The organism is Micromonospora sp. DT229 (assembly GCF_049844505.1).
Lineage (GTDB): Bacteria > Actinomycetota > Actinomycetes > Mycobacteriales > Micromonosporaceae > Micromonospora.
Map to the genome: position 1 here is coordinate 228,477 of NZ_JBNCLD010000004.1, position 112,938 is coordinate 341,414.

Genomic DNA, 112,938 nt, shown 5'->3' on the forward strand with positions numbered 1-112,938 from the left:
TACGGTGCCCGGCCGACCCCCACCGGCGGCAGCCCGATGGACAAGGCGAAGGCAGCCGGCACCCAACTGGTCGGCACCGTCAAGGGCTGGCCGCGCAAGATGCAGCTCGCCGCGGCCGGCGGCCTGGTGCTGATCCTGCTGATCGGGATCGTGGCGCTCTCCGGCGGCGACGACTCGTCACCGACCACCCCGGTCGCCGACCCCTCCCCCTCCGCCGACGCGGGACCCGGCATCGAGATGCAGGAGCACTCGGGGCGCGGAGTGCAGGTGCTGGTGCCCAAGGGCTGGAAGAAGGCCAGCGGTGGCGTCTATGTCGACTACACCGACCCGGAGGACAGCGGCCGGCGGGTACGCATCCTGAACGAGGAGTGGCGTGGCGACTCGGCTCGCTGGGCGCAGAGCGCCGAGAACTTCCTGAAGAGCAGGTCGACCTCCTGCGCCAAGCCGTACAACCAGATCTCGATGGAACAGAAGGAACTGGCCGGTAAGCCGTCGGCCGAGTTCGAGTACACCTGCGGCCAGGGCGACAGCATGCGGCACGGGATCTGGCAGGGGGTGGCCCACGAGGGCCGGATGTACTCCTTCTACCTGACCGCGACGGACTCCCGCTTCGAGGAGAGCAAGCCAATCTACGACGAGATGGTGAAGTCGTTCCAGCTCACCAACGCCGGCTGAGTCGGGGCGAGGGCCCGTGGTGATCCGCCGTCGTGCTATCAAGAGCCAATGGCGGCGGACACCGAAGACCTAGACAGCATTCGCGAGCGGGCCGAGCGTTGGCTCGCCGACGATCCGGACCCCGCCGACCGGGCGGAACTGCGGGCGGTGCTCGACGACCTTCCGGCCAGCGCGCCGGAGTTGGCAGACCGGTTCGCCGGACCGCTGACCTTCGGCACCGCCGGCCTCCGCGGCCCGCTGCGCGCCGGCCCGAACGGGATGAACCTCGCCGTGGTCACCCAGGCCGCCGCCGGGCTGGTCGCCTGGCTGGCGGCCCAGGGTGGCACCGGCCCCCTGGTGATCGGGTACGACGCCCGGCACGGCTCCCGGCAGTTCGCCGAGCGGACCGCCCAAGTGGCCACCGGGGCGGGACGGCCCGCCCTGCTGCTCCCCCGGCCCCTGCCCACCCCGGTGCTCGCCTACGCGGTCCGGCAACTCGGGGCGGTCGCCGGCGTGATGGTCACGGCGAGCCACAACCCGCCCCAGGACAACGGCTACAAGGTCTACCTCGGCGCCGAGTTGGGTGGGGAACTGGGTGCCGGGGCACAGATCGTGCCGCCGGCCGATGCCGGCATCGAGGCCGCCATCCGGGCTGTCGGTCCGCTCGCCGAGGTGCCGCTCGGTCCTCCCGGCCAGGTACTCGGTGACGAACTGGTCGCCGGTTACGTGGCCCGCGCGGTCGAGGTGCTGCCGGCGAACGGTCCACGCGAGCTGAGGGTGGTGTACACCCCGCTGCACGGCGTCGGCGCGGCCGTGCTCACTGCGGCCTTCGCCGCCGCCGGGTTCCCGGTCCCCGGGGTGGTGCCCGACCAGGCCGAACCGGACCCGAACTTCCCCACCGTCAGCTTCCCCAACCCGGAGGAGCCGGGCGCGGTGGATCTGCTGGTCGCGCTCGCCGAGTCGACCGATGCCGACCTGGCCATCGCCAACGACCCCGACGCCGACCGCTGCGCCGTCGCGGTCCACGACGGCACAGGCTGGCGGATGCTGCGCGGCGACGAGTTGGGGGTGCTGCTCGCCGACCACCTGATGCGGCGCGGAGTGACCGGCCTGTACGCCACCACAATCGTGTCCTCGTCACTGCTGCGCGCGATGTGTACCGCCCGGAACCTGCCGTACGACGAGACGTTGACCGGGTTCAAGTGGATCGTCCGGGCCGGTGGCGGAGCCGAGCCGCTGGTCTTCGGCTACGAGGAGGCGCTCGGCTACTGCGTGGCCCCCGAGCACGTCCGGGACAAGGACGGCATCACCGCCGCCCTGACGGTCGCCGAGTTGGCCGCCGGCCTCAAGGCACAGGGCCGCACCCTCACCGACCGGCTGGACGAGCTTGCCGCCGAGTTCGGCGTACACCACACCGACCAACTCTCCGTACGCGTCGACGACCTGCGCCTGATCGCCGACGCGATGGCCCGAATCCGCGCCGCCACCCCGACCACCCTGCTCGGCCACCCGATCACCGAAGCACAGGACCTGCTCCCCGAAGCAGACGTGATCATCCTCCGCACCGACACCGCCCGGGTGGTGATCCGCCCCTCCGGCACCGAACCCAAACTCAAGGCGTACCTGGAGGTGGTGGAGCCGGTCACGGACGGCGACGTCGCGGCAGCCCGCTCCCGCGCCGCCCAAGCGGTTGCGGCCCTACGCACCGAAACCGCCACCGCTCTGGGCATCTAACCCACCCCGCCTTTGTCGCGTTGATCATGAGGTTGGCGGCACCGCAGAGATCAACGACTGCCGCCAACCTCATGATCAACGCGACAAAGGGCGGGGGTGGGGTGGGGTGGGGTTAGAAGCGGGGCATGCCGCCGAATTGGCGGTCGCCGGCGTCGCCCAGGCCGGGGACGATGAACTTGCTGTCGTTGAGGCCCTGGTCGATGGAGGCGGTGACCAGGCGGAGCGGCAGGTTGGAGCGCTTGAGGCGCTCGATGCCGGCCGGGGCGGCCAGTACGCAGAGCACGGTGATGTCGGTGCAGCCACGCTCGGCCAGCAGTCGGCAGCAGTGCTCCAGCGAGCCCCCGGTGGCCAGCATCGGGTCCAGGACCAGCACCGGCAGGCCGGTCAGGTCCCGGGGCAGCGACTCCATGTAGGCGCGCGGCTCGAAGGTCTCCTCGTCACGGGCCAGCCCGACGAAGCCCATGGATGACTCCGGCAGCAGCCCCAGCGCGGCGTCGGCCATGCCGAGGCCCGCCCGCAGCACCGGCACCAGCAGTGGGGGGTTGGCCAGCCGGGTGCCCTCGGTGGCGGTCACCGGGGTCTGCACGGGGTAACGCTCGATCGGGAAGGAGCGCGCCGCCTCGTACACCAGCATGGTGGTGAGTTCGTGCAGGGCCGCCCGGAAGGAGGAGGAGTCGGTCCGTTCGTCCCGCATGACGGTCAGCCGAGACTGGGCGAGCGGGTGGTCAATGACGTGTACGTCCACGATCGCTCAACCTACCCGGCGCCGGGGGCGGCGCGAGGGCCACCGGCGCTACCAGCGATCCCGCTCACCGATGGAGCGCATTGGTCAAGATCACTAGCTGACCCTCTGCGTAGACTTCGGGACATGACGGCGACAGCGACGTCGGCCCGCTCGGACCTTACCGAGCTGGGACGATCCGAGACCGCTCTGCGTACCTTCCTGCACGGTCTACCGGGGGTGGACCAGGTCGGCGCAGAGCAGCGGGCGGCCCAACTCGGCACCCGCTCCATCAAGACCACCGCCAAGGCCCAGGCCATCGACCTGGCTATCCGAATGGTCGACCTGACCACGCTGGAAGGCGCGGACACCCCGGGTAAGGTGCGTGCCCTGGCCGCCAAGGCGCTGCGTCCCGACCCGGCCGACCCCTCCTGCCCGCACGTCGGCGCGGTCTGCGTCTACCCATCGATGGTCCCGTACGCGGCCGAGGTGCTGCGCGGCTCCGGGCGGACATCCGGCGGACCGGGACAGGCGAACGGCGCCGCGCCGACCGGCGTAGTGCACCTGGCCAGCGTGGCCACGGCCTTCCCGTCCGGTCAGGCGCCGCTGGAGGTCAAGCTCGCCGACACCCGGGCGGCCGTGGAAGCCGGCGCCGACGAGATCGACATGGTGATCAACCGGGGGGCCTTCCTGACCGGCCGCTACACCGAGGTCTACGACGAGATCGTCGCGGTCAAGGAAGCCTGCGGGGACGCCCACCTCAAGGTGATCCTGGAGACCGGCGAGTTGGGCACGTACGACAACGTCCGTCGCGCCTCCTGGCTGGCGATGCTGGCCGGCGGCGACTTCATCAAGACCTCCACCGGCAAGGTCCCGGTCGCCGCCACCCTGCCGGTGACCCTGGTGATGCTGGAGGCGGTCCGGGACTTCCGCGCCGCCACCGGGCGGCAGGTAGGCGTCAAGCCCGCCGGTGGCATCCGGACCACCAAGGACGCCATCAAGTACCTGGTCATGGTCAACGAGACCGTCGGGCCGGACTGGCTGGACCCGGACTGGTTCCGTTTCGGCGCCTCCAGCCTGCTCAACGACCTGCTGATGCAGCGCACCAAGCTGACCACCGGTGTCTACGCCGGTCCCGACTACTTCACCCTGGACTGACCGCGATGTTCGAATATGCTCCCGCCCCCGAGTCCCGCTCGGTGGTGGACCTCAAACCGTCCTACGGCCTGTTCATCGACGGCCGGTTCGTCGACCCGACCGACGGCGGCAGCTTCAAGTCGATCAACCCGGCCTCCGAGGAGGTCCTGACCGAGGTGGCCGAGGGCGGCGCCCAGGACGTGGACCGCGCGGTCCGCGCCGCACGGAAGGCGTACGAGAAGGTCTGGGGTCCGATGTCGGGCCGGGACCGGGCCAAGTACCTGTTCCGGATCGCCCGGATCATCCAGGAACGCTCCCGCGAGCTGGCCGTGCTGGAGTCCCTGGACAACGGCAAGCCGATCAAGGAGTCCCGGGACGTCGACCTGCCGCTGGTCGCCGCGCACTTCTTCTACTACGCCGGTTGGGCCGACAAGCTGAACCACGCCGGCTTCGGTGCCAACCCGCAGCCGCTCGGAGTGGCCGCCCAGGTCATCCCGTGGAACTTCCCGCTGCTGATGCTGGCCTGGAAGATCGCCCCGGCCCTGGCCGCAGGCAACACCGTGGTACTCAAGCCGGCCGAGACCACCCCGTTGACCGCGCTGCTGTTCGCCGAGATCTGCCAACAGGCCGACCTGCCGCCCGGCGTGGTCAACATCGTCACCGGTGCCGGCGAGACCGGGCGGGCGCTGGTCGAACACGAGGGGGTGGACAAGGTCGCCTTCACCGGCTCCACCGAGGTCGGTCGGGCCATCGCCCGATCGGTAGCCGGCAGCCGCAAGAAGCTCACCCTGGAACTGGGCGGCAAGGCGGCCAACATCGTCTTCGACGACGCCCCGGTCGACCAGGCCGTCGAGGGCATCGTCAACGGCATCTTCTTCAACCAGGGGCACGTCTGCTGCGCCGGTTCCCGGCTACTGGTCCAGGAGTCCGTCGCCGAGCAGGTGCTGGAGTCCCTCAAGCGCCGGATGGCCCAACTGCGGGTCGGTGACCCGCTGGACAAGAACACCGACATCGGGGCGATCAACTCGGCCGCCCAACTGGCCCGGATCCGGGAACTGACCGAGGCCGGGGCCGCCGAGGGGGCCGAGCAGTGGTCGCCGTCGTGTGAGCTGCCCGAGCGGGGCTTCTGGTTCGCGCCGACCATCTTCACCGGGGTCACCCAGGCACACCGGATCGCCCGCGAGGAGATCTTCGGCCCGGTGCTGTCCGTGCTCACCTTCCGCACCCCGGCCGAGGCCGTGGAGAAGGCCAACAACACGCCGTACGGGCTGTCGGCCGGGATCTGGACCGAGAAGGGTTCCCGGATCCTGTGGACGGCCGACCGGCTGCGCGCCGGGGTGGTCTGGGCCAACACGTTCAACAAGTTCGACCCGACCTCGCCGTTCGGTGGCTACAAGGAGTCGGGCTACGGTCGCGAGGGCGGCCGGCACGGGCTGGAGGCGTACCTCAATGTCTGAGCGGATCGCGGTACGCAAGACGTACAAGCTCTTCATCGGCGGGAAGTTCCCGCGCAGCGAGTCGGGACGGTCGTATCTCGTGCAGGACTCCAACGTGTCGCTGGCCTCCCGCAAGGACGCACGGGACGCCGTGGTCGCCGCCCGCGCCGCCGTGAAGGGCTGGGCCGGGGCGACCGCGTACAACCGGGGTCAGATCCTCTACCGGGTGGCCGAGATGCTGGAGGGCCGCCGCGAACAGTTCATGGCCCTGGGCGTACCGGCCGACGAGGTCGACGCCGCGACCGACCGCTGGGTCTGGTACGCGGGCTGGTCGGACAAACTGCCGCAGGTGTACGGCGGCGCCAACCCGGTCGCCGGGCCCTACTTCAACCTCTCCGCCCCCGAACCGACCGGAGTGGTGGCGGTGGTGGCCCCGGAGGCACCCGCCCTGCTGGGCCTGGTCAGCGTGATCGCCCCGGCGATCGTCACCGGCAACACCGTGGTGGTGGCCGCCTCCCCGACCGCGCCGCTGGCCGCGGTGACCCTGGCCGAGGTGCTGGCCACCTCCGACCTGCCGGGCGGGGTGGTCAACATCCTCACCGGTCGGCTGTCGGAGACCGTGCCGACGCTGGCCGCGCACATGGACGTCAACGCGATCGACCTGACCGGGGTGATCGATCCCGAGTTGGCCGCTGACCTGGAGGTCAAGGCTGCGGAGAACCTCAAGCGGGTGCTGCGGCCGGTGTCGGATGATCACGACTGGACTGCCGATCCTGGGGTGGGGCGGATGACTGCGCTGGTGGAGACGAAGACGGTGTGGCATCCGAAGGGGGTCTGATTCTGGTTTTCGGGCTCCTGGGGTGGGTTTCCGGGGGAGCCCACCCGCTCCGGGCGGTCAGGCTTGATCCCTGCGCGGGTGGGCTCCCCCGGAAACCCTGACGTGGCCATGGTCCGTCCCTGGGATGCGGTGGGCCGTAGGTGCGGTGGGGCGCAGGCCCGTCAGCCCGGGTTTGCTGGGTCGAGTTCCGCCTTCGGGCGCAACAACGCCGAAGTTGCGGTGTGCGGATGGGGTTGATACCGCAACTTCGGCGTACTTGCACCTGCCGGGACACGATCCAGGCGACTGGCGCAACCAGGACTACCGAGCTTGAGGTGGCGACCGATATCGCAAGAACGCCGAAATTGCTGGATGCGCGCCCTCTCGATACCGCAACTACGCCGTACTTGCGCTCGCCGGGACGCGATCCGAGGCACCGGCCGTGGCGGGGCTGCCTGTCCGGGCTTTGAGGTGGCGCACTGCACGGGCAAGTGCTGCTGTGCCGTGGTCGGGGCTGCAACGGCGCTGGTGGGGCGGAGGCGGCGGGATCGCAGGGCGGGCGGTGGGCTCCGCGAGCGTGGGACGGGGGTGGTTGGGGTGTGCGGGCGGTCTACTACGGGGGGTAGGATTTTGGGGTGACTCGGCTAGGTGATCTTGAGCGTGCGGTGATGGACGTGTTGTGGGACACGGTGCCCGCCAGGTCGGACGGGGTCACAGTGCGCGAGGTGGCCGACGCCCTGGCCGGACGCGAGCTGGCGTATACGACGGTGATGACGGTGCTCGATCGGCTCGCCGGCAAGGGCATGGTGCAGCGCGAGCGGGAGGGCCGGGCCTGGCGCTACCGCGCGACGGCCAGCCGGGAGGCGCACATCGCCCAGCTCATGCTCGACGCCCTCGATCTCGGCGGCAGCCGGGACGCGGCGCTGGTCCGGTTCGCCCGGTCGGTCACCGGCACGGAGGCGGATGTGCTGCGCGCCGCCCTTGCCGCGGAGGCCACGTCGAGCGAGGAAGTCGGCGGTCTGACCGATCGGATCGAGGTGCCGCCGGTCGACCGGGCGAGCCGTTCGGGCGAGAGCGCGGAGCGGTAGGGCGACGTCGTGGCCTACGCTCTGCACTTCACCGCCGCGATGCTGGCCTGTTGGCTGCTCGCGCAGGTGCTGGCCCGTTCCACCTGGACCTGGCGTAGCCCCGGGGTGGCGATCCTCTGCTGGCAGGCGATCGGTCTGGGCGCCGGGCTGTCCGCGATGGGGATGCCGATCGCGCTCGGTCTGGCGCCGTACCAGCTGGGCACCGGCAGCGCCCTGCTGGCCCTGGCCAGGGACCTGTGGCACAGCACCCTGCCGGCCGGTCTGGGCGTGGTGCACCTGGGCCTGGTGGGCATCGGCTTCGGCATCGGCGCGGTGCTGTTGACCACGACGGTACGCAGCATCCACGGCACGGTACGCGCCCAGCGTCGGCACCGGGATTTGCTGACCCTGGTGGCGCGGCGGGATCCGGCGGTGCCCGGAGCACTCGTGCTCGACCACCCGAGCGCGGCCGCGTACTGCCTGCCGGGGGTACGCCCCCGGGTGGTGGTCAGCGCCGGTGCGCTGGACCTGCTCGATCCGGCCGAACTGGAGGCGGTGCTGGCCCACGAGCGGGCCCACGCCCAGGAGCGGCACGATCTGGTGCTGCTGCCCTTCACCGCGCTGTGTCGGGCGCTGCCCTGGCTGCGCTGGGTCCGTCAGGCGCACGAGCGCGTCGGCCTGCTGGTCGAGATGCGCGCGGACGACAAGGCCCGCGAACAGCACGCGGACGCCCCACTGGCCGGTGCCCTGCGCCGGTTCGCCGCCGCCGGTGACCGGATCTCCCCGGCCGGCACCCTGGGCCTGGGAGATCGGGACCTGGACGTCCGGATGCAGCGGCTGCTGGTCGCCGGGCGCCCACCCCGACTGCTCGGCGCCGTCGCCCTGACGGTCACCGGCACCGCCGCCTACCTGCCGATCGGCCTCTTCCTGAGCTGAGCGCCGCACCGCCCGACCGGGAGCACCCCCAGCCGACGCCACCCGACGTGCCCCAGCCAGCACCGCCCCACCGGACCCTCGACCCTCGACCCTCGACCCTCGGCCCTCGGCCCCACAGCGTCACTGGCCGTGATGAACGCCGCAGCGAGCGCCCCGACCCTGCGTCTGTTGGGCTGGCTCGCAGTACCGTTGCTGCCGGCACTACTAGGCTTTCAGGCGATGTGCTGGTGAATTTTCCGAGGACGAACCGAGGGTAGGGCGCTGGTGTACTGGTGAACCGCCGGCCCTTCGACCCGCGTCTGCTACGCCGGGTCCCCGCTGCCCGGGGTGACCTGGCCCTGCTGGGGTTCCTCGGGGTACTCGCCGCCGGGTTGGTCGTGGCGCAGGCCACCGCCCTGGCCACCCTGCTGGCCGCCGCCTTCACCGGTGAACTGAACCGCCCCGCCCTGGCCGGCTTCGTCGCCGCCGTGGCGGCCCGCTCGGTGCTGGTCTGGGCGCAGGGCACGGTGTCGGCGCGGCTGGCCGCCACGGTCAAGGCGGCGCTACGGGCCGACCTGCTCGGCGCGGTCGCCCGGCACGGCCCCGGCTGGGTGGCCGGCCAGCGGGCCGGGCAACTGGCCACCCTCGCCGGGCGCGGGCTGGACGCCCTGGACGCCTACTTCACCGGCTACCTCCCGCAACTGGTGCTCAGCGTCACCGTGCCGATCGCCGTGCTCGGCCGGATCTTCCTGGCCGACTGGAGTTCGGCCGTGATCATCGCGCTGACCCTGCCGCTCATCCCGATCTTCGGGGCCCTGCTCGGTTGGCAGGCCCAGGCCGCCACCGAACGCCAGTGGCGTCGGCTGTCCCGACTCGGCGGACATTTCCTGGACATGGTGGCCGGGTTGCCCACCCTGCGCGCCTTCGGCCGGGCAAAGGCCCAGACCGACGCGGTACGCCGAATGGCCGACGGCCACCGGGTAGCCACCATGAAGACCCTGCGGATCGCTTTCCTCTCCGCCCTGGTGCTCGAACTGGTCGCCACCCTGTCCGTGGCACTGGTCGCGGTGCCGGTGGGCATCCGGTTGCTCGGTGGCGGGCTGACCCTCCAGATCGCGCTGCTGGTGCTGCTGCTGACTCCGGAGGCGTACCTGCCGCTGCGGGCGGCCGGCAGCCGATTCCACGCCAGCATGGAGGGGCTCACCGCCCTGGACGAGGCCTTCACCCTGACCGGCGCCGCGCCGGCTCCGACGACCCGCCCCGGGGTGTCGCCGGACGGGCGCGGCGAGATCAGGTTCGAGTCGGTGACGGTCGCCTACGACCGTACGGTGGCCCTGCGGGAGGTCTCGCTGACCATCCGGCCCGGGGAGCGGATCGCGATCATCGGGCCCAGCGGTGCCGGCAAGAGCACCCTGCTGGGCCTGCTGCTCGGCTTCGTCACCCCGACCCGCGGCCGGGTGACCGTGGGCGGGGTGGACCTCGCCGAGGCCGACCTCGACGGCTGGCGTCGGCAGGTGGCCTGGGTGCCGCAGCGCGCCCACCTGTTCGCCGCCTCCCTGGCCGACAACATCCGCCTCGGGACCCCTGAGGCCCCCGCGACCGCTGTCGAGAAGGCGGTCAGCGACGCCGCCCTGGACGAGGTGATCGCCGCCCTGCCCGACGGCCTGGACACCCTGCTCGGTGAGCGGGGGCACGGCCTGTCCAGCGGGCAGCGGCAGCGGGTGGCCCTGGCCCGGGCCTTCCTGCGGGACGCCCCGGTGGTGCTGCTCGACGAACCCACCGCCCGGCTGGACTCCGCCGCCGAGGCGGCCGTGTTGTCGGCCACCCACCGGCTGGTGGCCGGTCGTACCGCCCTGCTGGTCGCGCACCGGCCCGCACTGCTCGCCGACGCCGACCGCATCCTGCGGGTAGAGGACGGCCGGGTGACCGAGTTGACCCCCCAGCCGACCGGGGAGGGCCGATGAGCGCGAAGAGGTCCCTGCGGGCCGGTAGCGCCACGCCGGAGTTGGTGGTGCTGCGGCTGGCCCGGCCGTACCTGAATCGGCTGATCGGTGCCGGCCTGCTGGCGGCGGTCACCGAGTTCGCCGCGCTGGCCCTGATGGCGACGGCCACCTGGCTGTTGATGGCGGCTGCCGGTCAGCCGCCGCTGGACCGGCTGACGGTGGCGATCGTCGCGGTACGGGCCCTGGCCGTCAGCCGGGGCGTGCTGCGCTACACCGAACGGCTGGCCGGCCACGACGCGGTGCTGCGGCTCGTCACCGATGTGCGGACCCGGGTCTTCGCCACCCTGGCCGCCCGACGCGGTGCGCCACCGCGCACCGGCGACGCGCTGAGCCGGCTGGTCTCCGACGTGGAGGCGGTGCAGGACCTGCTGCTGCGGGTCGTCGTGCCGGGCGCGGCGGCCGGTCTGGTGAGCGTGCTGGCGGTCGGGCTGACCGCCCTCGTCTCGCCCTCGGCCGCCCTGGTGCTGGCCGCCGGGCTGCTGGTGGCCGGGGTGGCCCTGCCGGCGCTGGCCACCGCGTTGACCCGACGAGCCGCCGACGAGGTGGCACCGCTGCGGGGTGCGCTCGCCGCCGACGCGGTCGACCTGACCCACGGTGCGGCCGACCTCGCCGCCTTCGGTGCTACCGGGACCGCCCTCGACGCGGCGCGGCGCCGTGCCGGCCAGTTGGCCCGGTTGGAACGTCGACTGGCCGTACGCGGCTTCGCCGTGGACGCCGCCGGGGTGCTGGTGGCCGGGCTGACCGCCGGTGCGGTGGTGTTCGTGGCCCTTCGCGTCGGAGTGAACGGGGTGCTCATCGGTGTGCTGGCGGTCGGCACCCTGGCCGCCGTGGAGATCGCCCTGGCCCTGGTCGGTGCGGCCCGGCAGTGGACCGCCCTCCGGGCCGGCCTGGCCCGGATCGCCCCGCTCATCACCGACGCCGCCGAGCACACCCCCGGCACCCCGACACCAGGCGCCGACACATCGAAGGCGGACATCGGTCCGGCGATCACCGACGGTGCCACGACCGAAGCGGGCCGGACGGGAGCCGAGCGCACTCTGCCCGAAGCAGCCCCGGCGGCCCCCAGGGCCCCGTCCGGCGACCGGGGCAGCACTCCTGACCTGCGCTTCAACCAGGTAACCGTGCGCTACCGCGAAGGCGCTGCCGCCGCCTTGGACACCTTCGATCTCGACCTGCCGGCGGGGCGACGGGTGGCGGTGGTCGGTCCGAGTGGCGCGGGCAAGAGCACCCTCGCCGCGGTGCTGACCGGTGCGGTGCGTCCGGACGGCGGTCGGGTCACCCTGGACGGGCGTGACCTCGGCGGGTACCCGCCCGAGGAGTTGCCGGCGGTGGTCGGCGGGCTGCTCGCCGAGGCGTACGTCTTCCACGCCACGGTCCGGGAGAACCTGCTGCTCGGTCGTCCCGGCGCTGACGAGCTGGCGCTCTTCGCCGCCGCCGAGGCGGCCGGTCTGGCCGACTGGGTCCGGGAGCAGCCGGAGGGTTGGGAGACAGTCGTCGGCGAGGAGGGCGCGCAACTGTCCGGCGGTCAGCGGCAGCGTCTCGCCTTGGCCCGGGCCCTGCTCGCCGCCCCCGCCGTGCTGGTGCTCGACGAGCCGACCGAAGGGCTCGACCCGGTCGCTGCGGACGAGGTGCTGGCTGGTGCACTCGCCGCCGTTCCCGCCGGGCACTCCGTGTTGGTGATCTCCCATCGACTCAGCGGTCTCGCCGGGCTGGACGAGATCGTGGTGCTGGACGCGGGCCGGATCATCCAGCGTGGCCGGCACGCGGAGCTGATCGCGGCCCCCGGCTGGTACCAGGAACAGTGGCGGTTGCAACAGGCTGCTGAGCACGGCTACCTGGCGGTTTCCGGCTGACCTCAGGGCATTTCCCGGACGGCGGGCCGGCCGCCCGGCTGGCAGCATGGAGCCATGCCGGTCGGTGATGACGTGTTGGTCGAGGAGCACCTACGGCAGTTGGCCGCCCGGCTGCACGGGCCACGCCGGCTGCGCGCGGATCTGCTCACCGAGGCCCGGCACGGGCTGCTGGACGCCGTCGAGGCGTACCGGGATGGTGGTCTGTCGGCCGACGAGGCGGCTCGACGGGCGGTGGCCGAGTTCGGTACGCCCGAGCAACTGGTGCCGGCGTACCAGGCCGAACTGGCGGTGGCCGCCCTGCGCCGGCTGGCGCTGTGGATCGTCGCCTTCGCCGGGGTCGCCGCGATCGCCGGTGATCTGACCTGGCACGGGTCGAGCTGGAGCGACGGCCCTCCGCCGCCGGCCGGTTACCTGCTGCTGTCCTGGTCGGTCGACGTGATCTGGACCGCGGCGTTCCTGTTCGGCGCGGCCGGTCTGGTGTTGGTGGCGATGACCGGGCGGTCCTCCCGGCCCGGGTTCACCATCGCGGCGCACACCGTGGGTGTCCTGCTGACCGGCGTCGCCGTGCTGGGGGCGGTGGCCGGGGTGTCACTCTTCGGCTGGTCGATCGTGTTGTGGGACGCGGCCCTCACCTGGCCACCGATGATCGTCGGGATGGTGGTCGCAGGGGCGGCGCATCTCTGGCTGGGCCGGGCCGCGCACACCTGGCTGCTGGCCGCCCGGCGGTTGGCCACCCGGTAGTGGTGCGTCTCCCCCATGCTCCAGATCACCCGCGGTGATCAGCCCGATGCCGCCGAGGGTGGGTTGGCGTCCAGGACCCGCCCGACGGTCGCGGCGAATTCGCGCCACCCCGCTCGCTGCTCGGCCAGGGTGCGCCGACCGGCGTCGGTCAACTCGTACGTCCGCCGCTCCCGACCGTTGACGGTGCTCCAGACGCTGGCCACATGCCCGGCCCGCTCCAGCCGACGCAACGCCGGGTAGACCGTGCCGGTGGGCAGATCCAGCCGGCCGTTGCTGCGGGCCCGCAGCGCCTCGATGATGGCGTAGCCGTGCAGGGCGCCCCGTTCCAGCACGGCGAGCAGCAGAGAGTCGAGGTGACCGTGCAGCGCCTGGGCGTTCATGTGTAGAAACGCTACTTGTTGGACGACACCCCCGCCACCGGGGCGGGCACCGGTCACCCAGCGCAGCCAACTAGGGTATGTGCCCAGAGTCACTCGCCGGCACCCGAGCCGGTGGGTGGGCAGCCCGACGCACACGGAGGTCACCGTGGCCCGCCAGTCGCCTCAACGGCCGGACGCCGACGAGCCCGAGCTCGATGACACGACCGGCCCCGCCGAGCCGGACGCCACCGACGAGTCGGAGGCCACCACCGCCGATTCCGGTGCATCGCGCGCCCTCTGGGAGGAGCTGCGGATCGACCCGGTGGAGATCGCCCTGCCCGCCGGCACCGGCTACACCCTGCGGGCGTACCGGCCGGCCAATGAGCTGACCCCGACCGATGTCGCCGAGCGTGACGCCGACGACCCCTTCCTGGCCCGCCGCCAGGTGGTCGAGGCCGAGGAGGAGGACGACGAGGACGTCGTCATCCTCGACGAGGAGGTCGCCCGGGAGTTCGCCGAGAGCGAGGACGAGGAGAAGCGGGCCAAGGCCGGCGACACCGACGCCAAGGACTCCGGCGAGGACGACAAGGAAGACTCCGACGCCAAGGCCACCGACGAGGCCGGCGACGAGGAGGTGCCGATCTTCCTCAGTCACCGGGGACGGTTGCTGCTGTTCAAGACCCCCGAGTCGTTGGTGAGTTTCGTTCGCTCCGGGGCCCCGAACGACCTTTCTCAGCTGGACAGCTGGAATGAATTGTCCGAACGGGTGGAACCGGCCGACATCGCGCCCCGCGACGAGGACATCTACGAGCTCGACCTCGTGGTGGAGAACCTGCGCGGTGGGCACGACACCTGGGACCCGACCCTGCTCATCGAGGCCGGGGAGGTCGCCCGGGACCTGTCGTACGCGCTGCGCCTGCCCGCCGTGCTCGACATGCTCTCCGCCGGCTCCAGCCTCGATGACCTGGACGAAGCGTTGCGGGCCTCGGCCAACGGCGGGATCGGCGGTTTCCTGGGGCGTCGCCGGCTGAAGAAAATCGGGGCACAAACCGCAAGTCTCGGCTGGCGGACGATTGTCGGAAAGATCTCTGCGGTCGTGGACTGGCGCGACTGAGCCACACCAGGGAGCATCAGTCTCTGGCAGAGCTAAGCCCTGTGTCCCGGGAGGAGGACGACGCCGTGGCGCTCGTGCGCGTGTACTGCGGTCTGGCCTCGGTCGATCCGGCCGACCGACCGGCCTCGGCCGGATCGACGCTGACGTCCGCTGTGGTCGACGACGCGGGCCGGCTGCTGCACGTCTGCGAGGTCGGCGACGACCCGGCGGGCTACGCCCGGCTGGTCACCCTGCTCGTGGACCGCTCCGGCGGGCCGAGCGGAGCGGCGATCGCCGCCGACACCGACGACCACACCGTCACCTCACTGCTCAGCGCTGCGGGCCGTCCGTTGGCGATCGCGGATGACGACTCGGTGGACGACTTCGCCGAGCGGTTCGCCGACGACGACTCGATCGAGGAGATGCAGTCTCCGCCGGCCGTCCGGCGGGCGGTCGGCCTGGCTCGTGCCCTTCAGGCCGGTGCCCTTTCGGCCGTCACCCTGCCGGCCCCCCGGGACCTGGCCGGCTACAAGCAGATACTCGCCGCGCACGCCGCGCTGACCAGTGGTCGACACTCCGCCGCAGTGGCCCTGCGTGAGGTGCTGCGTGAGCTGTACCCGGCCGCCCTGCGCGCCTTCCCCGACCCGGCGGAGTCGATCCCGCTGGCGGTGCTGGAGGCGCTACCCGAGCCGAGCATGCTCACCGACGCCGGTCGGGACGCCGCCGTCACGGCCGACGCCGTCACCGCCCAACTCGCCGCCGACGGGGTGGGCGACCCGGCCGCGATCGACGAGGCGGTCACCGCGCTACGGGTGGCCATCTCCGAGACTCCCCGCCGGTCCACTGTCAACCGGGCCCTGACCTCGGCCGCCGCCGAGACCATCCGGCAGACGGTCGCCAGTGTGCGGGCCTGCGATGCCGGCTGCGAGGCGCTTGTCGGGGCACTGCACGCCCGCGCCGGCGGCCCGGCCCAGGCCACCAGCCCGGCCCCGGTCAGCGGACGTCGAGCCGCCGCCCGGCGCGGCGAGCCGGTCGGCGAACTGGCCACCACCGCCAGCGCAGCTGGCCTGCGGGCCGTACGCCCCACCGGCCCGGAACCGGCCGGCGGACGCCGAGCCCGTCCCGAGCCCCTGCCGGGCAGCGCCGCACCGCCGGCACCCCGGCCGACGGGCCCTCCGCCGGTGGCACCCGCCCCGGTCACCCCACCGCCGGTCGCACCGCCGCCGGTCACCCCGGCCCCGATCGTCCCGGCTGCGGTAGCCGGACCCCCCGTCTCGGCGCCGCCCGCGCGTCCCGAGTCCGCCGGATCCCGGTTCGAGGGGCCCTCGAACCGGCCGGTCTCCACCCCACCCCCGCCGCCCGGGATCACTCCGATCGCGCCGGCGCCACGCGGCTCGATCCCACCCGCAGAGGCCGGCGAGCCGTTCCGGCCGACCCTCACCACCGCGGCGATCAACAGCGCCCGGGCGGAACGTCAGCGCACCGTCATCCCGCCCCGGCCGAAGACCAACGCCGCCCCGCCGGCCCCGACGCCGGGATTCAGCCCCACCGACCTCAACGTGCCGGTGCCGACCCCCCGGCCCGGGCAGGAGCCGGCCGCACCCGGGTCGCGCGCCAACTGGCCGTTGGTCAACAACCCGGAGAACCCCGCCGACACCCCGGCCCGCAATCCTGGCGGGTACGACGACCGCAACCGGGAAGTCGGCGCCGAGGCCGGGCCGGAACTGACCCCGGAACGCCGGGTGACCCCACCCTGGCTCGCCGACGACCTGCCGCCGGAGCCTCCGGTGCTGCGGCTCGTCGAGCCGCCGCCGCTGGCCGACCGCGCCTTGCGCAACCCGGACGAGTCGCACCTGGAGAACCCGCCGCTGCGGTTGGTGGACCGGACTCGTGAGGAGCAGCGGGGGAACCTGGCCGAGCGGCTGGACCCGCCGCCGCTGCCGTCGCGCCGACCGGCCCCGCCGATCGAGCACCGGCCCGCGCCGATCTCCGATGAGGGCGACGGTGACCTGCTGATCTTCGCGCAGGCCAAGTCGGCCTGGTTCGTCGGGCACGGCGAGGACGCCGATCTGAACTGGTCGAGCAAGGCCGACACCGGATGGCAGGCCGCCGAGCAGGCCGCCCGCCCGGCGGTGGGCGCCGAGACGGACGCCGGCCTGCCCAAGCGCGTGCCGCAGGCCAACCTGGTGCCCGGTTCCCCGCTGCGCGAGGAGCGTCCACTGCGGATCGTGCGGGACGCGGCCAGCCTGGCCGAGAACACCACCGGCTACTTCCGCGGCTGGCGCCGGGGCCAGGAGATCGGCGGATTCGCCGTCGGTGGACGTCCGGGCCGGGAAGCGGCCGGGGGCTGGGACTTCAGCCGGGACACCGGCGACCGCGACGACGATCGGGAGTACGAGTACCGCTCCGCCGGCTACCGTTCCTGACCGGTCTCGGTCCCTGACCTGACGCCGGGGCCCGCCGAGCCGGTGGCCGTCCACACCCGAGGGTGCGCGGTCACCTCGACGCGGCAACGGCTTTCCGGGTTGGCCGGTCCAACCAAGACGCCACAAGCCACCGTCGGCAACGGACCCCTGAGAGGGGGCGCACGACTCCCCACCCGCCGGAGGATTCACGCGGGCCACCACACCGGCCGGAGCCGCCCGAACCGGCGACAGTGGTGGTTCTTCCTCTACCCGGGTGCCCACTCCGCCACACGGGCGCTCACCGGGCTCCGGCGTGACCGGATGGCTGGAGGGGCGACCCACGGCATCCTCGCCGGGATCGCTGCTGCGCACAGCAACCAGCGCCCGGTGTCGACTCCAGCCGTCACCGGGCGCTGCGAAGCGACTGTCAGGCCGGGGCCACGGCCCGCGAACGACGCATGGTGAGCACGTACTCGACGAGCGAGATCAGCACGTGCTTCGTCGACTCCCGGTTCCGGGCGTCGCAGGCCACGACCGGCACGTCGTTGGAGATCGCGAGGGCCTCGCGGACGTCCTGGGGGTCGTGGTACTGCATGCCGTCGAAGCAGTTGATGGCCACCAGGTAGGGCAGCCGCCGATGCTCGAAGAAGTCGATCGCCGCGAAGCAGTCGGCCAGCCGTCGGGTGTCCACCAGGACCACCGCGCCGATCGCGCCCCGGACCAGCTCATCCCACATGAACCAGAAGCGGGTCTGACCCGGCGTACCGAACAGGTACAGGATCAGGTCACGATCGATCGAGATACGGCCGAAGTCCATGGCCACCGTGGTGGTCGTCTTCCCCGGCACCTGCCGGGTGTCGTCGACGCCCACCCCGGCGGAAGTCATGATGGCCTCGGTGGTCAGCGGCGTGATCTCCGAGACCGAACCGACCAGCGTCGTCTTGCCGACGCCGAATCCGCCGGCGATAACGATCTTCGCCGACGTCACGCGCCCGCTCGGGACCGGCGGCCGGTGCGACATGTCAGAGCCTGCGAAGTCCACTCAGCACCCTCTCCAGCAGTTCAGTGCCCACCGCGTCGTCCGAGTCGTCCAGGATGGTCGGCTCGTGGACCGCGACCAGGCCGTCCGTCGCCATGTCGGCGATGAGCACCCGGGCCACGCCGAGCGGAAGCTGCATCCGCGCCGCGATCTCGGCGAGCGACTGCACGCGTCCGTCACACAGCGCGGCGATGTACTGGTGTTCACGGCCTTGACCGCCGTTGCCAGTGGCAACGGCCCGACCGCGCACCGTCGTCTCGACCAGCGCCTCCAGGGCGATGTCGAGGCGGGGACGGGTACGACCGCGGGTAACGGCGTAGGGACGGACCAACGCACCGGTCGGCTCGTCACGATCCATGTCGCCGCTCACCTCCTTCGTACCCGGCACCGGAACGCACCGGTGCTACCCGTCGTATGCAGTGTTGCCGCCCCGCCCGCCCCACGGCTGGCGCGACGATCAGCCCATCATCCCTACGGCCGTACGTGGCTGCGGAGTCAGGGCGTCACCCACCCGGTCGACGAGCAGGGCCATTTCGTAGCCGACCTGTCCCACGTCGCAGCTGCGGGCCGCGAGCACCGCGAACGACGAACCGTCGGAGATCGACATCAGGAACAGGAAGCCGTTGTCCATCTCGACCACGGTCTGCAACACGGCACCGCCCTCGAAGCACCGTGCGGCGCCCTGGGTCAGGCTGACCAGGCCGGAGGCGATCGCCGCCAGCTGGTCCGCCCGGTCCCGCGGAAGGTCGCGTGACGACGCCAGGAGCAGGCCGTCCGCGGAGACGGCGACCGCGTGGGCGACACCGGGTACCCGATCGGCGAAGTTGGCCAACAGCCAACCGAGATCCTGCGTACTAGTCATCCTTCTTGCTCCTTCTGCCTGCTCCCGGCCACCGGGCCTGAGCCAGACTGCGAGGATTGCGGCCCGCCCGGAGTCCCCTCCGGGCCGGTCGGGTTGCCGTCCGACGGGTGGCTGCGCCCCCGCTGGACACCCCGGTGATAGGCGGAAAGCAGCCCGCGCACCGATTCCGGGTTGCGTCGCTGCACCGAGTTGGTGGGCTTCTCCACCGCGCCCGGAACGAGTTGCGCCATCGGCGTGCGCTTGGGTAGCCCGGTCTGGGTGGTGCCGGCGGCCGGCGCCTGACTGGCGGCGGAGGCCGCCCGCCAGCCGTCGTCGGCCGCAGTCTGCCACACACTCTCCGGCGATGGCGGACGGAAGGCGGGCCGGCTCTCGGCAGCACCGGGGCGCAGGCCGCCGTTCGCTGCGGTGCCGTTCCCACCCGGCCCGCCTGCGGCCGTCGGTGTTTCTGCCATCGGTGCGTTACCTGTCGTCCCGGTCTGGTTCTGCTGGCTGGGCCGACCGGCGGCGTCGACCGTGGAGAACTGCTGGGTCGGTGCCCCGTTCGCCGCCGGCTGGCGGGCACCTGCGGACTCCTCCGGGCCGGACCGGCGGGTACGGAACCACGCCGATTCGAGCTCCCGGAAGATTGGCAGCTCCATCGTCTCATCCGCGTACCGCTGCCGGTTCTGCACCTGCGGCGGGGTGGGGATGGTCGGCGGGACCGGCCTGGCAGGCGGTGCCGACTGTGCTGCCGGACGCGGTACCCGAGGGAGTTCGGTGGTCATGTCCAGCGCTGCGGCCAGCCGCTCCGGCACGGCCGGGGCCTGCGGCTCACCGGCGACCGGCGGCCAGGCCGGTGGCGCCGAGGTCGCCGGGCCGGCCGAGACCGGACGCTGGGGCAACGGGTTACCGGGCGGGGTCGAGACCGGCTGACCGGAGACCGGGGCCGCCGAGACCGGCGGGGCGGAGTACGGCGTGCCCGAGACCGGCGGCGAGGAGACCGGCGGAATCGGTGGTGCCGACACCGCGGGCGGGGCGTACGGCCCGGCCTCGGGGCTGCTCGGCAGCTGACGCGGGATGGCCGGCTGCCCGCCGCCACCCTGCTCCTCGGCGGTCCGCCGCTGCGGCAGCGGATCGGTCTGCTGGCCGTTGGTGGAGCGGGGCGTGAAGCTGTTGGCGCCGCCGGTGACACCACTGGCGCCGGTCAGGTCCGACCAGGCAGGCAGGTTGCCGGCACCGGCCACGGTGGCCGGGTTGCCCGAACCGTTGCGGTTGGCCGGCTCGAAGGGCCGACCACCCAGGGTCACCTGGTTGCCCGAGCCACCGGATCCCGGCGCGGACGCGGCGGGCGTCGCCGGCTCGCTCGGGCCGTTGCCCAGGGCGGGTAGGGCACCGAAGGCGGGGCTCGGTCCGGCCGGGGCGGGCAGTGCGGCGAACTGCGAACTGCGGCCCGAGAGGGCCCGGGGCACCAGCACGGTGGGGGGCAGGGTGACGTCGGCCACAGTGCCGCGATCGGTACCGGGGCGCAGCTCGACCTTGACAACGTGCCGGGAGGCCAGCCGGGCGACCACGACCAGGCCCATCATCCGGGAGACCGCCACGTCCACCTGGGGCGGCGTGGCCAGGCGCTCGTTGAGGTCGGCCAACTGCTCGGGGCTGATCCCGATGCCCCGGTCCTCCACGTAGAGGGAGGCACGGTCGCCGACCCGGCGGGCCTCGACCAGCACCTGCGAATCCGGTGGCGAGAAGGCGGTGGCGTTGTCGAACAGCTCGGCGACGAGGTGCACGAGGTCGTTCACCGCGTGCGCGGCCACCTCGATGTCGCGGTCGATCACCCCGAACTCGATCCGGGTGTAGTGCTCGACCTCCGACTGGGCGGCGCGCAGCACGTCGATCAGTGCGGCCGGCTCACGCTGCACCCGGGTCGAGTCGGCACCGGCGAGGACCAGCAGGTTCTCGTCGTTGCGGCGCATCCGGGTGGCCAGGTGGTCCAGCTGGAACAGCTCGGCCAGCCGGTCCGGGTCCTCCTCGCCGCGCTCCAGCCGGTCGAGGTGCCCGATCAGCCGGTCGACCAGGATCTGCGACCGGCGCGCCAGGTTGACGAACATGGTGGCCACCGATGCCCGCAGGGCGGCCTGCTCGGCGGCGGTACGGACGGCCTCCAGGTGGACCGCGTTGAAGGCCTCGGTCACCTGGCCGAACTCGTCGCGGCTGCGTACCGGCAGCGGCTCGGCGATCTGGTTGGCCAACTGCACCGGGGAGAGTTGCCCGGTGACCTGCGGATCCCGCAGTCGGGCCACGGCCTGGGGCAATCCGTACTGGGCGACGGAGAGCGCACCCTGGCGCAGTTCGCGCAGCGAGCGGGCCATCGAGCGGGCCACCAGGTAGGCCAGGATGATGGCCAGCAGCAGCATGCTCAGCAGCAGACCGGTCTCCAGGAACACCCGACGCTGCACGTCGGAGCGGAGTTCGGCGGCCTGGGTCTGCACGTCGGTGTCGAACTTCGCCTCCACCGTACGGATCAGCTTGCCGTTGGCGACCAGCGCGGCGTCCCACTGGTCGGCGTTGAAGGAGACCCCGGAGAGATCCGGCGAGGTGTCGGCGTTGACCTGGCTGATGTAGATCGTGGCCTGCCGGCGGTCACCACCGCCGATGGTCTGGGCGTGGTACTCCGCCTCCTCCTCGGTGGCCACCGAGGTGAAGCTCTGCTGGGCCTGCTGCTGGCCGGTCTCGCTGGCGATGTAGTCCGTCCGCAGGGCGGAGCTCATGCCCCGCTGGAGCGCCCGGTGCACCACGACCCGGCGTACGGAGAGCCACTCCTTCTCCCGGGCTACGGCAGCCGCTGCCCGCATCCGGTCGCTGAGTTCGTTGTCACCGGCGAGCTGGCTGGCCGAGTCGCGGATGGTGAGCAGCTGGTTGATCAGCTCGTCGTAGGACTGGAGGGCATCCGTGATCTTGAACTTGCCGTTGAACACCTGACTGCGGGTGCCCGGCAGGTCCGTCAGCCGCCCGTCGATCTGGTTGAGCAGCCCGGCGAGGCTGGCCGGCAGGTCGGTGAGCTCGGACCGCTGCTGGGAGTAGGGGACCTTGAATTCGTCGACCCGGCTCGACACCTCGTTGTAGAGGGCGGTGTACTTCTTCTTCGCTTCCGGCTCGGGCTGCCCCTGCTGCTGCGGCGGCACCCCCAGCAGCAGCACCGCTGCGGTCCGCTCGTCCTGCAAGCCGTCCACCAGGGCGCCGGAGTGGCCGATGAGCTGGGCGAGGTCACCAGCCCGGTTGGCGTCACCCAGCGAATCCAGGTGGTCCAACAGGCCGCTGGTGCCCACGACGACCGTGGCGATGGTCGGCACGATCATGATGAGACCGAGCTTTGACCAGATCGGCATGTCGCGGAGCCGACCAGTCGGCCGGCCCAGACGCGACAGGAAGGAACCTGCCGTCTTCGGCCGTTTGCTCACGTCACCGCCCTCGTGATTGCAGCGTCCGCGTTGCCTCCGGGCAACGCCCAGCAGCCGACCCGGTGGGTCGGACCATCCGAGATTCCATCACGCTCGCCGACAAAGAGAAAGCCCAGGTTGGCCCTAGCTGGCGGTGTGGTGAGATGTTGATGCAATTTGATCGCGGTCCGTCTGTCCGGAGTCACTTAAAGTAATGAGCACCATGCGCCGAGTCGTCCTACTTGCCGGGCCTTCTGGCTCTGGAAAGTCGTACATAGCGCGTCGAACGGGACTTCCAGTCCTCTGCTTGGACGACTTTTACAAGGATGGCGATGACCCTACGTTACCTCGACGGAACGGGCAGATCGACTGGGAATCGCCCGCTTCCTGGGATGCCGCCACTGCCCTCGAGACCATTGCCCAACTGGTTCGTCACGGTCAGGCAGACGTGCCCGTCTATGCCATAAATGAGGATCGCCGGGTGACCACCCGACGATTTGATCTGGCCGATGCGCCACTTTTCGTCGCCGAAGGGATTTTCGCTGCCGAGATCGTCGAGGAATGCCGCCAACGCGGACTGCTCGCCGGGGCGTACGCCCTGCGTCGGCCGCGTGGGGCGACCTTCCTGCGGCGGTTGAGCCGGGATCTCGCCGAGCAGCGCAAGGGCCCCCGGGTGTTGCTGCGGCGCGGGGTGGCTCTGCTGCGCGCCGAGCCGGCCGTGCTGCGCCGGCAGACCGGCCTCGGCGCCGAGGCGGCACGCGGTCGGGAGGTGCTGCGCCGGGTGGCCCGCCTGCGCGCCGCCGGTCACCCGCCCGCGCGATGAGGCCAGACCCCGGCTCTCACCCCAGCAGCTTCGCGTACGCCGGCTTGATCACCTCGTCGATGATCTGAAGTCGCTCGTCGAAGGGGATGAAGGAGCTCTTCATCGCGTTGATGGTGAACCACTGCAACTCGCGCCAGCCGTAGCCGAAGGCGTCGCAGAGCAGGGCCATCTCCCGGGAGAGCGAGGTGCCGCTCATCAACCGGTTGTCGGTGTTGACGGTCACCCGGAACCGCAGGTCACGGAGCAGTCCGATGGGGTGCTCGGCGATCGAGGCGGCAGCCCCGGTCTGCACGTTCGACGAGGGGCACAACTCCAGCGGGATGCGCTTGTCCCGCACGTACGCGGCCAGCCGACCGAGCACCGGCCGGGCACCGGCGGTGATGTCGTCGACGATGCGGACCCCGTGGCCCAGGCGGTCCGCCCCACACCACTGGATGGCCTGCCAGATGGAGGGCAGGCCGAAGGCCTCACCGGCGTGGATGGTGAAGTGGAAGTTCTCCCGCTGGAGGTATTCGAAGGCGTCCAGGTGCCGGGTGGGCGGAAAGCCGGCCTCCGCTCCGGCGATGTCGAAGCCGACCACCCCGTGGTCGCGGTGCCGCACGGCCAGCTCGGCGATCTCCTGCGACCGGGCCGCGTGCCGCATCGCGGTCAGCAGGGTGCCGACCCGGATCGGGGTACCGGACTCGGCGGCCAGGGCGCTGCCCTCGGCGAAGCCGGCCAGCACCGCCTCGACCACCTGGTCCAGGCTCAGGTCCCGTTCCAGGTGCTGCTCCGGCGCGAACCGCACCTCGGCGTAGACCACTCCGTCGGCGGCCAGGTCGAGGGCGCACTCCCGGGCCACCCGGCGCAGCGCGGCGGGGGTCTGCATCACGGCCACGGTGTGCGCGAAGGTCTCCAGGTAACGCTCCAACGACCCGGAGTCGGCCGCCGCCACGAACCACCGACCCAACTCCTGCGGGTCGGTGGTGGGCAGCGGATGTCCGACCTCGGCGGCCAGGTCGATGATCGTCGCAGGTCGCAGGCCGCCGTCCAGGTGGTCGTGCAGCAGCGCCTTCGGTGCCTTGACGATGTCCTCGTACCGCAGAGTCGTGACCATGCTCTGACCCTAGTACCCTGCGCCGACCCTCCCCAGCAGACGGCGGGGACAATGGCCGGGTGACCGCAGTTGGACCGGATCCCCGGGTCGTCGAGCGCCTGCGTTGCCCGGTCTGCGGCGAAGGACTGACCATCGCCGCCGACACCGGCCAGGCCCTGCGCTGCCCGCGCCGGCACAGCTTCGACATCGCCCGGCAGGGCTACGTCAACCTGCTGACCGGTAGGGCCCCGCACCTCGGCGACTCGACGGAGATGGTCGCCGCTCGGGCCCAGTTCCTGGCCGCCGGCCACTACGACACCATCTCCACCGCCCTGGCCGAGGCCGCCGCGCGCCCGCTTGGCGCAGACGCCGGTACGCAGGCGTACCCCCTGGTGGTGGATGCCGGAGCGGGCACGGGCCGGCACCTCGCGGCGGTGCTGGCGGCGGTGCCGGCGGCGGTCGGTCTGGCGCTGGACATCGCCAAGCCCGCGGTACGCCGGGCCGCCCGGGCGCACCCGCGCGGCAGCGCCGCGCTGGCCGACACCTGGCAGCGTCTGCCGTTGGCGGACGCCTCGGTGGCGCTGCTGCTGAACGTCTTCGCCCCCCGCAACGGACCGGAGTTCCGCCGGGTCCTCGACCCGGCCGGACGGCTGCTGGTGGTAACCCCGACCGCCGAGCACCTGACCGAACTGGTCGACGCCCTGGGCCTGCTGCGGGTCGACCCGGCCAAGGCGGACCGGGTCGCGGCCAGCCTCGGGGACCACTTCGTCGAGGAGTCCACCGCCGTGCACCGGCAGGCGCTGACCCTCTCGCATTCGGAGGTGGCCACCCTGGTCGGCATGGGTCCGAGCGCCTGGCACGCCGACCCGGCGGGGTTGGCCGACCGGATCGGGGCCCTGGGCGAGCCGGTCCGCGTGCGGATGGCGGTTCGGCTAGGGGTGTACCGCCCGCGCTAGGTGGAGAGGTCGACTTCTTCCCAACCCGGTGGCTCGTCGTGGTACGGCCCGCGCAGGATCACCGCCCACTCCAACGCCCACCGTCGTTGGCCGATCGCGTTGGCGTCGACCAGACCGGGCAGCACTCCACCGGCCTGGTCCACCTCCAGGTAGGCCCAGTCCAGGCAGTAGTGCAGGTCCAGCAGGGCCGCCGCGTCCGCCGGATGTTGCGGCGCGGTCAGGATGCGGGAGCGCCACTGCGGGAAGGTCTCCCCCTCGACGATGTTCGGCAGGCGCTCCACCAGCCGCTCGTCCACCGCCAGGGTGGGGTCCAGCTGCTTGGTCAGGCCGAGCACCCAGGCCAGCGAGAACACCGCGTCGTGGTGCAGTACGAACGAGCGGTGGTCGCCCTTGGCGCCGGTGACGAACTGGAACTCCGGCGGGGTGACCATCTCCACCAGGTGCGAGGCCAGCAGCCAACTCATCGCCGCCTGGGCCGGCATGCCGAAGCAGCGGGCCAGGATCAGATGCAGCACCGCGATCCGCGCCTCGATCTCCACGGTGGGCCGCAGCTCGACCCGGTCGCCCGGCTCCCACACCAGCGGAAACTGCGGAGGTGGCAGCGGCAGCCCCAGCCGGGAGAGTTCCTCCAGGCTCGCCTCACGCACTTCCCTGGGGTCCGGGGCAGGAACGATCACAGCAAGATCCCTGTCTGCTAACGGCCTCGCGGCGCCGACGGTCCCCCTGGCCTGCGAGGATAGCGGCCCGAATGGTCGCCCACCATGGGGTCGAGCGGACCGGGCGACTCACTCGACCCGTTCGATCACCAGCGGGGTCGATGCCGGTGGCTGCGCCGCCACGGTCACCGCCGAGGCCGCCTGCGCCAGTGCGGCCGGGATGCTCTCGGCCCGCTCGGCGCGCAACTCGTAGAGCGGTTCGCCGGCCCGCACCGGGTCACCGGGGCGTTTGTGCAGCACCACGCCCGCGGGCACGCTGACCGGGTCCTCCTTGCGGGCCCGGCCCGCGCCGAGTCGCCAGGCCGCAACCCCCATGGCGTACGCGTCGATGGCCGCCACGTAGCCGTCGGAGTCCGCCCGGACCACCTCCACCTCGGGGGCCTGCGGCATCGGGGCCTCCGGGTCACCGCCCTGGGCCCGGATCATCGCGCGCCACACGTCCATCGCCCGCCCGTCACGCAGGGCGGCGGCCGGATCGGCGTCGGTCAGCCCGGCGGCGTCCAGCATCTCCCGGGCCAGGGCCAGGGTCAGTTCCACCACGTCGGCGGGGCCGCCACCGGCGAGCACCTCGACGGACTCGGTCACCTCCACCCCGTTGCCGATGGTCAGGCCGAGGGGGGTGGACATGTCGGTGAGCAGGGCCACCGTCTTCACCCCGTGCGCGCCACCCAACTCGACCATGGTCCGGGCCAGTTTTTGGGCGTCGTCGACGGACTTCATGAACGCGCCGGAGCCGACCTTGACGTCGAGCACCAGGGCCCCGGTGCCCTCGGCGATCTTCTTGCTCATGATCGAACTGGCGATCAGCGGGATCGCCTCAACCGTGCCGGTGACGTCGCGCAGCGCGTACAGCTTGCGGTCGGCCGGGGCCAAGCCCGACCCGGCGGCGCAGACCACCGCGCCGATGTCGCGCAGCTGCGCGATGAACTCCTGGTTGCTCAACGCGGCCCGCCACCCGGGAATGGACTCCAGTTTGTCCAGGGTGCCGCCGGTGTGTCCCAGCCCTCGGCCGGACAGCTGCGGCACGGCCGCACCGCAGGCCGCCACCAGCGGGGTCAACGGCAGAGTGATCTTGTCACCGACCCCACCGGTCGAGTGCTTGTCGACGGTGGGCCGGGCCACCGAGGACAGATCCAGCCGCTCACCGCTGGCGATCATGGCGGCGGTCCAGCGGGCGATCTCGGCCGGGGTCATTCCGTTGAGCAGGATCGCCATGGCCAGCGCCGACATCTGCTCGTCGGCCACCACCCCCCGGGTGTACGCATCCACCACCCAGTCGATCTGCGAGTCGGAGAGCACCCCCCCATCCCGCTTCACCCGAATAACATCAACCGCCGTAAACCCACTCATCAGACAGCTCTTCCCTAGTCGCATGGCGATACCGGTTCGCCCACCGCGCCCACCGAGGGGATGGGCCGACCGGGACCGGCGGAGGGATCAAGCCTGACCGCCCGGAGCCGGTCCCGGTCGGCCCATCCCCAAAGCTCAATTACCCCAGCGAACCGGAACCTCCGCCGGAGGCTCACCCTCACCAGCCCAGAAGATCGTGCCGGAAGCGTCCACCACCACGACCCGAGGCGTCCGCGCCAACCCCCAGGTGATCGCCTCAGCCGGGTCGTCCCAGCTCGGCCCCTCCTCCAGCACCCCGGTCTCGGCCGCCGCGTCCTCGCCGGAGGACCGTTCCCAGTACGCCGTCCAGATCTGCTGCCCGGCGGACAGGTCGGGGTGTACGAAGACGGTGCCCCGCCCGCGCCAGGCGGCCAGCCGGTCGGGTACCACCGGCACCGGTTGTTCGCCGGTCACCGCCTCGAGGTCGCCCACGTCGAAGGCGTGCGGCAGCAACTCCGACATCCGCAGCGGGCCGCCCTTGGCCTCGATCAGGCAGTCCGGCCCACCCTGTTCCCAGAGCAGCTGCCGGCACCGTCCGCACGGCATCAGCGGCTCACCGGTGGCGTCGACGCAGGACAGCGCGACGATCCGACCTCCCCCGGTGGCGTGCAGGGAGGAGACCACCCCGCATTCGGCGCAGAGCACCACACCGTACGCGGCGTTCTCGACGTTGCAGCCGACCACCACCCGGCCGTCGTCGACCAGCGCCGCCGCTCCCACCGGGAAGTTCGAGTACGGCACGTAGGCGTGCCGCATCACCTCGGTGGCCGCGGCCCGCAGTCCTTCCCAGTCGATCTCCATGCTCTGCTCCCTGGCTCAGCCCTTGATGTACGGCTTACCGTCGGCGGCCGGTGCCCGCACCCGGCCGACCAGCCCGGCCACCGCCAGGATCGTCGCCAGGTACGGCAGCATGGCCAGGAACTGGCCGGGGATGATGCTGTTGATCGCGCCCAGGTAGGTGGCCAACTGGTCGGCGAAGCCGAAGAAGAGGGCGGCGAGCAGCGCCCCGGTCGGACTCCACCGGCCGAAGATCAACGCGGCCAGGGCGATGAAGCCCTTGCCGCCGATCATGTTCTTGGTGAACGAGTAGAGCGCCAGCGTGTACGACGCGCCGCCGATGCCGGCGATCGCCCCGGCCAGGATCACGTTGCGGTAGCGCAGCCCGAGCACCTTCACACCGAGGGTGTCCGCCGCCGTCGGGTGCTCACCGACCGAACGGGTCCGCAGCCCCCACCGGGTACGGAACAGCGCGATGTGGATGACGAGCACCAGCAGCAGGGCGAGGTAGAGGAAGATGTTCCCCCGGAACAGCGCCGGGCCCAGCAGCGGGATGTCCGACAGCAGCGGGATCTCCCAGTTGCTGAACCGGGGAGCGCTGTTGTAGCGCGCCGAGTTCGTCTGCATCAGCCGCTCGTAGAGGAAGCCGGTGATGCCGAGCGCCAGCAGGTTGAGCACGATGCCCATGACCACCTGGTCGACCAGGTACTTGATGGAGAACACGGCGAGCAGCAGCGAGATGAAGGAGCCGCCGATCGCGGCGGCGACCAGACCCACCCAGACGCTGCCGCTGATGCTGCCGAACAGTGCGCCGCTGAACGCCCCCATCAGCAACTGACCCTCGATGGCCACGTTCACCACGCCGGACCGCTCGCAGAGCACCCCGGCCAGCGCGCCGAAGATCAGCGGCAGGGCCAGCAGGAAGGTGCCCCGCACGATGTTGACCAGGGGCATGAAGTTCTGCCCGGCCGGCGCGGCGGAGACCTGCCAGCACAGGAAGGAGAGCACGAAGCCGACCAGACCCACCGCGAGCACCGGGAGGAACCAGCGCTTGGGCAGCCCGGCCAGCAGCGCGCCACCGGCGGCGAGGGCGATCAGCCCGAAGACGATCGCGCCGACCGTGCCGGTGACCTCCAGCGCCGCTCCGTCGGCGTCCTCGCTGAGGGTGAAGCGGGCCTGCTCACCGGTGGCGAGCGCACCGAACAGCACCGTGGCCAGCAGGCCGAGCGCCAGCAGCACCACGCCGACCTTGCGGGTACGGGTCCAGAATCCCTCGTCGACCGAGGCGACCGCGACGTCGGGAACAGCCATGGTGGACATGCCTCACCAGCCCTTCGCGAGGCTCGTCTGCAACCGGGCGGCCCGCGCGGCCCGGAGCTGGAAGATCGCCTTCACCAGGGCCGGTGCGGCGATGAAGATGACGATCAGCGCCTGGAGCACGGTGACCAGTTCCAGCGAGATCCCCGAGTAGGACTGCATCCGGTTACCCCCGGCCTGCAACGCGCCGAACAGCAGGGCGGCCATGGCCACCCCCCACGGTTTCACCCGGCCGAGCAGGGCGACCAGGATGCCGTCGAAGCCGATCTGGGCGATCACCAGGGGGGTCAGCGCGGCGGCCGTGGTGCCGAGCACCATCTGCGAGCCGCCGAGCCCGGCGAGGATCCCGGCGAAGACCATGACCAGGACGTACGTGCGGGTGACGCTGATGCCGGCGGTACGGGCCGCGTCCGGGTTGGCACCGACCGCACGCAACTCGAAGCCGAGGGTCGAGCGGTTGAGCAGCCAGGCGACCGCCAGGGTGGCCAGCACGGCCAGGAAGATGCCGGCGTGCGCCCGCAGCGGCTCGCCGAACAGCCGGGGCAGTTGTGCGGAGGCGTCCACCGGTCGGCTGATCGCGTCGGTACGGTTCGGGTCCTGCACCCCCTTCTGCATGATCAGCCAGGTCAGGAAGTAGACCGCGATGTAGTTGAGCATGATCGTATTGATCACCTCGTGGGCGCCGGTTCGCGCCTTGAGGATGCCCGGGATGAAGCCCCAGATGGCACCGCCGAGCGCGCCGGCGAGCACCGCGACCAGCAGGTGCAGCACGGGCGGCAGCGGCAGCAGGAAGCCGGCCAACGCGGCCAGCACGACGCCCATGATGGCCTGCCCCTGAGCGCCGATGTTGAACAGGCCGCCCCGGAAGGCGAGCGCCACCGACAAGCCGGTGAAGACCAGGGGGGCGGTGTACGTGAGCGTCTCCGAGATCGGATGCAACGCGGCGGTGAGGGTGCTCGCCCCCGGATCGAAGACGGAGCCCTTGAACAGGTTCGCGTACGCCTCACTGACAAGCGTCCAACTGGAGTTGATCGCGTCCGAGGGGCGGGCCGTGATGTAGGCGTAGGTGGCCAGCACGTCCGGCTCAGAGATGATCATCAGGACCGCGCCGACGAACATGGCCAGTACCAGCGACAGCAGGGTCACCGTGAAGGTGTTGGCGGCCCACAGGTTCTCCAGGAACAGCCGTCCCAGGTTGGGCCGCGGCTCCGGGCTGGTCGGCGTGGTGGCGGCCTCGGCCTGCTCGGTGTTGTCGAGCGTGCTCCGGGCGGCCTGCTCCGGGCTCGCCGGCTCCTTGTCCGGGGAGCCGGGCTGAAGGTTGTCGGTCATGCCTTCTCGTCCTCGTTGCCTGGCCCGTCGGGACCGGGAGCCACGTCGTCCGTGGTCGCCGTGACGTCGCGGTCGGTGGTCGCGGTGACGCCCTCGCCGGAGACCGTGTCGGCATCGGTGGTCGCGTCCCCGCCGTCGGCGACCGGGTCGGCCCCCGATGATTCGCCCTCGGCGCCGGGCATGATGCCCGCCATCAGCAGGCCGATCTCCTCGCGTGGGGTGTCCGGGCCGACGATGCCGATGACCCGGCCGCGATACATCACCGCGACCCGGTCGGCCAACCCGATCACCTCGTCGAGTTCGCTGGAGACCACCAGCACGGCGGTGCCGATGTCCCGCTCGCGGATGATCCGGCTGTGGATGAACTCGATCGAGCCCACGTCCACCCCCCGGGTGGGCTGGGCGGCGATGAACAGCTTCAGGGGCCGGGACAGTTCCCGGGCCACGATCACCTTCTGCTGGTTGCCGCCGGAGAGGGTGCCGACCGGCGCCTGGGCCGAAGAGGTACGGACGTCGAACTGCTCGATCCGCTCCTTGGCCGACCTGGCGATCGCCTCCGGCTTGATCGACAGGCCCCGGCCGAACGGGGGCCGGTCGTAGATGTCGAGCACCAGGTTCTCCGCCACGGAGAACTCCTTGACCAGACCGTCCACGCTGCGGTCCTCCGGGACGTAGCCGACGCCCGCCCGCAGCATCTTCTTGGTCGACCAGCCCTCGACGCGCTTCCCGTCGAGGGTCACCGTGCCGGCGAGCACCGGGCGCAGGCCCATGATCGCCTCGACCAGTTCGGTCTGACCGTTGCCCTGCACTCCCGCGATGCCGAGCACCTCGCCTGCGCGTACCGTCAGGTCGACGCCGTCCACCGCGCGGATCTGCCGGTCGTCGTCGACGACCAGGCCGGCGACCTCCAGGACCGGCTCACCGGCGGTGGCCGGGGCCTTGTCCACGGTGAGTCGGACGGTACGGCCGACCATCAGGGCGGCCAACTCGTCGCGGCTGGCCTCCGGGGAGGCCGTGCCCACGGTCCTGCCGCGCCGGATCACGGTGATCCGGTCGGCGATCGCCTTCACCTCGCCGAGCTTGTGGGTGATGAAGACGATCGACTTGCCGGCGGCCTTGAGCGACCGCATCACGGCGAGCAGTTCCTCGGTCTCCTGCGGGGTGAGCACCGCGGTCGGCTCGTCGAGGATGAGCAGGTCCACATCCCGGGTCAGGGCCTTGACGATCTCCACCCGCTGCTGCACACCCACCGGCAGGTCCTCGATCACCGCGTCCGGGTCGACCCGCAGGTTGTACCGCTCGGACACCTCGGCGACCTCGCGCCGGGCCCGGCGCCGGTCCAGGAAACCGGCGATGCCACCGCGCACCTGCTCGGCGCCGAGCATGACGTTCTCGGTGACGGTGAAGACCGGTACGAGCATGAAGTGCTGGTGCACCATGCCGATGCCGGCCGCGATGGCGTCGGAGGGGCCGCGCATCTTCAACGGCTTGCCGTCGACCAGGATCTCGCCCTCGTCCGGCTGATAGAGCCCGTAGAGCACGTTCATCAGGGTCGACTTGCCGGCACCGTTCTCGCCGAGCAGGGCGTGAATCTCTCCAGGCTCCACCGTCAGATCGATGTGGTCGTTGGCGACCAGATCACCGAACCGCTTGGTGATGCCGCGCAGTTCGAGTCTCAGCGCAACCTCCTGGAGTGCGAAGCGATGGTGCAGCGTAGCCGCTGACGACCGGGGTGTGACGCCGCCCCGGACCGGGGTGCGCCACCGGCCGCCCCGGCGGCGGGGGTTACCCACCGCGGGGCGGCCGGATCATGCTGTGGCTCGGCTAGTCGCCCGCCTGCGGTGATCGTCCCATCGCAGGCAGGCGACCAAGGGTCACTTCGGCTGGGCGGCCGACTCGACCTTGATGGTGCCGGCGACGATGTCCGCCTTCAGCTTGTCGATCTCGGCCTTGAGCTCGGCCGGGACCTTGCTGTCGAAGTCGTGGAACGGGGCGATCGAGACACCGTCGTTGGCCAGGGTGCCGACGAAGCCCTCCTCGGCGTTGAGCTTCTCGCCACCGGCGGCCTTGAGCACGGCGTCCCTGACCGCGTCCGGCATGTTCTTGACCACGGTGGTCAGGATCGCCGGGCAGTTCTGGGTGCTCTCGCAGCCGTCGACGTCCACCCAGATGGCGGTGTACTTGCCGCCCGAGGCCTGGGCAGCGGCGGTGGTGCCGAGGCCGGTGCCGCCGGCGACCGGCATGACGATGTCCGCGCCCTGGGCGACCAGCGCGTCGCTGACCTTCTTGCCCTCGTCCTGCTTCTCGAAGGAGTTGGCGAAGGAGCCGTTCTGGGTCTCCTTGTTCCAACCGAGGGCCTGGACGTTGGCGCCCTTGGCCTTGTTGTAGTGGGCGACGCCGTCGACGAAGCCGTCCATGAAGATGGTCACCGGCGGGATCTTCACGCCGCCGTAGGTGCCCACCTTGCCGGTCTCACTCATGCCCGCGGCGACGTAGCCGGCGAGGAAGGCGGCCTGCGCGGTGTCGAACTCCATCGGGAAGACGTTGGTCACACCCGGGTTGGCGTCGACGATGCCGAACTGCTGGTCCGGGTTCGCCTCGGCGACCTTCTTGGTGGCGTCGCCCATCAGGCCACCGACGGCCAGGATGAAGTCGCAGTCCTGGTTGACGTACTGGGTGAGGTTCGGCTCGTAGTCCGCCTCGGCCTTGGACGCCACGTACTTGATCTCGATGTTGCTGTTCGCGGCCTTGGCGGCCTCGAGGCCCTTCCAGGCCGAGGTGTTGAACGACTTGTCGTCGATGCCGCCGACGTCGGTGACCATACAGGCGCTGTACTTCTCGCCGCCTGAACCGGCGTTGTTGTCCTCATCCGGAGCCTCGCCACAGGCGGCGGCACTCAGTACGAGCCCACCCGCCGCGATGACCGAGGCAATCCGCATCCCACGCACCGAGCGCAAGACGTCTCCTTCCCGTTGCACACCGCGTGGTTGCGGTGGCTGCCATTGAACCGGCCTGCGCTGTGCCGCCGGCGTCCCACGTACGGAGGCAGAGCGTACGCCCACGTCCGCCTAACCAGCGACAATCGTGCAGGACTGTTGGAGCCCCGTTACCCAGGCGTAATTCTCGGGTGGGGAACATCACCGGTTGAGCGGTCCCCGCATCGGGATCGACCGGGCGAGAGGGTCGCGGACTCTGATTCGGACAGTCGGCTGGTCGGTGGGCCACAGGGCGTGCGGGTGAGCCGGACGACGGTCGGCTTCCAGGGGAATCTTCCCTGGTAGAAGCGGGTATGAACCGGTCGGCCACCCCAACGGACACCTCCGGTCCACCATCGGTCGGCGGGCGCGGGCCGGTGCGAGCGCTGACGACGAATCGGAGATAATTCCCCTGCCGCCCATTGAAGGGTATGTCGCGATATCGGGGCTGCGACACCTACTTCAGGGGAATCGGCAAGGATCCGTGATGGTTTCGAGGCTATCGACGTACGCTCACCGGTCTGCGCGTCACGCCATTCATCCCTGGACGTGTCCCGCCCGAATGCGGAATTCGACTAGTTGCGGACCGGGCATTCACCGCCGCTCTCACCCTGGCCCGGTTCACCGCCCCGACCCAGAACGGTGCCGACCGGGGCGCTAGATCCTCGCACGGTACAACTTCCCAGGCCACACCGGCAGGTACTGCCGGACGGGCGGGGACACCAGCGAGGTGGCCGGTTCGGGTCCGCCTCGTCGTCGGGAATGAATGTTGCGAGGTCAAACGGGATCGGTCGGCCGACCCCTCGGGCCGGCCGACCGATTTTCGATCAGCGCCAGAAGACCGCCACTGCCGCGTTGACCAGAGTCAGTGCCACGATCGCGAGGAAATGACCACGGTTGACGTCGGCCCGCTTACGGGAGAAGAAGACCATCACGAAGATCGCCAGGGCGATCAGGAACTTCACGACGAGCTTCGCCGGATCCGGCTCGTCACCGTCGCGCAGCGGGGCCGCCAGGCCGGTGCCACTCAACAGCTGGATCACCGCGCCCCAGAGCATGGCCGCGTTGATCCGGAGCTTGCCGCTGATGTATTGCACGATCGCACCACCCAGCAGCAGCGCGAACCCGATGAGGTGGATGTAGAGGAGGATGAGTCGGAGTGCTTCCATCCGCCTATCCTGCCCTATCAACGACGGTTCGTAGTAGAGGCATCCGGCTACTCGGCGAGCCAGCCGGTTGCGCGCGCCCTGACGACCACCACCCCCGCAGCCCAACCAGGCGTCTTGGGCGATCATCCGCTTTTCCGACAGTTAAGCACCTGGTCTGAACTTCTGTCGCTTACCCGAGAGCCGGTCGCCGTTGGGTCGGTCGCCCGAGATGCCGCGACCCGCGCCTTCCCCCGGCCCTGACGCCCCAAGACGCCGCAACCCGTGTCGCCTACCTGCCGGGATGCCCCAGGACGCCGCATCCCGGCACCGTCCCACGGAGCCCGAGACTGCGAGATGCGGCAACCCGCGCGGCGCTCACACCAGTCGCCGGCAACGCCACCGCAAGGTGACGGTGGCCCCTCACCTCTGCATGCCGGCAGTCCCAGTAGGAGTCCGGGCCCCTTTGCTCTGCTTCAACCCACGCAACGGATCCGACGGCAAAGCATTGCGTGGGGTGAAGCAGAGCAAAGGCGGTGGAAACAGGGAGAGAAGGGCACGCTCACCCCTCCACTGCGTCGACGCCGTAGGGCCGCACGCCTGCCTCGGCCAGCCGATCGCCTGCGGTTGGCGACAGCACTTCTGATGAGGTGCTTAAGTCAGGCGACGCGGGGGCCGGGCTTGACAGTCAAGCGTCAGGATCCCCGAGCACCCTCGGGCTCCACACCATTGGCCCGCAAGATCCGCCGGACCTGTTCGCGGCCGTAGCCGCTGACCTGAGCGATCTCGCCCACGCGCCGACCGTCGCGGTACGCCGCCACGATCGCGGCGGCCAGCCGCTCGCGCACCTTCGGCACATCGGCACGGGCCGAGGCGACTTCAGCGAGTCCATCCTGTACCCGCTGGAGTGCCACTCGGTACTCCTCCGAGGCTGCCTCAAGGTCGCCCGCCACGTGGCCACTCTGACACGCGCACCGCATCCCACCTGCTGGCATATAGAGGTGGCCACCTTTAGGCTTATAAGGTGGCCACCTATGCATTACCGTAGTGGAACCTTGCAGGCGGCCCCCGGCTCGCGTGGTAGCGCTCGCCGGGGGCCTTGATCGGACACGGGAGGTCCGACCATGAACAGTTTCCCCGACCCGGCTACCCCGGACGAACCCACACCCGCCCGCCTGATGGCGTTCTACCCGCCCGGCAAAAGCCCGCTCATCGATCGAGCGGAGAGCGGAGAACGCGCGCTCCGGGCGTTCGAGGCCACCATCGGTTCGAACGGGAGGCCGAACTCGTGACGTTCCTGGCGATCGGCCCGCGTCAGCTACCGAGGACGGAGATGGTCGAGGTGTGGCTCGATGCTGGCAGTGGCTCCACGGGCCAGCGCGTCATGGTCCCGGTGAAGCGACTGACCTGCTCCGATCTCGACCGGGGAGAGGGTGTGACGGCGCTGTACGAATACGAGACGCACTGAACCCGGCAGGCGAGCCCTCGGCAACACGCCGAGGGCTCGCATCGCCGCACGGCGGCCGGGAATCAGGCCCCCGTTCGCGCGGCGTCAGCCCTTCGTGCCACCGGCCGTCAGGCCGGACACCAGGTGCTTCTGGGCGAAGAAGAAGACCAGCCCGGCCGGTACGGTCACCAGGACGGCGGCGGCCGTCAGGTACTCCCACTGCGGGTTGAACTGCGGCACGAACTGCTGCAACCCGTACGCCAGGGTGAACTTGTCGTCGGTCTGGATGAAGGCCGAGGCGTACGCCACCTCACCCCAGGCGGTGAGGAAGGTGTAGAAGGCGGTGACCGCCACGGCCGGACGGGCCAGCGGCAGCACCACCCTCCAGAAGGTGGCGAAGGGTCCGCAGCCGTCCAGCGCCGCCGCCTCGTCCAGGGAGGTGGGGATGGAGTCGAAGTAGCCCTTCAACATCCAGGCGCAGAAGGGCACCGCGATGGTCAGGTACGCGACGATCAGCGCCGGCATGGTGTTGATCAGGCCCAGCCGGGCCAGGATCGTGTAGATCGGCACGATCAGGATGGCCACCGGGAACATCTGGGTGACCAGGAAGATCAGCATCAGCGGTCGGCGGCCCGGGAAGTTGAACCGGGACACCGCGTAGCCGGTGGTGGCGGACAGGAAGATGCCGATGCTCATGGTGAAGGCCGCGACGATCACCGAGTTGAGGAACCAGCGCGGGAAGTTCGTCTCGGTCAACACGTAGCTGTAGTTGGCCAGGGTGGTGTCCCGGAACAGGGTCAACTCGCTGCTCTGGATCGCGTACCCGGGCTTGAGGGAGGAGAGCAGCACCCAGGCGATCGGCCCGATCGCGATCAGCGAGGCCAGGATCAGGGTGCCGTGCAGCAGCACGGACATCGCCGGGCTGCGTCGGCGGTGCCCGCGCCGGGTCACCTTCCGGGTGCCGGCCAGGGCCGGGCCGGCGACGGCGTCGGCCGTCGGCGGCGTGGCTGTGGATCGGCTCATGTCACCACACCTCGCCTTGCTTGCGCAGCACCCGCCGGTAGAACACCGAGAACACCAGCAGGATCGACAGGATCAGCACCCCGTACGTCGAGGCCAGGGAGTAGTTGCGGAGGCCCTCGAAGGCGGCCCGGTAGGCGCCGGTCACCAGGATCTCGCTCTGTCCGGCCGGCTGTCCCTCGGTGACCAGGAAGATGATCGGGAACATGTTGAAGGTCCAGATGGTGCCGAGCAGCACCACGGTCATGCTGACCGGACGCAGCCCGGGCAGGGTGATGCTGCGGAACCGCTGCCAGGCCGAGGCCCCGTCGATCTCGGCCGCCTCGTAGAGCTCGCTCGGGATGGTCTGCATCCCGCCGAGCAGGGCGACCATCATGAACGGCACCCCCAGCCAGACGTTGGTGACGATGGCGGTGAGCAGGGCGGTCCACCGGTCGGCGAACCAGGAGACCGGATCGATGCCGAGGGCGGTGAGCAGCGCGTTGGCCAGGCCGAAGCGCTCGTTGAAGATGAACTTCCAGGCGAAGGCGCTGACGAAGGCCGGCACCGCCCAGGGCAGCACCAGCAGCACCCGGTAGAACGAGCGGGCCCGCATCGGGCGGTTGAGCATGCTGGCCAGGCCGAGCCCCAGCCCGAAGTGGCAGGCCACACAGACGAAGGTCCAGATCAGGGTGACGCCGGTCCACTGCCAGAACTCACCGACCTCACCGGTGAGCACCCGCACATAGTTGTCCAGGCCGACGAACTCCCACTTGTTGGGGTTCTCGGTGCAGACCTCGCCGCCGGTGATCGACTTGGTGCAGATCTCGGCGACCTGGTTGGCCTCGGTGAGGTTGGTGAAGGAGAGCCAGATCCCGCGGAACAGCGGGTAGAAGATCAGTACCGCCAGGACGATGACGACGGGCAGCACCATCGCCCAGGCGTACCAGTGCTTCTCCCAGCTGCGGCGCAGCCGGGAGGGACGAGCGGGTCGGCCGGGCGGCGTCGAGGGCGGCGCCGGGTCGGCTGTCACGGTGGTCATCCAGCTGCGCTCCAGAGCAGAGGGTTCGGCCGGATCGGCGACCGTGACGGTCGCCGATCCGCTGCCGGGTGCCGAAGGGTCACCGGCGCATCACCGGTGTGCGGGGCGGGCCCTACCGCGCCGGGCCCGCCGACGGTGGGGTCAGAACCCGTAGTTGGGTACGACCTCGGCCTTGTACTTCTTGGCGACGCCGTCCAGCGCTGCCTTGGGGTCCTTGTTCTGGATCAGGACCTCGGTGGCCATCTGGTCGAGCGGGCCGAAGAACTGGCCGGCCTCGGGGATCCACGGGCGACCCACGGCGGCCTCGTTGACGGCCTGGAAGGCGGCCACGACCGCGTTGTTCTTGACCGCGTCCACCTGGTACGCCGAGGTACGGGTGGGCAGCAGGCCGAGCTTCTCCGACAGGAAGGCCTGCGACTCGGCGGAGGCCATGAACTTCACGAAGGCGACGGCGGCGTCGATCTTCTCCTGCGGCATGCCGGACCAGATCACGTAGTTGTGGCCGCCGACCGGGCCACCGGCGCGGGCCGAGCCGGCCGGCACCGGGGCGATGCCCAGGTTCTCCAGGCCGCCGAAGTCCGGTGCCGAGGAGACGTTGTTGACCTCCCACGGCCCGTTGATGATCATGGCGACCTTCTGCTCCTTGAACAGGGTCATCATGGTGCCGTAGGCGTCGTTGGCGGAGGGCTTGGCGGCGGCGCCGCTGTCGATCAGGTCCTTGGCGATCCTCAGTCCGGCAGCGTTCTGCTCCGAGTTGATGGTGATCTTCTTGGCCTCGGCGTCGACCAGGTCGCCACCCTCGCCGTACATGAAGGGCAGCATGAAGTAGCCGGCCGGGTTGAGGTAAACGCCCTCGGCGTCGGTTGAGTCCTTGATGGTCTGCGCGGCGGACTTCAGCTCGGCCCAGGTCTTCGGCGGCGCGCTGATGCCGGCCTTGCCCAGCAGGTCCTTGTTGTACATCAGCGCCAGGCTGTCGGTGACCTGCGGAACCCCGTAGGTCTTGCCGTCGTACTTGTTGGAGGCCAGCGGGGTAGCCAGGAAGTCGTCCGCGTCGCTGAGCAGCTCCGAGCCGTCGAGGGCGTAGAGGTAGCCGAGGGAGGCGAACTCGGGCACCCAGGCCACCTCGGCCCGCAGGATGTCCGGGGCCCCGGTCTTGGCCTGCGCGGCGGTCTTGAACTTGTTCTGGGCCTCGCCGAACGGGACCGACTGGTAGTTGATCTTCACGTTCGGGTAGGTCTGGTTGAACTTGGTGATCAACTCCTTGAACGCCGGGCCCTCGTTCTGCGGGTCAGAGGTGTCCCACCAGGTCAGTTCCGCGGTGAGGGCGGCGGGGTCGGCCTTGGGCTGCTCCTCGGCCTTGTCCTCGCCGCCGCACGCGGCGACGGTGAGGGCGAGACTGGCGGAGGCGAGTACGGCGATCCCCCTGGCTATGCGACGCATGTTCGCTCCTAAGTTGCCTGCCGGGTAACGGCGGGACAGTAGCAAGAGTTTTCCTAACTCGAAACCCCTTGCGAACACGGCTGCAACAACCGTGCCCCATCCGCAACACGATCAGTCGACAGAGGCCCGCCAACTGGGGCATTTCATTGCTGGGCAGATTGACCGGTGCGACAGTCCCGATCACCTTGCGCGATCGGAAGTTCGCTGTACGTTTCGCTGGGCACCCGGAGAAGGGTGCGATGAACGCCTTTTCCAGCGCCCGCTGCTCGATTATGCAAGTTCTTGCCGCCTACTGCGCAAGAAGTTGGCGGTGAGCTACAGTGCCGCAATGCGCGCTCGTTTGTCCGACATCGCTCAACAGGCCGACGTCAGCGAGGCCACGGTGTCGCGGGTGCTCAACGACCGCCCCGGCGTGGCACCCGAGACCCGGCAGGCCGTCCTCACCGCCCTCGACGTGCTCGGCTACGAACGCCCCGCCCGGCTGCGCAAGCGCAGCGCCGGGCTGGTCGGCCTGGTGGTGCCGGAGCTGGACAACCCGATCTTCCCCGCCTTCGCCCAGATCATCGAGTCTGCGCTGGCACCCACCGGCTACACCCCGGTGCTGTGCACCCAGACCCCCGGCGGGGTCCGCGAGGACGAGTACGTCGAGATGCTGCTGGACCGGCAGGTCTCCGGCATCGTCTTCGTCTCCGGCCTGCACGCCGACACCGCCGCCGACCACGACCGGTATCGGACCCTGATCGCCCGGCCACTGCCCATCGTCATGATCAACGGGTACGCACCCGGCATCGCCGCGCCGTTCGTCTCGTGTGACGACCGGGAGGCCGCCGAGCTGGCGGTGGCCCATCTGGTGGCCCTGGGCCACCGGCGGATCGGCATGATCACCGGGCCGGACCGGTTCGTGCCGGTGCAACGCAAGGTGAACGGATACAAGGCGGCGATGCAGCGCCTGGCCGGGGTCGAGGACGACGAGTTGGCCGAGCTGACCGAGCTGTCCCTGTTCGGCGTGGAGGGTGGCGAGGCGGCGGCCGGGCGACTGATCGAACGCGGCGCAACCGGCATCGTCTGCGGCTCCGACCTGATGGCCCTCGGCGCGATCCGGGCCGCCCGCCAGCGTGGTCTCTCCGTACCGGGTGACCTCTCCGTGGTCGGCTACGACGACTCGCCGCTGATGGCCTTCACCGACCCGCCCCTGACCACCATGCGCCAGCCGGTCGCCGCGATGGCGGTGGCCGCGGTCCGGGCGCTGGTCGACGAGATCAACGGGCACGGCGCCCCGCACTCGGAGTACCTGTTCCGGCCCGAACTGGTGGTCCGCGGCTCGACCGCGGTGGCCCGGGCGGACACCACCCCCGCCCAGGGTGGCCCGCCGCGTCCGACCCCACCGGCGTTGCCGGTCCCGGCGTGACACCGACCGCCTGCCACTGACTCCCGGTCATTTCTTGCGCAAGGTCTGCTTGACTCTTGCAGAGGCGGCCCGGCATTCTTCTCAGACACCCGTGCGTCCCACCGTCGCCACGCCGGGTGCCGCCGTCCCGCGCCACAGAACGGGGAACACCCGATGACCGTCAGCAATCCCTCGCCGCTGACCTCCGATGCCGGCTGGTGGCGATCCGCCGTCGTCTACCAGGTCTACGTCCGCAGCTTCGCCGACGCCAACGGGGACGGCATCGGTGATCTCCAGGGCATCCGGCAACGCCTGCCGTACCTGCGTGAGCTGGGCGTGGACGCCCTCTGGTTGACCCCCTTCTACACCTCCCCGATGGTCGACGGCGGGTACGACGTCGCCGACTACCGGGACGTCGACCCGATGTTCGGCACCCTCGGCGACTTCGAGGCGATGATCACCGACGCGCACGCCCTGGGCCTGCGGATCATCGTCGACATCGTGCCCAACCACACCTCCGACCGGCACCCCTGGTTCCAGGCGGCGCTGGCAGCCGGCCCCGGCTCACCGGAACGCGAGCGGTACCTCTTCGCCGACGGCAAGGGTGAGCACGGCGAGCAGCCCCCGAACGACTGGGAGAGCATCTTCGGCGGCCCGGCCTGGACCCGGGTGCCGGACGGCCAGTGGTACCTGCACCTGTTCGACCCGGCCCAGCCCGACCTGAACTGGCGCCACCCGCAGGTACGCGCCGAGTTCGAGGACGTCCTCCGGTTCTGGCTGGACCGTGGGGTGGACGGGTTCCGCATCGACGTGGCCCACGGCATGATCAAAGCCGAGGGGTTGCCGGACGTCGGCTTCAACTCGATGACCACCGGCCGACGTCAGTCCGAACTGCTCGGCAAGGGCAGGTTGCCCTACTTCGACCAGGACGAGGTGCACGACATCTACCGCGCCTGGCGGCCCATCCTGGACAGCTACCCCGGCGGCCGGATGGCGGTGGCCGAGGCCTGGGCCGAGACCCCCCAGCGGCTGGCCCGCTACATCGGGCCGGATGAGCTGCACCAGGCTTTCAGCTTCGACTTCCTCGACGCCACCTGGTCGGCCGACTCCTTCCGCAAGGTCATCGACACCGCCCTGGCCGAGTCGACCATCGTCGGCGCCCCCACCACCTGGGTGCTGTCCAACCATGACCGGCAGCGGCACGTCACCCGCTACGGCGACGGCGAGGTAGGGCTGCGACGGGCCCGCGCCGCCGCACTGCTGATGCTCGCCCTGCCCGGCTGCGCCTACCTCTACCAGGGGGAGGAGCTGGGCCTGCCGGAGGTGCTCGACCTGCCGGACGCGCTGCGCCAGGACCCGGCCTTCCTGCGTACCGGCGAGAGCCGGGACGGCTGCCGGGTGCCGATGCCGTGGAGCGGCGAACTGGCCCCGTACGGCTTCGGCCCGGCCGGTAGCGAACTGAGCTGGCTGCCGGCCCCGGCTACCTGGGGTGCGCTGTCGGTGGCCGCCCAGACCGGGGTGCCCGGCTCGACCCTGGAGCTGTACCGGGCGGCGCTGCGGATCCGCCGCAACCATCCCGCCCTGGCCGGCACCGGCGGCATCACCTGGCAGGAGGCCGACCCCGGGGTGCTCGCCTTCACCCGGGAGGCCGACGACACCGTGCTGACCTGCGTGGTCAACCTCAGCGGCGCCCCGGTACGAGTCGAGGGGTACGGCACCCCCCTGGTGGCCAGCGCGGCGGTCAGTGAGCAGGACGGCGGTCACCTGCTGGACATCGACACGGCTGTCTGGTTCGAGCGCCGCTGATCGGGTAGTCCGTCAGCAACCTGGTCGTCCGGCGTGCTGCGCGCCGCCGGACGACTGGGGCTGACGTCCCTCGGTCGGTCAGCCGCCGGCCAGCCGGGCGGCGATGCGGGCGAACCCGGCGCGTAGCTCGGCCGCGTCCGGGGTCGGCAGAGGGCCCGTGTCCCGTTCCTCCTCGTCCGCCAGGTCCTCCTCGTCGATGGTGTCCTCGTAGTCGCCGTAGAGGTCGGCCCGCTCCGTCTGGACCTCCTCGTCCTGAGCGGCCAACTGGGCGGTGGCTATCTCGCCCCGGATCTGTTCCACGGAGACCGCAGGCACCAGCGGCTCGACCACCGCCATCAACGCCCCGTCGGCGACCACCGCCTCGGCCAGGGCCATGGCGTGTTCCCGCTCGTACGGACCGCAGACCACCGGCTCCCACTCGTCGTCGTCACCGAGCGGACCGAAGGTGATGATCCACGGCAGGTCGCGCATCGGCGAGTCCTCCGGCAGGTCCAGCGTCACGAGTACCCCCACGGGGCCATCATCGTCGCTGCCCGGCCCGCACGCGGCAGGTTCGGCACATCACCGGAAAGGCCTCCGGCTGCTCGCGGTGGCCGCACAATCGGTGACTCGCCGCGCCGGTTCTCGCCAATGACCTCAGCCGGCCCCGCCCGGGGTGCCCGGATCGGTGTCCGAGTCGAATTCCACCCGTCGGCCACCCCGGGCCAGGTCCACCACCCGGCCGCGCCGACTGGTCGCGGCCAGCGCCGCACCGAAGAGCACCAACTGGTTGAGCAGGTACAGGTAGACCAGCAGACCCACCGCGGTGGCCACCACGGTGTACGCCGGATTGTGCTCGACCCGCCCCACCCAGAACCGGCCGACCGTGTTGAGCAGGGTGATGCCGATCGCGACCACCAGCACCACCGGCCGCAGCCGCGCCCGGGTCATCTGCACCCTGGGCACCACGATCAGCAGCAGGGTGGCCAACACCGCGTTGATCAGCACACTGAGCACCGCGCTGATCGTGGTCAACCCGACCGACCCGGTGCTGCGCAGCAGGAATCGCAGCAGGGACTCCAGGGCGTCCACCGCCGCCACCGAGGTGCCGAGCAGCACGAAGACCACCAGCAGCACCCCCAGGTCGACGAACCGGCGGACCACCAGGTTGCCCGGATGCTGGTTGAAACCGTGGATCAGCCGCTGCGAGGAACGGATCGCCTCGACCCACCCGATGCCGGTCAGGACCAGGATCAGCAGACCCACCACCCCGACCGTGCCACTGCTCTCGGCCACCTGGGCCGGGTCGAGGAAGGGCAGGTTCTCCCCGAGGAAATCCTCCGCCGCCGCGCGTACCTCGTCGTTGTCGTCCAGGAGCGCACCGAACGCCGCGTACACCACCAGGGCCAGCGCGAAGACCGCGAAGAAGCCGTAGTACGCGATCGCGGCGGCCAGCCGACCACCCTGAAGATCGGTGTAGCGCACCCCGGCCCGCCACAGATGCCCGAAGGCCGGCCAGCGGTGCCGGGCGGCGCTGAGCCGGCGGTCGATGCCCGCCTCGACCCGACCCAGGAGGTTCACCTCGTCATCCTCACCGTTCGCCGGCCGCCGCGCTCGCCGCTCGGCGACCGAAGGTTCAACCGCCCAGCCGGAAGTCCCGACGGGGCTGGAACCGTGCCTCGCCGCTGTGCGAGAACAGGGTGAAGTGCTTTACCTCGAACATCGCCGAGAAGTCCGCCAGATCCTCGTACGCCTTGTCCAGGGCCTCCGGTGCGACATCCTGCGCCACGGTCACATGCGGGTGGTACGGAAAGCGGAGTTCCCGTTGCAGCTCGGGAGCGGCGTTGATCGCCGCGGCCAGCAGTTCGCACTCGCTGATCCCGGCGGCTACCGCCACGAAGACCACCTGGGTCACCGGCCGGAAGGTGCCGGTGCCCCGCAGGTGCAGGGTGAAGGGCAGGTGGGCCGCAGCCACCCGGGCCAGGTGCCGCTCCACCGCGGGCAGCGTGGACACCGGGATCTCGGTCGGCCCCAGCAGGGTGACATGGGCCGGAACGGTGTTCGGGTCACCGGCCGCCAACCGACGTCGGGTCAGCGTGCCGCCCCACGGCTCGGGGATGTCCACCGCGATGCCGATCTGGACGGTGTCGCCGGCCTCCGGCGCCCCGCTGCCGTGATCCACGTTCCGCGCCACTCCTTCGGCCACCGACCTGTCCGGATCACCCGCGCTGTCGCGGACGACTACTCGCCACGTACCGGCGGGAAGAAACCCACCCGCTCGTACGCCTTGAGCAGGGTCGGCGTCGCCAACCGCCGGGCCTTCTCCGCCCCGACCGCGAGCAGCTTGTCCAACTGGGCCGGGTCGTCGAGGTAGGAGCGGGTGCGCTCCTGGATGGGGGTGACGAACTCCCGGACCACCTCGGCCAGATCCTTCTTCAGATCGCCGTAGCCCTTGCCGTCGTACGCCGCGACCAGATCGTCGATGCTCCGCCCGCTCAACGCCGAGTAGATGGTCAGCAGGTTGGAGATGCCCGGCTTGGTCTCCTCGTCGAAGACGATCTCCCGACCGGTGTCGGTGACCGCCGAACGGATCTTCTTGGCCGAGCGGGCCGGATCGTCCAGCAGGTCGATGATGCCGGCCGGCGACGAGGACGACTTGGACATCTTCGCCGTCGGGTCCTGAAGGTCGGTGATCTTCGCGGTGGCCTTGACGATGTGCGGGGCGGGCACCGTGAAGGTCGACCCGAAGTGGGTGTTGAACCGCTGCGCCAGGTCCCGGGACAGCTCCAGGTGCTGACGCTGGTCCTCGCCCACCGGCACCGCGTTGGCCTGGTAGAGCAGGATGTCGGCGGCCTGGAGGATCGGGTACGTGAACAGGCCCACGCTGGCGCGCTCGTTGCCCTGCTTCTGCGACTTGTCCTTGAACTGGGTCATCCGGCTGGCCTCGCCGAACCCGGTCAGGCACCCCAGCACCCAGGCCAGCTGCGCGTGCTCGGGCACCTGCGACTGCACGAACAGGGTGCACCGCTGCGGGTCCACCCCGACCGCCAGCAGCTGGGCGGCGGCCACCCGGATGCGCTGATGCAGCACCTTGGGATCGTGGCCCGCCGTGATGGCGTGCAGGTCGACCACGCAGTAGACCGCCTCGTGCGACTCCTGCAACGCCACCCAGTGCCGCACCGCACCCAGGTAGTTGCCGAGGTGGAACGAGTCGGCCGTCGGCTGGATGCCGGAGAAGACGCGCGGGCGGGCGGGTACGTCGGACATGCCGGCAATTCTGTCAGCAACGCCCGGCGTACGTCATGACGGGCCGGCGGGTCCGGTCCGGTCGGCGGGTCGGTCCACCGATCTGCGCTGTTCGGGCAGGCGGCCGACGGTGACCGCGAGCCGGGCCACCCGGCGCCCCTCCAGGCTCAACACCCGCAGCAGCCACCCGCCACCCACCCCGGCCGGATCGGGCACCGGAATCTCGTCACCTGGCCTGGGCAGCCGACCCAGGGCGGCCATCACGAACCCGCCCACCGTCTCGTACGGCCCGACGGGCAGCACCACCGAAGTGCGTTCGGCGAAGTCGGCCAGATTCAGTCGACCCTCCACCGCCGTCGGCAGACCGGCCAGCGTCGGCTCCGGCAGCTCGGTGTACTCGTCGTGGATCTCACCGACCAGTTCCTCGATCAGGTCCTCGCAGGTGACGATGCCGGCCGTACCGCCGTACTCGTCGACCACCACGGCCAGGTGGTGGCCCTCCCGCCGCATCTCGGTCAGCGCGGCCAGCACCCGCTTGCTGGCCGGCAGCCGCTTCACCTCTCGGACCAACTCGCCGACCTTCGTGCTCGGCACCCGGTCCGGATGCCACAGCACGTCGCGCAGGTGCACGAAGCCGACCACGTCGTCGTGGGTGCCGTCGACCACCGGGTACCGGGTGTGCGTTCCGGCCCGGACCAGGGGTTCGGCCTCGGCGAGAGTCAACGCCGCCGACAGGAACACCACCTCCGTACGGGGCATCATCACCTCACGGACCAGCCTGGCCCCGGCCACCAGCACCTCGTCGATGATGCGTCGACCCACCGGGTCCAGCACGGTGTTCGCGGCGACCAGATCGCGCAGCTCCGCCTCGCTGATCCGCTCCCGGCCGGCGGCCGGACCCGTACCCAGCAGGGCGGTGACCAGCCGGAGCCCACCGTCGACCGCCCGGACCACCACCCGGGCGACCCCCCGGGCCAGCCGTCCTGGCTCGCGGCGGGGCTGGGTCGGCCGCCACCGGGATCCGCGCCGACGCGCTGCCCGCATGACAGTGATGGTAGTCAGCGCGACGGCCGTAGGCTGTCCATACGCGGCCACACTCAAGGGCCAGGCAGGAGGACCGAGGTGAAACTGCTAGTCACCGGCGGTGCCGGCTTCATCGGCAGCGTGGTTACCCGGATGCTGCTCGACGCGGGTCACCAGGTCGTCGTCCTGGACGATCTGCGCACCGGCCACCGGGAAGCCCTCGCCCCGGACGCCACCCACGTCGAGGCGGACATCCACGACGCCGCGCGGGTGCTCACCCCGCAGGCCGGGTTCGACGGCGTGTTGCACTTCGCCGCGCTGATCGCCGCCGGTGAGTCGATGGTCGCTCCGGAGCGGTACTGGCACAACAACACCGTCGGCTCCCTGGCCCTGCTGGACGCGGTCCGGGCGGCCGGGGTACCCCGACTGGTCTTCTCCTCCACCGCCGCCGTCTACGGCAATCCGATCGAGCTGCCCATCGTCGAGACGGCCGTCAAGGCCCCCACCAACACGTACGGGGCGACCAAGCTGGCCGTCGACATGGCGCTGACCTCCGAGGCGATCGGGCACGGCCTGGCCGCCGTCTCGCTGCGCTACTTCAATGTCGCCGGCGCCTACCTGGACGGTGATGTCGCCCTGGGTGAACGGCACGACCCGGAGACCCACCTCATCCCGATCGCCCTGGAGGTGGCCGCCGACCGGCGGGACAAGCTGCAACTGTTCGGCGACGACTACCCCACTGTCGACGGCACCTGCGTACGCGACTACATCCACGTCGCCGACCTGGCCCGGGCTCACCTGCTCGCCCTGGACGCGGCCCTGCCGGGGCAGCACCGCATCTACAACCTCGGTAACGGCAGCGGTTTCTCCAACCGACAGGTGGTCGAGGTGGTCCGCGAGGTCACCGGCCATCCGGTACCGGTCGAGATGGCGCCCCGCCGCGAAGGGGACCCGGCCGAGCTGGTCGCCTCCGCCGAGTTGGCCCGCGCCGATCTGGGCTGGCAGCCGCAGAAGCCGACCCTGCACGACATTGTCACCGACGCCTGGGCCTTCTACCGCACCCACCGGCTGGCCCAACCGTGATCGACTCCGACCGAAAGGTCGCCGACCGCGCCACCGCCGGCTTCCACCAGGTGTACGCCGAGCCGCCCGCCGGCCGCTGGGCGGCTCCCGGTCGGGTCAACCTGATCGGCGAGCACACCGACTACAACGACGGCTTCGTGCTGCCCTTCGCGCTCCCCCTGCGTACCGTCGTCGCCGCCGCACCCCAGCCGGGCGAGACCTGGAGAGTCTGGTCGGAGCTGACCGGCGAGACGGTCGACTTCGGTGCCGCGCAGGTCACCGGTGCCGGCCGGGTCACCGGCTGGGCCGGCTACGTGGCCGCCATGGTCTGGTCGCTGCGCGAAGCGGGTCACCGGGTGCCCGGCGCCCGCCTGGCGATCGCCTCCGACGTGCCGCTGGGCGCCGGCCTGTCCTCCTCCGCCGCCCTGGAGGCCGCCGTGCTGGCCGCCCTGGTCGACCTCGGCGGCCTGGACCTGCCCGCCGAGGCCCGACCCCGACTCGCCCAACGGGGCGAGAACCAGTACGTCGGGGCCCCCACCGGCGTCATGGACCAGTCCGCGGCGATCCGCTGCCGCGCCGGGCACGCCCTGTTCCTGGACTGCCGCACCGAGCAGGTGGAACACATCCCCTTCGACCTGGCCGCCGCCGGGCTGGTCATCCTGGTGATCGACAGCAACGCCCCGCACCGTCATGTCGACGGCGAGTACGCCGCCCGCCGCGACAGCTGCGAGAAGGCCGCCGCCCTGCTCGGGGTACCCGCGCTACGGGAGGTGCCGACCGAGGGCCTCGACGCGGCGCTGGCCCGGCTACCCGACGACGAGACCCGCCGCCGGGTACGGCATGTGGTCACCGAGAACCAGCGGGTGTGCGACACCGTCGACCTGCTACGGGCCGGGCGGATCCGGCAGATCGGCCCGCTGCTGACCGCCTCGCACACCTCCATGCGCGACGACTTCGCCATCACCGTGCCCCAGGTGGACACCGCCGTCGAGGCGGCACTCGCCGCCGGGGCGCTGGGCGCTCGGATGACCGGCGGCGGCTTCGGTGGCTGCGTCCTGGCCCTGGTCGAGGCCGACCAGTCCGCCCCGGTCGCGCAGGCCGTCGCGACCGCGTACGCCCGACGTGGCTTCACCGCCCCCACCCACACCACCGTCACCCCCGCCGACGGCGCCACCCGCCTCGACTGACCCGCCCACCCGCCCAGCCCTCGGCACGTCATTACGCCTCGATGCGGGATCGAGTGGCTATCGGTGGCCCGGATGCCACTCGATCCCGAATCGAGCGCGATCTTGGGGTGACGGTAAGGGTGCGTCGGGGGCAGGGCTGGCGGGGGTCAGGGGGTTTCGACGATCATGCCGGCGCCGACTGTACGGTTGGTGCTCTCGTCGATGATGACGAACCCTCCCGTGGTGCGGTTACGGCGGTACTCGTCGGCGAGCAGCGGGATGGTGGTACGCAGCCGGACCCGACCGATCTCGTTGAGCCGCAGCTCGCCCGCCGACTCGTCCCGGTGCAGGGTGTTGATGTCCAGGCGGTAGTGCAGACCGCGCACGATCGCCCGAGCCGCCCGGGTGGTGTGCTTGATCGCGTACTTGCCACCGACCTGCAACGGGCGGCTCTCGTCCATCCAGCAGACCATCGCCTCGATGTCCTGGGCCACGGCCGGGGCATTGTTCGGACGGCAGATCATGTCGCCCCGGGAGATGTCGATCTCGTCTGCCAGCCGTACCGTCACCGACATCGGCGGGAATGCCTCCGTGACCGGCCCGTCGGCGGTCTCGACCGAGGAGATCCGGCTGGTGAAGCCGGAGGGCAGCACCATCACCTCGTCTCCCGGCTTGAGCACCCCGGAGGCCACCTGGCCGGCGTAGCCCCGGTAGTCGGTCACGACAGTCGACTGTGGGCGGATGACGTACTGCACCGGGAACCGGACGTCGACCAGGTTGCGGTCACTGGCGATGTGCACCCGCTCCAGGTGATGCAGCAGCGCCGGGCCCTCGTACCAGGGCATCCGCTCCGACCGGGTGACGATGTTGTCACCCTTGAGCGCGGAGATCGGCACCACGGTCAGGTCCGGCACGTCCAGCTTCGCCGCGAACGCGGTGAACTCGTCGGCGATCCGGTCGAACACCTCCTGGGAGTAGTCGACCAGATCCATCTTGTTCACACAGAGCACCAGGTGCGGCACCCGCAGCAGGGAGCAGAGGAAGGCGTGCCGGCGCGACTGCTCCACCAGTCCCTTGCGGGCGTCGACCAGGATCAGCGCCAGGTCGGCGGTCGAGGCGCCGGTGACCATGTTGCGGGTGTACTGGATGTGCCCCGGAGTGTCCGCGATGATGAACTTGCGCCGCGGGGTGGCGAAGTAGCGGTACGCCACGTCGATGGTGATGCCCTGCTCCCGCTCGGCCCGCAGACCGTCGGTGAGCAAGGCCAGGTCGGTGTACTCGTCGCCCCGGGCCGCGCTGACCGCCTCCACCGCGGCCAGCTGGTCGGTGAACAGCGACTTGGTGTCGTACAGCAGCCGACCGATCAGGGTCGACTTGCCGTCGTCCACACTGCCGGCCGTGGCGAACCGCAGCAGATCCATGGGGCGGGCCTCCGACGCGGCCCCAGCACCGGCGGGGGTCGGGTCCGTAGCGTCGCCCGGCGTGAGCGTCTCGGTGGTCATCAGAAGTAGCCCTCCCGCTTGCGGTCCTCCATCGCGGCCTCACTGACCCGGTCGTCACCCCGGGTGGCCCCGCGCTCGGTGATCCGGGTCGCGGCGACCTCCTCGATGACCTTCTCGACGGTGTCCGCGTCCGAGCGGACCGCCGCCGTGCAGGAGGCGTCGCCCACCGTCCGGTACCGCACTCGGGCCTTGAACCGCTCCTCACCGGCACGGGCCGACAGGAACTCGTTCACCGCGTAGAGCATCCCGTCGCGTTCGATCACTTCACGCTCGTGCGCGTAGTAGATCGACGGCAGCTCGATCCGCTCCCGGGCGATGTAATGCCATACGTCCAGTTCGGTCCAGTTGGACAGCGGGAACACCCGAATCGATTCTCCCGGGTGGTGTCGCCCGTTGTAGAGCGACCACAACTCCGGTCGCTGGTTCTTCGGATCCCACTGGCCGAACTCGTCGCGGAAACTGAACATGCGCTCCTTGGCGCGGGCCTTCTCCTCGTCCCGGCGGGCCCCACCGAAAAGCGCATCGAACCGGTGCTTCTCCACCGCGTCCAGCAGCACCGGGGTCTGGATCCGGTTCCGCATACCGTCTGCCGACTCCCGGACCAGCCCGCTGGCCAGGGCCTCCGGCACACTGGCCACCACCAGTTGCAGACCCAACTCGGCCACCCGACGGTCGCGGTAGTCCAGCACCTCGGGGAAGTTGTGGCCGGTGTCGACATGCATCACCGGGAACGGGATCTGCGCCGGGGCGAACGCCTTCTGCGCCAGCCGAAGCATGACGATCGAGTCCTTGCCGCCGGAGAAGAGCAGTACCGGCCGCTCCATCTCGGCGACCACCTCGCGCATCACGAAGATGCTCTCCGCCTCCAAGGCGTCGAGGTGGGTGACCTGGTAAGCCGCGGTCATGACACCGACTCGATTCGCTCGCTCATCCGCTTTCCAGACCTTTCCGGTCGGAGATGTCAGAAAGTAGCGCCAGGCTACCCGCCATGCCGGTGCAGCGCTGCAAGTAACCGGCTGGCGAGATCCGCACGGCACACCAACAGATCAGGCAGACGGGGGTCCGCCTCGTTGTATTTCAGCGCAGAACCGTCGATCCGGGAAGCGTGCAGTCCGGTGGCCGTCGCCACAGCCACCGGCGCGGCCGAGTCCCACTCGTACTGCCCGCCCGCATGGATGTACGCGTCCACCTCGCCGGTCACCACCGCAGCGATCTTCGCGCCGGCCGATCCCATCGGCACCAACTCCGCCCCGACCTCCTCGGCCAGGGCGGTCAGGAACGCCGGGGGCCGGCTCCGGCTGGCCGCCAGACGCAGCCGCCCAGCAGTGACCGAGCGCGGCGGGTCGGCGGGCGGCTGGTCGGTCGCCAACACCCGCTGCTGTGCCGGCAACCCGACAGCACCCGCGATCAGGCCGTGCGAAGCCTGCGCGTCACGCGCCCACAGGGCCACATGAACCGCCCAGTCCGTACGCCCCTGCTCGCTAAACTCCCGCGTACCGTCCAAGGGGTCGATGATCCACACCCGGTCCGCGGTCAACCGGGACCCGGACGCCGCCTCGCCCTGCCGGGAGGCCCGCCGGGAGCCCTCGTCCTCCTCGGAGAGCACCGCGTCACCCGGGCGCCACTTCGCCAACTCGGCCCGGATCAGCTCATGCGAGACCTTGTCCCCGGCCGACTTCAGCGCGGCGGGGTCCTCGAACCCCAGCTCCGCGCGGAGGCCCACCAGCGCCTCGCCCGCCCTGGCCGCCAACCAGCGAGCGAACTCTCCGTCGACCATCGGAGGACTGCTCATGTCCTGCGCTCTCCCGTCGCAATCCGGCTACGTCGAGCAGCCGCCCCGCTCGGCCACGAACCGACACTATCGGCCGGCCACCTAAGAACCCTCAGGCGCCGTGATAAGCATTCTGCGTCGGCTCGACACCTTTGGTGATCACCGACTCCACCACATCAGCGGCCCGATCCACCAGGAATTCCAACTCCTTGCGCTCCGCCGCGCCGAAATCCGACAGCACGTAGTCCGCCGGGTCCTGCCGCCCCGGGGGGCGACCGATGCCGAACCGCACCCGCACGTAGTCCTTCGTGGCCAGCGACTTCGACATCGAGCGCAGCCCGTTGTGCCCGCCCTCGCCCCCGCCCCGCTTCACCCGCACCTGGCCGTACTCGATGTCCAACTCGTCGTGCACCGCGATCACCTGAGCCGGTGGCACCTTGAAGAACTGGGCCAGGCCGGCCACCGGCCCTCCGGACAGGTTCATGTACGTCAACGGTTTGAGCAGCACCAACTTCGGCCCACCGAAGCCCAGCCGCGCCTCGGCCACGTCCGCCATCGCCCGCTTGTACCGGCCGAAGGTCGCGCCCAGCCGATCAGCCAACAGATCGGCCACCATAAAACCGACATTGTGCCGGTTGCCTGCGTACTGCCGACCCGGGTTGCCCAGCCCGACCACCAGCCACGGCCCGGTCTCCTCCGTCACCGCCCGTCCCTCCGTCATCCGCACCCGCCAGGGCTACCCCGATACGCCGACAGGCGCCCCCGGAACCGGGGACGCCTGTCGCACAGCTTACGAACCGATCAGGCCTCGGTCTTCGCCTCGGCCGTCTCCTCGCCACCGGCAGCCGCCGGCTCACCGGCCTCGGCACCCTCGGAGGACGCGGCGGCCTCCTCGCCGACCCCAGCCTCGGCCTCGGCGTCGGCCACCTCGACCTCGGGCAGGGTCGCCTCAAGCTGCTCGGCGGTGGGCGCCGCGGTCACCGTGGCGACCGTCTGCTCCGGGTCGCCGGCCAGTTCCACACCGGCCGGCAGGTCGACATCCGCGGCGGTGACCTGGACACCCGCCTCGGCGCCCTCGATCGAGGCCTCCAGGTGATCCGGCACCTTGGTCGCGTCGGCGGTCACCGACACCGTGTCGTGGTCGTGCACGATCAGGGTGTCCTTCGCGGCCTCACCGGTCAGCTCGACCGGAACCTCGACGGTGACCTTCTCGCCCCGACGCACCAGCAGCAGGTCGACGTGCTCGAAGGTGTCCTTGATCGGGTCACGCTGAATCGCCTTCGGCAGGGCCAGGGCCTGCGTGCCGTCACTGACCTCGATCGCGAAGAGCTGGTTGGCACCACCCTTGCGGATGGCCGCCGCGAACTCACGCGCGGGCAGCGCGATGTGCTTGGGCTTCTCACCGTGCCCGTACAGCACGGCGGGCACCATGCCGGCCCGGCGGGTACGACGGGCACCACCCTTGCCGAACTCGGTACGGGGCTCGGCGCTGATCTTTACCTCGGACACGGGAAAACTCCTGATGCTTCGCTGCGGCAGCTTGTCGTCTGGCGGTGCTGGGCGAGGGGCTCGCAAGGGCTCATGCGTCAGCAGACTGCCCGGAGCACCGCGTCGATCACGGTGCCTCCGTGCGGCGCTTTTCAGCGGCCCGCAGGGCACCCTCGCCGTGGCAACCGCACCAGTCTACCCGAGCAGAATCCCGAAGTTCCGGCAGTCCCCGTACCACCGCCACCGACCGGCCCGCAGCGCATTTCCGCCGCCACCGGCCCGGGATGAATCCGGACGAGTCGACCGACCCGTCCGGATTCTATCGATCAGCTGAGCCCACCGAAGAGGGTCGTCACCGACCCGTCGTCGAACACCTCACGAATGGCCCGCGCCAGCAGCGGCGCGATGGACAGCACGGTCAGCTTGTCGAGTTGCTTCTCCGGCGGCAGCGGCAGGGTGTTGGTCACCACCACCTCGCTGATCGGGCTGTTCTTCAACCGCTCCGTCGCCGGGTCGGAGAGCAGGGCGTGGGTCGACGCCACGATCACATCCGCCGCACCGGACTCCTTCAGGATGTCCGCGGCCTTGCAGATCGTCCCGCCCGTGTCGATCATGTCGTCGACGATCAGACAGACCCGACCCTCGACCTCACCGACCACCCGGTTCGCCACCACCTGGTTCGGCTTCAGCGGGTCCCGGGTCTTGTGGATGAACGCCAGCGGGCAGCCACCGAGGCGGTCGGTCCACCGCTCGGCCACCCGCACCCGCCCCGAATCCGGGGCGACCACCGTCATCGGCCGACCGGCGTACCTGCGCTCCACGTACTCGGCCAGGATGTCCATCGCGAAGAGGTGATCCACCGGCCCGTCGAAGAAGCCCTGGATCTGCGCGGTGTGCAGGTCCACCGTGAGGATCCGGTTCGCCCCGGCCGTCTTCAGCAGATCCGCGACCAGCCGGGCCGAGATCGGCTCCCGACCCCGGTGCTTCTTGTCCTGCCGGGAGTACGGATAGAACGGCAGAACCACGGTGATGCGCTTGGCGGAACCCCGCTTCAACGCGTCAACCATGATCAGGGTCTCCATGACCCAGGTGTTCACCCCGTGCGTGACGGACTGCACCACGAAGGCGTCCGAACCACGTACCGAGTCCTTGAACCGTACGAAGATCTCGCCGTTGGCGAACTCGTACGCGTCGGCCGGCGTCGGCGCTACACCGAGCACCTCGCCGATCTCCTTGGCCAGCTCCGGAAAGCCACGTCCGGAAAAGAGCATCAGGCTCTTGCGGTTTTCGGCGACGATGCTGCCCATGGGCCCGTCTGCTCCCGTTTTAGGTCGGTGGTACCCGGCCTGAAGGTGGTAGCCGGCCGGGGACTATTCGGTTGCAGTATCTCCCGCCTCGGTCACGGTTCCCACCGACTCGGCAGCACCGTGGATTGCCTCACCTTCACTTGCGGGCGGAACCTGGGACGGAGCACCCTGCAAGGCCCGCTCGGCCGCCTCCGCCGAAACCGTCCCGGGCCGGTTGCGCGCCACCCAACCACCGATGTTGCGCTGCTGCGCCCGGGTCACCCCCAGGGCACCCGGCGGTACGTCCGTGGTGATCGCACTGCCCGCCGCCACGTACGCCCCCGGCCCCACCTCGACCGGCGCGATCAGGTTCGTGTCACAGCCCACGAAGGCCCCCTCGCCGATCACGGTCCGGCTCTTCTTCACCCCGTCGTAGTTCACGAAGATCGTCGCCGCGCCGATGTTCGCCTGCGCCCCGATCGTCGCGTCACCCACGTACGACAGGTGTGGCACCTTGGCCCCCGCACCCACCTCGGAGTTCTTCACCTCGACGAAGGTGCCGACCTTCGACTTCTCCGCCAACCGGGCGTCCGGCCGCAGATAGGCGTACGGGCCGACACTGGCGCCCGGACCGACCTCGGCGCCCACCGCATGGCTGCGCAGCACCGTCGCGCCGGCGTGCACCACCGTGTCGATCAGCGTCACGTCCGGACCCACCACCGCACCACTGCCGACCACCGAACCGCCCCGCAGTTGGGTGTTCTGGTCCACCACCGCGTCCCGGTCCAGGGCCACCGTCACGTCGATCCAGGTCGTGGCCGGGTCGAGCAGGCTCACCCCGGCGCGCATCCAGCCCTCGTTGACCCGGTCCCGCAGCAGTCGCCGCAGCCCCGCCAACTCCACCCGGTCGTTGCAGCCCAGGGTCTCGGTGTGGTCGGCCGCCCGGTGCACCGCCACCGGCTCCCCGGCCGAGACCAGCAGGCCGAACACGTCGGTCAGGTACTCCTCGCCCTGGTCGTTGTCGGTGGAGAGCTTGCCCAGCACGTCCCGCAACCGACCGACGTCGAAGGCGTAGATGCCGGCGTTGATCTCCTTGATCGCCAGTTGACCTGCGGTGGCGTCGCGCTGCTCGACGATCTGCTCCAGCCGACCCGCCGAGTCCCGCACGATGCGGCCCAGGCCGGTCGGATCCGGCACCTCGGCGGTCAGCACGGTGGCCGCGGCCCGCTCCCCCTCGTGCGTCGCCACCAGGGCGGCGACCGTCTCCGGGCGCAGCAGCGGCACGTCACCGTTGAGCACGACCACCGTCCCGGTCGCCTCCGGCGCCGCCTCCAACGCGATCCGGACCGCGTGCCCGGTGCCGAGCTGCACGGCCTGATGCACCGCGGTGGCCTCCGGGGCCACCTCGGCCAGGTGTGCCCGGACCTGGTCCGCGCCGTGCCCCACCACCACCATCGTCCGCTGGGCCCCCAGCGGCTCGGCCGCGCTCAACACATGCCCGAGCAACGTTCGACCAAGCAGCGGGTGCAACACCTTGGGCATGGAGGACTTCATCCGCTTGCCCTCACCGGCGGCGAGCACGACGACGGTACGGAGTTGGGGCTCGGACACGACGTGGCTCCCGTCGGACGCGGACAGTCTCGCGGCCATGCTAACCAGACAATCCGTTTGCGATCGGCATGGCCACGAGGATCGGCAGCACATCCGCCCGTGCTGGGGTGCCTGGATTCGAACCAGGAGCTCAAGGCTCCAAAGGCCTGCGGGTTGCCGTTACCCCACACCCCATTGACATGTCAACCCGTGACGCCACATCAACGGATGCGCAGCGTGCCGTCACGGACTGGAACAGCCCGGCGATCATACCCTCAATTCGCCAGTAGAGCTCACGGCTGCCCGGCACATTGATCACAAGGCAGCCGCGATAAGTGTCCCCGACGTTTCGACGCACCGTGGTGGCCTTGTGCTTCTTCAGCGTTGCTCGCTGGAAACGGTCGCGCGGCAACGCCAGTCTCCCCGCCCACCAGTCGGCGGCCGCCTCGGCGTCGGCGGTCTCGTGGATGCTCACCCGATAGGTCGGCACGGCGCGGTCGACCCCGCAGACCTCCAGGAATCTAAGGAAGAGCAACAGCAGTCCCGGATCGCTGTTGATGAACTGCACATGGTCGTCTCGGCGCCAGGGCTTGGACTTGGTGCCCTCACACCAGTAGGTGACCGCACCGAGCAGCAGAACGTCCCGGTCGTCGAGTTCACCGACGGCACGGGCGGCCGAGTCGTGCGCAGCCGCTTGGGCCTCATCGCGTGCCTGGCGGTATGTCGCCCACCGGCCTTCGGTCATGGCCTTCGAGTGGGCTTGGCGGCGTTCCCGCTCCTGCTCCGGATCGCGGGCCAACGGCAGGTGCCGCACCCAGAGGTACGCCGTCGACCTGCTGACCCCCAGCCGTTGCGCGATCTCCGGTACGGAGTGCCCCGTCGAGCGTAGGGCGACCGCCTCGGCCCGCAGGTCGTCCTTGGCGTTGGGGCGTCGAGTCCGCTCCGGCGGCGGTACGCCGCGCAGCAGCTCGTACACCCGGTTGCGGCCAAGGCCGGTGCGGGCCCGGATCTCGCGGACGGAGAGGCGCTCCTCGGTGCGCAGGCGGCGCACCTCGTCGCTGTGGGGGTCGGTCATTCGGCGCAGGCTAGGACCTGGGTAGGACAACCTTCGCATCGGATCTCGTCGCTGTCTGATGTGATCTACCGGGCCGGTAAGTTACGGTGACGTAGCCGTAGATTCGCGTTTTGCGCCGTACCTGTGTGAGGTGCCATGTCCACTGCCCTACTCGACTCCGGCCCGAAACCGCTCACCCAGGGTGCCCAGTCGCGCGGGATCCTCATCGCACTGTGGGCCTTCGTGGTGATTCCCTTCCTCGCACTGATCGCCGCCGTACCGGTGGCCTGGGGTGGTTGGCTCAGCTGGGTCGACGTGGGTGTCGCCGGCTTCTGGTACGTCGTGTCCGGCCTGGGCATCACGGTGGGCTACCACCGGTACTTCACCCACGGCTCGTTCAAGGCGAAGCGGTGGCTGCGGGTGGGCCTGGCCGGTTCCGGTTCCCTCGCCGTGCAGGGCGACATCATCCAGTGGGTGGCCGACCATCGTCGCCACCACGCCTTCTCCGATCTGGAGGGTGACCCGCACTCGCCGTGGCGGTTCGGCACCACGGTGTGGGGCCTGACCAAAGGGCTGTTCCACGCCCATGTCGGCTGGCTGTTCGGCCGTGAGCTGTCCAACCGGGAGCGTTTCGCCCCGGATCTGCTCAACGATCGGGACATTCGGCGGGTCGGTGAACTCTTCCCCGTGCTGGTGATCGTCTCGGTGCTCGGTCCGGCGCTGATGGGTGGGTTGCTGACCTGGTCCTGGCAGGGTGCGTTGACCGCGTTGTTCTGGGGTGGCCTGGTCCGCATCTCCCTGCTGCACCACGTCACCTGGTCGATCAACTCGGTGTGCCATGTGTACGGGGAACGGCCGTTCATGATGCGCCACGGTGACCGGGCGTCGAACTTCTGGCCGTTGGCCATCGTGTCCTTCGGGGAGAGTTGGCACAACCTGCATCACGCCGATCCGACGAGCGCCCGGCACGGGGTGCTGAAGGGGCAGATCGACATCTCGGCCCGGGTCATCTGGCTGTTCGAGAAGGTCGGCGCGGCGTGGGATGTGCGGTGGCCGAAGCCGGAGCGGCTGGCGGCGAAGTTGGCCAAGCCGGCGGACCAGTCGGCCTAGCGGGCGAGCCGACCCGCCAGCAGAAAGTTACCTGACAGTATGTTCGGGTGACCGGGCAGAAGACAGGAAGCATTCCCCAACAGGGCGTCACCGAGCGCCAACGAGGTGACGAGATGGCCGAGGTTCCCAGCGGGGAGAGCGACAAGCGGCGGCGTACGGTGCGCGCCGCGTCGACCAAGCCGACCTCGCGGATACGCATGTCGGCCGCGCAACGACGCGAACAACTGATCGCTATCGGTCGGCAGATCTTCGCCGAGCGGGGTTTCGACGCCACCTCCATCGAGGAGGTGGCGTCGCGCGCCAAGGTGTCCAAGCCGGTGGTCTACGAGCACTTCGGTGGCAAGGAAGGGCTCTACGCGGTGGTGGTGGACCGGGAGGTCCGGTCTCTGCTGGACCGGATCACCACGGCGCTGACCGCCGGCAATCCGCGCGAGTTGCTGGAGCAGGCGGCGTTGGCCCTGCTCGGCTACATCGAGGAGGAGACGAGCGGGTTCCGGGTGCTGGTACGCGAGTCGCCGGTGCTCTCCGCGACCGGCAACTTCAGCAGTGTGATGAACGATGTGGCGCATCAGGTGGAGCACATCCTGGGTGCGGAGTTCTCCAGCCGGGGCTACGACCCGAAGCTCGCGGAGCTGTACGCGCAGGCGCTGGTGGGCATGGTCGCGTTGACCGGCCGTTGGTGGTTGGAGGTGCGTAAGCCGCGCAAGGAGACGGTGGCGGCGCACCTGGTCAACCTGTCCTGGAACGGCTTGTCGCACCTGGAGGCGAAACCAGGGTTGATCAGCGCTGGTCGCTGATCACCGCCGTACCGCGCAGCGCGGTCAGTGGCGGTGGCTCTCGGCGACCGGGTGGTAGCGGCGGTTGCGTTCGGCCTCGGCGTGCTCGGGCGGCCCCACCTTGTCGTAGAGCCCGGTGCCGAGCAGGATCAGGCCGAAGAGCAGCGACACGACCACTGTCGACATCGAGAAGTTCAGGAAGTTGGCGGGGGTCTGCAGGAAGGACATCATCAGCAGACCGGTGATCAGGAAGACGGCTCCGGCGGTCAGGTTCATGTAGTGACCCAGGTTGCCGCGTCGGGAGGCCCCGACGATGAGCACGACTCCGAAGATCACCGAGACGAGCGCGAAGGCCAGGTTGGTCCGCAGTCCCAGCGCCCAGGTGCTGTCCCGGGCGAACAGCGGTTCACCCCAGGTCGAGGCGGTACCCCAGACCCCGAAGGCCAGGATGTAGAGCCCGACCAAGCCGGACAGCACCCGGTAGAACGGCCGCGCCGGGTGGTTGATGGGAATGTGCATCGGCCCTCCAGGCCACCAGGAACAATTCCGACAATTGTCCCTCTCCCACCCCACCCCCGTCAGCCATTCCCCCAGCCCCGCCCCATCAACACCCCACCCAAGACCACACCACCGAACAGCCCTCACCCGCAGGCCCCAGCAAACCCCACCACCAAGACCACCCACCCACGGCCCGCGCGGCAACGACAACCCGCAACCACGACGGGTTTCGCCGGAGCCCGACCCGCGCAGGGATCAAGCCTGACCGCCCGGAGCGGGTCGGGCTCCGGCGAAACCCCACCGCAACAAGGGCAAACCCCAAGCGAACCCCGGACCCGGATCAGGCCCCAGCGAACCCGAAGCCAGGAACCAGCCTCAGAGCACGAGCCGAGCCTTCTGCCACGCCTCGTGCTCCTCGTCCGTACCCACCTTGCTGTACATGCCGGCCATCAGCAGGGTCAGGCTGAGGAGCATCAGCACGACGACGGTGGCCACGCTGAAGTTGAAGATGTTCGCCTCGGTGCGGATGAAGGCCAACCCGCCCAGGCTGACCACCATGATCAGGTACGCGCTCCACTGGTTGATCAGCACGTCCAGGTTGCGGCCGATCGCGGTCCCGGCCAGCACGGCGGCGCCGAAGATGAGGCTCAGCAGCGAGAGGCCGAGGTTGGTCCCCTGCCCGAGCACCCGGGTGTCGCCCTGCCCGAAGAACGGGTCGCCTGCGCTGGCGAAGAAGCCGAGCACACCGAAGATCACCAGGTACAGACCGATCAGCCCGCCGATCGCCCGGTAGATCGGCCGCGCGGGGTGGTTGACGGGGGTGTGGGCCATTTCTGTGTCTCCAAGGCCGTTGGGTCAGGGTCTTCGGCGATTCTCCCGCACCCTGTGGTGTGACGCCGCACACGGGGTCCCCGGCAGATGGCGACGCCGCCGGTCGTCCGGTCCTCGGGCGGGGTCGACGGGTCGCTCAGCCGGCCGGGATCTCCTCGGCCAGGGCGAGCCAGGCCATCTCGATCTCTTCCCGTTCCGCGCGTACCTGGTGCAGTTGGGCGTCCAGTTCGGCGACCTTGGCGTAGTCGGTGGCGTGGGTGGCGAGCTGGTCCAGCAGAGTGGCTTCCTTCTGCTCCAGCTTGCCGACCTGCCGTTCCAGTCGGGTCAGTTCCTTGCGGGCCTGCCGGGCCTCGGCGGCGCTCATCGCGGTGCTGGCGGCGGAAGCAGGGGTCGGCGCGGCCGGGGCGGTCCCGGGGCGGCCCTGGTCTGCGGCTCGGCTGAGGTACTCCTCCACCCCGCCGGGCAGGTGTACCAGCCGTCCGTCGCCGAACATCCCGTACGCCGTGTCGGCCACCCGCTCGATGAGGTAGCGGTCGTGGCTGGCCACCACGATGGTGCCGGGCCAGGAGTCGAGCAGGTCCTCCAGGGCGGCGAGGGTGTCGGTGTCGAGGTCGTTCGTGGGCTCGTCGAGCAGCAGCACGTTGGGTTCTCCGGCGAGCAGGCGCAGCATCTGCAACCGGCGGCGTTCACCACCGGACAGGTCGCCGACCGGGGTCCAGAGCCGCCGGTCGTCGAAGCCGAAGACCTCGGCGAGTTGGGCGGCGGAGATCTCCCGGTCACCGAGACGTACCCGGCGGGCGATCTCCTCGACGGCTTCCAGAACGCGCAGTTCGCTGGGGAGTTCCCGCAGTTCCTGGGAGAGGAAGGCGGGTCGCACCGTGGAGCCGGTGACCAGCCGTCCGCCGTCGGGGCGGGTGATGCCGGCGAGCATCCGCAGCAGGGTGGTTTTGCCGGCGCCGTTGGCGCCGAGGATGGCGACCCGGTCGCCGGGTCCCACCTGCCAGGTGGCGTCTTCGAGGATGCTCTTGGGACCGGCGTGCAGCCGGACGTGCTCCAGGTCGTACACCTGCTTGCCGAGCCGGGCGGTGGCAAGGCGTTGCAGGGAGGTGGTGTCGCGCGGGGGTGGCACGTCGGCGATGAGGGCGTTGGCCGCGTCGATGCGGAACTTCGGCTTGGAGGTTCGGGCGGGTGCGCCTCGGCGCAGCCAGGCGATCTCCTTACGGAGCAGGTTCTGCCGGCGGGCCTCGGTGGCGGCGGCCACCCGTTCGCGTTCGACGCGGGCCAGGGTCCAGGCCGCATACCCGCCCTCGTAGGCGCGGACGGTCTGGTCGGCCACCTCCCAGGTGGTGGTGCAGACCGCGTCGAGGAACCAGCGGTCGTGGGTGACCACGACGAGGGCGCCCTTGCGGCCGAGCAGGTGTCGGGCCAGCCAGTCGACGCCGCCGACGTCGAGGTGGTTGGTGGGCTCGTCGAGGATGAGCAGGTCGGCTTCGCGGACCAGCAGAGCGGCCAGCGCGACCCGGCGGCGTTCGCCGCCGGACATCGGTCCGACGGGGGTGTCGAGGCCGAGGTACGGCATGCCGAGCCCGTCGAGGATGGCGCGTACGCCGGCGTCACCGGCCCATTCGTGTTCGGCACCCATGCTCTCGGCGAGCCATTCGGTGCCGAGTACGACGTCGCGGACGGTGGCCTCGGGGCTGAGGGTGAGGTTCTGGGGCAGCCAGGCGACCCGCAGGTCGCGGCGGTGGGTGACCCGGCCGTCGTCCGGTTCCTCGGCGCGGATGAGCAGTCGCAGCAGGGTCGACTTGCCGGCGCCGTTGAGCCCGACCACACCGATCCGGTCGGCGTCCTCGAGGCCGAGCGAGACGTTGGTGAGCAGTGGCCCGGCAGCGCCGTAGCCCTTGGACACCCGGTCCAGGTTGACGATGTTGGCCACGAACCCACCTTCCATGATCAAGGCGTCCCGGTGCCGGCGGGCACCTGGGGACGCCTGACTCTCAGGGTACGCGGGACGCCACCGCCCCCGCCCACGGCCGTCTCTGGCCGGCACCCGATGATCGCGCCCGTTGCGGGATCGAGTGGCCTCCTAGCGAGGTCGAGACCACTCGATCCCGGATCGAGCGCGATCTGGCAGGGGCCCGAGCCCAGGTCAGGTGATGCGGGCGCCGTGGACCGGGCCGTGGGCGGTGCGGACCTGCCGGCACACCTCGGCGGCGGTCAGTTCGACGGCGATCCGTTGCGCGTCGGCGGCGTCGAGGGCCAGGAAGACGCAGGTGGGGCCGGAGCCGGAGACGATGCCGGCCAGGGCACCGGCCGCCTCCCCGGCCTTCAGGGTGGCCGCCAGGGATGGTCGCAGGGACAGCGCGGCGTCCTGAAGGTCGTTGCCGAGGGCGCCGGCGAGCACCCGGGGATCGCGCTGGCGCAGTGCGCCCAGCAGAGCGTCCGTACTGCCCAGTGCCGGTCCTGCCGCCCCGGCCTCGCGCAGCCGGTCGAGTTCGCGGTACGCCTGCGGGGTGGACAGGCCGCCGTCGGCGATGGCGACCACCCAGTGCCAGGAGGTGGGCCGGGCCAGGACGGGGCTGATCGCCTCGCCCCGGCCGGTGCCGAGGGCAGTGCCGCCGTGGATCAGGAAGGGCACGTCCGAGCCGAGGTCGGCGGCGATGCCGGCCAGTTCGTCGCGGGACAGGCCGGTGCCCCAGAGAGCGTCGCAGGCGACCAGGGTGGCGGCGGCGTCCGCGCTGCCACCGGCCAGGCCACCGGCCAGGGGGATCTGCTTGCGCAGGTGCAGTCGTGCGTGGGGCATCACCCCGGCGTACCCGGCCAGGGCGTGGGCGGCCCGGATGACCAGGTTGGAGTCGTCCAGGGCCAGTTCACCGGTGCCCTCCCCCTCCATGGTCAGGGTCAGGGTGTCGCCCCGTCGGGCAGTCAGCTCGTCGTAGATCGAGATCGCGTGGTAGACGGTGTTCAGTTCGTGGTAGCCGTCCCGGCGTAGCGGGCCCACCCCCAGGTGCAGGTTGACCTTGGCGGGCACCCGCACCTTCACCGGCCCGCTGGCCCCGCGCCGCTCGTCGTCCTCCGGTCGCCAGGCCTCGGTCACCGGGTGCCACCCCGCCCGTACGACGGCACGAACGACTTCTCCACGATCAGCTCCTCGGCGGTTGTCAGGCGGCCGGTCCCGCGTCGGCGTCAGCCTACTGGGCTCAGGAGGTACCGCTCTGGGCCGACGCGGCCACCGCGGCGAACTGTTCGACCGTGAGGGATTCCCCTCGGGCGCCGGGGTCCACCCCGGCGGCGGTGAGCGCCGCGGCGGCCCGGTCCGCACCCCCGGCCCAGCCGGACAGGGCGGCCCGCAGGGTCTTGCGACGTTGGGCGAACGCGGCGTCCACCACGGCGAAGACCCGCTCCCGGGGTACGTCGGTGCGGGGTGGTTCGCGGCGGGTGAAGGCGACCAGACCGGAGTCGACATTGGGTACCGGCCAGAACACGTTCGGTGGCACCTTCCCGGCGGCGCGGGCGTGGGCGTACCAGGCGAGTTTGACCGACGGGATGCCGTACACCTTCGAGCCGGGACCGGCGACGAGCCGGTCAGCGACCTCCTTCTGCACCATGACCAGTCCGTGCCGGAGGCTGGGCAGCACGGCCAGCAGGTGCAGCACCACCGGCACCGCCACGTTGTAGGGCAGGTTGGCCACCAGGGCCGTCGGGGCCGGGTCGGTCAGTTCGGCGTCGGTGATCCGCAGCGCGTCGGCGTGGTGCACGGTGAGCCGGGTGGCGTACGGTCCGGCGTGCCGGGCGGCGGTGTCCGGCAGCGCCGCGGCCAGGGTCGAGTCGATCTCCACGGCGTGTACGTGGGCGGTGGCGGGCAGCAGGCCCAGGGTCAGCGAGCCGAGCCCTGGCCCGACCTCCAACGCCACGTCCTCGGCGGTGAGCCCGGCGGCGGCGACGATCCGGCGCACGGTGTTCGGGTCGTGCACGAAGTTCTGCCCGAGCCGCTTGGTGGGGGCGACACCGAGCCGGGCGGCGAGTTCCCGGATCTGCGCCGGTCCGAGCAGGTCTGCGGCCATAGCCCGACAGCCTACGGGTAGGGAAGGGCCCCTTATCAGCGCCTCGTGCGGGAGCACGCGCGGTGGACGATCAGTGCCAGGGGCCGAAGGCTCGCTCACCGGTGGCGGAGATCGCGGCGCACAGGTCGTCGAGGTCGGCACCGGTGGTGGCGGCCAGGGCCCGCACGGTCAGCGGGATGAGGTATGACGCGTTCGGTCGTCCCCGGTACGGCGTCGGGGTGAGGTACGGCGCATCCGTCTCGACCAGGATCTGGTCCAGCGGGGTCAGCGCGGCGGCTTCGCGTAGCGGGGCGGCGCTGGCGAAGGTGACCGTCCCGGCGAAGCTGAGCAGAAATCCCCGGCGGACACATTCGGCGGCGAACTGGGCGTCACCGGAGAAGCAGTGCATCACCACGGTGTCCGGGGCGCCCTCGTCGTCGAGGATGCGCAGCACCTCGTCGTGGGCCTCCCGGTCGTGGATGACCAGGGTCTTGCCGTACCGCTTGGCGATGGCGATGTGGGCCCGGAAGCTCTCCTCCTGGGCGGCCCGTCCCTCGTCGCCGGTGCGGTAGCGGTCCATCCCGGTCTCGCCGATGCCGCGTACCCGGTCCCGGGCGGCCAGCGACTCGATCTCCCGCAGCGCGGCGTCGAGGTCGGCCAGCCGGGGTGCCTCGTTGGGGTGCAGCGCCACCGTGGCCAGCACGGCGGGGTGCCGGTCGGCCACCTCGGCGCCCCATCGGGAGGAGGCGACATCGACGCCGACCTGGACCAGCCGGTCGACGCCCACCGCGGCGGCGACCTCGATCGCCGCGGCGACCGGGTCGGCGGCGTCAGCGGCACCTGGCACCCCTACCTCGCTGACGGTGATGTCCAGGTGGGTGTGGCTGTCGAGCACCGGCCGGGGCAACGGTTCGGGTGCGGGCGGGAACTCACCGGCGCGGCGCGCCGCGCGCTGGCTGCGGGACTCGGTCATCAGCGACAGCATCACACATCCCGGTGCTCCGCCCTTGCCCCACCCGGGCGTTCACCCGCAGCGGGGTCGGGGGCCCGCGCATATCGGTCGGTGGGACGGGAATGCGCGAGCGACCGCGTCATCCTGACCCCCTAGGAGTGGAGATGCCCTTCATCACCGTCGGTACGGAAAACTCCGCACCGATCGATCTGTACTACGAGGATCACGGGTCCGGTCAGCCGATCGTGCTGATCCACGGGTTCCCGTTCAGCGGATCGACCTGGGAGAAGATCTCCGGGCCACTGCTCTCGGCCGGATATCGGGTGATCACCTACGATCGGCGCGGGTTCGGCAACTCGGCCCAGCCGTCGTTCGGGTACGACTACGACACCTTCACGGCCGACTTCGACATCCTGATGACGGAGTTGGACCTGCATAACGCGATCCTCGTCGGCCACTCGATGGGCACCGGGGAGGTGACCCGCTACCTGGGCGCGTACGGCTCGGACCGGGTGGATCGGGCGGTTCTGCTGGCGCCCTTGGCGCCGTACCTGACGAAGGCGCCGGACAATCCGGAGGGGGTCGACCCCAGCCTGCTGGAGGAGTTCAAGCAGGCGATCATCGACGACCGTTTCGCCTACCTGACCCAGTTCTGCAACGACTTCTTCAACTACGCCGAGAACCGGGGCACTCTGGTCAGCGATGAGGCGTACCGGGCGCACTGGGACATCGGTGCCCGGGCCTCGGCGATCGGCACCCACGACTGCGTGGACTCCTGGGGCACGGATTTCCGCAGCGACGTGTCCCGGATCGACGTGCCCGTGCTGATCGTCCAGGGCGACCAGGACCGGGTGTTGCCGTACCCCAAGACCGGTCAGCGGTTGCAGCCGATGCTGTCGGACAGCCGGCTGGTCACCCTCAAGGGCGCCCCGCACGGCACCCCGTGGACCAACGCCGACCAGGTACTCCAGGCGATCATGGAGTTCATCGGATCGCCCGTGCGGGCCCGGGCCTGACCGGCCCGGACGACGGGCGCGGCCCCGGTGCGGGGGTCGCGCCCGTCACGCAGCTCAGCCGCCGAGCCGGGCCAGTTCCTCGTCCACGATCGAGGGGTCCAGCTTGCGGAAGACCGGCTTGGGCGCCGCGAGGGGCCGACCCACCTCAAGGGGTACGGACTCCCAGCGCGCACCCTGCCGGTAGTCCCCGGTCAACACCGGGTACGCGGGCCCGCCGTCGAGGTCCTCGACCTGCTCGATGACCGGCATCGGGGCGTGCACCCCGGTGCCGCCGAGCAGTTCGTGGACCTGCTGCGCGGAGTGCGGCAGGAACGGGGTGAGCAGCGTGTTGGCGTCGCTGACCACTTGCAGGGCGACATGCAGGATGGTGCCCATCCGGGGCTTGTCCGCCTCGTCCTTGAGCTTCCAGGGTGCCTGATCGGAGAGGTACCTGTTGGCCTCGGCGACCACCTTCATCGCCTCACCGATGGCCTGCTTCTGCCGGTGCCGGGCGATCAGGTCCCCCACGGTGGTGAACCCGGCGCGGGCCACCGCGAGCAGCGCCTCGTCGGCCTCGGTCAGCCCGTTCGGGTCGACCGCCGGGATCTGGCCGAAGTTCTTCGCCGCCATGGAGATCGACCGGTTGACCAGGTTGCCCCAGCCGGCGACGAGTTCGTCGTTGTTGCGGCGGAGGAACTCGGCCCAGGTGAAGTCGGTGTCGTTGCTCTCCGGGCCGGCCACCGCGATGAAGTAGCGCAGCGCGTCGGCGTCGTAGCGCTCCAGGAAGTCCCGGACGTAGATGACGACCCGACGGGAGGAGGAGAACTTGCGCCCCTCCATGGTCAGGAACTCGCTGGAGACCACCTCGGTGGGCAGGTTGAGCCGCCCCAACTGCCCCGGCTCGCCGTCGCGGCTGCCCTCGCCGGAGTAGCCGGCGAGCAGGGCCGGCCAGATCACCGAGTGGAAGACGATGTTGTCCTTGCCCATGAAGTAGTACGCCTGGGCGTCCTTCCCGGCCCCGTCGGTGGACCACCACCTGCGCCAGGCTTCCGGGTCGCCGCAGCGGCGGGCCCACTCGATGGAGGCGGAGAGGTAGCCGATCACCGCGTCGAACCAGACGTAGATCCGCTTGTCGGTGCGCTCCCGCCAGCCGTCCAGCGGGATCGGCACCCCCCATTCCAGGTCGCGGGTGATGGCCCGGGGCTGGAGGTCGTCCAGCAGGTTGCGGGAGAACCGCAGCACGTTGGGGCGCCACCCCTCCCGGGTGTCCAGCCACTGGCGGAGCACCTCGGCCAGGGCGGGCAGGTCGAGGAAGAAGTGCTCGGTCTCGACGAACTTGGGGGTCTCCCCGTTGATCTTCGACTTGGGGTTGATCAGGTCGATCGGGTCGAGCTGGTTGCCGCAGTTGTCGCACTGGTCGCCGCGGGCGCTGTCGTACCCGCAGATCGGGCAGGTGCCCTCGATGTACCGGTCGGGCAGGGTGCGGCCGGTGGAGGGGGAGATCGCCCCCATGGTGGTCTTCGGGACGATGTAGCCGTTGCGGTACATCCCCTCGAACAACTCCTGCACCACGGCGTAGTGGTTGCCGGTGGTGGTGCGGGTGAACAGGTCGTAGGAGAGGCCGAGGCCGTGCAGGTCCTCGACGATCACCCGGTTGTACCGGTCGGCCAGCTCCCGCGGAGTCAGCCCTTCGGCGTCGGCCTGCACCTGGATCGGGGTGCCGTGCTCGTCCGTGCCGGAGACCATGAGCACGTCGTGTCCGGCCATCCGCATGTACCGGGCGAAGACGTCGGAGGGAACGCCGAAACCGGAGACGTGGCCGATATGGCGGGGGCCGTTGGCGTACGGCCAGGCCACTGCCGCGAGAACGTGACTCATGCCGAGCAAGCCTAGTGACCCGTCACCGGCGTCCGCGAACCAATAGGGGTGCTGGGGGACGCGCCACCCCGATCCCGTGTCCGATTTGTCACCGACACGCTGCCTGTGCTGCCGTCTGTGACGAATCTGCGGGTGTCAAATGAACCGCGTGACCGGCAGCAGCGCCACCCGCGACCACGACGAGGGTCCTCCCCCCACCCCCCGGCCCGATCCGGGCCCGCGTACCCAGGCGGTGGCACCCCAGCCCCGGGCGGTCCCGCCGGGGCGGTCCGCGACCGCGCCACCTGAGGGGGCCACCGGGGTCGAGGTGGAGCCCACCACCGGAGCGCCGGTGGAGGCGCTGCCGCGTCGGGTTCCGTTGCGCTCCGCCGGGCGCGGTGCCCACCGGGCCGGGATCGGCGGCCCGGCGGAGGACACCTTCTGGGCCCCGATCGAGCAGGTGCACTGGGACGGCACCCCGGTACGACCGGAGGCGCACGCGACGGGCCACCCCTGGTGGCGTCCGTCCTGGCCGGTACGGCGTCGCCGCAAGCGGTCGAGGCATCCGCCGGACCCCCTGCCCGGGTTGACCGCGCTTGTCGGGTTGACCTTGACTGCGGCCTTCTTCGCCTGGGTCAGCGCCGGCCCGTTCTGGCTGGCGGTCGGGCATGCCAGAACGGGCAGTGTGGTGGTGACCGACTGCACCGGCGGAGGGTTGTCCCAGCGCTGCCGGGGCAATTTCGCCGCCACGGACGATCGGTTCCGCAGCTACGGGGTCCGGGTCAGCGGGGTGCCCGAGCGGCAGGCCACCGCCGGCACGGTCCTGCCCGCCCGGGTCACCGGCCCACAGGCCGACATCGCGTACGCCGATCAGGGCGCCGGTGCGCACCTGCGCTGGGTGCTCGGCCTGCTGGGGGTGCTCGGCTGCGCCGCCGGCATCGCCCGGTGGACCGGCGCCACCCGGCTGCCCGACCCGGCGGCCCGGCGCTGGGCCGTCGCCGCCAGCTTCGGCGGCCCGCTGGTGATCACCCTCGGCTTCCTCCTCGCCGCCTGGTGAGTCTCCTGGTTGACGAGGGGCCCTTGCTCACACCTGGTGCACCAGGGTGTAGACGTCGCGCCGACGCAGGCCGAAGGTGGTCGCCACCTCGGTTATCGCATCACGGCGGGTCAGGCCGGCGGCCTCCCGGTCGGCCACCGCGGCCCGCAGGGTGTCGTCGTCCGGGCGGGTCGCGGCTGCTGCCGGGGCGCCGCCCACCACCAGGGTGATCTCGCCGCGTGGTTCGCCGTCGGCGGCCCAGCGGGCCAACTCACCCAACGGGCGACGCAGCACCTCCTCGTACGTCTTGGTCAGTTCCCGGCACAGGGCGGCGGGTCGGTCGGCACCGAAGGTCTCGGCCAGGTCGGCCAGGGCGGCGGTGACCCGGTGCGGCGCCTCGAAGATGACCAGGGTCCGCTCCTCGGTGGCCAGCGCCCGCAACCGCGATCGGCGGGCGCCCGGACTGCGGGGCAGGAACCCCTCGAAGCAGAACCGGTCGCTGGGCAGCCCGGACAGCGCCAGGGCGGTGGTGACCGCGCTGGGACCGGGTGCGGCGGTGACCGGGATTCCGGCGTCCAGGGCGGCCCGGACCAGCCGGTAGCCCGGGTCGGAGACGCTGGGCATGCCGCCGTCGGTGACCAGGGCGACGAAGCGGCCGGCAGTCAACTCCTCGACCAGTTCGGGGGTACGACGCTCCTCGTTGCCCTCGAAGTAGGAGACGATCCGCCCGGGGATGGACACCTCCAGATCGCGGGCCAGCCGGACGAGCCGACGGGTGTCCTCGGCGGCGACCACGTCGGCCGTGCCGAGCACCTCACGCAGCCGGGCGGAGGCGTCGGCGGGGTTGCCGAGCGGCGCACCGAGCAGAACCAGGCGGCCCAGATCGGACTTTTCACCCACGGATACGCACTCCTTCATCGACGGTCGTACCGGAATCGGGGACGATGTACGCCACCGACCCCGTTGGCAGCCTACGATCGCCGGGTGACGAGTGCGTCGACAGCACACAGCGCGAGCGCCGACCAGCCGCAGCCGGAGGCCGGGCCCTCCACCCCCGGGGTGACAGACCGGGCCGACGGCGGCATACCGGCGATGGTCCGTCGCCGGCTGGCCACCGTCGAGGCGCAGCTGGACGGCCGATCATGGCTGGCCACGGCCGTGGTGGTGGTGATCGCGGCGATCCTCAGGTTCACCAACCTCGGCCACCCGCCAGGCAAGATCTTCGACGAGATCTACTACGCCCGGGACGCCTGGGCGCTGGTGGACAAGGGCGTCGAGTGGAACTACAAGGACGGCGGACCGTCGTACGTGGTCCACCCGCCCCTCGGCAAGTGGTTGATCGGCCTGGGCGAGTGGGCCTTCGGCTACTCCGATGTCGAGCACGGCATCTCCGTGCCCGGCCAGATCTTCACCACCTCCCCCGAGTTCGGCTGGCGCTTCTCGGCGGCTCTCATCGGCACCCTGTCCGTGCTGCTGTTGATCCGCATCGGCCGCCGGCTGTTCGGCTCCACGGTGCTCGGCTGCGCCGCCGGTCTGCTGCTGGCGGTCGACGGGTACCACCTGGTGCTGTCGCGTACCGCCCTGCTCGACATCTTCCTGCTCTTCTTCGTGCTCGCCGCCTTCGGCGCGCTGGTGCTCGACCGGGACGCCACCCGCCGACGGTGGGCCCGGGCCCTGGAGGCCGGACTCGATCCGACCGCCCTGGGACGGGCCGGCCGACCGCCGGGCGGCTGGCGCAACTGGCCCTGGTGGCGGCTGGCCACCGGGGTGCTGCTCGGCTGCGCCTTCGCGGTCAAGTGGAGCGCGCTGTTCTTCGTGCCGGTGTTCGCCCTGCTGATGCTGCTCTGGGACGTCGGCGCCCGCCGGTCGGCCGGGGTGCCCCGGCCCTGGCGGGCCACCCTGCTCGACGGGTTTCCCTGGATGGTGCTCGCCGGTGTGCTGATGGCGGTCACCTACGTGGCCACCTGGTCCGGCTGGCTGCTCAGCAACGAGGGCTACTACCGGCTCGCGGAGCGGTATCCGCAGGCCGGGCTCAGCGACACCCCGATCATCGGCCCGCTGTGGAACCTGGTGCAGTACCACCAGGCCGCCCTGGGCTTCCACAGCCAGCTCGACGACCCGCACAAGTACCAGTCGTGGCCGTGGCAGTGGCTGCTGCTGGGTCGGCCGGTGGCCTTCCACTGGGTGCAGCCGCAGGGTGGTTGCGGGGCGGCGGGGTGCGCGGAGGAGATCCTGTTGCTCGGCACGCCGCTGCTGTGGTGGTCGTTCCTGCCGGCGCTGGCGGCGCTGATCTGGCTGGGCCTGGCCCGGCGGGACTGGCGAGCCGCCGCGATCCTGCTCCCGGTGGCCGCCGCGATCCTGCCCTGGTTCTGGTTCGCCCTCGACGGCCGGACGATGTTCTTCTTCTACGCCGCCCCGGCCGTGCCGTTCCTCGTGCTGGCGGTGGTCTACGTGCTGGGGGCGATCGCCTCTCCGGCCGGGTTGAGCGGGACCCTACCCGTCGGTGGCGCGCACGAGGAGGCGAGTCGAGATCGCCGGATGATCGGCGCGGTCATCGCCGGGGCGTACGTGGCACTGGTAGTGATCTGTTTCGCGTACTTCTATCCGATCTTCGTCGGCCAGAACATCCCGTACACGGAATGGTCGGCACGGATGTGGTTGGGCAATCGCTGGATCTGAGCGCCTGAGCGGTCCCGGGCCGGCCCGGGACCGCCACCACACGGGTCTGCCGACAGGTGACCCTGATCGTGGGAACGACGAAAGGCCCGCACCTTCGGGTGCGGGCCTTTCGGATTCTTTGGGTAAAAGGACGCGCCCCGATCGCCTGCCACGGGGGAAGCGGGCGATTGGGGCGCGCACCAGAAGCTTAACCACCCATGACCAGCGGCACAACGGGGCGGCACGGGTCAGATTTCCGACCGGCCTCAGCCGGCCGCGTCACCAACCCGCGCGGTCACTGTCGTATGACTGATCGCAGTCGAGGGGGTCGCTCGTTCAGGGGCCACCGCGGTGGCGATGGACTCAGAACCTCCTTGGCCGGCGGGGTAGCCAACCGAGGAAGCGACCCTGCAAGGCGGTCGACCCGCACCGGTGCAGATCCTCGGTGGCAGCGGCCAGGTAGGCAGCCAGGTAGACGCTGAGCATGGCGGGATCCGCCGCGTACTCGGACAGCAGCCGAGCACGCTTCTGCTCACACGGCCAGTCCGCGCCGCAGGTGCCGCAGGTCCAGCCGGGCGCCACCGGCGCATGGTCACCCAGCGTCGTCGCTACCGCGATCGTGCCCGCCTGAACCGCCCTGACCTCCGAGCGACCCGCACCACCCGTCATCGCGCTCCTCTCCGCCTCGCTTGGACAACCGGATCGACTTCCGCCGCAGTTCATCGACCGAAGTCACAGTCGCGCGCACAACCAACAGCGCGCAGGGAGGTGGCGGTGTTACATCGTTGCGGTACGTTCACCAGCCATGGCCGCCACGACCCGCCACAGCCCACCCCTGCCCCCACCCTCCACCATCACATCGATGTCTGACGGTGCTATCGGGATTGCGCCCCGGTCACGACGGCACGGAGCCGACGATGCGTGATCTGCTGCCGTCGACGGTCGCGGTGGCGGTGGCCGAACCGGCCGACTGGTCCGGCGAGCTGTACGACGCCGAGGCCGCATGTATCGGGGAGCGGGCGGTGGCCAGCAGACGCCGCGACTTCACCGCCGGACGGGTCTGCGCCCGCCGGGCGATGACCATGCTGGGTCTCCCGCCGGTCGCCGTACCTGCCGCCGCCGACCGGTCGCCGGTCTGGCCACCGGGCACGGTCGGCACCATCACCCACACCCAGGGCTACTGCGCCGCTGCGGTGGGACGGGACACCGAGATCCGGGCGGTCGGCATGGACGCCGAGCAGCACCGCGACCTCGGCCCGGAGGTCGGTCGGCTGATCTGCCTGCCCGAGGAGCAGGATCTTCTAGCCCGGTTGCCCTCCGGGGTCTTCTGGCCGGCGGTGGTGTTCAGCGCCAAGGAGACCGTCTACAAGATCTGGCACCCGATAGTCGGTGACTGGCTCGGCTTTCACGACGCCCTGGTGGTGTTGGACCCCGCCACCGAGACCTTCACCGCCCGGATCACGCCAGCCAAGATCGACGCCGCCACGGCCACCCGTCCCCCCTCGGTGATCAGCGGCCGGTTCACAGTGGAGGACCAGCTGGTCCGTACCGCCGCCACCCTGCCACCGCTCTAGGCCACCGGTCGATGCCGACCGATCGGAGCAGGACATCGACCGATCGGTGTCGGCGATGCGCGGTAACTTCAAGCGGTTCCCGTCCCGCTTCAGGTGCCCTAGGAGTACGGTGAGTCACCCCCAGCCCTCTGACGGACCGCAGGCCCCTCAGCAGAGACCCCCCAGCGACCCCTGGGCGCCGCTGCATCCCGGGGAATCGCAGGACGGCACCTGGGCGGGCTACTCCCCGGACCACTCGGACTATCTGTGGGCCAACCCGGAGCCCTCCGCCGGCACCCCCTCCCCCGCCCACGCGCCTGCCTCCCCCGCCCAGCCGCCGGCACCGGTCTCCGGCACCCCCCAGCAGCCCACCTCGGGCACCCCGTACCCCCAGCCCACCTCGGGCACCCCGTACCCACCGGCCCGGCCGACCTCACCGCCCGGGCCGCAGCCGCCCCACGGCCCCTATCCGCCGGGGTTCGGCTCCCCCGCCGGGCCGATCCCGCCCGGTGGCGCCTACCCCCCGGGCGGTCCCGGCTATCCGCCGGGACCGACGGCCCCGGCCCGCAGCGGCGGCAGCAGAAGCCTGGCCGTGGTGTCCACGCTGGTGATCATCGCGGTGCTCGGCTGCATCGGCGGGATCGCCGCACTGTTCCTCGCGTTGTGGCAGGTCATCGACGAGACCAATGAGGTGCTCCAGAATCCACCGGGCGCCTCCGCCCCGCAGCAGCCCGGCGCGCCGGCTACCGAGGGCCCGACCTTCAACATGCGACCCGGCGACTCCCTGGTCCTCACCGACGACCAGGGCACGGTCGAGATAACCGTGACGAAGTTCCATCTCGTCAGCAACTGTCATCCCTCGGCCCCCACGCCGGAGAAGGGGAAGCTGCTGATCGCCGAGGTGACGGCGACGGTCACCAAGGGCACCGGATCGATCGACTCGGCCAACTTCCACTGGATGGCCGCCGACGGCAGCATCACCGACAACGGCCTGATCGGATCCATCTACGGGTGCAGCGGCCATTTCAACGACGACGGCAATGACCTGCCGACCGGCAGCACCCGCAAGGGCCAGGTCGTCTTCGACGTCGCCGACACCAACGGGGTTCTGGAGTACCGCGATCCGGTCAAGGCCGCCGGGTCCTGGAAGCCGGAGTAGGTCGGTCGCCGTCGGCAGGTCGGGTCTCGACGACCTCCTGCCGGCGGTTCACCCGGTACCGGACAGCGGGAACCGCCGCAGCACGGTGAAGGTGTCCGCTGTGGTCTCGGTGAACAGCACCTCCCGTACCCACACGGTCGCCGCCAGCCGCCGGCCGGCCAGCGCCGCGCGGCAATCCGCACCCCGCTTCGAGGTACGTGGATGCACGAGGGTCAGGTGGGCCGGAAAGTCGATCGGGGTCATCGGATCGGCCAGCAGTTCTCCGCGCAGCTCGGCCCAGCCACCGTCGACATCCGCGACCCGCAGGAAGACCCCGCCGCGCCCCTCCTCCTCGGCGAAGACCTCATCCAGTCGCAGCCGCACCGGCGGCACCAGCGGGGTCAGGTGCTCGGCCCGGTACAGCAGCAAAGCCTCGTCGGCGGTCTCCTCGGGATAGGCGAGGGTGACATGGGGTGGCACCACCGAGGCCATCACCGGGTCCCAGGTGTGCCGCCACCGCTGAACCGTGTCAATTTCCGACCCTTGCGGAACTACCAGTAAATGCCGTCGCACGCTGCGCAGCCTAATCGGACACCGAGGCGGCAGGTCGCCTCTTGTTAGGGCGTACGAACGTCGATTAGTTTGTTTACCATCCAGACGAACTATTCCCCGAGCGAGTCTGCTCACCCCCTCAGCCCTTCTCGAAGGGAGTCCGATGACACGGCACAACCCCGGCGTGCCGACCTCGCGCCGTAACTTCCTCAGCCTGTTCGGCCTCGGCGCGGTCGCCGTCGCCGGCGGTCCCCTGCTGGCCGGTTGCTCCGAGGCGCCGGCCGGCAGCGGCAACGCCCAGAACCTGGACGCCTTTGGCCACCTGCTGCCCACCCAGAAGGACCTGACGGGCAGCATCGCCCCCGACATCGTCGGCACCCGACCGGTTCCCGACGGCTACATCAAGTACCCGGCCGACCTCGTCGACCTGATCACCGAGAAGCCCGGCACCAGCGGCAAGGAGATCACCGCGATGACCCCGGCGTGGGGTCCCGCGCCGCCCGGGATCGGCCAGAGCGCCTACCTTCAGGCGGTCAACGCGGAGTTGGGCGTCCCGGTCAACTTCACCATTCAGGACGGCAACACGTACGCCGACAAGCTCAACGCCATGCTCGGCGCCCGGGACGTACCCGACCTGCTGTGCATACCCAGCTGGGAGGTGGACAAGATCCCGCGGTTCGCCGAGGCGATCGGGGTGCTGTTCGAGGACCTGACCGACCACCTCAAGGGCAACGCGGTCGAGGCGTACCCGATGCTGGCCACCTTCCCGACCGGGGCCTGGCGGCACGCCATCTGGAACGAGCGGCTGGCCGCCGTGCCGAACCCGACCGACGGGCCCTTCGCCTGGGTCATGTTCAGCCGCAAGGACCTGCTGGACGCCCGCGGCCTGGCCGTACCCGCCTCGCTGGAGGACCTGCTGACCGTCGCCAAGGAGGTCACCGACCCGGCGCGCAAGGTGTGGGCCTTCAACGACGTCTTCGCGATGATCCAGATGTACCACAAGGTGCCGGGGGCCAAGCAGGGCTGGCGGCTGCGCTCCGACGGCACCCCCGAGTTCAAGTACGAGACCCCGGAGTTCCGTCAGGCCCTGGAGGTCATGGCGAAGATCTACCAGGACGGCCTGGTGCACCCGGACATCGTGGCCAGCCGGGGCGCCGACGCCAAGCAGTTGTTCGCCAAGGGCGGCAACATCGTCTTCATGCAGGACGGCTTCGGCTTCTGGCAGGGCGGTCAGGCCGAACACCAGAAGGTCAACAAGGCGCTGAACATCCAGCCGGTGCCGATGTTCTCCGCCACCGGCGGTGACCCCCTGGTCTGGGGCAGTGACCAGCCGATCTCCTACACCTTCATCAAGAAGGGGGTCGGCGAGGACCGGGTCAAGGAACTGCTGCGGGTCATCAACTGGTGTTCGGCCCCGCTGGGCAGCCAGGAGGCCCAGCTGCGCGACTTCGGTGCCGAGGGCAGGCACCACACCCGTACCCCGAACGGGCCGGTCAAGACCGACCTGGCCTTCAAGGAGATCGCCAACCAGTACTTCTTCATCAGTGGCCGCAACCCGACCATCGGTCCGTTCCCGGACACCCCGAACTACGTGCGGGACGCCCTGGCCTACTCCAACACCACCGTCGGGTACCTGGAGAAGGACCCCTGGGCCGGGGTGAAGCTGGAGATGCCGGCCGCCTTCAAGGCCAACCAGGTGCCGACGGAGGACAAGTTCACCGACGTGCTGCGGGGCCGCCGTCCGCTGTCCGATGTGGACTCGATCCTTCAGGAGTGGAAGTCCGCCGGCGGGGAGGCGGCACGCCAGTTGCTCGCCGACTCGCTGCCCAAGGCTGGCTGATGAGCACCACCGAGACCACCCGCCGGGCCGGGTCCGACAAGACCCGGCCCGGCGGGGCCACCCCCCGGCGCCGACGCCTGCCGTTGCGCACCCGTCTGCGCCGTGACTGGCAGTTGCTGGCCATGATCGCGCCCGGCTTCGTCATCCTGCTGATCTTCAGCTACCTGCCGATCCTCGGTAACGTCATCGCCTTCCAGGACTACAACCCGTACGTCGGCAGCAATCCGCTGGAGGCGTTCGTCAAGAGCAACTGGATCGGCTTCGGGCAGTTCCAACTGCTCTTCGCCGATCCGGCGTTCTGGCACGCCTTCCGCAACACCCTGGCGATCACCGCGTTCCAGTTGGTGTTCTTCTTCCCGCTGCCGATCCTGCTGGCGATCGTCCTGCACAGCCTGCTCTCCAGTCGGCTGCGCGGCTTCATCCAGACCGTCGTCTACCTGCCGCACTTCTTCAGCTGGGTGCTGGTGGTCAGCTTCTTCGTCGCCATGCTCGGCGGTGCCGGGCTGCTCGCCCAGACCATGCGCGAGGCCGGGATGGAACCGTGGAACGTGATGACCAACCCGGACACCTTCATCATCCTGGTCACCGTCGAGGCGGTCTGGAAGGACGTCGGCTGGGGCACCATCGTCTTCCTGGCCGCCCTGTCCACCATCGACCAGAACCTGTACGAGGCGGCGGCGGCGGACGGTGCCGGCCGGTGGCGACGGTTGTGGCACATCACCCTGCCGGGCCTGCGTCCGGTGATCGTGTTGCTGCTCATCCTGCGCCTCGGTGACGCCCTCTCCGTCGGCTTCGAGCAGTTCCTGCTGCAACGCGACGCCGTCGGTAGGCAGGCCTCCGAGGTGCTGGACACCTTCGTCTACCACTTCTCCATCGCCACCGGGAACTACGGCTACGGCGCCGCGGCCGGGTTGTTCAAGGCTGCCATCGGGCTCTGCCTGATCCTGGCCGCCAACAAGGTGGCGCACATGCTCGGCGAACGAGGGATCTACTCACGGTCATGACCGCCACCTTCCTCCGGAAGCCACCCGGAACACGTCTCCGCCGCCCGGCGTGGGAGGAGCCGCCCACCCCGCTCGGTCAGGGGGCCAAGGCCGTACTGCTGGGCCTGCTGGTGCTCAGTGTGTTGTTCCCGCTCTGGGTGATCCTGGTGACCAGCCTGTCCTCCCGGGAGACGATCGCCGAGGCCGGGGGCCTGGTGGTCGTACCCAAGGGGATCGACACCTCCGCGTACGCCACCATCTTCGCCGGGGGCGCGGTCACCCGGGCCCTGTGGATCAGCACCCTGGTCACCGTCATCGGCACCGTCCTGGCGTTGACCATCACCGTGCTCGCCGCGTACGGGCTGTCCCGGCCCGGGTCCCTCGGCTACCGCTGGCTGCTGGCGTACTTCCTGCTGCCCTTCCTGATCTATCCGCCGCTGGTGCCGAAATATCTGGTGGTCACCGGGCTGGGGCTCAAGGACACCATCTGGGCGTTGATCCTGCCGCCCGCGATCAGCGTCTTCAACCTGGTCGTGGTCCGGGGCTTCTTCCAGGGCATCCCCTCCGAACTGGTGGACAGCGCCCGCATCGACGGGGCCAGCGACTTCCGCACCCTGACCCAGATCGTGCTGCCGCTGGCCCGGGCGGTCATCGCGGTGGTCGGGCTGTTCTACGCGGTCTCCTACTGGAACGTCTGGTTCGACGCCCTGCTGTTCATCGACCGCAACGACATGTACCCGATCCAGCGGGTGTTGCAGAGCTACCTGCTGGCCGGGCAGGCGCCGAACACCTCCGGTGCGGCGATCGGTGCCACGATGCCACCGACCGAGGCCATCAAGATGGCCGTCGTCGTGCTCACCGTGGCACCGATCGTCGCGGTCTATCCCTTCATCCAGCGGCACTTCGTCAAGGGGGTCCTGATCGGCGCGATCAAGGGCTGACCGGTCAGGCGAGCTTGATCTGCCGGGTGATGGTCGGATCGGTGATCTCGGCGTCCTTGGCCAGCAGCATCGCCTTGCTGAGGATGACGGCGAGCAGACCGTCACCCTCGAAGGGCAGGAACTGCTGCTCCTGCACCCGGCCCGTGGCACGGTCGGGAACGATGCAGAGGTAGGCGTCGTTCGGGCTCATCAGGATGTTGCCCGACCCCAGGTGGATCCGGTACGTGCGCAGGTCACCGTCGACGGCCAGGAACCGACCGTCGATGCGGGCCCGCTGCCCCACCGCGAGCCGGGGCAACAGCCGAGCCAGCAGGTCGCGACGGGTCTCGGCGGTCGCGGACAACTCCCCGAAACTGTACGAGGACCAGTAATCCCGGAAGCGGCCCTGCGGGCCGCCGTCGGACCAGGTCGGGTCGTTGCCGACGCTGGCCACCCCGACGAACAGGTCGACGTCCCGCATGATCTCGCTGAACACCAGCGGCGGGATCTGGTCGAGCGGCAACGGGTCACCGGGCCGGGCGTCCCTCCACCGTGCCGGCGTGTAACCGCCACCCGAGGCGTGCGACCAGTTCTGCGCGGCGCCGATCGGGTAGAAGCGCACCTGATCGGTGACGAGCCGCAGGTACGACCCGCTCTCGGTGGTGTCGACGTCGTAGTCGTCGCCGATCCCCTCCACCCAGTACTCGGCGCGCAGGCCCCAGCCGGGCAGGTCCCGGGAGGTCGGCGGGTACGAGTCGTCCACCATCAGCCGGAGCCGGTCGGTCCAGCCCCGGATCGCGGCCAGCGCGTGGAACTGGTGCTGCCGCAGGATGTGCCCGGCGAACCGGTTGGAGTAGGTGCCGGTGGTCTCCTCGGCCGGGGTGAGCAGGTAGACCTCCCGGTGGGCCTGCTTGAACGGCTGGACGACCCGGTGCCGCTCCAGCCACTCCCGCCAGCCGACCACCTCCGGCACCGGCCGACCGATCGGATGCCAGATCCGCACCTGCGCCTCGTCGGCGACGCTGACCGGGGTGTCGTCCACTGTGCGCAGCGCGCCGTCGGCCCACCCGCACGGCACCCCGTCGACCAGCCAGAGCAACCGGCGAGCCAGCACGCCGACCAGCGGATGATCCAGGTAACGCTGCCGCCACACGCCGAAGGCCCAGCTGCGCTGGGCCAGAAACAGCCCGTCCAACCGGGCCGTCTGCGCGGTCAGCATCCCGCTGACCTCCTTGGCCAGGCCCTTCAGCTCGGCCAGTTGCGCCGGGTGGTCCCGGCGTACCGCGGCCGGTGGGCTCTTGACCTGACGGCCGGACTCGTTGAACCAGGCCAGGGTGACGCTGGTGCCGACGATCAGCAGCTCGGCCCGGCAGCCGCCGAGGGTCACCTCGTGCCGACCCACCCCGGTCAGGCCGTAGTCCGGGACGGCCAACTCCTCGATCTCGTCCCGCCCGATGCCCATCGCCGCCGCGCGGGCGTCGAGCGCCTTGTCGATCTCGTTGCGGGTGCCCTTGTAGGTGACCCGGGTAGACAGTCGGGCGAGCTGCGCCAGGGCCGCCTCCCCGTCGATGCGGCCGAGCACCCCGACCGCCGCGTTGGCCACCTTCGGGCAGGCCGGGCCGATGCCGGGCAGTCGACGCAGCATCGCCTCGACCAGGCCGCCGATCAGGCGGACCTGCTCGGTGGCCGGGCCGGTGCGCTCGACCAGCCAGAGCAGGCCCCGCAGCAGGTCCGCGTTGATCGGAGCCAGCTGGCGCTGCGGCGTCCGCGCGGCGGCGGACAACCACCGGTCGAGGACCTGCCTGACCTCGGCCGGGTCGACCGGGGCGAGTAGTCGGGACGCCTCGGTCGACCAGCCGGCCGAGGGTCGGGGCGTGGTCGCGGTGCTGGCATGGGCGACCAGCCGTTGCCAGACCGGGTCGAGGGTGGGCAGCTCGGCCAGGATCTGCTCGGCCCACGGGTCGGCCGGGTCGAGCTGCGGCCCGACCAGCTCGGCGATCAACTGCCGCAGCCGTTGACTCTCGTCGGACCGGTCGACAAGCACCGCCATCAACTCGCCGGAGAGCGGACCGGTGGCGAGCAGGCTCCGGGCGATCGTCTCCAGCGCGGTCGGCGACAACGAGTACGGCTCCTGCACGGCGTACGCGGCAAGATCCTGAAGCTGTTCGGGTGCCAGGTCGGTGGGGAGCCGGCGGGACAGCTGCCCGATCAGCTCCTGCACCGGCCAGGTCCGGACCGGGTCCTGTCTCACCAGGGTGGCCATGGCCTGCACCAGCCGGGCCACGTCTGCGCGGGACAGTGGCCGCAGCGCGGCGCGTACCTCCGGGTTGTCCCGGCAGAGCCGGGCATGCGTGTAGAGGTGGCTGGCCAGCGCGGTCAGGTCGTTCGCGGCGACCAGGTCACGGGCGCGGGTGGCGTGCCCGACGGTGGTGACGGTCATCAGCCACCGACCAGCGCGACGAGCTTGAGGAAGGTAACCTCGGTGTCGCGGCGCAGGTCGACCTCGTCGTCCAACTCCTCCACCTGGCGGTCGCCGACCAGCACCACGAAACCGTTGCGGCCGAACGCCTCCTCGGCCAGGGCGACCTGCCGCGCGGCATCGACCCGACGGTGCGACCGCTGCACCGGGTCACCGTTGAGCGCCCGCTCGGTCGAGGTGGGCTGCACCAGCAGCCGACGGGGTGCCGAGGTGGCCGCGTTGTACTCGGCTACCTCCTGGTGGATCCGCCGCCGGATCAGCTCGCGCAGCGTCAGCCGCTCCTCGAAGATCTGCAAGGCCCATGCCGGGGTACGCGCACCCGCCGTGCTCTCATCCACAAAGGTCACCGTCGCCATGCCGGGGGAGTCTAGGCACGGCCCCCGACAGTTCCGTCAGTCCAGCGCGAAGGTGGCCGAGGCCCGCCCGGCCGTATCCGGTGCGGCCTCCAGGTAGAGCAGCCCGTCGCGGTGCCGGACGTACTGGCCGGGGAAGTTCACCGACTCCAGGGACACCTTCCCCGCGTCGGCCAGCCCGGCCCGACGGGTGAAGGTGGCGTCCTGCCGGAACAGGTTGGAGCCGTCGTTGCGCTCCACCCAGAGCTGATGGTTGCGGTGCCGCAGGTAGTAGCCGGGGTAGTTGGTCGACTCCAGGGAGATCGCCGCCGAGTTGGACAGGCCGGCGACGATCCGGAACTGCGAGTCGGCCAGGTTTGTCACGTTCGGCTCCAAGCGGACCCGGAACTCCCAGTGCCGCAGGTAGCGGTCCGGCAGGTCGTGGGCGCGCAGCCGGACCGGGGTGGCGCCGTCGGGCACCGGTACCCCGAAGTTCGGCGTACCGTCGGCGTTCCAGTAGACCCGCTGGATTCGGGTACGCCGGTTCGGGTCGTTCAGCGGGTCGTAGCCGTTGCCGAGGTACCGCTCGTAGTTGCGGGAGTGGTAAACGATCACGTCGCTGCCGTCCTCGGCGACGGTGAAGGAGTTGTGGCCGGGGCCCCACTGGCCGGTCCGGCTGTCGCTGGCCAGCACCGGGGTTGCCCGTTTGCTCCAGGAGGCGGGATTGAGCAGGTCGCTGTTGGCCGAGGCGGTTAGCAGTCCGACGGCGTAGCTGGCGTCGGTGGCGCTGGCCGAGTAGGTCATGAAGACCCGGCCGTTGCGGATCAGCACCGCCGGGCCCTCGTTGACCCGGTAACCCCGGGTCTCCCAGGCGTACGTGGGGGTGGCGATCAGGGTCGGGGTGCCGGCGTACGTCCACGGGTTTATCGCCCGGGCCAGGTAGATGTTCGAGTTGCTGCCGGCGTACTCGGCCCAGGCCAGATAACGCTGCCCGTTGTGCACGAAGGTGGTCGCGTCGAGGGAGAAGCTGCTGCGGGCCGGTTGGAGTTGGCCGCGTTCGGTCCACGGCCCGTCCAGCGGGTTGGCCGCACTGCTCTCCAGCACGTACGGCCGGATGGCCCAGATGTCGTCCGTCCGCCCGGCGGCGAAGTAGACGTACCACCGGCCGTCGATGAAGTGGATCTCCGGGGCCCAGATGTGCGCGCCCATCTCGCCACTGCCGTGCCTACGCCAGATCACCCGCTCTCCGGCAGTGGCCAGCCCCTGCAGGGTGGTGGCCCGACGCAGCACGATCCGGTCGTACTCGGGCACGGTCGCGGTGAAGTAGTAGTAGCCGTCGGTGTGCCGGTAGATGTGCGGGTCGGCCCGCTGCTCGGCCAGCGGATTGGTGAAGACCACGGCGGCCGCCCGCGCCGGCGCACCCGGCCCCACCACCACCCCGACACCCGCCACCACCAGAGCGACGAGCATCCCCGTCACCCTCCTACCGAGCCCCAGCACCCGCATCTCGACCCACCCCTCACCCCGCGACCCCACATCGCGCTACCGCATTGATAACGCTCACATCGAGCTTCGTCAACGCATACCCGTCGATCGACGCGTTGATCAAGAAGTTTTGGTCGCGGAAACGGGTTCTGTAGACCAAAACCTCTTGATCAACAGGGCGAGGAGGGGGTGGGTCAGGCGGTGGCGGCGCCGTCTACGGCGATTGAGGCACCGCTGATGTGCCGGCCGCCGTCGCCGACTAGGTGGCTGACCGTGGCCGCCACGTCGGAGGGGGAGGCGTACCGGCCCAGGGCGATCTGGGTGCGCTGGGCGTCGGCGTCGTCGCTGTCCGCCGGGTTCATGTCGGTGTCGGTCGAGCCGGGCAGGATCAGGTTGACGGTGATCCCCCGTGGGCCCAGTTCCCGGGCCAGGGCCCGGGTCAGGCCGTTGACCGCACTCTTGGTCATCGCGTACGCGCTCACCCCGGGCACGGTGACCCGGCTGGAGAAGCTGCTGCCGATGTTGACGATCCGCCCGCCCTCACCCATGTGGCGTACCGCCGCCTGGGTGGCCAGGTAGACCCCGCGCACGTTCACCGCGACCGCCCGGTCCAGGTCCTCGAAGCTGACCGACTCGATCGGCCCACCGGCGAAGACCCCGGCGTTGTTGACCAGGATGTCCAGCCGCCCGAACTCGGCGACGGTCCGCTCGACCGCACCCACGACCGCCGCCGGGTCGGCACTGTCCGCGCTGATCGACAAACCCCTGCGGCCGTACGCCTCGATGTCGGCGACCACAGCCTTCGCGCTGGCCTCGGCGGCGCGGTAGGTGAACGCGACATGGATGCCGTCCTCGGCCAACCGACGCGCGATGGCGGCGCCGATACCCCGGCTTCCGCCCGTGACCAGTGCAACCCGGTGAGCATGTCGGACAGTCATGGCCCCAATCCTGACAGTCGACTCAGGACTGCGAGCAGCCGGGTCTCGGTGTTTCAGCGGGACCGGTGGGTGTTCAGGCGGGCGGCCTGGCGGGTCAGGTGATCCCGTTCGGCCAGGTTGAGGGCCTGGTGGGCGGCCTCGGCGTACAGGCGTGCCGCCGTCACCAGGTTGCCGTCGCGTTCGTGCAGGTAGGCCGCCACCGCCCGGTAACGGGGCAGGGACTCGTCCAACTCCGCGAGCGCCGCCAGACCGGCGCGCGGACCGTCGGCCTCCCCGACGGCGACCGCCCGGTTGAGTCGTACGACCGGGCTGTCGGTCAGGCGGACCAGTTCGTCGTACCACTCGACGATCTGCACCCAGTCGGTCTCCTCGGCGGTGCGGGCGTCGGCGTGCAGCGCCGCGATGGCCGCCTGGGCCTGGAACTCGCCCAACCGGTCCCGGGCCAGGGCCCGCTGAAGGAGCTGAACCCCCTCGGCGATGGCGGTGGTGTCCCAGCGGCCCCGGTCCTGCTCGGCCAGCGGCACCAGGCTGCCGTCGGGTGCGATCCGGCTGGCCCGCCGGGCATGGTGCAGCAGCATGAGAGCCAGCAGCCCGGCCACCTCGGGATGATCGATCACCGTGGCGAGTTGCCGGGTCAGTCGGATCGCCTCGGCGGCCAGGTCGACATCGCCGGAATATCCCTCGTTGAAGACCAGATACAGCACCCGCAGCACGGTGGCGACCTCGCCCGGCTGATCGAACCGTACCCCCGAGACGGTGCGTTTGGCCCGGCTGATGCGCTGGGCCATGGTCGCCTCCGGGACCAGGTACGCCTGGGCGATCTGACGGGTGGTCAGCCCGCCGACCGCGCGCAGGGTCAGCGCGACCGCGGACGAGGGCGTCAGCGACGGATGGGCGCAGCGGAAGTACAGCTGGAGGGTGTCGTCCACGGCGGGCACCGGCCCCGGCGCCGGCTCCTCCTCGACGAGGTTCTCCCGGCGACGGCGCGCGGCGTCCGCCCGGGTCATGTCGAGGAACCGCCGCCAGGCCACGGTGACCAACCAGCCCTTCGGGTCCCGTGGAGGGTCGACGGGCCAGGTCCGGATCGCCTCGACCAGGGCGTCCTGTACGGCGTCCTCGGCCGTCGCGAAGTCCGCTCCGCGACGGCCGAGGACCCCGAGCACGCCCGGGATGAGACCCCGAAGCAGTGCCTCGTCCATCAGGTCACTGGGTGACGTTCGGCGGGACGGTCAGGAAGGGACGTACCTCCAGCCACTCGTGGATCGGCTTCCCACCCGCCCCCGGCGCGGCCGACAGCTCCCCGGCCAACTCGACGGCCCGCTCGTAGCTGTCGACATCGATCACCATCCAACCGGCGATGAGGTCCTTAGTCTCTGCGAAGGGACCATCGGTGACCGGAGGGCGACCCTCCCCGTCGTACCGGACGAAGGTCCCCTCGGGGGCCAGGGCCTGGCCGTCGACGAACTCCCCGGTCGCCACCAGCCGGTCCGCGAAGTCACTCATGTACCGCATGTGCGCCGAGATCTCCTCCGGCGTCCACTGCGTCATCGGCACGTTGTTCACCGGGTCTGGAGCACCTCGGTAGTGCTTGAGCAGCAGATACTTGGCCATGCTGGTTCCCCTCGATGCTGGTGTGACCCATTCTGGTCAGCCTCACCCCGGGGACGGAGCCGACCGGCGGATCTCGACATCCCCGCTACCAGCGGTTGCGGGCCTCCTCCGCCCAGCCGACCAGACCGTCCAGGTCCACCCGCGCACCATCATCGGCCGTCGCCCAGCCGGTGAAGTGCCCGAAGCACTGGTGTGTCTCGTTGGCGAGCACACCCAGGTTGGTCCGGGCCACCTTCTCGTGGAAGGGGTGAAACCGCACGTCCACCCGCTCCCCGCTGATCCGCCACGGCCGCAGCCAGTCGGCACGGTCGTACTCCCAGCGCAGCTGGTCACCGATCTTGTGCAGCCGGCCGTCGAGGAAGAGGCCGTTCTCGGTCGAGCCGGTGCCGTCGGTCCACCGACCGCCGAGCTGGACGGCCCGGCCCGGACCGCAGCCGGCGGCCCAGTTCCAACGGATCGAGTACGGCCACCGACCCCGCCCGTGATCCAGTACGGCGAAGGAGTCAGCCACGTCGACCAGGTGCGGCACCCCGCCGACCCGCAGGGTGCCGCGTACCGGTCGACCGAGATCCTTGACGGTGTACTGGAACCGGCGGGTGTTCCAGGGCACCACCACGCTGAGGGATTCGTGTCCCGCCGGCAGCGGCACCACCAGATCGACCTCGATGTCCTCGGCGGTGGCCCGGATCGTGGTCCCCGCCGCAGTCTGGTCGATCTCGATCGAGATCCCGCCACCATGGGCCCGCACCTCGCCCTTCCCGCTGACCGGAGGGAAGGCGGTGCCCCGGGCGAAGGGAACCACCGCGCCCCGGTCGATCTCCACCCTCGTCGTACGGTCGAGCACGTAGAGGCTGTGCACCCCGGCGTAGTCCAGCGAGGAGGCCACCAGGCCGACGATGTGGCTGGGGGTGACGATCCCCCAGTACTCCCAGCGCTTGTTGCGGCCCCAGCCGCGCAGGTTGGCCCGGTGCACCGGACGGCGGCTGAACCCCACCGCGTCCGGCCGCAACCGCCCGTCGGCCCGGCACAGGTCGATCGGCTCGGTGATCTCCTTCTCGTGCGTCACGACGGCGAGCCTAGCCACCGCCGCGGTTCCGTGACCTGGTCGCGGGATTCGGTGGCGATCTGGTCCCAGATGAGGCGCATGACCCGCCGTTGAGCGGGGTTCATCTGCTCGATGGCGACGGCATGGAGCACCTCCACGTTCGCCCGCCCCGTACAGCTGTCGTCCAGGTCCGGAAGGGCCGCCCGATGGTCGTCGAGGAAACCCTTGAGGGCGGTGGCCGCCCGGTCGGCCAGCGCGACGATCTCGTCCTCCGCCGCCTCGGCGGGCAGGTCCAGGATCGCCCGGTTGATGCCGGCAAGCTCCTCCGGTACGCCTTGCAGGAAGGTGACCAGCCCGGTCGTCTCCTCCCGGGGAATCAGGTGGGTCAGGACGATCGCGAGATTTCGGGACGCGGAATCGTCTCCCAGCGCCTCCATGGCGACCAGCGCCTCAGGGGACAGATCGGGTGCCACCCCGAGGCGGATCAGTTCCTCCACCTCGGCGCGGATGCGGTGCAGCTCGGCGATCCTGGTGTCGAGTTCCGCGCGTAGCCCGTGCAGGGACTGCTGGCCGTGCTCCTCGGAGTCGAGCATCAGCGCCACCCGCTCCAGGGGGAAGCCGAGCCGGGCCAGGCGGCTGATCCGCAACGCGAGAATGAGATGACCGGCGGTGTACTGCTTGTAGCCGTTCGTGCGGCGTTCCGGTTCGGGCAGCAGCCCGATGTCATGCCAGTGGCGGATCGACCGCAGGGTGACTCCGACCAGGTCCGCGAGTTGCCGGGTGCTCCACGCCACGATCAGCCCTCTGCTTCCGCTGCCGGCTCCAGCCCGTCCAACGACCGGAAGGCCGGGGCGCTCAGCGCGACGATGACGGTCAACACCATGACGACCGCGATCCCGATGCCGGCTGCCTCCAGCCCACTGCCCGAAGCGATCGCGGCGATGGGTGCCGAGGTGAGCGCGGGGGCGGCGAGCATGAGGGCATTCTGGGCGCCGAGCACCCGCCCGCGCATCTGGTCCGGGGTCGCCTCGATGGTCGCCACCCCCAGCACCGCCGACATGGGGCCGCTGGTCAACCCGATGAACACGGCTGCGCAGAGCACCAGCCACGGAGCCGCCAGCAGACCGATCACGGTGAACCCGACGCCGATGCCGACCATCCCGATCACGAACCAGGTACGCCGCGACACCTTCCCCACGGTCGCCGCGTACAGGCCGGCGCTGAACAGGCTGCCGACCGCGATCCCCATGATGGCGAAACCGCTGAACTCGGGCAGCTTCTCGCTTGTGAAGTAGGCAGGCATGATCGTGGCCTGGAGCGCCGCGATCACCGCGATGAACACCGCCGTCAGCAGGCTCGCACCCAGCACCAGCCGATGCCCCACCAGGAACCGCCACCCGGCCACAAGATCAACGAACACGGTACGCACGCCCACCCGCGCGGAGCTTCCCGCGGTCCGGGTGATGTGGCCCGCCTCAGGCGACATCGCAAACGACAGCAACGCCGCAGCCGCACTCATGCCGGCGGTGATGAACAGGGCGGTGGAACTCACCCCGACCAGCCACACCAGCAGTCCACCCAGGCCGGGGCCGATCAGCACCAACGCACCCGACAACGACTCGCGTACGCCGACCAGCCGGTCCAGCGCCCCCGGCGCACCGTTCTGGTCGAGTTGGACGAGACGAGGCAGCAGGGTCTCCCGTGCCGTCATCCCCGGCATGTCACCGAACGCCCCGACCACACCCAGCACGATGAACCACGTCAGGTTCAACCCCCACAGCGCGTCCACGACCGGGACCGCCGCCACCGACCCCGCCGACAGCACATCGCTGATGATCGACACGGTACGCCGGTTGACCAGATCAACAAGCACCCCCGCCAGCACTCCGACGACCGCCGCGACAGCGGTCGTCACCGAGGCGAGAATCCCGACCGCGAGGATGTCGCCGGTCTTGGCGAGCACCAGCAGCGGAAACAGGACCGAGGCGACCCCGTTCCCGAGCAGAGACAGACTGTACGACCCCAGATACGCCCACGTGCTCCTACCCATGGGGGCGATCACAGACTATGCCGCCACGGCACAGTCAACCCTTGCGCCACCTCTGAAAGACTGAGGACCTCCCGTCCAACAAGGAGCCAGGCAATGGGCCGCATGGCCGACGGAACGCAGATCCCGGTGCGGTGCGAGGGAACGGTGCTGCTGCACGAGGACGACATCGGCACCTGCGGTGAACCGGATTGCCCCGGGCCAGGGGAGCGTCATCGTGGTCTGATCGATGCCTGCCGTCTCGATGACTGCGTGCACTGCCCCTCCGGGCCGACCTGGAGCGACAACCTTTAGTGCTCTCCGTGAGAGGGCCCCGGTTGACCTAGCTGCCACTCCTGCGCAGGCAGGTGGGGATTCTCGTCCGGAACAGTTGTGAACGGGTCGACACCTGTCGGGGTGTAGGCAGGCGGGATGTCGGGTACCTCGCGCCCTACCCCTTACCCCTGCCCAGGAGGACCCCATGACCGTCGTACTCGCCGTTGTCTGTAGCGACGGGGTGGTGATCGGCGCGGACTCCCAGATCACCGAGAGCGACCGCGGTCTGAGCTTCCCCGCCCAGAAGCTGCACCCCCTGGGCGCCTGCGCCGCCTGGGGCGGCAGCGGCGCGCGGGGAGTGCTCAACGACCTGCGCCCCCTTCTCGAGGAATCGGCCACCGCCATCCTCGAAGCACCCGACATCGGTGACGAGTTGCAGGAGCGCGTCCTGCCCGTCTTCAAGAAGCACTACAAGAACTACATCCCGGACGTGCCCGGCGAGGGCAGCGGCGGCGGGGTGTCGGCGTACCTGCTCGTGGCCGGCTACAGCCAGGGCGGGCCGTGGATCGTGGAGATCAACCCCAACGGGCTCATCGGCCGCTACGAGGACGTGGGCTTCCACGCCATCGGCTCCGGCGCCGCCATGGCCCAGCAGGCCGGCGCGCTGCTGTCCCACTTCCGGATGACCACGCGCGCCGTCGAGTACGGCGTGGTGGGCGTGGTGCGGGTTCTGGAGGCGCTGGAGCGGACCTCACCATCGGTCGGCCGGCCGTTCAGTGTCGCGTGCATCCGCGAGGAGGGTGCCCACCACCTCGACGAGAAGGAGATCGCCAAGGCGCTGAAGGACGCTGAGCGATGGCGCGACCTCGAACAGGAAGCCCTAGACCGACTGTTCGACTGACACAGCGTCGAGCCCTACGAATTGGGCTGCGCGGTTCACGGGAACAGGGGCCGATCTACATCGCGATGCTGCCGGATCAGCTAGCGGCCGGCCCATCGCCCTGCTGCACAAGATCGGAAAAGGCCGTCTCCGACTGACGGAAACGGCCTTCAAACTGGGTGGATCTGAGAGGATCTGAACCCTTTACACTAACGGCGCCCGTAGAGCTACACCGATCGGAGAGGTCCAAGTTCTACGCTGCGGCGGGCCGCTCGTCGCCTCTCGACTTTTGCAGTCATCGCCGCCCTCGGTTGTGCCGAATCCGTGCCCGTTGATCTTGACGAGCGCCGCTCGGCCTTGAGTGCTACCAACACGCCCACCCCCGCCTGCAAGATCAAGACTACTGCCGGCCAGCGTCGATTCATGTCGCTGACCTGCTCGCTGTGTCGCCCCCTTCAGCCCCGGACGGGGCCCGTCGACGGTCTTGGCTGTACGGATGGCTGCACAAGAGCCTGCCCCCTACCACCTCCCGTAATCCCTGCCCCCTACCACCTCCCGTAATCCCTGCCGCTCACCGCCGCTCGGTCGACCAACCAGCAGCCACGCCAACAAGGCAGCAGGCGCGGTGCTTCCATGTTAATTTTCTGGCTGATAATATATCGCTCATGCTTAACGAAGACGTCGAGCGCATCCGTGAAGCCCTTGTCCCGCTCTGCGAGCCCCTGCACGACGTCTTCACTTGGGCTGATCAGCAACACAAGGAGGCGCTGCCGGAGTTCGACGGCCTGCCGGAGTACAGGTGGCACGCGACCCACACCATCCGCGCGTTCGCTCATCTCCGACTTCGGCAGGTCAAGATCGATTCCTGGAGCGTCGCCGGCAACCACTCACGCAACGGTGAACTCTGGCTCACTGACGGCGATTATCGAGCACGGCTTCTACACACGGTCCGTGACGCAGATGTCCCAGCAGCGGGAAGCAACGCTGCGAGGCAGGCCTACTACCGAAACGTGCCGCTCTTCACTCTGGCTCAGCAGCGACTCACGGGGCCGCCGGACGATCGTCTGCTCTTCGTCTGGCGGATCGATCTGAAAACCGGCGTCCCGGCCTTCCGGGTGGTAAGGCCCATCGGGAACTGGAAGTGGGGCGACCACGCCCAGACTGACATTGACTTCATCTTGCCCGAGACGGCAGAGGATCTTGCTGCACTAGAGTTTGAACCCTCGGATGAGGGCATGGAGTTGGACATCCCGAACGAGGACCAACTGGAAGGCGGGATCGAAGATGCTGGCGGCAGCGCCGGGTGAACGACTTAAGACCCTGCGTGACATCCTGGGGTTGACGCAGAGTCAGCTGGCCAAGGTGTCTGGCGTCAGTCAACCCTGGATATCAGATGTCGAGACGTCGAACAAAGAGGCAACGCAGGACAAGTTGCAAAAAATCGCGGACGCAACCGGTACGCCGGTGAGTTTCTTTGCAGCCCGTCCTACATCACTCCCTCTTGATACCCTTCGTTTCCGAAAGACATCTGCTGCCAGGAAGACCACCACACGTCGAGTGCACGCTGTCTACAGTGAGAGTTACCGCGTAACCGAGGATTTGGTTGAAGCCGAGGGCTATCCGACGCCTTCTCTACCCTTCGCTTCTGGCGATTCGGATCTGGCCAACACTGAGATCGAGCAACTCGCAAACGAGACACGGGAAGCACTTCAACTAGCCCCCGGTAAGCCCATCCCGCACCTTACGCGGGCTCTTGAGCGAGCCGGCATCGCAGTAGCCCCTATGGTTCTTCCCGACCATGACGGAGAAGAACAAGTTGCGGTTGGTCACTTTGGCGTCTCCTACTGGGGCGGCCTCGGCGCTACTGCGTTGATTGGATATTTTCCAGGACGACAAGGGGATAGAGACCGCTTTACCCTGGCTCACGAACTCGGGCATCTGGTCCTGCATACATTTCGGCCGAGAACCGCTCACAATCAAGCCGAACAGGAAGCGAACTTTTTCGCGACTGCTCTGCTGATGCCACTTGAGCGTGCTCAGGAAAGCATCTCAGACAGACTCTCACTGACCGACTATGCCCGACTCAAAGCAACCTGGGGTGTTTCCATCCAAGCTTTGATTATGCGCGGGCATACAGTTGGCGCAGTAGGAGACACTCGGAAGAATTCCTTGTTCGTCCAGTTGTCAGCGAAGGGGTGGCGCAAGCGCGAACCCGTCTCGGTGGGACACGAATCACCGAAGCTACTTTGGACACTGCTGTCCCGTCGTTATGGACCTCGTCCTTACCTACAGGGTGCAGACAAGCTTGCGATTCATCCAACCCTTTTGCGTTCGATCGCGCCGACTCCACAATTGACTCTTGCTGCCCATAGTCAAGTCGACTCGACTCAGACCGACGGGGTGAAGGTAGTCGATTTTGGTACGGGGCGTAGGACGGTACGGCGGAGAGCCTAACGGTCCGCCGATCAACACCCTTGCCATCCGCAAGTACCCGCCGATGGCGGTCGAGCTGCTGTTTACCGACACCCAGGGTCGACCGATCCACGATCAGCGGTGGTCGGACATGTGGCAGGGATGGAGGAAGGCCGCCGGCTGGCCCGAGGAAGGCACGTTTCACTCCCTGCGGCATTACTTCGCCACGGCGCTGATCTCCGCTGGCGCTGATCCCACCGACGTTCAGCGGGCACTGCGTCACGCAAACCTGCGGATCACCTTGGAGGCGTACGTGCACTGGTGGCCGACGAAACAGCGCCGTCGAAGCGTTGTGGGCACTGCTCTCCGAGAGGCTGCCAGCAGGCGACAGAGTGACGCCTTGGGCGTACAAGATCAGAGCTGAGTTGTGCCGGATCTGTGCCAAACGATCAATGGCCAGCGTTTCCGCTGGCCATTGGTGTTACTGGTGGAGCTGAGGGGATTTGAACCCCTGACCCCCTCGATGCGAACGAGGTGCGCTACCGGTCTGCGCCACAGCCCCTCCGCCGGCTAACCGGCATCGGTCCCACCCGGCTGTCACCGGGCGGGCCGGCGCCAAGGCTAACAGGTCGACCACCTCCACGGCGAACCGGCCCGCCATCGCGGGAGGCCGTGCACGGTTTCGGCGATGTGGCGGTGTCCGGGTCGGTCGGATACCGCCACATCGGCGAAACGGAGTCGATCATGCGCGACCAGCACCCCGGGCCGGGGCGGGTCGAGTCGGTCAGGCGGAGTGGGAGCCTCGGCCGGCTTCGTAGGGGCGTCCGCGTAGGCCGCCTACGCGGCGGTAGGAGACCGAACCGCCGCTGGCGGCGGGGGGCAGGTCGGCGGGGCGGTCCAGGCCCATGGCAGCGCGCCGGACGGCTTCCCGCTGGGCGGCCAGGCGACGTTGGGCCTCGCGCCGGGCGGCGGCGCGGCGGGCCTGCTCGCGGCGGACCTCGGCCTGGCGGGCGGCGAGCCAGGCGGCCTCGCGGGCGCGGGCCCGGCGGCGGCGCTGGTCGGCCAGGGCCCGGGCGCGCAGGTGTACGACGTACACCAGGAGCAGGGTGGCGGTGACCGCGAAGCTGATCCAGAAACCGGGGCCGACCACCACGACCCCGACCAGTTCGACGGCGTTGAGCAGGAGCAGTGCGGCGAGTACCCGGCGGCGGCGGTAGACGGCCGGGGTGTGCGGGCGGCGCCGGTCCCCACGGCGGCGGGGCCGCCCCCCGCCGGACGGGACGGACCGCAGCCGACTCGGCCGCCCGGAGCGGCGCGGCTGCGATCCGGGATCGCCGGCACGGCGGGACAGCGACCCCTCGGGCTCGGCGGAGCGGCGCCGAGTCGCAGGAGGGCCGGAGACCGGGGCGGCGAGTTCCCCCGAGGCGGAATTCTCACTTAGAGTGACAACTAGAGCGCGGGGGGCATTGACCGGGCGGCGACCCGGGACAGTACGGCGTCGTCGGCGGCGCTGAAGCACCCGCGCCGTCGACTGCGCCCGCTCCGCCACCAGCCGCTCGGCGGCGTCGTACCGGCGAACCAGCGCCGGAGCGAGGGCGAGCAGCCCGGCGGCGGCGAGGACGGCGAGGAGCACCGAGGTCGGCACCCTCACCCCTCCCGTCACCAGATTCGAAGCAGCCGCCCACCGGCCGCAGAATCTTCCACCGAACGGCGTCGGCGACGTGAGACATGCGGAGCCGGCAGCGCATGCCGCAGCTTGCAGTTACTTGAGGTTACGGGTCAGCGTCGCTGGAACCACCGCGCCGCGCCGAAACTGCACGTGGGACGCCTCACGGCGCGATCATGGAGTACGGGCGCGTATCCGGTGCCAACGGGCCAGCAGCCCGCCCTCGGCGGCCACTTCCTCACTGGTCATCGCGTATCCGATGTGGTCACGCCAGGCGCCGTCGATGTGCATGTAGCGCGGGTGGTACGCCTCCTCGCGGAAGCCCAGCTTCTCCACCACCCGACGGGACGGGCCGTTCTCCGGCCGGATGTTGACCTCCACCCGGTGCAGCTCACCTGAGCCGAAGGCGTGGTCGACGACCAGGGCCAGGGCGGTGGGGATCACCCCTCGGCCGGCCGCCCGACGATCCACCCAGTATCCGATGTAGCCGGAGCAGAAGGCCCGGCGCACGATGTTGCCCACGTTGATGTGCCCGACCAGACGCTCCTGGCCCTCGGCGTAGAGGCAGACCGCGAAGGGCATGCTCTCGCCGGCCCGGGCGGATCGCCGCTGGTCCCGGTAGACCCAACGGAAGGTGGCCGGGGAGTTGAGCTGGTCCCAGTCGCCGCCCAGGGAGGACTCCCAGGGGGCCAGCCAATGCCGGTTGGCGCAGCGCACCTCCGACCAGGCCATCGCGTCGGAGCGTCGGTACGGTCGCAGGGTCACCGGGCCGTCGGTGAGCACCGCCGGCCAGCCGGGTGCCTGTCGCAACCGCACCAGTCCTCCCACTTCCCAGCGTCAGCGTCGGCGGTCGAGCAGCAGTACGTCCACCGTGGAGCCGGCGGCGGCGGCGGTCACCCGCTCGCCGAGTACGAGAAGTCCATTCGCCTCCGCCAGGCCGGAGAGGGTGAACGGGCCGCCGTTGAGCGGTTGGACAGTGTATCCCCCGCCACGCCGCTCGGCGACGTGCGCGGGTCGGAACTCGCGCAGCCCGGCCGGTGAGGAGACGGTCTCCAACAGGTGCGCCCGTACGCTGGGTCGGAACACCGGTTCGGAGCCGGCCAGCAGGTTGATCGCCGGGCGGGCCAGCACCTCGAAGCCGATCATCGCCGCCCCCGGGTCGCCGGGCAGGCAGACCACCGGCACCTCCTCGGCGCCGACCGTGCCGAACCCGAGCGCGGTGCCGGGGTAGAGCGCCACATCGGTGAAGGTGACCGGCCCGGCCCGGTTGCCCTCCCGACGGGAGAGGATCCGGCGGACCATGTCCCCCGGCCCGGTGCCGGTGCCGCCGGTGGTGATGATCAGATCGGCGCGCAGGGTCTGATCCTCCAGCAGGCCGCGTAGTCCTTCCGGGTCGTCGTCGCAGATCCCCACCCGGTACGCCAAGGCCCCCGCTTCCGCTGCGGCGGCGGTCAGCGCGTGCGAGTTGGCGTCCACCACCTGGCCGGGCTGACTGCCCCGGCCCACGTCGACGAGTTCGTCCCCGGTGGCCACGATCACCACCCGGGGACTGGGGCGGACCACGACATGCCCGATGCCGGTGGCGGCGAGCACCGCCACCAGGGCCGGTGAGACGTAGGTGCCGGAGCGGGCGAGGACGGCACCGGCGGCCACCTCCTCGCCGGTACGGCGTAGCCCGTACCCCCGTTTGGGGACACGGAAGATCTCCACCGCGGCCATGCCCTGGTCGGTCCATTCCACCGGCACCACCACGTCGGCGGCGATCGGCAGGGGCGCACCGGCGGCTACCGAGAAGCACGCGCCCGGGGTCAGTCGCACCGGACGCCAGCTGGCCGCACCGAGGTCACCGACCACATTGAGTCGTACGGTGCGGCCGGCTGCACCGCCGGACTGGGCCGGGACGTAACCCACGCCCCGAGCCCCGCCGGCGATGTCCTCCCAGCGCGCGGCGTACCCGTCGACGGCCGCCTGATCGAAGGCCGGGAACGAGTGCGGTGCGATGACGTCCTCGGCGAGGACGTTGCCGTGCGCCTGGGTGAGGTCGAGGTCGAGTGGAGGCAGCGCGCGTAACCTGCGCAGCACGCTGCCCAGGTAGTCGGCGAGCGGCGTCAACCCGTTTTCGGCCGCCTCGGCGTCGGCCGTCGCGGTCATGTATCCCGACCGCCCGACGCGTCGGAGTTGACGAACTCGGTCAGCCACTTGCGGAACTCGCTGCCCAGATCCTCGCGCTCGGCGGCGATCTGCACCACGGTCTGGAGGTAACCCAGCGGCATACCGGTGTCGTAGCGGGTGCCCCGGTAGACGATCGCGTGCACCGGGGTGCCCTCGGCCCGCAGCAGTTCCATCGCGTCGGTCAGTTGGATCTCGCCACCGCTGCCCGGCTGGGTACGACGGATGGCATCGAAGATCTTGCCGGGCAGGACGTAGCGGCCCAGCACGGCCAGGTTGCTCGGGGCCTCCTCCGGGCTGGGCTTCTCGACCATTCCGGTGACCTTGACGACCTCGCCGATGTCGGTCAGTTCGGCCTCCGCAGGCTCGACCGAGGCGATGCCGTACCGCTTGGTCTCGGAGGGGTCGATCTCGAAGAAGGCCAGCACCACCCCGCCGGTACGGGCCTGAAGTTCCAGCATGGCCGGCAGCAGGGGTTCGGAGAGGTTGACGAACTCGTCACCGAGCATCACCGCGAAGGGTTCGTCGCCGACATGCGACTCGGCGTACCCGACGGCGTGGCCCAGCCCCAACTGCTCGGGCTGGCGGCAGGTGTAGATGGCGGCCAGTTCCTCGGTGCGTTTGACGGCGGCCAGCAGGTCAGGTTTCTCCGCGAGCCGTTCCTCCAGATCGGGTCGACGGTCGAAGTGGTCGACCATGGATGTCTTGCCCCGGCCGGTGATCAGCAGAATGTCGCCGATTCCGGCGTGTGCGGCCTCCTCGACGATGTACTGCAACACCGGGCGGTCGACGACCGGCAACAGTTCCTTGGGCACCGCCTTGGTGGCCGGCAGGAACCGGGTCGCCAGGCCCGCGGCCGGGATCACGGCCTTGACGGCACGGGAGCGGCCGGTGGCGGCGGCCGCTGAGGGGTTCGCTGAGTGCTCCGACATGTCGCGAGACTATCGGCCACAGCCGCAACTCGGCGGGTGAGGACCACAAAGACGCGCCGCCCACCCGACCGGTTCTGCCGGTGTCGGGTCCCGAGGGCTCAGCCGGGCTCAGCCGGGCTCGCCGGGTTCGGCCGAGGTGCCGGTGGCGTCGCCGGGACCAGCCCGGGGCAGCCCGTCGGCCGGGCTGCAGGCGGCGGCGGTCACCGGCATCTCCCGGGTGGGGGGCGCCGCCGGGGTGCGGCGGACCCCGGCTTCCCCGTCGCCCGGGTCGGTGATCCGACTCGTGTGCCGCGCCACCCGCCAGGTGTCCCGACCGGCCGCCTTGGCGGCGTACAGCGCCTCGTCTGCGGCCTCCAGCACCCGCAGGCCGCTCTCGGCGTGATCGGGGTAGACCGCGATGCCGATGGAGACGGTGAATCGGATGGAGTGCCCGACCCCCGCGCGCCCCGGCACGGTGACCGGGGTGTTGCGGATGGCCGCGCCGAGTCGGTCGGCGACGATGGCGGCCCCCCGGGCGTCGGTCTCCGGCAGCAGCACCACGAACTCCTCCCCACCTTGGCGGAAGGCCAGGTCCACCTCGCGGATCTCGCCGCGTACCCGGCGGGCGAATTCGGCCAGTACGGTGTCACCGGCCGCATGACCGTAGCTGTCATTGATCTTCTTGAACCGGTCCAGGTCGAGTACGAGGACACTGACCATCCGGCCGAACCGGCTGGCCCGCTCCACCTCCCGACGCAGCGACTCGCGCAGGTAGCGGTAGTTCCACAGGCCGGTCAGCGGGTCGGTGAGCGACAGCCGCTGTGCCTCCTCGTGGACCCGTACGTTGTCCAGGGCCACCGCCACATGCCCGGCGAAGGTACGCAGGGTGGCCAGATCGTCGTCGTCGAACTCCTCCCCGCCCAGCCGGTCGTAGAGGGCCAGCACCCCCAGCGGCCGGGCGAGGGCGGCCGACGGGGTGTCCTCCCCGGGTCGACCGCTGCCCGGCTCTCCGGCTCTGCCGGCCTCCACGGCGAAGGGCACGGCGATGTAGGTGTGGCAGGGCGGCTCCTCGGCAGAGGTGGTCTCCGCCCGTCCCCGGCAGGGCTGGCCGGTGGCTGCGACCGTCCGGACCACGCTGTCGGCCAGCGGCACCCGGGGCGCCGTGGGGCCGCTCCGGCGCCCGTCGAGACCCTCGGTGCACTGGGCCACGAGCCCACCCCCCGGCTCGGTGAGCAGGACCGCCCCGGCCCGGGCCCCGGTCGCCGCCAGTGCACTGTGCAGGATCACCCGCAGGATCCGTTGCAGGTCGTGGGTGCTGGCCAGGGTGTCGCCGAGCACGGCGAGGTGACCGCGCAACTGATCCCGACTGCTGGCCAGCGCCGCCAGGTAGCCGCCGGTCTCCCGGGTCATCCGGTTAAACGCCTCGGCCAGCCGGCCGATCTCGTCGCCGCTGCGCACCGGCACCCGGGCGGTGAGATCACCGGCGGTGACCCGGTCCACCGCCCCGGCCAGTTCCACCAGCGGCCGGGTGGTGACCCGGGCCAACCGCCACGCCACCGCCACCCCGAGCAGAGCCGCCAGCAGTACGACGGCGACCAGCACCGGGTACAGCCCGGCGGGTTGATCACTGGGCACGGACAGCACCAGGGGCAGGGGTTGCCCCCGGGTAGGGCCGGCCCGGCGCAGGTACCGCCCGTCCGGGGTGCTGGTGACCCGCTCCTCGTGCAGGGAGGAGGCGGCGGCCAGGACGGCCTCCCGGCCGCCCTCGGACTCGGTGGAGTGGGCCACCGTGACCCTGGGGGCGGCCTCGTCGAGCAGGGTCACCGCGACACCGGTCACCGCCGCCAACCGGGCGACGAGCATGGGGTCGACCGGGTGCGCGGCGGTCACCATACCCAGTGGGTTGCCGCCACCGTCGCGCAACTCGACCCGGACCGCCAGGGCGGCGAACGTCCCGTCGGGCCGGTCGGGGGCGGCGCAGTCCCGCCAGGGGGTCGGCGGAGCATTCGGGGTGGCGACGACGATCTGGCCGGTGACGTCCGTCACCTGGACTGCTGCGGCGATTCCCCGACCGACCACCTGGGTGGCCGCGCCCGGTCTGTCGACGGCCAGGGCGACCGCGTCCGCGGCGGCACGCAACTGCTGGCAGAGGGCGTCGATCGAGGTGCGTACGGCGGTGGCGGCCACCGCCAGCCGTTCGGTGGCGCGGCTACGGTCGACCGCGGTGACGGTCGAGGCGACGAAGACGGCACCGAACAGGACCGGGCCGAACGCCACGGCCAGGAAGGCTGCTGTCAACCGCCCGCGTAGCGTCAATACTTCCCCCGGAAGTTGCGCGACCGTCGCCTGCGATGCTGACACAGAGCGACCACCGGAAGTGCTTTGCGTGAGGAGTGTTGCGTGCCGGAATTTGCGGAAGACGCGGAAGTGACGCATGACGCAAAGCGAACGGTGCGCAGGGAGTTGCTGGCCCGCCGCCGGGCCCTCACCGAGACCGAGCGCCACTCGGCTGCGGCCGGCATCCAAGGCGAACTGGCGGCCCTGGTACGCCGACTCAGGCCGGACCGGGTCGCGGCGTACGTGCCGGTCGGCAGCGAACCCGGCGGGGCGCAACTGCCGGAGGTACTGGCTGCCGCGCTGCCGGCCGGGGCGCAGTTGCTGCTGCCGGTCCTGCGCGACGATCTGGACCTGGACTGGGCCACCTGGGCCGGGCCGCAGGCGCTCGTCGCCCCCGGCCGGGGCATCCGGGAACCGAACACCCCACGGCTGGGGCTGACCGCGATCGCCACCGCCGACCTGGTCGTCGTGCCCGCGCTGGCGGTGGACCGTCGGGGTGTACGCCTGGGCCGGGGCGGCGGTTCGTACGATCGTGCCCTGGCCCGGGTGCCGGCGACCGCGCTGACGGTGGCCCCGCTGCACGACGGGGAACTGCTCGACGCCCTCCCGGCCGAAGGCCACGACCGGCCGGTACGCGCGGTCGTCACACCCAGCGGGGGTCTGCTCCGGCTCGACACCCCCTCAGGTGTCGTGCCCCACACTTGCGCTGGACGAACCGGGGGCCGATGACGCACCATTGGCACTCGAATGCTTCGAGTGCCAACCGGCCGCGTCAGATCCGGAGGAGAACGTGCCCACCTACCAGTACGCCTGCACCGCGTGCGGTCACCAGCTCGAGGCGGTGCAGTCTTTCTCGGACGAGCCGTTGACCGAGTGCCCCGCGTGCGAGGGGCGGCTGCGGAAGATGTTCAACTCCGTCGGCATCGTCTTCAAGGGCTCCGGCTTCTACCGCACCGACTCCCGCTCCTCCGGCTCGGAGAGCACCTCCAGCAGCAGCACCAGCAAGTCCACCACCGGGGCCGACTCGTCCTCGTCCGGCACGAGCACCCCGGCGAGTTCCTCGTCGTCCGGTTCGACCAGCGGGTCGTCGAGCAGCTCCTCCGGTGGAGGTACGGGCAAGACCGCTGCCGCCAGCACCAGCTGAGCCGGTCCGGTCGGATCAGTCCCAGTGCGGTGGGCGTTCGGCCAGCAACCGATCGTCGTTGCCACCGGTCCGCTCGCCCCAACCCTGGTCCGTGTCGTCGAGGGTCTGCTCGGGCAGCACCGTGAAGTCGTCGCCCAGGTCGACCACCCGATCGTCGTCGCCCTGCCTGCGGGGTTCCAGCGTGCTCACGAGGCGCAAGGTTAGCCGCTCGACAGGTACCACCGGCAACCCGACGCTACCGGTGAGCCCGACCTCGTGACCGGGGACGGCGGATCGGCTCGGGGGCGGCGGGCGACGGCCGGCCTGACCGCCGTACGGTCCGGTGATTGGTAGCGTCGGACGGCGTGACGACCTCCCGACCCGGCCCGACCTCCGACGAGCCGTGGCGCCGGCCCGAAACCGGCGACGAGGCCGCCTCCGGCGATCCGATCCAGCACCGACCGGGTGGCGGGCCGGAGCGCTATGTCGGCCCGCCACCGACGGTCGCTCCGCCGGCCGGCTGGCGACCCCCGGTACACCTTCAGGCCACACCGCCCCGGCAACTGCCGCCGCAGGACATGATCAGCCTGGACGCGCAGGAGCAGCGGGCGCAGCGGGTCACCTGGGGGGTGGGTGCGGTCGCCGGGGTGATCCTCGTCGCGCTGGTCTGCCTGCTCTGCACCCGGGCGCTGTTCTGAGCCCGGCCACCCGGCCGGCTACTCGAAGGTGTTGCCCCAGACCATCTCGGCGCCGGAGTGACCGGTGAGCCAGACGTAGATCAGCGCGGCCACCCCGAGTCCCAGCACCAGCACCGACAACACCGGGGTAGTCCAGCCGGGCAGCTTCGGCAGCCGGTCGTACCGGCCGGTCGCCACCAGCAGCAGCACCACCGTCACCGCCAGGGCCAGGGTGAGCCAGAACAGCACGTCGCCGTACTCGGCATGTTCTCTGATCTTGTCCAGGATCTCGCCGGAGAAGCCGCGAGCGATCTGTCGTTGCTCCAACGCCTCCCCGGACTGCACGCTGACCCACGCGGTGATCGGGGCGACCACCGCCAGAGCCAGCACCGCCCAGTCCAGGCGGGCCCGGAACCGGGGCAGTGCGACGTACGCGAGGGCCAGCAACACCAGCAACGGTACGAAGACCACGACCGCGTGCACCACCAGCACGTGCAGGGGCAGACCCAGCGCCTTCTCGAACATCGACACCTCCGGCTAGATGATCGTGGCTGTCAGCGTACGGCGCGTCGAGGAGCTCGCCCATCGCCCTGCTGGTTCACACGCCGCAGGGGTCTGCGGGGTTCAAGGGTCCATCGACTGATCCACTTCTGGTGGCATCTAGCGCCTGGTTGTCGCACCGGGCGTAGCGTGTTGTCATTGACCCATGCCAACGGGTGAGGAGCTGCTCCGGTCGAAGGGCCTGCGGGTCACCCGGCCCCGCCTCGCCGTGCTCGACGTGCTGGCCGACGGCGGCCACCTGGAGGTCGAGGAGATCACCCGCCGGGTACGGGACCGCCTGGACTCGGTCTCCACCCAGGCGGTCTACGACGTGCTGGGGGCCCTCTCCCGCGCCGGCCTGTCCCGCCGGATCGAACCGGCCGGCAGCCCGGCCCGGTACGAGGCCCGGGTGGGCGACAACCATCACCACGTGGTGTGCCGGGGCTGCGGCGAGATCGCGGACATCGACTGTGCGGTCGGCGAGGCCCCCTGTCTCGACTCCGGCACCTCCCACGGCTTCCAGGTCGACGAGGCCGAGGTCACCTTCTGGGGGCTCTGCCCCGCCTGTCAGAGCCTCCGTCACATCGACCGCTGACCCGGGCGCCCTGGCCCGGGCGCGGGGCCGTGGCAGGCTTGGGTGATGGAATCCGCCGACATCGGGCTGTTCGGCCCCGAGTCCGTCTCGTGGAAGTTGCACGCCGAGCCGATTCTGTTCGTGGCCGGTCTGCGCTCGCTCTACCTTCAGGCGCTGCACCCTCGGGCGATGGCCGGGGTGGCGCAGAACAGCAACTACCGCCGGGACGCCTGGGGACGCCTGATCCGCACCGCCAACTACGTCGGCACCACCCTCTACGGCACCACCGCAGAGGCGGAGGAGGCCGGCCTACGGCTGCGTCGGCGGCACGCCCGGATGACCGCGGTCGACCCGGCCACCGGCGAGCGGTTCCGGATCGACGAGCCGGACCTGCTGCGCTGGGTGCATGTCACCGAGGTGGAATCGTTCCTGGACACCGGCCGCCGGGCCGGTGTGCCGCTGACCGACGCCGAGGTGGACGCCTACTACACCGAGCAGCGCCGGGTGGCCGCCCTGGTGGGGCTGGACCCGCAGACCGTACCCGGCACCGCCGCCGAGGTGGCCGAGTACTACCGGCAGGTCCGTCCGGAACTGCGGCTGACCCGGGAGGCCGCGGAGACCGCGCTGTTCCTGACCGCCCCGCCGTTGCCGTGGAAACTCAGCCTGCCGGCCCGGATCGGGCTCAACCTGGGCCCGCCGAGGTGGGCCTACCTGGGGGTCGCCGCCACCGCGTTCGCCCTGCTGCCCGCCTGGGCCCGACGGCTCTACGGCGGGCTGGGCCTGCCGACCACCGCTCTCTCGGCCGACGTTTCCGTACGCGCGCTGCGGCTGGCTCTCACCGCCCTTCCCCGGGACTGGCGGGAAGGTCCGATGCGACGCGCCGCCGAGGAGCGGGTCGGCCGCCTGACCAGCGCCCCCACCGGCTGACCCTCAAAGAGCGAGGGGTCAGTCCTGCTCGGCAGGCGGCAGGGCGGGACGGTCGACGGCGGCCCACGGCTCCTTGCCGGGCAGGTTGGCCCCGGCCGGGCAGGTGCGGCGGAAGTCGCACCAGGCGCAGCGCGGGCCCGGGGTGGTGGGGAAGGCGTCGTCCGGGTCGCCGCCCTCGGTGACCGCCCGCTCGGCGGCCATGATGTCCCGGGCGGTCTCCTCGGCCCGGGTCACCTGCCGGGCCAGCGACTCGACGGTGTGTTCGTGGGCCGCGACCGTGCCGCTGGGCAGATGGTGCAGCTCGACCCGCCGGCAGGGTCGGCGGAAGACCCGCTCGGCGGCGTACGCGTAGAGGGCCAGCGCCTGCGAGCCCCGGGCGTCGTCGGCATCCAGTCCGGCCCGGCCGGTCTTGTAGTCGACGATCACCAACTCCGGACCATCGGCCCCGGCCCGGCCGTCGATCCGGTCGGCGCGGCCGTTGAAGGCCAGCACCCCGGTCTTGACCGCCACCACCCGCTCCACACCGACCGGCTCGTCGGCCGGATCCAGCCCGTCGACGTACGCCTCCAGCCAGCCCAGGGCCCGCCGGTAGATCTCGCGTTCCTGCTCCTCGTCGCGGTATCCGTCCCGCACCCAGGTGCCCTTGAGCAGGGTGGGCAGCACCTCGGGGCGACGCCGGTCGACCGGCAGGGCGTACCAGTTCTTCAGGGCGGTGTGCACGCTGGCGCCGAGGGAGTTGTGCGCCCACGGCGGGCCCTTGGGCGGGGCGGGCCGGTCGACGTAGGAGTAGCGGTAACGGCGGGGACAGTCCGCGTACGCACCGAGCTTGCTGGGGGTGCAGACGAACAGCCGCTCCGGCATGCCGTCGAAGCCGAGCTGCTCCGGCTGTGGGTCGCGCGGCCGGGGCGCGCGACCACCGGCGGCGGGTCGTCCGGTCGGGGAGGTTCGTCGCACGTCTGCGATCCTGCCATCCACCCCCGACACTGCGCGCGACCGGTCAGCGGGTGGCGGTGAAGTCGGTCACGAAGGCGAAGATCGCATCCGCTATGAGCTGCACGGCGATCGCGGCCAGCAGCAGGCCGGCGATGCGGGTGAGCACCTCGATGCCGCCGGGTCGCAACACCTTGACGATGCCACCGGAGAAGCGCAGCACGATCCAGACGGTCAACATCACCGCGACGATCGCGGCGGCGATGGCCAGGTAGTCCGCCGTCACATCGGCCTGCTGAACGAAGAGCATCGTCGCCACGATCGCACCGGGACCGGCCAACAGCGGCGTCCCCAACGGCACCAGGGCGATGTTCGAGGTGGCCTGCTTGGTCGGATCGTCGGCCTTGCCGGTCAGCAGCTCCAGGGCGACCAGCACCAGCAGCAACCCGCCGGCCGCCTGCAACGCCGGAAGATCGACATGCAGGTACGCGAGCAGGGTCTGCCCCGCGACCGCGAAGACCACGATCACACCGAGCGCGAGGGCGACCGCCTGCCAGGCGGCCCGGTTACGCTCGCGCGCCGCCAGCGGGCCGGTCAGGGCGAGGAAGATCGGCATCATGCCCGGCGGGTCGACGATGACCAGCAGGGTCACGAAGACCTCGCCGAATAGCTTGAGATCCACTTGGTCACCGTAGCGGTGCGGTCCGCCCGCAGGTCAGCCTGATACGACCTCGATCACACCCGAGGAGGCGGCCACGAGCTGTTCGTACACTTCCGGGGCGGTGGTGAAGGCACCCAGTCGGACCGTCTTGTGGGTGCCGTGGAAGTCCGATGATCCGGTCACCAGCAGTCCCAGGTCGGCGGCGAGGCCCCGCACATGCGCCCGCTCGGCCGGCGAGTGGTCCTCGTGATCGGCTTCCAGGCCGACCAGTCCGGCCACCGCCAGCTCGGCGATCAGTTCGTCCGGCACGATCCGGCCACGCCGGGTGGCCCGCGGGTGGGCGAAGACCGGCACACCTCCGGCCGCCCGGATCAGCTCCACCGCCCGGAAGACGTCGATGTCCTCCTTGGGCACCCGGTAGCGCTCTCCCAGCCAGTCCGGGCCGAACGCCTCGCTGGTGTCGGCGACCAGACCGGCCCGGATCAGCGCCTGCGCGATGTGTGGCCGGCCGACGGTTCCGCCACCCGCCCCGGCCAGGATCTCCGGCCAGCTGACGTCGATGCCGTCGGCTCCTAGCAGCGCCACGATGCGCTCGCCCCGCTCCAGCCGGGCGGCCCGCACCCGGGCCAGTTCGGCCACCAGCTCGGGGGCCTCCGGATCGAACAGGTACGCCAACAGGTGCAGCGGCAGCGACGGCGTGACGCCGCTCCAGCAGCAGGACAGCTCCGCGCCTCGGACCAGGCGCAGCCCGGTCGGCAGGGCCCGCACCGCCGGTTCCCATCCGGCCGTGGTGTCGTGGTCGGTGATGGCCACGACGTCGAGCCCGGCCTCGGCGGCGGCGCGGACCAGTTGGGGTGCGGTGAGGGTGCCGTCGCTGGCGGTGGAGTGGGTATGCAGATCGATCCGGGGGATCATCGCCCGAGGCTACCGGTCTCCCCCGGAGCCGCTGACGACCACGGGTGGCTGATCGGCGGGGAGGGCGGTGAGCTCGACACGGCTCGGGGAACCACCGGTGACCGCCCGGTCGATGTCCACCCGGGTCAGGCCGCCGACGGTCTCGGCGTGGTAGTAGGCGGTCCCCGGCGAACTCCACGCCACCGCACCGCTGATCGCCGGACCGGCGACGACCGGCCCGGCGGCCTTGTCCAGCGCGGTCAGGTCGACCAGCAGGGCCTTGTCGCCGTCCTTGGAACGCCCGTTCGCCAACAGCCAACGCCCGTCCGGCGACACCGAGCCCGAACCGTCTCCGCCCAGGCGGGGGCCGCAGCCCGGGCGGGCCGGGGCCAGGTCGCGGGCCGGATCCAGCAGGGTCAGGCAGGTCGCCTTCGAGGCCCCGGTGACGACCTCACCGACCACCCGACCGTCCGGCAACGCACCGAAGACGCGGTGTGTCGACTGGTCGGTGCCCGGATGGAAGGCCCCGGAATGCAGGCGCCACAGGGTGTGCCCGGGGCGGTCCGGCGCCAGCCGGACCAGCACGGCGTCGCCGACGAAGCGGATCGGCGACGCCTTGGCCGGCACCTTGGCGCGGGAGATGGAGGTCAGCGCGCCGTTGACCACCCGCGCGCTGGCCAGCACCTCGCCCTGCTTCCAGGCGATGTGGTGGCCATGGGCATCCAGGACGATCTCGTCGGCGCCGGCGAGCAGCACCTGCACGGTGCCGGCGGGTGACACCTCCCAGAGGAAACGACCGGCCGTCACCGGCGCGCTGACGGCCAGCCAGCCACGACCGTCGGAGAGGCGGTGGGCCCGCTCGATCCGGCCGGCACCGACGACCGTCACCCGACCGCCCTGGGCGGTGGCGATGGTCTGACCCAACACGAGATCGACCCCGGCGAGCGGGGTGCCGGTGTCCGGACGGGGTGGCGCGACGGTCGACGTCCAGGTCACGCCGCTCGGGTGGTCCCCCTCACCGATCGCTATGGTGCTGCCGTTGCGGGGCGGTTCCTGGCCGAACTGAAACGCTCCGGCAGTGACCGCGATGATCGCCGTGGCGGCCAGACTTATCCCGGTCACGGTGCGACGACGCCGAATCCGGTTCGCCCGCCGGATCACCACGTCCGCCGGATCCCGGATCAGCCTGTGCGGCGTCCCGGCCTGCCGGGACAACACCTCCCGGACGGCCCGTTCGAGTCCGTCCTGCTCCACCTTCACTTGACGACTCGGAGTCCCGCTCGGGTTGTCGTGACCTTCGGAAACGGCGTTCACCCTCGGTCTCCCACCAGGGTCCCGTCGGGCTGGGCAACGGCGGTCGACGGCTGCGCGGGGCGGCTGTCCCCGGTCGGCTGCGCTGCGACGGACTCATCGGGCCGGTCCTGGCCGGCGGCGACCGCCGGGCTGGGCTGACCGGACGATGTCGAGACACCGGCCGGGGTCGGCTGTCCGGTACGGGCGGCGGCACGGGCCCGCCCACCCCGGCGGGTCGGCGGCCGGTCGGCGTCAGCCGCCGCCTCGGGCAGCACGAAGGTGGTGTCCGCACCGATACTGCGGCGCAGGGTGTTCAGGGCACGCGAGGTCTGGCTCTTGACCGTGCCCGTCGAGATGTTGAGCAGGGCGGCCGTCTGGGCCTCGGACAGATCCTCGTAGAAGCGCAGCACCAGTACGGCACGCTGCCGGGCGGGCAGAGCCCGCAGATGCCGCCAGAGGGCGTCCCGGTTCAGTTGCTGCTCGATCTCGTCGGCGGCGGGCCGTTCGGGAAGTACTTCGGTGGGGCGCTCGCCGTGCCAGCGACGCCGCCACCAACTCGTCGAGGTGTTGACCATCACCCGCCGGGCGTACGGCTCGATGGCCTCGATGCCACCGAGTCGTTTCCAGGCCAGATAGGTCTTGGTCAGGGCGGTCTGTAGCAGGTCCTCGGCGGTGCCCCAGTCCCCGGTCAGCAGGTACGCGGTCCGCAGCAGGGCGCTGGAGCGGGCCGTGACGAAGTCACGAAACTCTTCCTCCAACGGATCACTGCGGGCCACTCGCCACCTCCGTACCGGGCTCTGCGGGCAGCCTGCCACGGCTGGGCAAGCAGGTCGAGGTCGGCACCGGGATGCGGTTTCGGCCTGCGATCAGCAGGCCTCAGGCGCCGTCGTCGGCCTTGGCCTCGTCCTGCTCCTTGCCCAACCGCGCCTCGACCGCCTGCGGCTCGTACATCTCCTCGACCACACGCAGATAGAGCTCGTTGGGGTTGGGCAGGTTCTTGACCTCGCGCAGCGCCTGCTCCTGACCAGCCGACTCCAGGACGAAGGTGCCGTAGTTGAGGGCGCGACCCGCCGGCGACTGCTCGTACTTCATGTCGGTCACCCGGGTCAGGGGCATCATGGCGACCTTGCGGGTGATGATGCCGTTGACCACCATGACCCGTTTGTTGGTCAGGATGAACCGGTCGTACCACCAGTCGGCGACCTTCCAGGCCACCCAACCCATCACCGCGAACCAGAGCAGTACGGCGATCGTGGTGAGGGCCCCCACGTCCTGTCCGGCGAGGAAGCCGGAGAGGTAGCCGAGCACGAAGGTCGCGGCGACCCCGACGATGATCGGCGTACCGAGGTGGATCCAGTGCCGCTTCCACTCGCCCCGGTAGCGCTCGGTGGGGAACAGGTAGCGGGCGACCAGGGAACTGGGCTCGTCCTCCAGGGGCAGCACCCGGCGCGGGGTCATGCCACTGGCGTCGGCGCGCAGCCCTGCCAGCTCATCCTCGGAGATCTGTGGGGGCTGGTAACCCGCCTCGGGGTCCCGCACCCAGGCCCGTCCCGACCTGTCGTCGTCGACGTATTCGGGCCCGGGACCGTATCCGGCATCGTCGGAGAAGACGGGACTGTCCGCGGGGTACGGATCCGGACGTGAGCCGGGGCCGCGCCCCGGATCGTCGTCGGGGTCGATCCGGGGAATCGGCTCGGTGTCCTGCTCCCGACGGGCCCGATCGGGATCGTCAGGGTCGAAGGGCGGGCCGGAGGGGCTTCCCATCGGTGGCTAAGCGACCAGGCTGGTGAAGAAGTCGCCGAACCCCTGGGCGATGTCCATGATGCCGCCACCTAGCGACTTGAACACATCCGCCGCAGAATTTGGCCGGTAGGCGACAAAGAAGATCAAGAATGCGATTCCGGCCCAGGTGAGGACCTTCTTGACCATGGCGGGCCATCCTCTCGCGCGGCGCCGGGTCCCATTACCGCAGCGGCACCCAGAGTATCAGCGTGGTGTCTTACCGTGAATATCTGCGTCCGTTCTCCGACACTCCGGGGGGCTTGTCAAGCCTTCCCGTGCAGGTAGGGGGACGGTGCGCCGTACACGAGCTCGGATGGCATCCATTCGACCAGGTCGTGTAGGACCACGTCCTCGGCGAGCAGATGCCCCGCGCTCGCCGGCCAGGCTATCGCATACAGCCACAATCCCCGAGCTTCGCCGGCGTACGCGCTTCGATCCGTTAGCGAATTGATGAGCCAAAGTGGAGTGGGACGGCCCGCCACCCTGATCCCGGCCCGCCCGACATGACCGGGATGCCCAGGGCCCGGCTCGGTCAGGGCTTCGGCGAGTTCCGGGCCCGCGTCCGGACCTGGCACCCCGGCGTACCGGGCCCCCAGCCCCACCCCCGGCTCCTCGGCCACGAACACCAGGTCGGCCGGCCCACCGCCGAGGGGTTCCGGCCCGGCGCAGGCGACCGCGGTGGCCCGTACCCCCAGCCGGTCGTCACCGGCCCACGCCACGCCGGTGGTGGTCCACCCGGGCGGCAACGGCCAGGGGCACCACAGCGGCACCGCGGGTTGCGCGGTGGCCTGGATCCGGTCGACCACACTCGCCACGATCTCCGCACCGATGTGCTCGGGTACGTGCAGCGGAGCGACCGGGCCGCAGTCGGGGCAGCGCGACTCCGCGTGCATCAGGTCCGGCGGCCGCACCGACCCGCCGCATCTCGGACAACTCACCGCAACAGCCACACCTCCACCGTCACCCGCCCGACGCCGGTCGTCAAGCGGAGCGACGGCATTGCGGCGCGCCGCCGCGCCCCGATCAGTCCGGAGGTGGGCCGGCGTAGGCGCGGATCCAGGCGTGCATGGCTATCCCACTGGCCACTCCCGCGTTGATGGAGCGGGTCGAGCCGTACTGGGCGATGGAGAAGAGTTGGTCGCAGGCGGCACGGGCCGCCTCCGACAAGCCCGGACCCTCCTGACCGAACAGCAGCACACACCGTCGGGGCAGGGTGGTGCTCTCCAACGGACGGGAGCCGGGCAGGTTGTCGATCCCGACCAGCGGCAGGCCGTGTTCCCCTGCCCAGGCGACGAACTCGTCGATCGTCTCGTGGTGGCGTACGTGCTGGTAGCGATCGGTCACCATGGCCCCCCGCCGGTTCCACCGGCGACGACCCACGATGTGCACCTCGGCGGCCAGGAAGGCGTTCGCGTTACGCACCACCGTGCCGATGTTCATGTCGTGCTGCCAGTTCTCGATGGCCACGTGGAAGTCGTGTCGCCGCCGGTCCAGATCGGCGACCACGGCCTCGCGTCGCCAGTAGCGGTAGCGGTCGACCACGTTGCGCCGGTCGCCCTCGGCGAGCAACTGCGGGTCGTACCGAGGGTCGTCCGGCGGATCCCCACGCCAGGGGCCCACTCCGACCTCGAAATGCTCATCGGTCACGGTCAGGCAGGGTACGCGCCGAGGAGGTGGGCACCGCCGAGGTGCTGAGGTCAGCCGAGGGCGAGAGCGGCACCGAGGCGGTCGAGCAGGCGGCGGTCGGCCGGGGCCGAGCCCTCCTCCGGCCGCGTCTGCGACCCGGCGCGGCACACCCGGGCCGCCACCGACTGCACCCACTGCCGGTAGGCCGCGGAGTCGGCCGGGTCGGCCCGCCGATCGAGCACCCGGATCACCGCCCGACAGGCCGCCAGCACCTCCACCAGGTCGGCCGGAGGGCGCGCCGGCGGGGTGACCCCGTCGTGGCGTGAGTAGATGGTGGCCACCACCGCCCGAACCAGGTCGCTGTCGAAGGCACGCCCGGCCGCGATCGCCTCCAGACCGGCCAGGCCGGCCGCCACCCCCGGGTCGGGCCGATCGGGACCGGGCCGGGCGGCGAGCACGATCACCCGGGCGGGCAGGTCGGTGATCAGGGCCCATTCCGTCGCGGAGTAGCCCGCGGCGCAGGCGGGCAGGGTGCGGGGGTCAGCCTCGGGCGATCCGCCGGAGGCGGGTCGCCTCAGCATCGCGGGGTGCCGTCGTGGGCCACCGGCGCGCTGAGTCGATCACCTGCTCGCTGACGCTCGCTCATGGCGCGGACCTCCGGCGTCAGCATATGCGCCGCGCCGCCGGTAGGGGCTGGTATGTGGCGAATCCCAGCAGGGGACCCGGGCCGCAGAACGGGGCCGGACGCAATGAGCGGCGGGGCCCTCCCCGGCACCCGCCGCCCACGCTTTGATGGCTTCAGATTCTGCCGTACGGCAGTCCGACTGCACAGAGACAGAGGTCACATTTATATTTTTGTGACATTACTCTGCGTAGCGCAACCTCCCCCGCGAGGCGATCTCCGCAGGTCCCATCGGCGCCCGTCAACACCAAAGTTACTTACAGGTAGCACGATTCGAGCCCGTCCTAATTGGAAACGCTCCCATCACCCGCCGTCACGCAAATGCGACATGCATTTGCGATCAGCCAGTGCCCGTCTTCACTTAAGTTGCTCGATGTTTCCATGTGACGCGGGGTGCCGTCCCAGCCGGTTTCGGCGATACTCCGACGGGAATGCGACGGGGTGGCACAGAGTTCCACCCGACGTAGCTGTTCCGCGTGATCGGAGAGATTCAGATGGCAACCGTCGACCTGACCACCGCCAACTTCGACCAGGTGACCGAGAGCGACGGCATCGTTCTGGTCGACTTCTGGGCCGACTGGTGTGGCCCCTGCAAACGGTTCGCTCCGGTCTACGAGCGATCGTCCGAAAAGCACTCCGACATCACCTTCGGCAAGGTCGACACCGAGGCCCAGCAGGAGATCGCGGCCAAGTTCGACATCCGCTCCATTCCGACGATCATGGCCATCCGCGATGGGGTGATCGTGTTCGCGCAGCCGGGCGCGCTGCCGGAGTCGGCGCTGGAGAACCTGATCGAGCAGGTCCGGGCGCTGGACATGGAGGACGTACGCAAGAAGCTCGCCGAGCAGAACTCCTGACGACCCGACGGCGCCGGGCGG

Annotated in this window: 109 protein-coding genes, 2 tRNA genes and 1 pseudogene (1 of these 112 cut by a window edge); 41 read left to right on the forward strand and 71 right to left on the reverse strand. The window is 70.5% G+C overall.

Annotated features, from left to right (window positions below):
- A protein-coding gene (locus ACLQ2T_RS08475) for a protein kinase domain-containing protein (protein WP_425765430.1) crosses the window boundary here: on the forward strand, window positions 1-675 show its 3' portion. The gene continues 1,422 nt to the left of window position 1, outside the view; 675 of the gene's 2,097 nt are visible here — the last part of the coding sequence; its start codon lies beyond the left edge, outside the window; it ends in the stop codon at window positions 673-675.
- 48 nt (window positions 676-723) lie between these two features.
- Window positions 724-2,388: a phospho-sugar mutase gene (locus tag ACLQ2T_RS08480; RefSeq protein ID WP_425765431.1), complete on the forward strand. Its 1,665-nt coding sequence runs from the start codon at window positions 724-726 to the stop codon at window positions 2,386-2,388.
- Window positions 2,389-2,500: 112 nt separating this feature from the next.
- Here the strand turns inward: ACLQ2T_RS08480 and upp are convergent, their stop codons facing one another.
- A complete protein-coding gene (upp, locus tag ACLQ2T_RS08485) occupies window positions 2,501-3,133 on the reverse strand; it encodes a uracil phosphoribosyltransferase (RefSeq protein WP_425765432.1) in 633 nt (210 codons plus the stop codon).
- A 123-nt stretch (window positions 3,134-3,256) separates the two neighbouring features.
- Here upp and deoC point away from each other — a divergent pair, with 123 nt between their 5' ends.
- From deoC to ACLQ2T_RS08525, 8 genes are all read left to right on the forward strand, one after another.
- Window positions 3,257-4,267, forward strand: coding sequence for a deoxyribose-phosphate aldolase (deoC, locus tag ACLQ2T_RS08490; protein ID WP_425765433.1), 1,011 nt, complete (start codon window positions 3,257-3,259; stop codon window positions 4,265-4,267).
- 5 nt (window positions 4,268-4,272) lie between these two features.
- Complete coding sequence (locus ACLQ2T_RS08495) at window positions 4,273-5,703, forward strand: aldehyde dehydrogenase family protein (protein WP_425765434.1); 1,431 nt, start codon at window positions 4,273-4,275, stop codon at window positions 5,701-5,703.
- Window positions 5,696-6,520: an aldehyde dehydrogenase family protein gene (locus ACLQ2T_RS08500; protein WP_425765435.1), complete on the forward strand. Its 825-nt coding sequence runs from the start codon at window positions 5,696-5,698 to the stop codon at window positions 6,518-6,520. The genes ACLQ2T_RS08495 and ACLQ2T_RS08500 overlap by 8 nt, the downstream gene beginning before the upstream one ends.
- A gap of 614 nt (window positions 6,521-7,134) precedes the next feature.
- Entirely contained in the window at window positions 7,135-7,587 is a 453-nt protein-coding gene (locus ACLQ2T_RS08505) for a BlaI/MecI/CopY family transcriptional regulator (protein ID WP_425765436.1), read from the forward strand.
- A 9-nt stretch (window positions 7,588-7,596) separates the two neighbouring features.
- A complete protein-coding gene (locus ACLQ2T_RS08510; protein WP_425765437.1) occupies window positions 7,597-8,502 on the forward strand; it encodes a M56 family metallopeptidase in 906 nt (301 codons plus the stop codon).
- A 272-nt stretch (window positions 8,503-8,774) separates the two neighbouring features.
- Window positions 8,775-10,445: a thiol reductant ABC exporter subunit CydD gene (cydD, locus tag ACLQ2T_RS08515; RefSeq protein WP_425765438.1), complete on the forward strand. Its 1,671-nt coding sequence runs from the start codon at window positions 8,775-8,777 to the stop codon at window positions 10,443-10,445.
- Window positions 10,442-12,337, forward strand: a complete 1,896-nt coding sequence (gene cydC, locus ACLQ2T_RS08520) for a thiol reductant ABC exporter subunit CydC (RefSeq protein ID WP_425765439.1) — start codon at window positions 10,442-10,444, stop codon at window positions 12,335-12,337. The genes cydD and cydC overlap by 4 nt, the downstream gene beginning before the upstream one ends.
- Before the next feature lie 54 nt (window positions 12,338-12,391).
- On the forward strand, window positions 12,392-13,078 hold the full coding sequence (locus ACLQ2T_RS08525; RefSeq protein WP_425765440.1) for a permease prefix domain 1-containing protein: 687 nt from the start codon (window positions 12,392-12,394) through the stop codon (window positions 13,076-13,078).
- Window positions 13,079-13,116: 38 nt separating this feature from the next.
- Here ACLQ2T_RS08525 and ACLQ2T_RS08530 read toward each other — a convergent pair whose 3' ends face one another.
- Window positions 13,117-13,458, reverse strand: coding sequence for a PadR family transcriptional regulator (locus ACLQ2T_RS08530; RefSeq protein ID WP_425765441.1), 342 nt, complete (start codon window positions 13,456-13,458; stop codon window positions 13,117-13,119).
- Between the two features lie 115 nt (window positions 13,459-13,573).
- On the opposite strand from ACLQ2T_RS08530, the gene ACLQ2T_RS08535 reads away from it, so the two are divergent.
- Complete coding sequence (locus tag ACLQ2T_RS08535) at window positions 13,574-14,551, forward strand: DNA primase (protein WP_425765442.1); 978 nt, start codon at window positions 13,574-13,576, stop codon at window positions 14,549-14,551.
- Window positions 14,552-14,592: 41 nt separating this feature from the next.
- Entirely contained in the window at window positions 14,593-16,956 is a 2,364-nt protein-coding gene (locus ACLQ2T_RS08540) for a transposase (protein ID WP_425765443.1), read from the forward strand.
- A gap of 406 nt (window positions 16,957-17,362) precedes the next feature.
- Here ACLQ2T_RS08540 and ACLQ2T_RS08545 read toward each other — a convergent pair whose 3' ends face one another.
- The 4 genes from ACLQ2T_RS08545 to ACLQ2T_RS08560 form a co-directional block, all read right to left on the reverse strand.
- Window positions 17,363-17,956, reverse strand: coding sequence for a GTP-binding protein (locus ACLQ2T_RS08545; RefSeq protein ID WP_327022793.1), 594 nt, complete (start codon window positions 17,954-17,956; stop codon window positions 17,363-17,365).
- Window position 17,957: 1 nt separating this feature from the next.
- Window positions 17,958-18,332: a DUF742 domain-containing protein gene (locus ACLQ2T_RS08550; protein ID WP_013731522.1), complete on the reverse strand. Its 375-nt coding sequence runs from the start codon at window positions 18,330-18,332 to the stop codon at window positions 17,958-17,960.
- Between the two features lie 99 nt (window positions 18,333-18,431).
- A complete protein-coding gene (locus tag ACLQ2T_RS08555; protein ID WP_013731521.1) occupies window positions 18,432-18,836 on the reverse strand; it encodes a roadblock/LC7 domain-containing protein in 405 nt (134 codons plus the stop codon).
- Complete coding sequence (locus ACLQ2T_RS08560; protein ID WP_425765444.1) at window positions 18,833-22,273, reverse strand: nitrate- and nitrite sensing domain-containing protein; 3,441 nt, start codon at window positions 22,271-22,273, stop codon at window positions 18,833-18,835. Before ACLQ2T_RS08560 ends, ACLQ2T_RS08555 begins: the two co-directional genes overlap by 4 nt.
- A gap of 460 nt (window positions 22,274-22,733) precedes the next feature.
- Between ACLQ2T_RS08560 and ACLQ2T_RS08565 the strand changes: the two genes are divergently transcribed.
- Entirely contained in the window at window positions 22,734-23,075 is a 342-nt protein-coding gene (locus tag ACLQ2T_RS08565; protein WP_425765445.1) for a hypothetical protein, read from the forward strand.
- 16 nt (window positions 23,076-23,091) lie between these two features.
- On the opposite strand, the gene ACLQ2T_RS08570 is transcribed toward ACLQ2T_RS08565, so the two are convergent.
- Window positions 23,092-24,171 (reverse strand): adenosine deaminase, encoded by a 1,080-nt coding sequence (locus ACLQ2T_RS08570; RefSeq protein ID WP_425765446.1) that lies wholly within the window; start codon window positions 24,169-24,171, stop codon window positions 23,092-23,094.
- Window positions 24,172-24,230: 59 nt separating this feature from the next.
- Between ACLQ2T_RS08570 and ACLQ2T_RS08575 the strand changes: the two genes are divergently transcribed.
- Window positions 24,231-25,106, forward strand: coding sequence for a putative RNA methyltransferase (locus ACLQ2T_RS08575; protein ID WP_425765447.1), 876 nt, complete (start codon window positions 24,231-24,233; stop codon window positions 25,104-25,106).
- Here the strand turns inward: ACLQ2T_RS08575 and ACLQ2T_RS08580 are convergent.
- From ACLQ2T_RS08580 to ACLQ2T_RS08620, 9 genes are all read right to left on the reverse strand, one after another.
- Window positions 25,103-25,783, reverse strand: coding sequence for a DUF4272 domain-containing protein (locus ACLQ2T_RS08580; protein WP_425765448.1), 681 nt, complete (start codon window positions 25,781-25,783; stop codon window positions 25,103-25,105). The two genes, ACLQ2T_RS08575 and ACLQ2T_RS08580, sit on opposite strands and share 4 nt — an antisense overlap.
- Window positions 25,784-25,891: 108 nt before the next feature.
- Window positions 25,892-27,172 (reverse strand): thymidine phosphorylase, encoded by a 1,281-nt coding sequence (locus ACLQ2T_RS08585; protein WP_425765449.1) that lies wholly within the window; start codon window positions 27,170-27,172, stop codon window positions 25,892-25,894.
- A gap of 135 nt (window positions 27,173-27,307) precedes the next feature.
- Window positions 27,308-28,012, reverse strand: a complete 705-nt coding sequence (locus ACLQ2T_RS08590) for a cytidine deaminase (protein WP_425765450.1) — start codon at window positions 28,010-28,012, stop codon at window positions 27,308-27,310.
- 15 nt (window positions 28,013-28,027) lie between these two features.
- A complete protein-coding gene (locus ACLQ2T_RS08595) occupies window positions 28,028-29,308 on the reverse strand; it encodes an ABC transporter permease (RefSeq protein WP_425765451.1) in 1,281 nt (426 codons plus the stop codon).
- A gap of 3 nt (window positions 29,309-29,311) precedes the next feature.
- Window positions 29,312-30,634 carry an ABC transporter permease gene (locus ACLQ2T_RS08600; RefSeq protein ID WP_425765452.1) on the reverse strand — a complete coding sequence of 441 codons (1,323 nt, stop codon included), beginning with the start codon at window positions 30,632-30,634 and terminating at the stop codon, window positions 29,312-29,314.
- Window positions 30,631-32,427: an ABC transporter ATP-binding protein gene (locus ACLQ2T_RS08605; protein ID WP_425765453.1), complete on the reverse strand. Its 1,797-nt coding sequence runs from the start codon at window positions 32,425-32,427 to the stop codon at window positions 30,631-30,633. The genes ACLQ2T_RS08600 and ACLQ2T_RS08605 overlap by 4 nt, the downstream gene beginning before the upstream one ends.
- Before the next feature lie 81 nt (window positions 32,428-32,508).
- On the reverse strand, window positions 32,509-33,573 hold the full coding sequence (locus tag ACLQ2T_RS08610; protein ID WP_425765454.1) for a BMP family lipoprotein: 1,065 nt from the start codon (window positions 33,571-33,573) through the stop codon (window positions 32,509-32,511).
- An 863-nt stretch (window positions 33,574-34,436) separates the two neighbouring features.
- Window positions 34,437-34,778: a hypothetical protein gene (locus ACLQ2T_RS08615; protein WP_425765455.1), complete on the reverse strand. Its 342-nt coding sequence runs from the start codon at window positions 34,776-34,778 to the stop codon at window positions 34,437-34,439.
- A 671-nt stretch (window positions 34,779-35,449) separates the two neighbouring features.
- On the reverse strand, window positions 35,450-35,668 hold the full coding sequence (locus tag ACLQ2T_RS08620; RefSeq protein WP_425765456.1) for a hypothetical protein: 219 nt from the start codon (window positions 35,666-35,668) through the stop codon (window positions 35,450-35,452).
- 210 nt (window positions 35,669-35,878) lie between these two features.
- Here ACLQ2T_RS08620 and ACLQ2T_RS08625 point away from each other — a divergent pair, with 210 nt between their 5' ends.
- On the forward strand, window positions 35,879-36,046 hold the full coding sequence (locus tag ACLQ2T_RS08625) for a hypothetical protein (RefSeq protein ID WP_425765457.1): 168 nt from the start codon (window positions 35,879-35,881) through the stop codon (window positions 36,044-36,046).
- Window positions 36,043-36,222, forward strand: coding sequence for a hypothetical protein (locus tag ACLQ2T_RS08630; protein WP_425765458.1), 180 nt, complete (start codon window positions 36,043-36,045; stop codon window positions 36,220-36,222). The genes ACLQ2T_RS08625 and ACLQ2T_RS08630 overlap by 4 nt, the downstream gene beginning before the upstream one ends.
- Window positions 36,223-36,306: 84 nt before the next feature.
- Here ACLQ2T_RS08630 and ACLQ2T_RS08635 read toward each other — a convergent pair whose 3' ends face one another.
- From ACLQ2T_RS08635 to ACLQ2T_RS08645, 3 genes are all read right to left on the reverse strand, one after another.
- The gene (locus ACLQ2T_RS08635; protein ID WP_425765459.1) at window positions 36,307-37,224 is read right to left on the reverse strand and encodes a sugar ABC transporter permease; all 918 of its coding nucleotides are present in this window, start codon (window positions 37,222-37,224) and stop codon (window positions 36,307-36,309) included.
- A 1-nt stretch (window position 37,225) separates the two neighbouring features.
- Complete coding sequence (locus ACLQ2T_RS08640) at window positions 37,226-38,242, reverse strand: carbohydrate ABC transporter permease (protein WP_425765460.1); 1,017 nt, start codon at window positions 38,240-38,242, stop codon at window positions 37,226-37,228.
- Window positions 38,243-38,383: 141 nt separating this feature from the next.
- Window positions 38,384-39,682, reverse strand: a complete 1,299-nt coding sequence (locus tag ACLQ2T_RS08645) for an extracellular solute-binding protein (RefSeq protein ID WP_425765461.1) — start codon at window positions 39,680-39,682, stop codon at window positions 38,384-38,386.
- Between the two features lie 328 nt (window positions 39,683-40,010).
- Here ACLQ2T_RS08645 and ACLQ2T_RS08650 point away from each other — a divergent pair, with 328 nt between their 5' ends.
- Together ACLQ2T_RS08650 and ACLQ2T_RS08655 are read left to right on the forward strand one after the other, a co-directional pair.
- Window positions 40,011-41,090: a LacI family DNA-binding transcriptional regulator gene (locus ACLQ2T_RS08650; RefSeq protein WP_425765462.1), complete on the forward strand. Its 1,080-nt coding sequence runs from the start codon at window positions 40,011-40,013 to the stop codon at window positions 41,088-41,090.
- Between the two features lie 153 nt (window positions 41,091-41,243).
- Window positions 41,244-42,875 carry a glycoside hydrolase family 13 protein gene (locus ACLQ2T_RS08655; protein ID WP_425765463.1) on the forward strand — a complete coding sequence of 544 codons (1,632 nt, stop codon included), beginning with the start codon at window positions 41,244-41,246 and terminating at the stop codon, window positions 42,873-42,875.
- 78 nt (window positions 42,876-42,953) lie between these two features.
- Here ACLQ2T_RS08655 and ACLQ2T_RS08660 read toward each other — a convergent pair whose 3' ends face one another.
- The 5 genes from ACLQ2T_RS08660 to ACLQ2T_RS08680 form a co-directional block, all read right to left on the reverse strand.
- Window positions 42,954-43,388, reverse strand: coding sequence for a hypothetical protein (locus tag ACLQ2T_RS08660; protein WP_425765464.1), 435 nt, complete (start codon window positions 43,386-43,388; stop codon window positions 42,954-42,956).
- A gap of 123 nt (window positions 43,389-43,511) precedes the next feature.
- Window positions 43,512-44,435, reverse strand: a complete 924-nt coding sequence (locus tag ACLQ2T_RS08665; protein WP_425765465.1) for a YihY/virulence factor BrkB family protein — start codon at window positions 44,433-44,435, stop codon at window positions 43,512-43,514.
- Window positions 44,436-44,490: 55 nt separating this feature from the next.
- A complete protein-coding gene (locus ACLQ2T_RS08670; protein ID WP_425765466.1) occupies window positions 44,491-45,060 on the reverse strand; it encodes a 2'-5' RNA ligase family protein in 570 nt (189 codons plus the stop codon).
- Between the two features lie 35 nt (window positions 45,061-45,095).
- Window positions 45,096-46,121 carry a tryptophan--tRNA ligase gene (gene trpS / locus ACLQ2T_RS08675; protein ID WP_425765467.1) on the reverse strand — a complete coding sequence of 342 codons (1,026 nt, stop codon included), beginning with the start codon at window positions 46,119-46,121 and terminating at the stop codon, window positions 45,096-45,098.
- Window positions 46,122-46,154: 33 nt separating this feature from the next.
- Entirely contained in the window at window positions 46,155-47,144 is a 990-nt protein-coding gene (locus ACLQ2T_RS08680; protein WP_425765468.1) for a hemolysin family protein, read from the reverse strand.
- 78 nt (window positions 47,145-47,222) lie between these two features.
- Between ACLQ2T_RS08680 and galE the strand changes: the two genes are divergently transcribed.
- The gene (gene galE / locus ACLQ2T_RS08685; protein ID WP_425765469.1) at window positions 47,223-48,206 is read left to right on the forward strand and encodes a UDP-glucose 4-epimerase GalE; all 984 of its coding nucleotides are present in this window, start codon (window positions 47,223-47,225) and stop codon (window positions 48,204-48,206) included.
- Window positions 48,203-49,372, forward strand: coding sequence for a galactokinase (gene galK / locus ACLQ2T_RS08690; protein ID WP_425765470.1), 1,170 nt, complete (start codon window positions 48,203-48,205; stop codon window positions 49,370-49,372). Before galE ends, galK begins: the two co-directional genes overlap by 4 nt.
- Before the next feature lie 146 nt (window positions 49,373-49,518).
- Here the strand turns inward: galK and cysN are convergent, their stop codons facing one another.
- The 9 genes from cysN to ACLQ2T_RS08735 form a co-directional block, all read right to left on the reverse strand.
- Window positions 49,519-50,772: a sulfate adenylyltransferase subunit CysN gene (gene cysN, locus ACLQ2T_RS08695; protein WP_425765594.1), complete on the reverse strand. Its 1,254-nt coding sequence runs from the start codon at window positions 50,770-50,772 to the stop codon at window positions 49,519-49,521.
- Window positions 50,773-50,852: 80 nt separating this feature from the next.
- Window positions 50,853-51,758, reverse strand: a complete 906-nt coding sequence (cysD, locus tag ACLQ2T_RS08700) for a sulfate adenylyltransferase subunit CysD (RefSeq protein ID WP_425765471.1) — start codon at window positions 51,756-51,758, stop codon at window positions 50,853-50,855.
- A gap of 74 nt (window positions 51,759-51,832) precedes the next feature.
- Window positions 51,833-52,645, reverse strand: coding sequence for an inositol monophosphatase family protein (locus ACLQ2T_RS08705; protein WP_425765472.1), 813 nt, complete (start codon window positions 52,643-52,645; stop codon window positions 51,833-51,835).
- 91 nt (window positions 52,646-52,736) lie between these two features.
- A complete protein-coding gene (gene pth / locus ACLQ2T_RS08710; RefSeq protein WP_425765595.1) occupies window positions 52,737-53,327 on the reverse strand; it encodes an aminoacyl-tRNA hydrolase in 591 nt (196 codons plus the stop codon).
- A gap of 98 nt (window positions 53,328-53,425) precedes the next feature.
- The gene (locus ACLQ2T_RS08715) at window positions 53,426-54,133 is read right to left on the reverse strand and encodes a 50S ribosomal protein L25/general stress protein Ctc (RefSeq protein ID WP_425765473.1); all 708 of its coding nucleotides are present in this window, start codon (window positions 54,131-54,133) and stop codon (window positions 53,426-53,428) included.
- Window positions 54,134-54,438: 305 nt separating this feature from the next.
- Window positions 54,439-55,419, reverse strand: a complete 981-nt coding sequence (locus ACLQ2T_RS08720) for a ribose-phosphate diphosphokinase (RefSeq protein ID WP_013731491.1) — start codon at window positions 55,417-55,419, stop codon at window positions 54,439-54,441.
- Window positions 55,420-55,482: 63 nt separating this feature from the next.
- Entirely contained in the window at window positions 55,483-57,009 is a 1,527-nt protein-coding gene (gene glmU / locus ACLQ2T_RS08725; RefSeq protein WP_425765474.1) for a bifunctional UDP-N-acetylglucosamine diphosphorylase/glucosamine-1-phosphate N-acetyltransferase GlmU, read from the reverse strand.
- A 102-nt stretch (window positions 57,010-57,111) separates the two neighbouring features.
- Window positions 57,112-57,183: transfer RNA gene (locus ACLQ2T_RS08730), tRNA-Gln, on the reverse strand.
- Window positions 57,140-58,102: a helix-turn-helix domain-containing protein gene (locus tag ACLQ2T_RS08735; RefSeq protein ID WP_425765596.1), complete on the reverse strand. Its 963-nt coding sequence runs from the start codon at window positions 58,100-58,102 to the stop codon at window positions 57,140-57,142. Before ACLQ2T_RS08735 ends, ACLQ2T_RS08730 begins: the two co-directional genes overlap by 44 nt.
- A gap of 96 nt (window positions 58,103-58,198) precedes the next feature.
- Here ACLQ2T_RS08735 and ACLQ2T_RS08740 point away from each other — a divergent pair, with 96 nt between their 5' ends.
- Both ACLQ2T_RS08740 and ACLQ2T_RS08745 read left to right on the forward strand, forming a co-directional pair.
- On the forward strand, window positions 58,199-59,152 hold the full coding sequence (locus ACLQ2T_RS08740; RefSeq protein ID WP_425765475.1) for an acyl-CoA desaturase: 954 nt from the start codon (window positions 58,199-58,201) through the stop codon (window positions 59,150-59,152).
- A 113-nt stretch (window positions 59,153-59,265) separates the two neighbouring features.
- On the forward strand, window positions 59,266-59,949 hold the full coding sequence (locus ACLQ2T_RS08745) for a TetR family transcriptional regulator (protein WP_425765476.1): 684 nt from the start codon (window positions 59,266-59,268) through the stop codon (window positions 59,947-59,949).
- A 24-nt stretch (window positions 59,950-59,973) separates the two neighbouring features.
- Here the strand turns inward: ACLQ2T_RS08745 and ACLQ2T_RS08750 are convergent, their stop codons facing one another.
- The 6 genes from ACLQ2T_RS08750 to ACLQ2T_RS08775 form a co-directional block, all read right to left on the reverse strand.
- Window positions 59,974-60,447 (reverse strand): DUF4383 domain-containing protein, encoded by a 474-nt coding sequence (locus ACLQ2T_RS08750; protein WP_425765477.1) that lies wholly within the window; start codon window positions 60,445-60,447, stop codon window positions 59,974-59,976.
- A 354-nt stretch (window positions 60,448-60,801) separates the two neighbouring features.
- Window positions 60,802-61,257, reverse strand: coding sequence for a DUF4383 domain-containing protein (locus tag ACLQ2T_RS08755; protein WP_425765478.1), 456 nt, complete (start codon window positions 61,255-61,257; stop codon window positions 60,802-60,804).
- A gap of 136 nt (window positions 61,258-61,393) precedes the next feature.
- On the reverse strand, window positions 61,394-63,193 hold the full coding sequence (locus tag ACLQ2T_RS08760; protein WP_425765479.1) for an ABC-F family ATP-binding cassette domain-containing protein: 1,800 nt from the start codon (window positions 63,191-63,193) through the stop codon (window positions 61,394-61,396).
- A 213-nt stretch (window positions 63,194-63,406) separates the two neighbouring features.
- Window positions 63,407-64,354 carry a 4-(cytidine 5'-diphospho)-2-C-methyl-D-erythritol kinase gene (locus ACLQ2T_RS08765; RefSeq protein WP_425765480.1) on the reverse strand — a complete coding sequence of 316 codons (948 nt, stop codon included), beginning with the start codon at window positions 64,352-64,354 and terminating at the stop codon, window positions 63,407-63,409.
- A 103-nt stretch (window positions 64,355-64,457) separates the two neighbouring features.
- A complete protein-coding gene (gene rsmA / locus ACLQ2T_RS08770) occupies window positions 64,458-65,321 on the reverse strand; it encodes a 16S rRNA (adenine(1518)-N(6)/adenine(1519)-N(6))-dimethyltransferase RsmA (protein WP_425765481.1) in 864 nt (287 codons plus the stop codon).
- Window positions 65,322-65,391: 70 nt separating this feature from the next.
- Window positions 65,392-66,285, reverse strand: coding sequence for a TatD family hydrolase (locus tag ACLQ2T_RS08775; RefSeq protein ID WP_425765482.1), 894 nt, complete (start codon window positions 66,283-66,285; stop codon window positions 65,392-65,394).
- A gap of 131 nt (window positions 66,286-66,416) precedes the next feature.
- Here ACLQ2T_RS08775 and ACLQ2T_RS08780 point away from each other — a divergent pair, with 131 nt between their 5' ends.
- Complete coding sequence (locus ACLQ2T_RS08780) at window positions 66,417-67,268, forward strand: alpha/beta fold hydrolase (RefSeq protein ID WP_425765483.1); 852 nt, start codon at window positions 66,417-66,419, stop codon at window positions 67,266-67,268.
- A 54-nt stretch (window positions 67,269-67,322) separates the two neighbouring features.
- On the opposite strand, the gene metG is transcribed toward ACLQ2T_RS08780, so the two are convergent.
- Entirely contained in the window at window positions 67,323-69,125 is a 1,803-nt protein-coding gene (metG, locus tag ACLQ2T_RS08785; RefSeq protein ID WP_425765484.1) for a methionine--tRNA ligase, read from the reverse strand.
- Between the two features lie 139 nt (window positions 69,126-69,264).
- Here metG and ACLQ2T_RS08790 point away from each other — a divergent pair, with 139 nt between their 5' ends.
- Window positions 69,265-70,161 carry a hypothetical protein gene (locus ACLQ2T_RS08790; RefSeq protein ID WP_425765485.1) on the forward strand — a complete coding sequence of 299 codons (897 nt, stop codon included), beginning with the start codon at window positions 69,265-69,267 and terminating at the stop codon, window positions 70,159-70,161.
- Window positions 70,162-70,188: 27 nt separating this feature from the next.
- Here the strand turns inward: ACLQ2T_RS08790 and rsmI are convergent, their stop codons facing one another.
- Entirely contained in the window at window positions 70,189-71,040 is an 852-nt protein-coding gene (rsmI, locus tag ACLQ2T_RS08795) for a 16S rRNA (cytidine(1402)-2'-O)-methyltransferase (protein WP_425765486.1), read from the reverse strand.
- Window positions 71,041-71,124: 84 nt separating this feature from the next.
- On the opposite strand from rsmI, the gene ACLQ2T_RS08800 reads away from it, so the two are divergent.
- Window positions 71,125-72,819 (forward strand): dolichyl-phosphate-mannose--protein mannosyltransferase, encoded by a 1,695-nt coding sequence (locus ACLQ2T_RS08800; protein ID WP_425765487.1) that lies wholly within the window; start codon window positions 71,125-71,127, stop codon window positions 72,817-72,819.
- 342 nt (window positions 72,820-73,161) lie between these two features.
- Here ACLQ2T_RS08800 and ACLQ2T_RS08805 read toward each other — a convergent pair whose 3' ends face one another.
- Window positions 73,162-73,467, reverse strand: a complete 306-nt coding sequence (locus ACLQ2T_RS08805; protein ID WP_425765488.1) for a hypothetical protein — start codon at window positions 73,465-73,467, stop codon at window positions 73,162-73,164.
- 248 nt (window positions 73,468-73,715) lie between these two features.
- Here ACLQ2T_RS08805 and ACLQ2T_RS08810 point away from each other — a divergent pair, with 248 nt between their 5' ends.
- Together ACLQ2T_RS08810 and ACLQ2T_RS08815 are read left to right on the forward strand one after the other, a co-directional pair.
- Entirely contained in the window at window positions 73,716-74,372 is a 657-nt protein-coding gene (locus ACLQ2T_RS08810) for a 4'-phosphopantetheinyl transferase family protein (RefSeq protein WP_425765489.1), read from the forward strand.
- 109 nt (window positions 74,373-74,481) lie between these two features.
- Window positions 74,482-75,510 carry a hypothetical protein gene (locus ACLQ2T_RS08815; RefSeq protein ID WP_425765490.1) on the forward strand — a complete coding sequence of 343 codons (1,029 nt, stop codon included), beginning with the start codon at window positions 74,482-74,484 and terminating at the stop codon, window positions 75,508-75,510.
- A 48-nt stretch (window positions 75,511-75,558) separates the two neighbouring features.
- Here the strand turns inward: ACLQ2T_RS08815 and ACLQ2T_RS08820 are convergent, their stop codons facing one another.
- A complete protein-coding gene (locus ACLQ2T_RS08820) occupies window positions 75,559-76,176 on the reverse strand; it encodes a 2'-5' RNA ligase family protein (RefSeq protein WP_425765491.1) in 618 nt (205 codons plus the stop codon).
- Window positions 76,177-76,204: 28 nt separating this feature from the next.
- Between ACLQ2T_RS08820 and ACLQ2T_RS08825 the strand changes: the two genes are divergently transcribed.
- From ACLQ2T_RS08825 to ACLQ2T_RS08835, 3 genes are read left to right on the forward strand one after another with little or no spacing between them, the layout of a single operon-like run.
- Entirely contained in the window at window positions 76,205-77,881 is a 1,677-nt protein-coding gene (locus ACLQ2T_RS08825; protein WP_425765492.1) for an extracellular solute-binding protein, read from the forward strand.
- Window positions 77,881-78,885: an ABC transporter permease gene (locus ACLQ2T_RS08830; protein WP_425765493.1), complete on the forward strand. Its 1,005-nt coding sequence runs from the start codon at window positions 77,881-77,883 to the stop codon at window positions 78,883-78,885. Before ACLQ2T_RS08825 ends, ACLQ2T_RS08830 begins: the two co-directional genes overlap by 1 nt.
- Window positions 78,882-79,805 carry a carbohydrate ABC transporter permease gene (locus tag ACLQ2T_RS08835; protein WP_425765494.1) on the forward strand — a complete coding sequence of 308 codons (924 nt, stop codon included), beginning with the start codon at window positions 78,882-78,884 and terminating at the stop codon, window positions 79,803-79,805. Before ACLQ2T_RS08830 ends, ACLQ2T_RS08835 begins: the two co-directional genes overlap by 4 nt.
- Window positions 79,806-79,809: 4 nt before the next feature.
- Here the strand turns inward: ACLQ2T_RS08835 and ACLQ2T_RS08840 are convergent, their stop codons facing one another.
- The 9 genes from ACLQ2T_RS08840 to ACLQ2T_RS08880 all read right to left on the reverse strand — a co-directional run bounded on the left by ACLQ2T_RS08840 (window position 79,810) and on the right by ACLQ2T_RS08880 (window position 89,724).
- Complete coding sequence (locus ACLQ2T_RS08840) at window positions 79,810-82,224, reverse strand: DUF4132 domain-containing protein (protein WP_425765495.1); 2,415 nt, start codon at window positions 82,222-82,224, stop codon at window positions 79,810-79,812.
- On the reverse strand, window positions 82,224-82,619 hold the full coding sequence (locus tag ACLQ2T_RS08845) for a hypothetical protein (RefSeq protein WP_425765496.1): 396 nt from the start codon (window positions 82,617-82,619) through the stop codon (window positions 82,224-82,226). Before ACLQ2T_RS08845 ends, ACLQ2T_RS08840 begins: the two co-directional genes overlap by 1 nt.
- 36 nt (window positions 82,620-82,655) lie before the next feature.
- Window positions 82,656-84,065, reverse strand: a complete 1,410-nt coding sequence (locus ACLQ2T_RS08850; RefSeq protein ID WP_425765497.1) for a family 43 glycosylhydrolase — start codon at window positions 84,063-84,065, stop codon at window positions 82,656-82,658.
- Between the two features lie 209 nt (window positions 84,066-84,274).
- On the reverse strand, window positions 84,275-85,018 hold the full coding sequence (locus ACLQ2T_RS08855; RefSeq protein WP_425765498.1) for a 3-oxoacyl-ACP reductase family protein: 744 nt from the start codon (window positions 85,016-85,018) through the stop codon (window positions 84,275-84,277).
- 53 nt (window positions 85,019-85,071) lie between these two features.
- The gene (locus ACLQ2T_RS08860) at window positions 85,072-86,217 is read right to left on the reverse strand and encodes an RNA polymerase sigma factor (RefSeq protein ID WP_425765499.1); all 1,146 of its coding nucleotides are present in this window, start codon (window positions 86,215-86,217) and stop codon (window positions 85,072-85,074) included.
- A gap of 4 nt (window positions 86,218-86,221) precedes the next feature.
- Window positions 86,222-86,629, reverse strand: a complete 408-nt coding sequence (locus ACLQ2T_RS08865) for a YciI family protein (RefSeq protein WP_425765500.1) — start codon at window positions 86,627-86,629, stop codon at window positions 86,222-86,224.
- Between the two features lie 85 nt (window positions 86,630-86,714).
- Window positions 86,715-87,695 carry a DUF2804 domain-containing protein gene (locus ACLQ2T_RS08870; RefSeq protein WP_425765501.1) on the reverse strand — a complete coding sequence of 327 codons (981 nt, stop codon included), beginning with the start codon at window positions 87,693-87,695 and terminating at the stop codon, window positions 86,715-86,717.
- Window positions 87,692-88,468, reverse strand: coding sequence for a MerR family DNA-binding transcriptional regulator (locus ACLQ2T_RS08875; protein WP_425765502.1), 777 nt, complete (start codon window positions 88,466-88,468; stop codon window positions 87,692-87,694). Before ACLQ2T_RS08875 ends, ACLQ2T_RS08870 begins: the two co-directional genes overlap by 4 nt.
- 2 nt (window positions 88,469-88,470) lie before the next feature.
- Window positions 88,471-89,724 carry an MFS transporter gene (locus ACLQ2T_RS08880; RefSeq protein WP_425765503.1) on the reverse strand — a complete coding sequence of 418 codons (1,254 nt, stop codon included), beginning with the start codon at window positions 89,722-89,724 and terminating at the stop codon, window positions 88,471-88,473.
- A gap of 93 nt (window positions 89,725-89,817) precedes the next feature.
- On the opposite strand from ACLQ2T_RS08880, the gene ACLQ2T_RS08885 reads away from it, so the two are divergent.
- The 5 genes from ACLQ2T_RS08885 (at window position 89,818) to ACLQ2T_RS08905 (ending at window position 93,692) form a co-directional block, all read left to right on the forward strand.
- Window positions 89,818-90,015: a hypothetical protein gene (locus tag ACLQ2T_RS08885; protein WP_425765504.1), complete on the forward strand. Its 198-nt coding sequence runs from the start codon at window positions 89,818-89,820 to the stop codon at window positions 90,013-90,015.
- 166 nt (window positions 90,016-90,181) lie between these two features.
- Window positions 90,182-90,877, forward strand: coding sequence for a proteasome protein (locus ACLQ2T_RS08890; RefSeq protein ID WP_425765505.1), 696 nt, complete (start codon window positions 90,182-90,184; stop codon window positions 90,875-90,877).
- A 644-nt stretch (window positions 90,878-91,521) separates the two neighbouring features.
- Complete coding sequence (locus ACLQ2T_RS08895) at window positions 91,522-92,163, forward strand: hypothetical protein (RefSeq protein ID WP_425765506.1); 642 nt, start codon at window positions 91,522-91,524, stop codon at window positions 92,161-92,163.
- A complete protein-coding gene (locus ACLQ2T_RS08900) occupies window positions 92,141-93,310 on the forward strand; it encodes an XRE family transcriptional regulator (RefSeq protein WP_425765507.1) in 1,170 nt (389 codons plus the stop codon). Before ACLQ2T_RS08895 ends, ACLQ2T_RS08900 begins: the two co-directional genes overlap by 23 nt.
- Window positions 93,311-93,353: 43 nt before the next feature.
- The gene (locus ACLQ2T_RS08905) at window positions 93,354-93,692 is read left to right on the forward strand and encodes a tyrosine-type recombinase/integrase (protein WP_425765508.1); all 339 of its coding nucleotides are present in this window, start codon (window positions 93,354-93,356) and stop codon (window positions 93,690-93,692) included.
- Between the two features lie 61 nt (window positions 93,693-93,753).
- Here ACLQ2T_RS08905 and ACLQ2T_RS08910 read toward each other — a convergent pair.
- The 6 genes from ACLQ2T_RS08910 to ACLQ2T_RS08935 form a co-directional block, all read right to left on the reverse strand.
- Window positions 93,754-93,830, reverse strand: a tRNA-Ala gene (locus ACLQ2T_RS08910).
- Between the two features lie 222 nt (window positions 93,831-94,052).
- Window positions 94,053-94,919, reverse strand: a complete 867-nt coding sequence (locus tag ACLQ2T_RS08915) for a hypothetical protein (RefSeq protein ID WP_425765509.1) — start codon at window positions 94,917-94,919, stop codon at window positions 94,053-94,055.
- Window positions 94,920-95,108: 189 nt separating this feature from the next.
- The gene (locus ACLQ2T_RS08920) at window positions 95,109-95,750 is read right to left on the reverse strand and encodes a GNAT family N-acetyltransferase (RefSeq protein WP_425765510.1); all 642 of its coding nucleotides are present in this window, start codon (window positions 95,748-95,750) and stop codon (window positions 95,109-95,111) included.
- Window positions 95,751-95,771: 21 nt separating this feature from the next.
- Window positions 95,772-97,085: a gephyrin-like molybdotransferase Glp gene (glp, locus tag ACLQ2T_RS08925; RefSeq protein WP_425765511.1), complete on the reverse strand. Its 1,314-nt coding sequence runs from the start codon at window positions 97,083-97,085 to the stop codon at window positions 95,772-95,774.
- Complete coding sequence (locus ACLQ2T_RS08930; protein ID WP_425765512.1) at window positions 97,082-98,035, reverse strand: UTP--glucose-1-phosphate uridylyltransferase; 954 nt, start codon at window positions 98,033-98,035, stop codon at window positions 97,082-97,084. The genes glp and ACLQ2T_RS08930 overlap by 4 nt, the downstream gene beginning before the upstream one ends.
- Before the next feature lie 108 nt (window positions 98,036-98,143).
- Window positions 98,144-100,330, reverse strand: coding sequence for a diguanylate cyclase (locus ACLQ2T_RS08935; protein WP_425765597.1), 2,187 nt, complete (start codon window positions 100,328-100,330; stop codon window positions 98,144-98,146).
- Window positions 100,331-100,414: 84 nt separating this feature from the next.
- Between ACLQ2T_RS08935 and ACLQ2T_RS08940 the strand changes: the two genes are divergently transcribed.
- The gene (locus tag ACLQ2T_RS08940; RefSeq protein WP_425765513.1) at window positions 100,415-101,080 is read left to right on the forward strand and encodes a 5-formyltetrahydrofolate cyclo-ligase; all 666 of its coding nucleotides are present in this window, start codon (window positions 100,415-100,417) and stop codon (window positions 101,078-101,080) included.
- 61 nt (window positions 101,081-101,141) lie between these two features.
- Window positions 101,142-101,282, forward strand: a pseudogene (locus ACLQ2T_RS08945) (FmdB family zinc ribbon protein); the annotation flags it as partial.
- Between the two features lie 14 nt (window positions 101,283-101,296).
- Here the strand turns inward: ACLQ2T_RS08945 and ACLQ2T_RS08950 are convergent.
- Both ACLQ2T_RS08950 and ACLQ2T_RS08955 read right to left on the reverse strand, forming a co-directional pair.
- Window positions 101,297-101,470 (reverse strand): hypothetical protein, encoded by a 174-nt coding sequence (locus tag ACLQ2T_RS08950; protein ID WP_425765604.1) that lies wholly within the window; start codon window positions 101,468-101,470, stop codon window positions 101,297-101,299.
- A 40-nt stretch (window positions 101,471-101,510) separates the two neighbouring features.
- Entirely contained in the window at window positions 101,511-101,684 is a 174-nt protein-coding gene (locus ACLQ2T_RS08955) for a hypothetical protein (protein ID WP_425765514.1), read from the reverse strand.
- Window positions 101,685-101,839: 155 nt separating this feature from the next.
- Between ACLQ2T_RS08955 and ACLQ2T_RS08960 the strand changes: the two genes are divergently transcribed.
- Complete coding sequence (locus ACLQ2T_RS08960; protein WP_425765515.1) at window positions 101,840-102,172, forward strand: hypothetical protein; 333 nt, start codon at window positions 101,840-101,842, stop codon at window positions 102,170-102,172.
- Between the two features lie 18 nt (window positions 102,173-102,190).
- Here ACLQ2T_RS08960 and ACLQ2T_RS08965 read toward each other — a convergent pair whose 3' ends face one another.
- Window positions 102,191-102,676 carry a DUF2231 domain-containing protein gene (locus ACLQ2T_RS08965; RefSeq protein WP_425765598.1) on the reverse strand — a complete coding sequence of 162 codons (486 nt, stop codon included), beginning with the start codon at window positions 102,674-102,676 and terminating at the stop codon, window positions 102,191-102,193.
- 181 nt (window positions 102,677-102,857) lie between these two features.
- Between ACLQ2T_RS08965 and ACLQ2T_RS08970 the strand changes: the two genes are divergently transcribed.
- Both ACLQ2T_RS08970 and ACLQ2T_RS08975 read left to right on the forward strand, forming a co-directional pair.
- Entirely contained in the window at window positions 102,858-103,286 is a 429-nt protein-coding gene (locus ACLQ2T_RS08970; RefSeq protein WP_425765516.1) for a Fur family transcriptional regulator, read from the forward strand.
- Window positions 103,287-103,331: 45 nt separating this feature from the next.
- Window positions 103,332-104,192 (forward strand): oxygenase MpaB family protein, encoded by an 861-nt coding sequence (locus ACLQ2T_RS08975; protein WP_425765517.1) that lies wholly within the window; start codon window positions 103,332-103,334, stop codon window positions 104,190-104,192.
- 18 nt (window positions 104,193-104,210) lie between these two features.
- Here ACLQ2T_RS08975 and ACLQ2T_RS08980 read toward each other — a convergent pair whose 3' ends face one another.
- From ACLQ2T_RS08980 to ACLQ2T_RS09025, 10 genes are all read right to left on the reverse strand, one after another.
- Complete coding sequence (locus ACLQ2T_RS08980) at window positions 104,211-105,053, reverse strand: RecB family exonuclease (protein ID WP_425765599.1); 843 nt, start codon at window positions 105,051-105,053, stop codon at window positions 104,211-104,213.
- Between the two features lie 136 nt (window positions 105,054-105,189).
- Window positions 105,190-105,804 carry a MarC family protein gene (locus tag ACLQ2T_RS08985; protein ID WP_425765518.1) on the reverse strand — a complete coding sequence of 205 codons (615 nt, stop codon included), beginning with the start codon at window positions 105,802-105,804 and terminating at the stop codon, window positions 105,190-105,192.
- A gap of 33 nt (window positions 105,805-105,837) precedes the next feature.
- Complete coding sequence (locus ACLQ2T_RS08990; protein ID WP_425765519.1) at window positions 105,838-106,698, reverse strand: PHP domain-containing protein; 861 nt, start codon at window positions 106,696-106,698, stop codon at window positions 105,838-105,840.
- A 9-nt stretch (window positions 106,699-106,707) separates the two neighbouring features.
- Entirely contained in the window at window positions 106,708-107,937 is a 1,230-nt protein-coding gene (locus ACLQ2T_RS08995) for a hypothetical protein (RefSeq protein WP_425765520.1), read from the reverse strand.
- A 50-nt stretch (window positions 107,938-107,987) separates the two neighbouring features.
- Window positions 107,988-108,746 carry a SigE family RNA polymerase sigma factor gene (locus ACLQ2T_RS09000; RefSeq protein ID WP_425765521.1) on the reverse strand — a complete coding sequence of 253 codons (759 nt, stop codon included), beginning with the start codon at window positions 108,744-108,746 and terminating at the stop codon, window positions 107,988-107,990.
- A gap of 100 nt (window positions 108,747-108,846) precedes the next feature.
- Window positions 108,847-109,734 carry a PH domain-containing protein gene (locus ACLQ2T_RS09005; RefSeq protein ID WP_425765522.1) on the reverse strand — a complete coding sequence of 296 codons (888 nt, stop codon included), beginning with the start codon at window positions 109,732-109,734 and terminating at the stop codon, window positions 108,847-108,849.
- A 6-nt stretch (window positions 109,735-109,740) separates the two neighbouring features.
- The gene (locus ACLQ2T_RS09010) at window positions 109,741-109,899 is read right to left on the reverse strand and encodes a hypothetical protein (RefSeq protein ID WP_007455302.1); all 159 of its coding nucleotides are present in this window, start codon (window positions 109,897-109,899) and stop codon (window positions 109,741-109,743) included.
- A 116-nt stretch (window positions 109,900-110,015) separates the two neighbouring features.
- Window positions 110,016-110,702 carry a DUF6758 family protein gene (locus tag ACLQ2T_RS09015; RefSeq protein ID WP_425765523.1) on the reverse strand — a complete coding sequence of 229 codons (687 nt, stop codon included), beginning with the start codon at window positions 110,700-110,702 and terminating at the stop codon, window positions 110,016-110,018.
- A gap of 73 nt (window positions 110,703-110,775) precedes the next feature.
- On the reverse strand, window positions 110,776-111,399 hold the full coding sequence (locus ACLQ2T_RS09020) for a TrmH family RNA methyltransferase (protein ID WP_425765524.1): 624 nt from the start codon (window positions 111,397-111,399) through the stop codon (window positions 110,776-110,778).
- A 50-nt stretch (window positions 111,400-111,449) separates the two neighbouring features.
- Window positions 111,450-111,956, reverse strand: a complete 507-nt coding sequence (locus ACLQ2T_RS09025; RefSeq protein WP_425765600.1) for a hypothetical protein — start codon at window positions 111,954-111,956, stop codon at window positions 111,450-111,452.
- 598 nt (window positions 111,957-112,554) lie between these two features.
- Here ACLQ2T_RS09025 and trxA point away from each other — a divergent pair.
- Window positions 112,555-112,917 carry a thioredoxin gene (gene trxA, locus ACLQ2T_RS09030; RefSeq protein ID WP_425765525.1) on the forward strand — a complete coding sequence of 121 codons (363 nt, stop codon included), beginning with the start codon at window positions 112,555-112,557 and terminating at the stop codon, window positions 112,915-112,917.
- Window positions 112,918-112,938: the final 21 nt, after the last annotated feature.

Bases quoted from the DNA above. Each gene is read 5' to 3' on its own strand.
- ACLQ2T_RS08480 (WP_425765431.1), top strand. From the start codon at position 724: ATGGCGGCGGACACCGAAGACCTAGACAGCATTCGCGAGCGGGCCGAG.
- deoC (WP_425765433.1), top strand. From the start codon at position 3,257: ATGACGGCGACAGCGACGTCGGCCCGCTCGGACCTTACCGAGCTGGGA.
- ACLQ2T_RS08495 (WP_425765434.1), top strand. From the start codon at position 4,273: ATGTTCGAATATGCTCCCGCCCCCGAGTCCCGCTCGGTGGTGGACCTC.
- ACLQ2T_RS08500 (WP_425765435.1), top strand. From the start codon at position 5,696: ATGTCTGAGCGGATCGCGGTACGCAAGACGTACAAGCTCTTCATCGGC.
- cydC (WP_425765439.1), top strand. From the start codon at position 10,442: ATGAGCGCGAAGAGGTCCCTGCGGGCCGGTAGCGCCACGCCGGAGTTG.
- ACLQ2T_RS08525 (WP_425765440.1), top strand. From the start codon at position 12,392: ATGCCGGTCGGTGATGACGTGTTGGTCGAGGAGCACCTACGGCAGTTG.
- ACLQ2T_RS08530 (WP_425765441.1), bottom strand. From the start codon at position 13,458: ATGAACGCCCAGGCGCTGCACGGTCACCTCGACTCTCTGCTGCTCGCC.
- ACLQ2T_RS08545 (WP_327022793.1), bottom strand. From the start codon at position 17,956: ATGTCGCACCGGCCGCCGGTCCCGAGCGGGCGCGTGACGTCGGCGAAG.
- ACLQ2T_RS08550 (WP_013731522.1), bottom strand. From the start codon at position 18,332: ATGGATCGTGACGAGCCGACCGGTGCGTTGGTCCGTCCCTACGCCGTT.
- ACLQ2T_RS08555 (WP_013731521.1), bottom strand. From the start codon at position 18,836: ATGACTAGTACGCAGGATCTCGGTTGGCTGTTGGCCAACTTCGCCGAT.
- ACLQ2T_RS08570 (WP_425765446.1), bottom strand. From the start codon at position 24,171: ATGGTCACGACTCTGCGGTACGAGGACATCGTCAAGGCACCGAAGGCG.
- ACLQ2T_RS08585 (WP_425765449.1), bottom strand. From the start codon at position 27,172: ATGAGTGGGTTTACGGCGGTTGATGTTATTCGGGTGAAGCGGGATGGG.
- ACLQ2T_RS08590 (WP_425765450.1), bottom strand. From the start codon at position 28,012: ATGGAGATCGACTGGGAAGGACTGCGGGCCGCGGCCACCGAGGTGATG.
- ACLQ2T_RS08595 (WP_425765451.1), bottom strand. From the start codon at position 29,308: ATGTCCACCATGGCTGTTCCCGACGTCGCGGTCGCCTCGGTCGACGAG.
- ACLQ2T_RS08600 (WP_425765452.1), bottom strand. From the start codon at position 30,634: ATGACCGACAACCTTCAGCCCGGCTCCCCGGACAAGGAGCCGGCGAGC.
- ACLQ2T_RS08610 (WP_425765454.1), bottom strand. From the start codon at position 33,573: ATGCGGATTGCCTCGGTCATCGCGGCGGGTGGGCTCGTACTGAGTGCC.
- ACLQ2T_RS08615 (WP_425765455.1), bottom strand. From the start codon at position 34,778: ATGGAAGCACTCCGACTCATCCTCCTCTACATCCACCTCATCGGGTTC.
- ACLQ2T_RS08625 (WP_425765457.1), top strand. From the start codon at position 35,879: ATGAACAGTTTCCCCGACCCGGCTACCCCGGACGAACCCACACCCGCC.
- ACLQ2T_RS08635 (WP_425765459.1), bottom strand. From the start codon at position 37,224: ATGAGCCGATCCACAGCCACGCCGCCGACGGCCGACGCCGTCGCCGGC.
- ACLQ2T_RS08640 (WP_425765460.1), bottom strand. From the start codon at position 38,242: ATGACCACCGTGACAGCCGACCCGGCGCCGCCCTCGACGCCGCCCGGC.
- ACLQ2T_RS08645 (WP_425765461.1), bottom strand. From the start codon at position 39,682: ATGCGTCGCATAGCCAGGGGGATCGCCGTACTCGCCTCCGCCAGTCTC.
- ACLQ2T_RS08650 (WP_425765462.1), top strand. From the start codon at position 40,011: ATGCGCGCTCGTTTGTCCGACATCGCTCAACAGGCCGACGTCAGCGAG.
- ACLQ2T_RS08655 (WP_425765463.1), top strand. From the start codon at position 41,244: ATGACCGTCAGCAATCCCTCGCCGCTGACCTCCGATGCCGGCTGGTGG.
- trpS (WP_425765467.1), bottom strand. From the start codon at position 46,121: ATGTCCGACGTACCCGCCCGCCCGCGCGTCTTCTCCGGCATCCAGCCG.
- ACLQ2T_RS08680 (WP_425765468.1), bottom strand. From the start codon at position 47,144: ATGCGGGCAGCGCGTCGGCGCGGATCCCGGTGGCGGCCGACCCAGCCC.
- cysN (WP_425765594.1), bottom strand. From the start codon at position 50,772: ATGGATCTGCTGCGGTTCGCCACGGCCGGCAGTGTGGACGACGGCAAG.
- cysD (WP_425765471.1), bottom strand. From the start codon at position 51,758: ATGACCGCGGCTTACCAGGTCACCCACCTCGACGCCTTGGAGGCGGAG.
- ACLQ2T_RS08705 (WP_425765472.1), bottom strand. From the start codon at position 52,645: ATGAGCAGTCCTCCGATGGTCGACGGAGAGTTCGCTCGCTGGTTGGCG.
- ACLQ2T_RS08720 (WP_013731491.1), bottom strand. From the start codon at position 55,419: ATGGGCAGCATCGTCGCCGAAAACCGCAAGAGCCTGATGCTCTTTTCC.
- ACLQ2T_RS08735 (WP_425765596.1), bottom strand. From the start codon at position 58,102: ATGCGAAGGTTGTCCTACCCAGGTCCTAGCCTGCGCCGAATGACCGAC.
- ACLQ2T_RS08740 (WP_425765475.1), top strand. From the start codon at position 58,199: ATGTCCACTGCCCTACTCGACTCCGGCCCGAAACCGCTCACCCAGGGT.
- ACLQ2T_RS08745 (WP_425765476.1), top strand. From the start codon at position 59,266: ATGGCCGAGGTTCCCAGCGGGGAGAGCGACAAGCGGCGGCGTACGGTG.
- ACLQ2T_RS08750 (WP_425765477.1), bottom strand. From the start codon at position 60,447: ATGCACATTCCCATCAACCACCCGGCGCGGCCGTTCTACCGGGTGCTG.
- ACLQ2T_RS08755 (WP_425765478.1), bottom strand. From the start codon at position 61,257: ATGGCCCACACCCCCGTCAACCACCCCGCGCGGCCGATCTACCGGGCG.
- rsmA (WP_425765481.1), bottom strand. From the start codon at position 65,321: ATGGCCGCAGACCTGCTCGGACCGGCGCAGATCCGGGAACTCGCCGCC.
- ACLQ2T_RS08775 (WP_425765482.1), bottom strand. From the start codon at position 66,285: ATGCTGTCGCTGATGACCGAGTCCCGCAGCCAGCGCGCGGCGCGCCGC.
- ACLQ2T_RS08780 (WP_425765483.1), top strand. From the start codon at position 66,417: ATGCCCTTCATCACCGTCGGTACGGAAAACTCCGCACCGATCGATCTG.
- metG (WP_425765484.1), bottom strand. From the start codon at position 69,125: ATGAGTCACGTTCTCGCGGCAGTGGCCTGGCCGTACGCCAACGGCCCC.
- ACLQ2T_RS08790 (WP_425765485.1), top strand. From the start codon at position 69,265: ATGAACCGCGTGACCGGCAGCAGCGCCACCCGCGACCACGACGAGGGT.
- ACLQ2T_RS08805 (WP_425765488.1), bottom strand. From the start codon at position 73,467: ATGACGGGTGGTGCGGGTCGCTCGGAGGTCAGGGCGGTTCAGGCGGGC.
- ACLQ2T_RS08810 (WP_425765489.1), top strand. From the start codon at position 73,716: ATGCGTGATCTGCTGCCGTCGACGGTCGCGGTGGCGGTGGCCGAACCG.
- ACLQ2T_RS08825 (WP_425765492.1), top strand. From the start codon at position 76,205: ATGACACGGCACAACCCCGGCGTGCCGACCTCGCGCCGTAACTTCCTC.
- ACLQ2T_RS08830 (WP_425765493.1), top strand. From the start codon at position 77,881: ATGAGCACCACCGAGACCACCCGCCGGGCCGGGTCCGACAAGACCCGG.
- ACLQ2T_RS08835 (WP_425765494.1), top strand. From the start codon at position 78,882: ATGACCGCCACCTTCCTCCGGAAGCCACCCGGAACACGTCTCCGCCGC.
- ACLQ2T_RS08840 (WP_425765495.1), bottom strand. From the start codon at position 82,224: ATGACCGTCACCACCGTCGGGCACGCCACCCGCGCCCGTGACCTGGTC.
- ACLQ2T_RS08845 (WP_425765496.1), bottom strand. From the start codon at position 82,619: ATGGCGACGGTGACCTTTGTGGATGAGAGCACGGCGGGTGCGCGTACC.
- ACLQ2T_RS08850 (WP_425765497.1), bottom strand. From the start codon at position 84,065: ATGCTCGTCGCTCTGGTGGTGGCGGGTGTCGGGGTGGTGGTGGGGCCG.
- ACLQ2T_RS08855 (WP_425765498.1), bottom strand. From the start codon at position 85,018: ATGACTGTCCGACATGCTCACCGGGTTGCACTGGTCACGGGCGGAAGC.
- ACLQ2T_RS08860 (WP_425765499.1), bottom strand. From the start codon at position 86,217: ATGGACGAGGCACTGCTTCGGGGTCTCATCCCGGGCGTGCTCGGGGTC.
- ACLQ2T_RS08865 (WP_425765500.1), bottom strand. From the start codon at position 86,629: ATGGCCAAGTATCTGCTGCTCAAGCACTACCGAGGTGCTCCAGACCCG.
- ACLQ2T_RS08880 (WP_425765503.1), bottom strand. From the start codon at position 89,724: ATGGGTAGGAGCACGTGGGCGTATCTGGGGTCGTACAGTCTGTCTCTG.
- ACLQ2T_RS08885 (WP_425765504.1), top strand. From the start codon at position 89,818: ATGGGCCGCATGGCCGACGGAACGCAGATCCCGGTGCGGTGCGAGGGA.
- ACLQ2T_RS08890 (WP_425765505.1), top strand. From the start codon at position 90,182: ATGACCGTCGTACTCGCCGTTGTCTGTAGCGACGGGGTGGTGATCGGC.
- ACLQ2T_RS08895 (WP_425765506.1), top strand. From the start codon at position 91,522: ATGCTTAACGAAGACGTCGAGCGCATCCGTGAAGCCCTTGTCCCGCTC.
- ACLQ2T_RS08900 (WP_425765507.1), top strand. From the start codon at position 92,141: ATGCTGGCGGCAGCGCCGGGTGAACGACTTAAGACCCTGCGTGACATC.
- ACLQ2T_RS08905 (WP_425765508.1), top strand. From the start codon at position 93,354: ATGGCGGTCGAGCTGCTGTTTACCGACACCCAGGGTCGACCGATCCAC.
- glp (WP_425765511.1), bottom strand. From the start codon at position 97,085: ATGACCGCGACGGCCGACGCCGAGGCGGCCGAAAACGGGTTGACGCCG.
- ACLQ2T_RS08930 (WP_425765512.1), bottom strand. From the start codon at position 98,035: ATGTCGGAGCACTCAGCGAACCCCTCAGCGGCCGCCGCCACCGGCCGC.
- ACLQ2T_RS08965 (WP_425765598.1), bottom strand. From the start codon at position 102,676: ATGTTCGAGAAGGCGCTGGGTCTGCCCCTGCACGTGCTGGTGGTGCAC.
- ACLQ2T_RS08970 (WP_425765516.1), top strand. From the start codon at position 102,858: ATGCCAACGGGTGAGGAGCTGCTCCGGTCGAAGGGCCTGCGGGTCACC.
- ACLQ2T_RS08975 (WP_425765517.1), top strand. From the start codon at position 103,332: ATGGAATCCGCCGACATCGGGCTGTTCGGCCCCGAGTCCGTCTCGTGG.
- ACLQ2T_RS08980 (WP_425765599.1), bottom strand. From the start codon at position 105,053: ATGCCGGAGCGGCTGTTCGTCTGCACCCCCAGCAAGCTCGGTGCGTAC.
- ACLQ2T_RS08990 (WP_425765519.1), bottom strand. From the start codon at position 106,698: ATGATCCCCCGGATCGATCTGCATACCCACTCCACCGCCAGCGACGGC.
- ACLQ2T_RS09005 (WP_425765522.1), bottom strand. From the start codon at position 109,734: ATGGGAAGCCCCTCCGGCCCGCCCTTCGACCCTGACGATCCCGATCGG.
- ACLQ2T_RS09010 (WP_007455302.1), bottom strand. From the start codon at position 109,899: ATGGTCAAGAAGGTCCTCACCTGGGCCGGAATCGCATTCTTGATCTTC.
- trxA (WP_425765525.1), top strand. From the start codon at position 112,555: ATGGCAACCGTCGACCTGACCACCGCCAACTTCGACCAGGTGACCGAG.